The sequence below is a fragment of the Pyramidobacter sp. C12-8 genome (assembly GCF_002007215.1).
GTDB lineage: Bacteria > Synergistota > Synergistia > Synergistales > Dethiosulfovibrionaceae > Pyramidobacter.
This window is the reverse complement of the sequence record NZ_MUHX01000011.1, coordinates 1-82,465: the sequence shown is the minus strand read 5'-3', so window position 1 is coordinate 82,465 and position 82,465 is coordinate 1. Positions and strand designations below refer to the sequence as shown.

At 63.3% G+C, this 82,465-nt stretch carries 65 protein-coding genes, 1 pseudogene and 1 riboswitch; of the genes and pseudogenes, 28 read left to right on the top strand and 38 right to left on the bottom strand.

Annotated elements, in window-relative coordinates:
* The 4 genes and pseudogenes from B0D78_RS06090 to B0D78_RS06075 all read right to left on the bottom strand — a co-directional run.
* Positions 1 to 1,375: pseudogene (locus tag B0D78_RS06090) on the bottom strand (hypothetical protein); the annotation flags it as partial.
* Between the two features lie 628 nt (positions 1,376 to 2,003).
* The gene (locus tag B0D78_RS06085) at positions 2,004 to 3,050 is read right to left on the bottom strand and encodes a Fic family protein (protein WP_078016095.1); all 1,047 of its coding nucleotides are present in this window, start codon (positions 3,048 to 3,050) and stop codon (positions 2,004 to 2,006) included.
* A gap of 174 nt (positions 3,051 to 3,224) precedes the next feature.
* Entirely contained in the window at positions 3,225 to 4,034 is an 810-nt protein-coding gene (locus tag B0D78_RS06080; RefSeq protein WP_078016094.1) for a DUF4428 domain-containing protein, read from the bottom strand.
* A gap of 83 nt (positions 4,035 to 4,117) precedes the next feature.
* Positions 4,118 to 5,527 (bottom strand): hypothetical protein, encoded by a 1,410-nt coding sequence (locus B0D78_RS06075; protein ID WP_168170026.1) that lies wholly within the window; start codon positions 5,525 to 5,527, stop codon positions 4,118 to 4,120.
* Between the two features lie 16 nt (positions 5,528 to 5,543).
* On the opposite strand from B0D78_RS06075, the gene B0D78_RS12805 reads away from it, so the two are divergent.
* On the top strand, positions 5,544 to 5,711 hold the full coding sequence (locus tag B0D78_RS12805) for a hypothetical protein (RefSeq protein ID WP_158606262.1): 168 nt from the start codon (positions 5,544 to 5,546) through the stop codon (positions 5,709 to 5,711).
* 78 nt (positions 5,712 to 5,789) lie between these two features.
* Here B0D78_RS12805 and B0D78_RS06070 read toward each other — a convergent pair whose 3' ends face one another.
* From B0D78_RS06070 to B0D78_RS06045, 6 genes are all read right to left on the bottom strand, one after another.
* Complete coding sequence (locus B0D78_RS06070) at positions 5,790 to 6,590, bottom strand: ABC transporter ATP-binding protein (protein ID WP_078016092.1); 801 nt, start codon at positions 6,588 to 6,590, stop codon at positions 5,790 to 5,792.
* A gap of 12 nt (positions 6,591 to 6,602) precedes the next feature.
* A complete protein-coding gene (locus B0D78_RS06065; RefSeq protein WP_078016091.1) occupies positions 6,603 to 7,358 on the bottom strand; it encodes an ABC transporter ATP-binding protein in 756 nt (251 codons plus the stop codon).
* Complete coding sequence (locus tag B0D78_RS06060) at positions 7,345 to 8,598, bottom strand: ABC transporter permease (protein WP_078016090.1); 1,254 nt, start codon at positions 8,596 to 8,598, stop codon at positions 7,345 to 7,347. The genes B0D78_RS06065 and B0D78_RS06060 overlap by 14 nt, the downstream gene beginning before the upstream one ends.
* Positions 8,595 to 9,572, bottom strand: a complete 978-nt coding sequence (locus B0D78_RS06055) for an ABC transporter permease (RefSeq protein ID WP_078016089.1) — start codon at positions 9,570 to 9,572, stop codon at positions 8,595 to 8,597. Before B0D78_RS06055 ends, B0D78_RS06060 begins: the two co-directional genes overlap by 4 nt.
* Positions 9,569 to 11,239, bottom strand: a complete 1,671-nt coding sequence (locus B0D78_RS06050; protein WP_078016088.1) for an ABC transporter substrate-binding protein — start codon at positions 11,237 to 11,239, stop codon at positions 9,569 to 9,571. The genes B0D78_RS06055 and B0D78_RS06050 overlap by 4 nt, the downstream gene beginning before the upstream one ends.
* Positions 11,240 to 11,386: 147 nt before the next feature.
* Positions 11,387 to 13,525 (bottom strand): CDC48 family AAA ATPase, encoded by a 2,139-nt coding sequence (locus B0D78_RS06045; protein WP_240496126.1) that lies wholly within the window; start codon positions 13,523 to 13,525, stop codon positions 11,387 to 11,389.
* 175 nt (positions 13,526 to 13,700) lie between these two features.
* On the opposite strand from B0D78_RS06045, the gene B0D78_RS06040 reads away from it, so the two are divergent.
* Genes B0D78_RS06040 through B0D78_RS06030 form a run of 3 tightly spaced genes read left to right on the top strand, consistent with a single transcriptional unit; the run spans position 13,701 to position 16,084 of the window.
* Positions 13,701 to 14,747: a 3'-5' exoribonuclease YhaM family protein gene (locus B0D78_RS06040; RefSeq protein WP_078016086.1), complete on the top strand. Its 1,047-nt coding sequence runs from the start codon at positions 13,701 to 13,703 to the stop codon at positions 14,745 to 14,747.
* Positions 14,723 to 15,697: an RluA family pseudouridine synthase gene (locus tag B0D78_RS06035; protein ID WP_240496125.1), complete on the top strand. Its 975-nt coding sequence runs from the start codon at positions 14,723 to 14,725 to the stop codon at positions 15,695 to 15,697. The genes B0D78_RS06040 and B0D78_RS06035 overlap by 25 nt, the downstream gene beginning before the upstream one ends.
* A 15-nt stretch (positions 15,698 to 15,712) precedes the next feature.
* On the top strand, positions 15,713 to 16,084 hold the full coding sequence (locus B0D78_RS06030; protein WP_078016085.1) for a hypothetical protein: 372 nt from the start codon (positions 15,713 to 15,715) through the stop codon (positions 16,082 to 16,084).
* A gap of 195 nt (positions 16,085 to 16,279) precedes the next feature.
* On the opposite strand, the gene B0D78_RS06025 is transcribed toward B0D78_RS06030, so the two are convergent.
* Positions 16,280 to 17,212, bottom strand: a complete 933-nt coding sequence (locus B0D78_RS06025) for a CobW family GTP-binding protein (RefSeq protein WP_168170025.1) — start codon at positions 17,210 to 17,212, stop codon at positions 16,280 to 16,282.
* A gap of 70 nt (positions 17,213 to 17,282) precedes the next feature.
* Positions 17,283 to 18,344: an NAD(P)-dependent alcohol dehydrogenase gene (locus tag B0D78_RS06020; RefSeq protein ID WP_078016083.1), complete on the bottom strand. Its 1,062-nt coding sequence runs from the start codon at positions 18,342 to 18,344 to the stop codon at positions 17,283 to 17,285.
* 436 nt (positions 18,345 to 18,780) lie between these two features.
* On the opposite strand from B0D78_RS06020, the gene B0D78_RS06015 reads away from it, so the two are divergent.
* From B0D78_RS06015 to B0D78_RS05980, 9 genes are all read left to right on the top strand, one after another.
* Complete coding sequence (locus tag B0D78_RS06015) at positions 18,781 to 20,166, top strand: YfcC family protein (RefSeq protein WP_168170024.1); 1,386 nt, start codon at positions 18,781 to 18,783, stop codon at positions 20,164 to 20,166.
* Positions 20,167 to 20,257: 91 nt separating this feature from the next.
* Positions 20,258 to 21,430, top strand: a complete 1,173-nt coding sequence (locus B0D78_RS06010) for a M20 metallopeptidase family protein (RefSeq protein ID WP_078016081.1) — start codon at positions 20,258 to 20,260, stop codon at positions 21,428 to 21,430.
* Between the two features lie 215 nt (positions 21,431 to 21,645).
* Positions 21,646 to 23,277: a phospho-sugar mutase gene (locus tag B0D78_RS06005; protein WP_078016080.1), complete on the top strand. Its 1,632-nt coding sequence runs from the start codon at positions 21,646 to 21,648 to the stop codon at positions 23,275 to 23,277.
* Between the two features lie 20 nt (positions 23,278 to 23,297).
* On the top strand, positions 23,298 to 23,624 hold the full coding sequence (locus B0D78_RS06000; RefSeq protein WP_078016079.1) for a hypothetical protein: 327 nt from the start codon (positions 23,298 to 23,300) through the stop codon (positions 23,622 to 23,624).
* Positions 23,625 to 23,759: 135 nt separating this feature from the next.
* Positions 23,760 to 24,581: a TIGR02757 family protein gene (locus tag B0D78_RS05995; RefSeq protein ID WP_078016078.1), complete on the top strand. Its 822-nt coding sequence runs from the start codon at positions 23,760 to 23,762 to the stop codon at positions 24,579 to 24,581.
* Positions 24,582 to 24,592: 11 nt separating this feature from the next.
* Positions 24,593 to 25,093 carry a TlpA family protein disulfide reductase gene (locus B0D78_RS05990; protein ID WP_205948267.1) on the top strand — a complete coding sequence of 167 codons (501 nt, stop codon included), beginning with the start codon at positions 24,593 to 24,595 and terminating at the stop codon, positions 25,091 to 25,093.
* The gene (locus tag B0D78_RS12800) at positions 25,093 to 25,230 is read left to right on the top strand and encodes a CD1871A family CXXC motif-containing protein (protein ID WP_168170022.1); all 138 of its coding nucleotides are present in this window, start codon (positions 25,093 to 25,095) and stop codon (positions 25,228 to 25,230) included. Before B0D78_RS05990 ends, B0D78_RS12800 begins: the two co-directional genes overlap by 1 nt.
* The gene (locus tag B0D78_RS05985) at positions 25,223 to 26,119 is read left to right on the top strand and encodes a 4Fe-4S binding protein (protein WP_078016076.1); all 897 of its coding nucleotides are present in this window, start codon (positions 25,223 to 25,225) and stop codon (positions 26,117 to 26,119) included. The genes B0D78_RS12800 and B0D78_RS05985 overlap by 8 nt, the downstream gene beginning before the upstream one ends.
* A 185-nt stretch (positions 26,120 to 26,304) precedes the next feature.
* Positions 26,305 to 26,895 (top strand): 3'-5' exonuclease, encoded by a 591-nt coding sequence (locus B0D78_RS05980; RefSeq protein ID WP_078016075.1) that lies wholly within the window; start codon positions 26,305 to 26,307, stop codon positions 26,893 to 26,895.
* 216 nt (positions 26,896 to 27,111) lie between these two features.
* Here B0D78_RS05980 and B0D78_RS05975 read toward each other — a convergent pair whose 3' ends face one another.
* The 7 genes from B0D78_RS05975 to thrC all read right to left on the bottom strand — a co-directional run bounded on the left by B0D78_RS05975 (position 27,112) and on the right by thrC (position 35,813).
* Positions 27,112 to 28,476, bottom strand: a complete 1,365-nt coding sequence (locus tag B0D78_RS05975; RefSeq protein WP_078016074.1) for a uracil-xanthine permease family protein — start codon at positions 28,474 to 28,476, stop codon at positions 27,112 to 27,114.
* A gap of 191 nt (positions 28,477 to 28,667) precedes the next feature.
* Positions 28,668 to 29,105: an Hsp20/alpha crystallin family protein gene (locus tag B0D78_RS05970; protein WP_233543456.1), complete on the bottom strand. Its 438-nt coding sequence runs from the start codon at positions 29,103 to 29,105 to the stop codon at positions 28,668 to 28,670.
* A gap of 373 nt (positions 29,106 to 29,478) precedes the next feature.
* A complete protein-coding gene (gene ftsH / locus B0D78_RS05965; protein ID WP_078016072.1) occupies positions 29,479 to 31,302 on the bottom strand; it encodes an ATP-dependent zinc metalloprotease FtsH in 1,824 nt (607 codons plus the stop codon).
* A 223-nt stretch (positions 31,303 to 31,525) separates the two neighbouring features.
* Positions 31,526 to 31,936 carry a GtrA family protein gene (locus B0D78_RS05960; RefSeq protein ID WP_078016071.1) on the bottom strand — a complete coding sequence of 137 codons (411 nt, stop codon included), beginning with the start codon at positions 31,934 to 31,936 and terminating at the stop codon, positions 31,526 to 31,528.
* Positions 31,929 to 32,921 (bottom strand): glycosyltransferase family 2 protein, encoded by a 993-nt coding sequence (locus B0D78_RS05955; protein ID WP_078016070.1) that lies wholly within the window; start codon positions 32,919 to 32,921, stop codon positions 31,929 to 31,931. The genes B0D78_RS05960 and B0D78_RS05955 overlap by 8 nt, the downstream gene beginning before the upstream one ends.
* A 32-nt stretch (positions 32,922 to 32,953) precedes the next feature.
* A complete protein-coding gene (locus B0D78_RS05950; RefSeq protein WP_078016069.1) occupies positions 32,954 to 34,492 on the bottom strand; it encodes a glucosyltransferase domain-containing protein in 1,539 nt (512 codons plus the stop codon).
* Between the two features lie 139 nt (positions 34,493 to 34,631).
* Positions 34,632 to 35,813: a threonine synthase gene (gene thrC / locus B0D78_RS05945; RefSeq protein ID WP_078016068.1), complete on the bottom strand. Its 1,182-nt coding sequence runs from the start codon at positions 35,811 to 35,813 to the stop codon at positions 34,632 to 34,634.
* Positions 35,814 to 36,037: 224 nt separating this feature from the next.
* Between thrC and B0D78_RS05940 the strand changes: the two genes are divergently transcribed.
* The 3 genes from B0D78_RS05940 (at position 36,038) to B0D78_RS05930 (ending at position 39,437) form a co-directional block, all read left to right on the top strand.
* Positions 36,038 to 37,429 carry a hypothetical protein gene (locus tag B0D78_RS05940; protein ID WP_078016067.1) on the top strand — a complete coding sequence of 464 codons (1,392 nt, stop codon included), beginning with the start codon at positions 36,038 to 36,040 and terminating at the stop codon, positions 37,427 to 37,429.
* A 192-nt stretch (positions 37,430 to 37,621) separates the two neighbouring features.
* Positions 37,622 to 38,683, top strand: a complete 1,062-nt coding sequence (locus B0D78_RS05935; protein WP_078016066.1) for a potassium channel family protein — start codon at positions 37,622 to 37,624, stop codon at positions 38,681 to 38,683.
* A gap of 16 nt (positions 38,684 to 38,699) precedes the next feature.
* Entirely contained in the window at positions 38,700 to 39,437 is a 738-nt protein-coding gene (locus B0D78_RS05930) for a potassium channel family protein (protein WP_078016065.1), read from the top strand.
* Positions 39,438 to 39,719: 282 nt separating this feature from the next.
* On the opposite strand, the gene B0D78_RS05925 is transcribed toward B0D78_RS05930, so the two are convergent.
* The 3 genes from B0D78_RS05925 to B0D78_RS05915 all read right to left on the bottom strand — a co-directional run bounded on the left by B0D78_RS05925 (position 39,720) and on the right by B0D78_RS05915 (position 45,081).
* Positions 39,720 to 40,919: a bifunctional 3,4-dihydroxy-2-butanone-4-phosphate synthase/GTP cyclohydrolase II gene (locus tag B0D78_RS05925; protein ID WP_078016064.1), complete on the bottom strand. Its 1,200-nt coding sequence runs from the start codon at positions 40,917 to 40,919 to the stop codon at positions 39,720 to 39,722.
* Positions 40,920 to 41,026: 107 nt separating this feature from the next.
* A riboswitch (FMN riboswitch) is annotated at positions 41,027 to 41,141 on the bottom strand.
* 50 nt (positions 41,142 to 41,191) lie between these two features.
* The gene (locus tag B0D78_RS05920) at positions 41,192 to 43,876 is read right to left on the bottom strand and encodes an AAA family ATPase (RefSeq protein ID WP_078016063.1); all 2,685 of its coding nucleotides are present in this window, start codon (positions 43,874 to 43,876) and stop codon (positions 41,192 to 41,194) included.
* A complete protein-coding gene (locus B0D78_RS05915; RefSeq protein WP_078016062.1) occupies positions 43,873 to 45,081 on the bottom strand; it encodes an exonuclease SbcCD subunit D C-terminal domain-containing protein in 1,209 nt (402 codons plus the stop codon). Before B0D78_RS05915 ends, B0D78_RS05920 begins: the two co-directional genes overlap by 4 nt.
* Positions 45,082 to 45,196: 115 nt before the next feature.
* Here B0D78_RS05915 and B0D78_RS05910 point away from each other — a divergent pair, with 115 nt between their 5' ends.
* From B0D78_RS05910 to B0D78_RS05895, 4 genes are all read left to right on the top strand, one after another.
* The gene (locus tag B0D78_RS05910; protein WP_078016061.1) at positions 45,197 to 46,039 is read left to right on the top strand and encodes an ADP-ribosylglycohydrolase family protein; all 843 of its coding nucleotides are present in this window, start codon (positions 45,197 to 45,199) and stop codon (positions 46,037 to 46,039) included.
* A gap of 187 nt (positions 46,040 to 46,226) precedes the next feature.
* Positions 46,227 to 48,368: a lysine decarboxylase LdcC gene (ldcC, locus tag B0D78_RS05905; protein WP_078016060.1), complete on the top strand. Its 2,142-nt coding sequence runs from the start codon at positions 46,227 to 46,229 to the stop codon at positions 48,366 to 48,368.
* A gap of 56 nt (positions 48,369 to 48,424) precedes the next feature.
* Positions 48,425 to 48,892 (top strand): hypothetical protein, encoded by a 468-nt coding sequence (locus B0D78_RS05900; RefSeq protein ID WP_143521752.1) that lies wholly within the window; start codon positions 48,425 to 48,427, stop codon positions 48,890 to 48,892.
* A 211-nt stretch (positions 48,893 to 49,103) separates the two neighbouring features.
* Positions 49,104 to 50,081: a hypothetical protein gene (locus B0D78_RS05895; RefSeq protein ID WP_078016057.1), complete on the top strand. Its 978-nt coding sequence runs from the start codon at positions 49,104 to 49,106 to the stop codon at positions 50,079 to 50,081.
* 62 nt (positions 50,082 to 50,143) lie between these two features.
* On the opposite strand, the gene B0D78_RS05890 is transcribed toward B0D78_RS05895, so the two are convergent.
* Positions 50,144 to 51,217 (bottom strand): hypothetical protein, encoded by a 1,074-nt coding sequence (locus B0D78_RS05890; protein ID WP_143521750.1) that lies wholly within the window; start codon positions 51,215 to 51,217, stop codon positions 50,144 to 50,146.
* A 168-nt stretch (positions 51,218 to 51,385) separates the two neighbouring features.
* Positions 51,386 to 53,203 (bottom strand): hypothetical protein, encoded by a 1,818-nt coding sequence (locus tag B0D78_RS05885; protein WP_078016054.1) that lies wholly within the window; start codon positions 53,201 to 53,203, stop codon positions 51,386 to 51,388.
* 263 nt (positions 53,204 to 53,466) lie between these two features.
* Here B0D78_RS05885 and B0D78_RS05880 point away from each other — a divergent pair, with 263 nt between their 5' ends.
* Entirely contained in the window at positions 53,467 to 54,228 is a 762-nt protein-coding gene (locus B0D78_RS05880; RefSeq protein WP_078016053.1) for a hypothetical protein, read from the top strand.
* Positions 54,229 to 54,357: 129 nt separating this feature from the next.
* Here the strand turns inward: B0D78_RS05880 and B0D78_RS05875 are convergent, their stop codons facing one another.
* From B0D78_RS05875 to hisS, 3 genes are all read right to left on the bottom strand, one after another.
* Positions 54,358 to 56,358, bottom strand: coding sequence for a putative dsRNA-binding protein (locus B0D78_RS05875; RefSeq protein WP_078016052.1), 2,001 nt, complete (start codon positions 56,356 to 56,358; stop codon positions 54,358 to 54,360).
* A gap of 144 nt (positions 56,359 to 56,502) precedes the next feature.
* Entirely contained in the window at positions 56,503 to 58,311 is a 1,809-nt protein-coding gene (aspS, locus tag B0D78_RS05865; RefSeq protein WP_078016050.1) for an aspartate--tRNA ligase, read from the bottom strand.
* A 72-nt stretch (positions 58,312 to 58,383) separates the two neighbouring features.
* Positions 58,384 to 59,655, bottom strand: coding sequence for a histidine--tRNA ligase (gene hisS, locus B0D78_RS05860; protein ID WP_078016049.1), 1,272 nt, complete (start codon positions 59,653 to 59,655; stop codon positions 58,384 to 58,386).
* A gap of 536 nt (positions 59,656 to 60,191) precedes the next feature.
* Between hisS and kdsB the strand changes: the two genes are divergently transcribed.
* From kdsB to B0D78_RS05840, 3 genes are all read left to right on the top strand, one after another.
* Positions 60,192 to 60,953: a 3-deoxy-manno-octulosonate cytidylyltransferase gene (gene kdsB, locus B0D78_RS05850; RefSeq protein ID WP_078016047.1), complete on the top strand. Its 762-nt coding sequence runs from the start codon at positions 60,192 to 60,194 to the stop codon at positions 60,951 to 60,953.
* A gap of 28 nt (positions 60,954 to 60,981) precedes the next feature.
* Positions 60,982 to 62,103: an iron-containing alcohol dehydrogenase gene (locus B0D78_RS05845; RefSeq protein ID WP_078016046.1), complete on the top strand. Its 1,122-nt coding sequence runs from the start codon at positions 60,982 to 60,984 to the stop codon at positions 62,101 to 62,103.
* Positions 62,104 to 62,173: 70 nt separating this feature from the next.
* Positions 62,174 to 63,352 carry a DegT/DnrJ/EryC1/StrS family aminotransferase gene (locus B0D78_RS05840; protein WP_078016045.1) on the top strand — a complete coding sequence of 393 codons (1,179 nt, stop codon included), beginning with the start codon at positions 62,174 to 62,176 and terminating at the stop codon, positions 63,350 to 63,352.
* Positions 63,353 to 63,428: 76 nt separating this feature from the next.
* Here B0D78_RS05840 and B0D78_RS05835 read toward each other — a convergent pair whose 3' ends face one another.
* The 3 genes from B0D78_RS05835 to B0D78_RS12560 all read right to left on the bottom strand — a co-directional run bounded on the left by B0D78_RS05835 (position 63,429) and on the right by B0D78_RS12560 (position 65,331).
* Complete coding sequence (locus B0D78_RS05835; protein ID WP_078016044.1) at positions 63,429 to 63,767, bottom strand: cupin domain-containing protein; 339 nt, start codon at positions 63,765 to 63,767, stop codon at positions 63,429 to 63,431.
* Between the two features lie 258 nt (positions 63,768 to 64,025).
* Positions 64,026 to 64,550, bottom strand: coding sequence for a nitroreductase (locus B0D78_RS05830; protein ID WP_078016043.1), 525 nt, complete (start codon positions 64,548 to 64,550; stop codon positions 64,026 to 64,028).
* 136 nt (positions 64,551 to 64,686) lie between these two features.
* Complete coding sequence (locus tag B0D78_RS12560) at positions 64,687 to 65,331, bottom strand: hypothetical protein (protein WP_143521749.1); 645 nt, start codon at positions 65,329 to 65,331, stop codon at positions 64,687 to 64,689.
* Between the two features lie 337 nt (positions 65,332 to 65,668).
* Between B0D78_RS12560 and B0D78_RS05820 the strand changes: the two genes are divergently transcribed.
* Entirely contained in the window at positions 65,669 to 66,373 is a 705-nt protein-coding gene (locus B0D78_RS05820) for a B3/B4 domain-containing protein (protein ID WP_078016042.1), read from the top strand.
* A gap of 426 nt (positions 66,374 to 66,799) precedes the next feature.
* Here B0D78_RS05820 and B0D78_RS05815 read toward each other — a convergent pair whose 3' ends face one another.
* The 3 genes from B0D78_RS05815 to B0D78_RS05805 form a co-directional block, all read right to left on the bottom strand.
* On the bottom strand, positions 66,800 to 67,546 hold the full coding sequence (locus B0D78_RS05815; RefSeq protein ID WP_078016041.1) for a response regulator: 747 nt from the start codon (positions 67,544 to 67,546) through the stop codon (positions 66,800 to 66,802).
* On the bottom strand, positions 67,543 to 69,159 hold the full coding sequence (locus B0D78_RS05810) for an ATP-binding protein (protein WP_078016039.1): 1,617 nt from the start codon (positions 69,157 to 69,159) through the stop codon (positions 67,543 to 67,545). The genes B0D78_RS05815 and B0D78_RS05810 overlap by 4 nt, the downstream gene beginning before the upstream one ends.
* 482 nt (positions 69,160 to 69,641) lie before the next feature.
* Positions 69,642 to 71,216, bottom strand: coding sequence for an AbgT family transporter (locus tag B0D78_RS05805; protein WP_078016038.1), 1,575 nt, complete (start codon positions 71,214 to 71,216; stop codon positions 69,642 to 69,644).
* 217 nt (positions 71,217 to 71,433) lie between these two features.
* On the opposite strand from B0D78_RS05805, the gene B0D78_RS05800 reads away from it, so the two are divergent.
* Positions 71,434 to 72,084: a nuclease-related domain-containing protein gene (locus B0D78_RS05800; RefSeq protein ID WP_078016037.1), complete on the top strand. Its 651-nt coding sequence runs from the start codon at positions 71,434 to 71,436 to the stop codon at positions 72,082 to 72,084.
* Entirely contained in the window at positions 72,081 to 73,187 is a 1,107-nt protein-coding gene (locus tag B0D78_RS05795; RefSeq protein ID WP_078016035.1) for a M20/M25/M40 family metallo-hydrolase, read from the top strand. Before B0D78_RS05800 ends, B0D78_RS05795 begins: the two co-directional genes overlap by 4 nt.
* Before the next feature lie 120 nt (positions 73,188 to 73,307).
* Here B0D78_RS05795 and rfbA read toward each other — a convergent pair whose 3' ends face one another.
* Positions 73,308 to 74,195, bottom strand: coding sequence for a glucose-1-phosphate thymidylyltransferase RfbA (rfbA, locus tag B0D78_RS05790; protein WP_078016034.1), 888 nt, complete (start codon positions 74,193 to 74,195; stop codon positions 73,308 to 73,310).
* 178 nt (positions 74,196 to 74,373) lie between these two features.
* Between rfbA and B0D78_RS05785 the strand changes: the two genes are divergently transcribed.
* Complete coding sequence (locus B0D78_RS05785) at positions 74,374 to 74,997, top strand: flavodoxin family protein (RefSeq protein ID WP_240496124.1); 624 nt, start codon at positions 74,374 to 74,376, stop codon at positions 74,995 to 74,997.
* Between the two features lie 66 nt (positions 74,998 to 75,063).
* On the opposite strand, the gene carB is transcribed toward B0D78_RS05785, so the two are convergent.
* The 4 genes from carB to B0D78_RS05765 are packed head-to-tail and all read right to left on the bottom strand — an operon-like array spanning position 75,064 to position 82,273.
* Positions 75,064 to 79,158, bottom strand: coding sequence for a carbamoyl-phosphate synthase large subunit (gene carB / locus B0D78_RS05780; protein ID WP_078016029.1), 4,095 nt, complete (start codon positions 79,156 to 79,158; stop codon positions 75,064 to 75,066).
* A complete protein-coding gene (locus B0D78_RS05775; protein WP_078016028.1) occupies positions 79,145 to 80,239 on the bottom strand; it encodes a carbamoyl phosphate synthase small subunit in 1,095 nt (364 codons plus the stop codon). The genes carB and B0D78_RS05775 overlap by 14 nt, the downstream gene beginning before the upstream one ends.
* A gap of 58 nt (positions 80,240 to 80,297) precedes the next feature.
* Positions 80,298 to 81,344, bottom strand: a complete 1,047-nt coding sequence (locus B0D78_RS05770; protein ID WP_078016027.1) for a dihydroorotase — start codon at positions 81,342 to 81,344, stop codon at positions 80,298 to 80,300.
* Complete coding sequence (locus B0D78_RS05765; protein ID WP_078016026.1) at positions 81,341 to 82,273, bottom strand: aspartate carbamoyltransferase catalytic subunit; 933 nt, start codon at positions 82,271 to 82,273, stop codon at positions 81,341 to 81,343. Before B0D78_RS05765 ends, B0D78_RS05770 begins: the two co-directional genes overlap by 4 nt.
* Positions 82,274 to 82,465 lie beyond the last annotated feature (192 nt).

The window sequence follows — 82,465 nt, the reverse complement described above, 5'->3', positions numbered from 1 at the left end:
CGATGACGCCGAACAGCTGGCTGCCGTTGACGGCGTCCGTAGAGTTGCCGCTGATGCGTCCGGCCGCCACGTTGGTGATCGTGCGCTCCGTGCCGGCTTTGCCCACGCTGACGGTAGAGGCTGGATCTGTTCCCGCAAAATTCTTCGTCTGCCCGTTAACCATGTAGGAAGCCGTTCCCACGGCTGCCGCTGTTTCCGAGCCGGCACCCAAAGCGACGTCGCCTTCGGAAGCTGCGGCTTTGGCCTCGTTACCGATGGCCACGGCCCCGACCGTTTCGGCCTTGGCTATCGTGCCGAGGGCCGTGCTCTGGTTCCCGGTCGCCTGGGCATAATAGCCTACCGCCGTAGCGCTGGAGCCGGACGCCTGCGTGACATAACCAAGCGCTGTGGAACTGTGTCCTTCGGCCTTGCCCCCCAGTGCGATGGTGGAAGTATTCGTCGCAGACGCTCCGTTGCCAATGCTGACCGCGTTCATACCCGCGGCGTGGGCGCTCGTGCCCAAAGCCATTGCCGAACCGCCGGTGCTACTGGAAGAAGGGGGAACCCCTTCGGCTTCAGCCTTGTAACCTAAGGCTATGTCAAAATTCTTTTTTGCATTGGCAAGATGACCTACGGCCACGCCAGAGGTCCCCATGGCCTTGGCTTCCTTGCCCAGAGCCACGCCGTTGTCGCCTTTGACCAGAGCGCTCCGGCCGATCGCCGTGATGCCTACGAAATGTCCTGCGTTGTCGCCCGGCGTGTTGCCTTGTACATAAGAGCCATCTTCGGGAACGCCTTCGGCCCCATAATTGCCGATAACGACGTTATCCTTGCCTTCGATGTCGCGGCCTGCGTTCTTTCCGATAAAAACGCTTTCTTTGCTCGATTTGAACTTCCCTACGGGAATAACGCCATGCTCTCCTTTGACCTTGCTCGTCGAGCCGGCCATCCAGCCCAACGACGTCGTAAAGTCGTCGGCCACCGCGCCGGAACCGATGGCGATACTGCGGTTGCCGTGCGCGGTGCTCAGCGTGCCGAAAGCGATGGCATTGCTTTTCAGCGCCCGCGCCCGGGAGCCGATGGCGATTGCCGGAACCGCATAATTAGATTGCTGCGGATTGTTGGCTTCCGCCTCGTAGCCTATCGCGATACTTTCCTCTCCCTTTGCTTTGGCCTTATTGCCGACGGCGATCGCCTTCGTATGATTCGCCTCGGCCCCTCTCGCAATCTCCACATAGCTCTCGTCGATCACCGACGCCCGCGACGGTTCAAAGCTCCCGACGGCCAACGCCAGAGCGCATACCAGGACCGCGGCGCGTCTTACGCCGACGATCCCGGGCGCTTCTGCATGGCATTTTCGAGCCTTGTTTTCCACCTCTTCGTAAATCGAACCCATGTACCACATCTCCTCCTTTTTTGTTTTTACTACAAAAAACAAATTCGATTGATAAAACAAACGCATTCAAATTGTATATGGGCAAACAGTGAAGAGCATATCATACCCCCCCCCGTGTAAAGATAACTCATTGTTTGCGTTTGCATTTTCGCCGTTCGTAAATAAAAACCGCGGCGTTCGCAACGATTCGCGGCGTTCCGAACGGTTCGCTCCGGAAAAAAATCCGCAATATCCGCAGGTCGTTTTCAGCGGTCGTCATCAAAAATAGATTTGCGCAAAAAAAGAGGACGTCTCGAAATGAACTGCCCCCCAAAAGTTAGACTTTTGGGGGGCAGTTCAAGATCGATCGAGGCGTCCTCTTTTTTCGTATATTCCGTTTCGAAGTTTCCTTGCGCCTTTACGTCCCGCGGGGGGCCTGCGTTCATTTCGGCGATCGAGCCCTCAGCGCCCGAAGAGCCGGGCGAAGAATCCCTTTTTCTTGACCTTGTCCTGGTCGATGTCGATTGACTTCTAAAGGCCCCCGGCGAGCGCTTCCTTGACGCCGCCGCCCTTGAGCGCCGTCTATCAGGGCGGCACAGGATGCCTGCTTGAGAATCCCGGCCTCCACCTTGAGCTTTTTGTCCGCTTTTTACGCCTTTGCATATCTCGACGCCCTGCCAGCACCAATGCGTTTAATGGCACCGGCTTTTACCATGGCTCCCAACACGGCCTCCACCGTCGTTGGGCTGACGTCCGGGAGGATCTTGCATATCTCGGCTTTGGAGAGCGGCGTCAGGCTGTTCAATACGGTCGATTCAATGCGTGCCTTTTTGGTGATTTTTCTCCCGTGGACTACGGCGAAACGCTTATCCAGCTCTTTATAGCACATATACAAAGTGGACAGGAAGTTCTCGATAAACGGGAAATAGGTGTTTTCATTTGTGCGCCAGCCATCAGAAGATCGCCGCAGCGCCTCATAGTAATACGCCTTGCGATTGTTGATCTGCTCCTCGAAAGAGACATATTTCCCCACGTCATGACCGCTTTTGTACAGCAGCAGGAGCGATAAGAGTCGCGACATTCTTCCGTTGCCGTCTCGGAAGGGATGGATACACAGAAAATCCAGAATCACGCACGGGATCAACAAGAGCTGATTGACGTTGGCGTCGCCGCAGGCGTCCAGATAGGCAAGTTCCAGCTGTTCCATCGCGGCTTCCGTTTCAGCGGCCGGAGTAGGAGAAAACCGTACTTTTCGGTTCCCGAACGCATCGACTTCCATGATTACGTTGTCATCCGTCTTGTAGCGTCCGCCGTATTCATGCCCGGCAGCCGACAAAAGCATTTCATGCAGCCTCAAGATGTCACTCCGGCGGAAGTTGATGTGCTCGCAGCCCAGATGTATTTCATTCAGGGCGTCTCTGTACCCGGCGATCTCCGCTTCGGTGTGATTCAGCGGTGCACTGTTCTGATTCACGATCGCCGCGATACGTTCATCGCTGGTAACAATCCCCTCGATCGCATTGGAACTCTTTACCGATTGTACCTTCGCGATGGCTTCCAATTCCGTGAAAACACGGACGTATTCCTCTTTCCGAACCCCGGCCATCGTTTTCAGGCTCGTAATGCTTGCCGTAAGGTTCACAAACTTTGCGGGCAACAGTCCATTATTAAGGAAAGAATAATCGAATCGTCTCATTGTATCTTCTCCTATCTGCATATCATCTTACCATATTATATGCAGATAAACGAGTTCCCGCAAAAAGAATCTGCATATAATCCTTGGATTATATGCAGATTCTTTTCATCTATGCAAATGCCGTTGCAATGTGCGATCGGGATCCCTGCAGAAAAAACCGTATCAGCCGCGGTCTCACCGCCCGAAGAGCCGGGCGAAGAATCCCTTTTTCCTGACCTTGCCCTGGTCGATGTCGATCGACTTTTGGAGGCCTTCGGCGAGAGCTTCCTTGACGTCGCCGCCCTTGAGCGCCGCTTTCAGCGCTTCGTTGGCGGTCTTGCAGGCGTTCTTCACCTGCAGATCCTCTTTGTCGCGGGCGGTTTGAATGCCGCGCGACACTCGATAGTCGCATTTGCCGCAGATGTTCCTGTAAAACCTCTGCACTTTGTCGGCGTCGGCTTCTTTGGGAATTTTGATGAGGATCTCGGGAACGGCGGCGTCGAAGTAAGGGATACGGAGCTCCCAGCCGTCGTTTTTCTTGTCGGTGGACAGTTTCTCCTTGAGCGTGATCAGAGTGCTGTAGTCGCGCACGGCTTCGCGCGGCGCGGCGCCGACGCTGCGCTCGACGAAGGCCTCGCTGGGGTTCCACTTGCGGATGCTGCTGAAGTAGAACACGGGACGATGCTCGTAGCGTCGGGTCTCCGGCGTGGAAATCGTGAAGATGTCGCCGCCGCCCTTCTGGCTGCGGAAATGGATAACCTTCCCCATGCCGACGTCCAGATATTCGTCGCTCAGCTCCATGCCGTCGAGGAGCTTCTCGTCGCGCTCCGCGCGCGCGAACATCTCGGCGACCTGATCCTTGGTCAGATGGTCGACGCGCGCGAAGGGGTTGCCTTTCTTGCGGCAGTCGTCGCAGACGTAATCCTTGCTGCTCATCTTGCTGCGGCTCATCATGCCGACTTCTTTGCCGCAGAACGCGCAGGGTTCCTTGCTGAACAGGGCCATGATTTTCCCTCCTTTTTCGAAAAACGGCCTGCCGACGCTCCCGACAAGGAGCCGGAGGCCGTTTCTTCAACGATAAACGAGCCCTAGAATCCGTCGACGCGGAACACGACGAGTTCGTAGGTGGACTTGTCGGCGCGCTCGCGGCGGGTCAGCGTCAGCAGGCCGCCGCCGGGCAGCAGGACGCCGTCCTCGTTGGCGGCCACGCCGGTGGTGGGGCTGTCGTAGAGTTTTTTGACGTCGTTAAGACGGCCGATCGGATTGCCTTCCTTGTCCCACAGTATCACAGTGCTCTGCAGCGGCAGGGCGACGAAGCCGTTGGCGGTTTCGCCCGCGAAGAAGACGCCGCCCATGGAGTTTTGGGCCGGCTCCCTGAGGATCTTTTCCAGTTTGCCGCCGTGGTCGTAGACGAAAAGCGCCGTGGTCTTGGAACCGGCTTCGCGGCCGCTGACGTAGATGTGGTTGGCGTCGATGCGCAGATAGGCGTTGACCATAGAGTCGATCTCGGCCAGGGGGAAGTCGACGGTCGCGACGGTCCCGTCCGCGGCGATCTCGTACTTCTTCATCTCCGCGCCCTTGCGGCAGGAGCGCTCGAGTCCCCAGGTCCCCGAGGGGTGCATGACCAGTTCGCGCGGGCCTTTGATTTTCTCGACGGCGCCGTCCTTGATGTGGCAGGCGCCGCGGCCGACCCCGCCCAGCCAGACCGCGCCGTCGTCGGTGACGGTCATGGTCTGGTAGTTAGCTTTGTCGCCAAGCTCGATGTCGGCCTTCTTGACCAGTTTGCCGCCGTCGAGGGCGTACTCGGCGAGTTTGCAGGCGTTGCTGAGGATATACGCCCTGGTCCCGTCGGACCAGATGCGGTTGCCGCCGATCACGGAGCGGATGATGATGGGGTCGATGGGCACGTGCTTGCTGTTCAGCGTCACGGAGCCGACTTCCGCGGAGTGTTCGGCGCTGGCGTAGGGCGTGCCGTTCCAGTACCAGGGGCCGTCCTTTTTGCCGGCGTCGGTCACTTTGAACTGAAGTCCCTTCAGCAGCGTTCTGACGTCTTCCAGCTTTTCCTTGGAATCGGCCGAAATCTGGATGGTTTCGCCGGCGCCCTCGACGCGGGCGAGATAGTTGATCCTGGACGAATCTTCTTTGACGAGGCAGTCCACGCCGCCCAGCGGGACGAGCGTGTAGGAACGCTTTTCCGCGTATTCGTACGGGTCGAAGCCAAACTGCTCGAGATAGCGGCGGAAGTTCGACTGATTTTCGATATTCGCCTTGACGTCCACCAGCGCGTCGCTCCTCTTGGGATCGGCCGCGCTGGGAATGCGAATCCGCAGCGTCGAAGCCTTCTGGCTGTCTTTGAGGTCTTTTTTCTCGTCGAAGGTCCAGCCCGCGTCCGTCTCGTAATCCAGCGTGAAATAGGTCGCCTCGATCTTTTTGACTTCGGCCCGGGCCGCGCCGCCGCACAGACAGGCGGCCAATCCCGCCGCCGTCAGAACGCTCATAACTTTTCGCGCAGAAATGTCCTTCATCGTCATGCTCCTTTCGCAAACGCGCTTCCGCCGCCGCGCGGCGGCAAAAACGTCTTCCTTTTCCGGCCCCCGCCGGATGCCCGCGCACGTTTTTGAAACCGATACCAGCATATCCGACGCGTGGAAAAAAGCATCACCCGTTCGGGTGAAACCGTAAATTCATTATAAAAACGTAACAAAATTATGTCAAGATAACATCATTCCCGCCATCCCGATAGAGACGCTTTCTCTTCAGTCACGCCCCGGGGAGCGGTTTCGCCGGCAGCACGGGGATCGCCGCGATCAGAGCCTTTGTGTAAGGAGCCCGAGGACGGGACAGCACTTCGGCGGCGGGCCCCTCCTCGCAAAGGCGCCCGCGCTGCATGACGAGGATGCGTTCGGCGGCGCGGGCCGCCAGTTTCAGGTCGTGAGTGACGAAGATCAGGCTCATGCCGCGCTCCACGTGTCGGCGCAACACCGCGATGATGTCGCCGCGCGTCGACACGTCCTGCATGGAGGTCGGTTCGTCGCAGAGCAGCAATTCCGGCCCGAGCATCAGCGCCCGGGCCAGTTCGACGCGCTGGCGCTGGCCGCCCGAAAGCCCGACGGCGCGGGAATCGAGGACGCGCTCGCCCGTCAGCCCCAGCTCGGCCAGAATCGCTTTGGCTCTGGCGCGAACGTCTTCTTTCGTACGTCCGCGCCGGGCGATGAGCGCCGGTTCCATCACAGCGCCCAGCGCGGTCAGCGACGGCGGCAGCGCTCCGTACGGATCCTGCGGCACGTAACCGCAGCGCTGGCGTATCTTCGAAAGATCCGCCGCAGCGAGCTCCTGCAGATCGTGCCCGAAAAGCGCCACCGACCCCGCCTCCGGCGGCACGAGGCCGATCAGCGCGCGCAGCAGCGTGGTTTTGCCGCTGCCCGATTCGCCGACGACGGCCAGCGTCCCGCCTTTTTCCACGGCGAAGGAAAGCCCCGCGACCGCCCGATGTTCGCCGCCGTTCTTGGAACGAAAGCTCACGAAAAGATTGTGCACCCGAATCGTCGCTTCCACAGCCATCTCCCCTTCGCCTCAAAGTATCGCGCGCACGAGCCGGCGCGTGTAGGGATGACGGGGCGCCGTCAACAGATCCTCCGGCGCGCCGCGCTCGACCAGCCGGCCGTCTTTCATCACGAAAAGCTGCGAACAGACGGACGCGGCCATGGGCAGGTCGTGGGTCACAAGCAGCACGGTCAGCCGCTTTTCCCGCTGCAGCCGGCGCAGCAATCCGAGAATGCCGGCCTGGGTGATCACGTCAAGCGCCGTGGTCGGTTCGTCGGCCAGCAGCAGCGACGGTTCGCAAGCCAGCGCCAGGGCGATGGCGGCGCGCTGTTTCTGGCCGCCGGACAGTTCGTGAGGATAACGGCGGGCGACGGCGGCGTCCAGTTCGGCTTCCGCCAGCAGCGCGGCGGCGCGCGCCTTGGCCGCCTCGCCGCGCAGGCGCAGATGAACGCGCAGGACTTCCTCGATGTGGGCCTCGATCGTTTTGACGGGCGTAAAGGAATTCTGCGCGCCCTGCGGCACCAGCGCGATCTTTTTCCAGCGCAGGCGGCGCAGCGATTCCTCGTCGAGCGCCAGCAGGTTCCGCCCGGCGAAGAAGACGGAACCGGCCGCGACGCTGCCCGCAGGCAAAAGCCCCAGCGCCGTCATGACGATACTGGTCTTGCCGCTGCCCGACTCTCCGACAAGGCCGACGAAAGCTCCCCGCGGCACGTCGAACGACACCCCCGAAACCGCCTCATGAGACTGACCGTCGTAACGGACGCGGAGCCCTTCAACGGTGAGCATGATCTTCTCCTCCCAGCCGCGGGTCGATGCGCTCTTCAAGGAAACGCCCCATGTCCACGAAGATCAGACACAGCGACACGATGCCGAGGCCGGGCGGCACGATCAGCCACCACGCGCCCTCGGTAAACGCGCCGAAAGAGTGCGCTTCGTGCAGCATTCTCCCCCACGACACCAGGCGCGGGTCCGACAATCCCAAAAAGGCCAGCCCCGCTTCCGCCAGAATCGCGCCCGGCACCCCCAGAGCCAGATTGGCCAGCACGATCGGCGCCGTCTCGGGGAGCAGATGACGCCGGAGGATATAACTTTTTTTCGCACCGAGCGCCTTCAATCCCTCCACCCACGGGCTTTCGCGGACGGTCAGCGTCAGCGCGCGCACCGAACGGGCCGTTCCCATCCACGAGAAGATCGACAGGATCAGCACAAGCTGCCATAATCCTTTGCCCCACAAACCGGCCAGCGTCATCAGAATCGGCAGCGCGGGGATCGCCAGCAGGATGTCCACGACGCGCATGATCAGAGCGTCGATCCAGCCGCCCACGTAACCGGCCGTCAGCCCGAAGCCGAGCCCCAGCAGCGTCGCCGCCAGCGTCGCGCTGACGCCGACGGTCAGCGACGTGCCGATGCCGTTCAGCAGCAGGGCAAGGACGTCGCGCCCGCGTTGGTCGGTGCCCAGCAATCCCTGTTTCTGACCGAACAGGATCAGTTTGAGGCGAAAACTCTCCGCGCCGCCGACCACGAGTTCGTAACGCCCCCGCCGCGGGAAAAGCCGTTCCGTGCCGCGGCCGATCAGCGGCAGGCCAAGGCGCCGCTTGAAGATCATGTCCCGCGCGTCCAGATTGAGCCAATACTTTTCCTGTCCGTCACGGCGCACCAGCTCAAAATCCTTTTCCGGGGCGCGCCACGTCACGGTCACCGTCCGGGCGGGATTCGCCGTGATCTCGCCTTCCAGCGCGAAAACCGCCGCCGGCTGCGTCTTCCAGTCGAAAGCCAGCCCCGACGCGCCGGGGCGCAGGCCGACGTCGTCTTTCGCAAAGCCGTCGGTTGCCAGCGTCGCGCGTCCGCCGGCAGCCGAGATCTCCGCCGTTTTCGACGTCGAAAGATCGCCGCGCCACCAGAGCGGCCGGGCAAACGGCGCCCCCACGACGTCGGCGGGGCTGTCCAGCAGCCGCGGACCGACGATTCCCGCCGCGGCGATGAAGACAAGGGACCAAAAGGAAGCGCGCCCGAAAAAACCGCTCATCGGTTCACCCCCTCGAGGCGCACGCGCGGGTCGACCAGCCCATAGGCGACGTCGGCCAGCAGGTTGCAGACGACCGTGATCAGCGCCAGCAAATAAAAGGAAGCCCCCGCCGCCGGATAATCATGGCCCGAAAGCGCCTCGAGCAAAAACGAACCCACGCCGCGCAGCGAGAAGACCGTCTCGGTGATCACCGCGCCGGAAACGAGCCCCGGCACCGACATCAGCAGGATCGTCACGAGCGGCGGCAGGATCGTGCGGAAGGCATGCCCGTAAATCACGCGGCGTCTCGTCAGGCCGCGGGCGCGGGCCATCAGCACGTAATCTTCGCCAAGCGCGCGGACCATCAGATTGCGCACGTACAGCGCCCAGCCGCCGAAACCCATCAGCGTCAGCGACAGCACCGGCAGCGCCAGATGCCAGGCGCGGTCGGCCAACAGCGTCCAGGCGCCCGAAGGGGCGGGGACCGACAGGCTGCCACGCAGCGGAAAGATCGGGAAGTCGTGCGCCAGCAGCATGAGCAGCACCAGCTGCACAAAAAATCCCGGGAACGACGACATCGCCGCGCCGACGCGCAGGACCGTCCGCTCCAGCCATGAGCCGCGTTTCACCGCCGCTTTCACGCCGAGCCAAATGCCCAGCGCCGCCGAGCAGAGCATGGCCAGCGACATCAAGATCAGCGTGCCGGGCAAGCGCGAAAGCAGTTCGTCCCAGACGGGCTTCCGGCTCAGGAACGACAGGCCGAAACGGAACGTCAGCATCCGCTTCAGATACAGGACGAACTGTTCCGGCAAGGGGCGTTCCAACCCGTAGAGTTCGCGCAGGCGTTCCTTGGCCTGCGGCGAAAAGTTCGGGTCGACGATGGTGCTCACGGCGTCGCCGGGCATCACCCGGAAAAGGACGAAGTTCAGCGCCAGCACAGCCGCCAGCACGGCCAGCGAGGCCAGCACGCGGCGCAGCAGCCAGTTTTTTCTCATCGCCTTTCCTCCTCCGGCAAGCGCAGATAGCAGGGATTCCGTTTCATCATCACGTACTCGCCGGGGCGGTATTCCTCGAGCATGAAGGGGCCGGCGCCGACGAGGCCGCGCGGGCCGAATTTTTCTTCGCGGTCGAGGGGGTCCCAGTTCTGCCAGTCCCTGATGTTTTCCACGATCCGCGCCGGCATCCAGGGCAGACCGGCGACGTTGTCGAGATACCAGTAGCTCACGCCTTTCATGGTCACCGTCAGCTCGCGGGCGTTCGGCGCCTCCGTTTCCGCCACGTCCTTGACGGCGTCGAAGAAGCGGGGAATTTCGTTTTTATGGACGAAATCGATCGTCGCCTTCAAGTCGCCGGCCGTCAGCGGCGTTCCGTCATTCCAGCGCAGATTCTCCTTCAGCCGGAAGCGCAGCACGGTATGAGCGCCGGCGCCTTCGCCCGCCGTCTCGACGCGCCATTCTTCCGCCAGACCGGGCATGTCCTCGAGCGTGAAAGGGTTGACAGCGATCAGGCCCTCGTAGACCATGCCGAGCACCTGCCACGAATAGGCGCTGCTGGCGGTAAATGGATTCAGGCTGCGCGGTTCCTCGGCCAGCGCCATGGTCATGGTGCGCGTCGTCCCGTCGCGCGGTTCGGCCATCATCAGCGTCCACAGGTTGTCGGCGGTGATCCGGTCCGTCGACAGCACGTTGCGCCACTTTTTCGAGACGGCCGCCACGGAGAAGCGGCTGTAAACGGGCACCGACGGCACCAGTTCGCCGAGCAGGCGCTGCGCTTCCGCCGACGCCCGTTCCGCCGATGCCTTGTCGGGCGCGAAGCGCAGTCTCGTCAGCGCCGCGTCGAGCGCCGCGTCGTGAGTGCCGGTCAGATTGTAACCGCCGGCAACGTCCATGGAGCTGTGGTAAAAGCTGTAAAGCGAATCGGGATTGCGCCCCATGGACCAGGCCAGCACCGCCAGCGAATAGTCCTTGCGGTCCAGGCGCGCGACCATGGCGGAAAAGTCCAGCGGCTCCACTTCCACGTCGAAGCCGGCGGCGTTCAGCGAGTCGGCGAGGCGCTCCGCCATTTCCGCCGTGGTCGGCGCCGCGCGGGCCAGCGGCGCCAGCAGCGTGATTTTAGGCAGCGGGCGGCCGTCGGGAGCCGTCAGTTTTCCCGCAAAGTTGAAGCGGTAGCCGCAGGAAAGCAGTTTCTCGCGGGCGGCGGCGCGGTCGAAAATATTGCGCGTGCCGTCCGGGCTCGCCCAGGGCGAAACGGGCGGCAGCCAGCTGTTGATGGGCTCGCAGTAGCCGGAATAGATGCTGCGCACCATGCCGTTGCGGTCGATGGACTGAGCCGCCGCCTGGCGGACGATCCGATCGTTCCAAGGGGCGCGGGTGTTGTTCATGAGCAGGAAGAACGCATGGAAACCTCGCGCCAGCGACATTTCCAGATTCGGGTCGGCGCTCAGGCGATCGATGTCCGCGGGGCGGGCGATGTCGCCGAGGATGTCGAGCTCGCCGTTTTCCGCCGCCAGCACCTGCGCATCGGCGTTGGCGACGATGACCAGGCACAGCCTTTCGATTCGCGGTCCGGTCACTTTTTCCGGATCGAAGACCGGCGCGCCCAATGACGGCCAGGCGCAGCACAGAAGCAGCGCCGTCAGCGCCGCGACTTTTTTCATTCCCATCACCTCGAGGGGGATCCGATGCGACTCGCATCGTCTTTGAAAAAAAGGGCCTGTTTTCGCAAACAGACCCGTTCGATCTTCTTGAAACTCAGCGGCGCTTCGCCGCTCTCTCGGCGAAGGAGCGGAAGCGCCAGCGCGGCCAAAAGCTCACGAACCATCCGCTTTATCGCCGTTTTCCCGCTCCAGCGCCTGACGGCGCAGCTTTTCCGCCCGAAAAGCCGCCTCGAAATGACGCCGCTCCAGGCAGGGCGAAACGTCGGTCCCGTTGCGGATCTGCTCGCGCAGCGCTTCCATGGAGGCGGCGTGGCACAGAGCCGCGATCTCGGCGCCGTTCATGCCTTCGCTCCGTACGGCCAGATCATGGAACGACAGCCCCGCAAGGGGGATCTTGCGCAGATGGATGCGCAGGATCTCCTCGCGCGCCGCTTCGTCGGGCATGGGCAGTTCCAGCGCCAGTTCGAAACGGCCGGCGCTGAACAGGGCCGGATCGATGCGGTCGATGCGGTTCGTCGTCGCTACCACCACCACGCCTCCCATGTCCTCGATGCCGCTCATCTCGGCCAGGAACTGGCTGATCACGCGGTCGGCGGTCTGCGCCTGCGAGCTGCCGTCGTTGCCGCGGCGCGGCGTCAGCGAGTCGATCTCGTCGAAATAGAGGATCGACGGCGCCGCCTGCCGGGCCGTGCGGAACACGTCGCGCAGGGCCCGCTCGCTTTCGCCCACGTAGCGCGACATCAGCGACGGGCCCTTGACGGTGATGAAGTTCACGCCGCTCTCGTGAGCCAGAGCCTTGACCAGCAGCGTCTTGCCCGTGCCGGAAGGGCCGTGGATCATGATGCCCCGCGGCGGCGTCACGCCCCAGCGGCGGAACAGATCGCCCTGTTTGAGCGGCCACTGCACGGCCTCGACGAGTTTTTCCTTCGCGTCTTTCAGACCGCCCACGTCGTCCCAGGTCGTGTTCGGGATCTCCACGAAAACTTCGCGGATGGCCGACGCCTCGATCTCGCGCAGCGCCGTGAGAAAGTCGCCCATGGTGATCTCCATGGAAAGGAAGCTTTCGTCCTTCAGTTTCGCCGCGTCGTCGAGCGACGGCAGCAGGCGGCGCAGCGCCATCATGGCCGATTCCTTGGCGAGGGCCTGCAGGTCGGCGCCGACGAAACCGTGCGTGATGTCGGCCAGACGTTCCAGATCCACGCTTTCCGCCAGAGGCATGCCGCGCGTGTGGATCTTCAGGATCTCCAGGCGGCCGTTGCGGTCGGGGATGGGCACGGCGATCTCGCGGTCGAAACGCCCGGGACGGCGCAGAGCCGGATCGAGCGTGTTGGGGATGTTCGTGGCGGCGATGACCACGACCTGGCCGCGCGACGAAAGCCCGTCCATCAGCGTCAGCAGCTGGGCCACGACGCGCCGCTCCACCTGTTTCTCGCCGCCCATCTCCTCCCGTTTGGGGGCGATGGCGTCCACTTCGTCGATGAAGATGATGGCCGGCGCGTTCTGCTGGGCTTCCTCGAAAACGGCGCGCAGGCGCTCCTCGCTCTCGCCGTAATACTTGCCGATGATCTCCGGGCCGGAGATGCTCGTGAACCAGGCGTCGCTTTCGTTGGCCACGGCGCGGGCGATCACCGTCTTGCCGGTGCCGGGCGGGCCGTAAAGGAGCACGCCCTTCGGCGGCTCCACGCCGAGGCGCACAAAAGCTTCCGGGAACTTCAGCGGCAGTTCGATCATCTCGCGGATACGGCGCAGCTGCGCGTCCAGCCCGCCGATGTCGGCATAGGTGATCTTCTTCGGTTTCAGGGCGCCGATCTGGGCCCGTTCGAGGACGACGTCGGTGGAGGCGGTCACCATCACGGCGCCGCCGGGCATCGTCTCGGCCACGCGCAGACGCAGTTCGTTTCCGTACGGCGACAGGATCCGCACCTCGTCGCCGACGCTCGCCGGCAGGTCGCGCAGGCGCGCGCGGAGATAGCCGCGGTCCAGTTCGTCGGCGGCGGCAACGGTCGTGGGGATCAGCACGACGCGCTCGGCATACCCCAGCTCGCAGCGATAAAGGCGCACCTCGCCCCCTTCGCCGCGGCCGAGATTCTCCATGCCGACGGGATCGAGCCCCACGCAGCCTTCGGCAACGGAAGCGTCGTAGACCACGCGGAACGCCGAGCGGCGTTCGCCTTCGAGCTCCACGAAACCGCCGTCGGTCAGCGCATATCGGCTCATATCGGCCGGAGACACCCGCGCGTGCACGAGCCCCCGGTCCGATTCGTTTCCACTGATGATTTTCAGCAAAGCCACCACCTCCGTGACACAGTGAAAGTTTAACACACTTCGTTTTCTTCGGCAGAATCGTCACGGAAAATTCCCGATCTTTCAGCGCCTTGCCTCTTGACTTTTGGCGGTGATATTATAAGTGGTCTGCGGCAGGATCTTTTTCAGCTGAGCCACTTTCATCACGTAAAGGAGTTTTTTCATGTCCAATAAAACGCTCGCGGAAGTGCGCGCGCTTCCCGTCGATTCCAAGTTCCAGTCCGTCGGCCTGGTCACGGAGCTCAAGGAAAAGCGCGACAAAAACGACAAGCCCTACTGGATCATGTCCGTCATGGACAAGTCGGGCGCGCTCGACGCCAAGATCTGGGGCAACGCCCAGTGGTTCGACCTCAAGGACGGCGTCAAAAAGGAAATCGCCGAACCGGCCGCTTCGCCGCTGGTACGGAACCTCAAAGGCGAAACGGTGGGGCTGATCGGCTCGATCACCGAGTTCAAGGGCAAGCCTCAGTATCAGTTCAATCAGATCTGGCTCGTCGATCAGGAGCGCGAGGAATACCGTCCGGCCGCGTTCATCCGCGCCGCCGGGGTCCCCGTCGACCGGCTGGAGGCCGAGTTCTGGCAGTTCGTCGATAGCTGCGGAGGCGAGGCGGGGGAATTCCTGCGCTTCGTCTTCCAGCCCGACAGCGCTACGTGGCAGGCCTTCAGGACCTTTCCCGCCGCCGTGGCGCACCATCACGCCTACCTGCACGGCCTGCTCGAACACACGCTCGGCGTGGCGCGCTCCGCCCGGGCCATCGCCCAGAGCTATCAGGGCACCGCGTACGAGCCCGACCTCGACGTTGTCGTCGCCGGAGCGCTGCTGCACGATCTCGGCAAGCTCGACACCTACGCGCTCGATCCCGGCCCCGAATCGACGCTGGAAGGCACGGTGCTCGACCACATCGCCACCGGCTACGCGCGCTTCGTCAGGCTGGCGGACGAGTTCAAGCTCACGCCGCTGACGCGCACGCTGCTCGGGCACATCATCCTCAGCCACCACGGCCAGAAGGAGTTCGGCTCGCCGGTGCTGCCCGCCACGCCCGAGGCCATGATCGTGGCGGCGGCGGACAATCTGGACTTTTACCTCAACAGCTGGCACGGTTCCGTCGAACAGCTCGACGGCGGCATGGAAGCGGACCGCGCCATCTCCGACTTCGATTTCTCCACGCAGCGGCGCCTGTGGAAATGGCGCCCCGAGCAGCCCCGCTGACCATGAGCTGGCAATTCCAGATCAGCCGCCACGACGAAGGCCGACGCCTCGACGCCGTGCTGCGCGGCATGTGGCCGGGCGTGCCGCTGGGCGCGATGATGAAATACTTCCGCAAGGGAGCCGTACGCCTCGAAGGCAAACGCTGCCAGCCGAACGACCGCGTCCTCGAGGGACAGCACGTCTGGGTGCCGTGGGAAGAGCCGGGCACCGTGGGCCGCGCCGAGATGCCCGACGGCACGCCGCGCCGGCTGCCGCTCGACGTCGTTTACAGCGACCGCTGCGTGATGGTCGTGAACAAGCCCGCCGGGCTGCTGAGCCAGCCCGACGTCAAGGGCGAGGACAGCGTCGTCACGCGCGCGCTGGGCTACGCCGTCGATCCCGAATTCCCGCCCCAGCTGGTACACCGCCTCGACCGCAACACCAGCGGCGTCATGGCGCTGGCCATGGACGGGCCGACCACGCGCACGCTGATGGAATGCTTCAAGGCCCGCCGCGCCGACAAGCGCTACTGGGCCATCGTCATCGGCGAACTGCCCGAGCGCGGCCGCATCGACGTGCCGCTGCTCAAGGACGCCGACAAGAAGCTGGTGCGCGTCGATCCCAAGGGCGAACGCGCCGTCACCGAATACAAACGCCTGACGAGCAGCGGCGCCTTCAGTCTGGCCGAGGTGCATCTGCTCACGGGGCGCACGCACCAGATCCGCGTGCACATGAACCACGTCGGCCATCCGCTGCTCGGCGACGTGAAATACGGCGACTTCGGCTCCAAAGGGCAGCTGAGATCGCTCGGCGTCAAGCGGCCCATGTTGCACGCCCGCAGCCTGACGCTCGGCGGCCTGCCCGCGTTCCTGTCGCATCTCGAAGGCAAAACGTTCCGCGCCCCGGCTCCCGACGACCTGCGCCGCGTCATGGAAAAGCTCGGCTTCATCGACGCCGGCGCGCGGCCTTGAACCCAGGAGGAAAACATGTCCGAACTGAAACTGACCGTCACCGACCGAGCCATGGAGCGCATGCTCGCCATGGGCAGGGAATTCACGATCGCCGCGATGCAGCTCACCACGCGCAGCGGCCCCGTGCCGGCCGCCGTCTGCCGTTTCGGCGCGCCGGACGCGGAAGCGCGCGCCGGTTACGCGCCCCTGACCCAGGGGGAACTGACCGTGTGGGCGCCGCTCGCGGAGAGCTTCATCAACGACGAAGTGATCGTCGACCTCTGCGGCGTCGCCAACATGGTGCTGCCCGTCGCCCTGACGGCGGTCCTGACGCCCGCCTGCGACGGCGGCTGCGCCCGCTGCGCCGCCGGCTGTGCCTCGCGGCGCGGGGACGACGAAGAATTTTAGGCGTGCCGCCGCTGACCGGGCTTTCCCGAAAACAGAACCCGCCGCCACGACGCAAAGAGCGCACATCGCTGAGACACTATGAAAACATGAGGACGGATGACTGATTTTTATCTCAGTATCCGTCCTCATGTTTTTGCCGCGAAACGGCTCTTCGCTCTTCTTCGCGCCGCGGCGGCGGCTTTTACCTGCCTTTCGTCACGTCTCAACCGCGCCGTCGGTCCCGGCGTTCAGTCGGTCGAAAAGGGCCCGTCTTTTGACGGTGCGGCCGATGAAGACGCACTGCGTTTCCTGCGCATAGCCTTCGGCGCCGGTCACGCCGTAGCGCGAATCGGCGGCGTCGAAACGCAGCCATTCGCCGCCGCACTGCAGGACGCCTTTGGCCCGGCTGATGTCGCCCAGTTCGCCGCGGATCACGTCTTCCAAAAGGACGATCAGTTCCGCCGGATTGCGCAGGCGTGCCTTGGCAAACGTGCACTCGTGGATTTTCGAGGCGCGGCCGGCGCTTTCGGCCGCCGTGTTCCACGTGGAACATTCCGCGGCGCGCTCTTCCTCCAGCAGTCCGTTCCACCACGCGTCATCCTGCTGAGTGTAGTGGCGGCAGACGATCTCGGCCCGCGGGTTGAGCCTGCGGATCTCGGCGGCGATCTTTTCGAGAATGTCGGGCGATTCGTTTTCGCCTTTGGAAAAGACGATCCGCGAAGAATTTTCGATCTGATCGAGATAGATGTCGGGATGCTCGCGCCGATACCGGTAAAAGCTCTGCGGCGTCACGATCGTCACCGGGCGGAGCAGGCTGATCCGCTCGTACTCATATTTTTGGGCCGTCGCCAGGATGCCGCTCAGCTTGCCGATCCCCGTCGGCTCGACGACAAGGTACTCGGGATCCAGCGAGGACGAGATCGTCAGCAGCGACGAAGCGAAGCTGTCCTTCATGGAACAGCAGATGCAGCCTTCGGCAAATTCGAGGATGTCGACGTCGGACGTCTGCGAGATCTCCTGGCTGTCCAGGTTCACCTCGCCGTATTCGTTCTCCATGACGACGACGTTCTTGCCCGTGCGCCGGATCAGCTCCTTGATGAAGGTCGTTTTTCCGGCTCCCAGAAAGCCGGAGATGACCAGTATTTTCACGTTTCCACCTCCGCACGACAAAAAACAGGCCTGAAATTCGAGCTCAGGCCTGTTTTTTTGCGATGTTCCGTCAGCCGGAGATCTTGACGACCGGCTTGATCAGCTCCGCGGGCTTGTCCTTCATGAGCTGCAGCGCTTCGGGCAGATGTTCCCAGCCTTCGAAGACGTGAGTCGACAGCGGCGCGACGTCCAGCTTGCCGGAGGTGATGAGTCGGGCGAGCTTTTCCATGCGCAGACGGCCGCCGGGCATCAGCCCGCCGTTGATCTGCTTGTGGCCCATGCCCACACCCCACTCGGCGCGGGGAATGTTGATGTAGGTGCCGCTGCCCAGGTAGTTGACGTTGCCGATCTTGCCGCCGGGCTTGAGGGATTTGACGGCCGGCTCGAAGGATGCCACGGTGCCGCCGGCGATGACGACGCGGTCGACGCCCTTGCCGCCGGTGAGCTCCAAGACCTGCTCCTCGATCGGGCCTTTCTTGTAGCTGATGAAATCGGTGGCGCCGTACTTCTTGGCGGCTTCGACGCAGACCGGGCGCGTGCCAACGGCGATGATCCGCGAAGCGCCGCGCATGTTGGTGCCGGCCACGGCCATCAGGCCGACCGGGCCGATGCCGATGACCAGGACGACGTCGCCGAACTGCACGTCGGCCAGTTCAACGCCGTGGAACCCGGTCGGGACCATGTCGGAAAGCATGCAGGCGTCGACGGTGTTCATGCCCTCGGGAATCAGGGCCAGGTTGCCGTCGGCGTCGTTGACGTGGAAGTACTCGGCGAAAACGCCGTCCTTGAAGTTGGAGAACTTCCAGCCGGCGAGCATGCCGCCGGAATGCATGGAATAGCCGCCCTGAGCCTCGAGGGAGTTCCAGTCGGGCGTGATCGCGGGCACGAGCACGCGGTCGCCGGGCTTGAAGTCCTTGACCATCGAGCCGACTTCCACGACCTCGGCGCAGCCTTCGTGGCCGAGGATCATGTTGTGCCGTTCGCCGATGGCCCCCTCCCAGACCGTATGGACGTCCGATGTGCAGATCGCCAGCGCAAGCGGTTTGCAGATGGCGTCCATCGGGCCGCAGGCCGGCCGGTCTTTTTCGATCCAACCAACTTCGCCAATTTTGAGCATCGCGTAACCTCTCATAACACACACACCTCTTTTTTCTTTGGAATAGCGAGCTGCCCCTGCAGCACACCGCTTAAAATATATTTTACCATTTTATGGGGGGAATGTTCCATGCTCATATTTGAAGAAGAACGGTCAGATTTACAAGGCATATTCCAGAAAAAAATTCTCAATAATATAGGGACAGATCCAGCGGCCATGACGCGACGGGCTTCGAAAAAAACGAACGGTCGAGGTCTCTTCCGCAGCCCGCATTTTTTTCATAGACTGTCGCTTACTGGACAGCCGCCGGAGATGGCGCGTTCCCGATTTCACCGTCGACGGGAGATGGTCTTCGCCGTTTTTTCAGAAAATTAAACTTATTTATTCTTCTTGTACTTGCCCAACTCAGGCGGTTATGGTAATTTACCGAAACAAACCCTTTGGTCTTATATCATTCTCAGGAGGGATCACAATGGCAGTCCAGAACAAAGCGCTCAAGCTTCCTCACACGTTCGCGCTCATGTTTGTCCTCACGGCCGTGATGGCGGCGCTGACGTGGATCATCCCCGCCGGCGTGTACGACGTCGATCCGCAGACCAAGCGAGTCATCGCCGATTCCTATCATCAGGTGGCGAGCAATCCCCAGGGGCTGTGGGACATCTTCAACGCCGTCACCAAGGGCATGATCCAGTCGGCCGTGATGATGTCGATGGTGTTCTTCATCGGCGGCGCCGTCGAAGTGATCGAACAGACCGGCACGATCCGCGCCGGCATGGGACGCATCGTCGGCATGCTGAAGGGCAAGGAGATCTGGGCCGTGGTCGTCATCATGATCGTCATGTCGATCGGCGGCGCCGTGGGGGTTTTCGCCAATCCCGTCATCGCCCTGATCCCCGTCGGCGTGCTGCTGGCCAAGAGCCTCGGCTACGACGCCGTGGTCGGCTTCGCCATGATGTATCTGGGCTCCTATGCCGGCTTCAACGTGGGCTGGGCCAATATGTTCACGGTCGGCATCGCCAACGAGATCGCCGGCCTGCCCATCACCTCGGGGTTCAACATCCGCGTGGTGCTTCACATCCTCAACATCACGCTGACGATCGCCTTCGTGCTGATCTACATCAGGCGCATCGGGAAGGATCCCACGAAGAGCCTTGTCTACGATCCGAACGCGCCGGCGCAAGCGGAAGACCTCGGCGCTCTCGCGGCGAACGCGAAGATGACCTGGCGGCAGTCGGTCTGCGCGCTGATCGTGGCGCTCAGTTTCGGCTTCATCATCTACGGCTCGCTGAACTGGAAGTGGGGCATCTCCCACTACTCCACCGTTTTCCTGATCATGGGGCTGACCTCCGGCTTCGTCGGCGGGCTGGGTCTGAACCAGACGTTCAAAGCCTTTACCAAGGGCATGTCCGGTCTGACCTACGCGGCCTTCGTGATCGTTTTCGCCCGCGCCATCTCGGTGGTCATGACGGACGGCAAGATCATCCACACCATCGTCTACTACCTGTCCATGCCCATCGGCAAAGTCAGCGCCGTCGTGGGGGCCAACCTGATGTTCCTGGCCAACGTGATCATCAACTTCTTTATCCCTTCCGGCTCCGGCCAGGCGGTCACCGTCATGCCGATCATGGTGCCCGTGGCCGATCTGAGCAACATCAGCCGCCAGGTGGCCGTGCAGGCGTTCCAGTTCGGCGACGGTTTCACGAACTGCTTCATCCCCACCTCGGGCGTGCTCATGGGCGTCCTCGGCCTGGCGGGGATCGCCTACGGCAAATACGTGCGCTGGTTCCTGCCCATGCTGCTTCTCCAGATTCTCATGGGCTGCGCCACGGTCACGCTGATGCAGATCTTCGGCTGGTGAACACAATCAAGCAATGGAAGCGGAAAAACGTCCCGGCAGAGATGTTTTTCCGCTTTTCCATGACATGCTGCACGACAGGGAGGCATAAACAATGGATCTTCTAAAACTGGCTTCGTCGGTCGTCGGCGACGTGACGGCGTGGCGTCACCATCTTCACGCCCATCCGGAGCTGAGCGGTCAGGAAGTGGAAACGTCGGCGTTCGTAGAGAGGACGCTGCGCGAAATGGGCGCGGACGAGGTGCGCCGCGCCGGCAAAACGGGGGTCGTGGCGCTGGTCAGGGGCGCTCGGCCCGGCCCGGTCTTCGCCCTGCGCGCCGACATGGACGCTTTGCCCGTGCCGGAGCTGGCCGACGTGGAATTCAAATCGCGGAACGAAAACGTGATGCACGCCTGCGGCCACGACGTTCACACGGCGGTGCTGCTGGGCGCGGCCAAGGCGCTGTGCGACGTGCGCGGACAGATTCACGGCGCGGTGAAATTTTTCTTCCAGCCCGCCGAAGAGACCGGCCGGGGCGCCAGGGAGATGATCGCCGCGGGGGAGCTGGACGAAAAGGATCCGCCCGCCTGCATCGCGGCGTTGCACGTTTTTCCCGGCATTCCCGCCGGAACGCTGGGCGTGCGCCGCGGCGCGTTCAACGCCTCGTCCGACAGTTTCTCGCTGGACGTCATCGGCCGGCAGGGACACGGCGCCTATCCGGAGCTGTGCATCGACCCGATCGCCGTCGGCGCCCAGGTGATCACGGCCCTGCAGCAGCTGGTCAGCCGCGAGGTGGCGCCGCAGGACTCGGCGGTGGTCACGATCGGCACGATCCACGGCGGCGTCAGGAGCAACATCATCGCCCCCGACGTGAAGATGACGGGCACGATCCGCACGGTCCGCTCCCGGGTGCGGGAACACCTGTTCGAAGCCATCCCGCGCGTCGCCAGATTGACGGCCGAAGCGCTGCGCGCCTGCGCTGGGGTGGAGATCCGCGAAGGCACGCCGGTGCTGGTCAACGACGACGGCATGTTCGACCGGCTCGTCTCCGTGGCCGAGCGCGTCGTCGGCAAAGACCGCATCGTCGCCTTCGAGAACTGCTCCATGGGCGGCGAGGATTTCGCCTTCTTCACCGAACGAGTTCCCGGCGTCATGTTCCGCCTCGGCGTCGGCTTCAAGGACAAGGACAACGCGCCGCTCCATTCCTCCTGCTTCAAAGCAGACGAAAGCGCCTTCGTCTGCGGCGTCGCCGCGCTGACCGGACTGGCTCTGGACGTGTGCCGCTGAATCAGCGTGAATTTCCAGCCCGCGCGAATAAATTCGCGCGGGCTGTTTTGTACCGCATCGTTTCAAATTTGCGGTTTTCCTCATCTTGCAGGGCCGACGTCGTTCAATTAAAATCAAGTGGGAATCACGAATCTCTTTTGGGCGCGGCGAAGGCAGATGTTCCACGTGGAACATCTGCCGCCGCTGCAAAATTTTAAACCGACGGAGGACTGACCATGACTTATCGCGAACGATACGAACAATGGCTTGGCGCTTCATGGCTCGACGAGGCGTCGCGGCGCGAACTGGCGGCGCTGAGCGACGAGAAGGAGATCGAAGACCGTTTCTACCGCGACCTCGAATTCGGCACCGCCGGCATGCGCGGCGTCATGGGCGCGGGCACGAACCGCCTCAACCGCTACACCGTCGGCAAGGCCACGCTGGGGCTGGCGCGCTATCTCAAGGCGGAAATCGCGGACTGGCAGCGCGGCGTCGTCGTCGCCTACGATTCGCGCAATCGCTCGTCCGAATTCGCGCTGGAAACGGCGCGCGTGCTTTCCGCCTGCGGCGTGCCGGTGAAGATTTTCCGGCAGCTCGAACCGGTGCCCGCGCTGTCGTTCGCCGTCAAGCACCACAAGGCCGCGGCCGGCGTGGTCATCACCGCCAGCCACAACCCCAAAGAATACAACGGCTACAAAGTTTACGACGAGCACGGCTGCCAGCTCTGCCCCGCCCCCGCCGCCAAACTGACGAGATACGTGGAGGCCGCCGACCTGGCGCAGATCCCTCCCGGCGACGAAAAGCTGATCGCCTGGATCGGTCAGGAGACCGTCGAGGCCTTTCTCGACGCCGTCCAGTGCCAGTCGGTGCCGCAGCGGGACGCGGGCGCGCTGAAAGTGGTCTACACGCCGCTGCACGGCTCGGGCAACCTGCCGGTGCGCGCCATCCTGAAGCGCTGCGGCTTCGCCGACGTGCAGGTCGTCGCCGAACAGGAGCTGCCCGACGGCGATTTTCCCACCGTCACGGCGCCCAATCCCGAGGAGCGCAGCACGCTTTCGCTGGGCATCGAGCTGGCCCGCCGCGTCGGCGCCGACGTCGTAATCGGCACCGATCCGGACAGCGACCGCATCGGCTGCGCCGTCGCCGCGGGCGGCGAATTCCGGCTGCTTTCGGGCAACCAGATCGGCGCGCTGCTGGCCGACTTCGTGCTCTCGCACCGCGCCCTCACGCCCAAATCGACGATGATCACCACGATCGTCACCGGCGAACTGGGGGCCCGCGTGGCGCAGAGCCGCGGCGTGACCGTGCTGCGCACGCTGACGGGCTTCAAGTACATCGGCGAAAAGATCACCGAGTTCGCGCGCAGCGGCGAGCGCGAGTTCCTGTTCGGCTACGAGGAAAGCTACGGCTACCTGGCCGGCACGCACGCGCAGGACAAGGACGCCGTCGTCGCGGCCATGCTGATCTGCGAAATGGCGGCCGCGGCCAAGTCGCAGGGACGCACGCTGATCGACGAGCTGGACGGGCTGTACGCGCGCTTCGGCTATTACCTCGACGCCCAGGAGTCGCACACGCTCAAGGGGAAGGACGGCGCCGAGCGCATCGCCGCGATGATGGCACGCCTGCGCGGCGGCGCGCGCTTCGAAGGCGTTTCGCAGACGCTTGACTACGCGCAGGGGCTGGACGGCCTGCCGCGCGAAAACGTGATGAAGTTCCTCTGCGCCGACGGCTCGTGGTTCGCCGTGCGCCCTTCCGGCACCGAGCCGAAGATCAAAATCTACTATTCCATCAAAGACGCGGACGAGACGAGCGCGCGCGCCAAGCTCGCCGCCCGCCGCGCCGAAGTCGGCGGCGTCCTCGGACTGTAAGGGAAAGGAAGGATCGGATCATGCGCAAAAAAATCGTGACGTGTCTCCTTCTGCTCGCGCTGGCGGCGTCCGCCGCTCAGGCCCGCAGCTATATCGCCCAGCTCTGCTCCAACTGCGCTTTCGGCGACCGGCGCAGGTACTGCGTCAAATGCGGGGCCTACACGTTCGACAAGGGCGTCCCGGCGCGGCTGTGCGAGAACTGCGGCTTCGGCGACCGCTGGCGGTACTGCGTCAAATGCGGCGCCTACACGTTCGGCCGCGGCGCCCCCGCCGTGCTGTGCGAGAACTGCGGCTTCGGCGACCGCAAGAAGCACTGCCTCAAGTGCGGCCGCTATCTGTTCGACTGACGGCGGATTTTCTTCCGTAACTTTGTCACGGAATGGGAACCGCGTTTCCCATATACTCAGAACAGCGACGACGCCGCACGTTTTTCGGCCGGCGAATTATGATATAATAGCTCGGGAATTCGAGGTGACGACGTCATGACGCCGCGGCAAAAGTCGCTTGGGCTCTATCTTGAGGAATTGTACGAACGCTGCAACCGGCGTGAACTCGTCTCGCCCGACCCGCTGCAGTTCCTCTACCGCTACGAAGCGCCCGAAGACCGCGAGATCGCCGCGCTCGTCGCCTCGTCGCTGGCCTACGGGCGCGTGGCGACGATCCTCAAAAGCGTCGGCGTCGTGCTCGGCGCGATCGGGGCCTCGCCGCGGACGGCCGTGGAACGGTACGGCGAAGAACACTGGCGCGGAGTCTTCGCGGCGTTCCGGCACCGCTTCACCGACGGGGCCGACGTCGCGGCGCTGCTGGGCGGCGTCAGGCGCGTCGTTTCCCGCTGGGGCAGTCTCGGCGGCTGTATGCTCGCGGCCCGGCGGGAATGCGGTTCGCTTGCGGGCGCGCTCGATTTCCTGATCGCGGCGCTGGAAAACGGCCGTCCGAACAGCCTGCTGTGCCGTCCGCAGCGCGGCAGCGCCTGCAAGCGGCATTTTCTGATGCTGCGCTGGCTCGTCCGCCGCGACGAAGTGGACCCCGGCGGCTGGGACGGGCTCGACCCCGCCGAGCTGATCGTGCCGCTTGACACGCACATGTACGCGGTGTGCCGCTCGCTGCGCTTCACGAAGCGCAGGGCGGCCGATCTGAAAACGGCGCAGGAAGTCACGAGGGCTTTCGCGCGTCTGTCGCCGCGCGACCCGGTGCGCTACGATTTTGTCCTGACGAGGTTCGGCATCCGTGCCGACATGGAACAGGAAGCGTTGCTGGCGGAATGCCGGGCGCGCTCTACAACAGGAAGGATTGAAACGGAATGATGAAAAAGTTTTTGCTTGTCGCAACGGTTCTGGCGATGATGGCTTCGTCCGCTTTCGCGGCGAAAAAGATCGGCGCGTTCAAGGCCGAGGATCTGGAAGGCGCGGCGCACGACGAGGCGCTCTTCCGGCAGGCGCCGCTGACGATGTTCAACGTCTGGGGCACGTTCTGTCCGCCCTGCCTGCACGAGATGCCCGATCTCGGCCGGCTGGCGAAGGAAATGGCCCCCGAAGGCGTGCAAATCGTCGGACTGCTCTACGACTGGTTCGATCCGGCCGGCCGCCGCAGCGAGAAACAGATCGCCAAGGCGAAGACGCTGGTGGAGCGCACCGGCGCCGATTACCTCCACCTGCTGCTCGACGACGGTCTGGCGCGGTATCTCGGCGACTTCAGCGCCATCCCGCAGACGTTCTTCGTGAACGGACGCGGCGAGATCGTCGGCGAGGCGACGGGCGCGCGGAGCGCCGCGCAGTGGCGGGAAATCATCCGCGAAATGCTGGCGAAGGCCAAATAATGAAAAGATACGGCGCGGGCTGGACGTGCCTGCTCGCCGGCGTCGCCCTGATCGCCGCCGGGCTGTGGCGCGGCGAGAACTTCGCCGTGTTCCAGAAAGCCGTCAAGATCTGTCTGGAGTGCGTGGGCATTGGCTAGCGGCCGGAAAAAGAGCGGCCGGCTGCGGCAGACCGTACAGCTGTTGTGGACGGCCACGACCAACGGCTATCTGGCCGGCTTTCTGAGAGGCAAGATCTACACGGGACCGCTGAAAAACGTCTGCGTCCCCGGCCTGAACTGCTATTCCTGCCCGGGAGCGCTGGGGGCCTGCCCGGTCGGCTCCTTCCAGGCCATGCTGACGGGATTCGAGCCGCGGCTGCCGCTGTACGTCGCGGGTTTTCTGTTCGCGTTCGGGGCGCTGCTGGGGCGCTTCGTCTGCGGCTGGCTCTGTCCGTTCGGGCTGGTCCAGGACCTGCTGTACAGGATCCCGCTCGGGCGCAAGCGGCTCAACCTGCCCGGCGACCGCACCCTGAGGCGGCTGAAATACGCCGTGCTGGCGCTGTTCGTCGTCATCCTGCCGCTGTTCGCGCGCGACGATCTGACCGGCGTCAGCTCCCCGTGGTTCTGCAAGTACATTTGTCCTTCGGGGACGCTGATGGGCGGCTGGACGCTGCTGAGCCTGAACGAAAGTCTGCGCGGCGCGGCCGGATGGCTGTTCACGTGGAAGAGCGCGCTGCTGACCGCGCTGCTCGTCCTGTCGGTGAAGTCGTTCCGCCCGTTCTGCAAATATCTGTGCCCCCTGGGGGCCTTTTACGGCTTCTTCAACCGCATCGCCCTGCTCCGTTACGGTTTCGACGAAAAAAAATGCGTCGCCTGCGGGCGCTGCGCCGCGTCCTGCCCGATGACGCTGAAGCTGCCGCAGGGCACCAACGGGGACGAATGCATCCGCTGCGGCCGGTGCGTAGACGTCTGCCCTACCGCCGCGCTGACGCCGCCGCTCGAACAAAGCCCGAGAGCGCGGCGCAAACCGTCGCCGGAACGTCCCTGAAAACCGGCGGCACAAATCCTCAAAAAAGCGAAGGCCCCGGAGGAACGGATTTTCCCCCCGGTGGCCTTCGCTTTTTTAAACCGCGCCGCAGCCCCTTGACAGAGCGCGCGCTTTTGCACTAGACTTTTTCACGTCGGACGGCTCTTCTCGGGCCGCCCAAGCAACGAACAGAAAGGAGGCGCGCCATGCCTCTCTCCATCGCCGAAACGGGTTTTACCGCCCTCGACATCGAAACCACCGGGCTGAGCCCCGCCTTGTGCGGCATCGTCGAGATCGCCGCGCTGAAAATCTTTCCCGACGGCTCGCAGCGGCATTTTCAAACGCTGGTCGATCCCGGACGCCCCATCCCGCGCGGCGTCTCCGCCATCCACGGCATCGACGACGCCATGGTCCGCGGCCAGCCCCGCGCGGCCGACGCCGTCGCCGCGCTCGTAAGCTTCGTGGGGCCGTCGCCGCTGGTGCTGCACAACGCGCCGTTCGACATGAGCTTTCTCAACCCCGTCGTGCGGCGGCAGCGGCTCCAATGGGACAGCCCCGCCGTCTTCGACACGCTCAAGTTGAGCCGCCAGGCCTTTCCCGGACTGAACAGCTACAGCCTCGAAAACCTGAGCCGCTTCTTCGACTTCGACGCCGGCGGCCACCACCGCGCGCTGGCCGACTGCCGCTACTGCGTCCAGCTCTTCGCGCGCATCCTGCGCAAGATCCGCGGGCTCGACATGGATTTCGCCGCGTTCGCCCGCGAATACGCCTCGTCCGCGCGATTGCTGGCCAGATAATACTATTTCTTGATAAAAGCACCCACATAGTTTTCTGGGCGCTGCAAGGGAGTTCAATCGCTCAGAACTCCCTCGACTGCTGTACAGCTCGCTTTGTGAATCTCCCTCGCAGCGCCTCTGCGTTCGGCATTTTAATTGAGAAATAGTATAAAACGACAAAAACACATGGGGAGAACGCCCGTGAACCGCGGCGTTCTCCCCATGTGTTTTCGGAATTCAGTCCCTGAAGCCACGCTCCTCGCGCGTGCCGGGGATCAGATTGTCCAGCAGACAGGCCGAAACGCCCGCCACCGCCATCGACGTCTTGCCGATCGCCCAGAGGATCTGGCCGGGAATGCCCCAGCCGAAGAACAGCTCCTTCTGCGCCTCCACCCAGCCCGGCAGCCCCAGCGCCATCAGGAAGGAAAAGCCGACGATCATCACGTTGCGCTGCTTCTGCATGTCGGCGCGGGTCAGCGCCTGGATGCCCAGCGCGCCGATGGTGCCGAACAGCGCGATGTAGCAGCCGCCGATGATCGGCGCAGGCAGCGTGGCCACGAGCGCGCCGAACTTGCCGACCATGCTCATGCCGATCAGCAGGATCGCGCCGACGCGCACCACCCAACGCGAAGCCACGCCCGTCAGGCCGATCAGGCCGATGTTCTCGGTGTAGCTCGTGCAGGCCACCGCGCCCGTCAGGCCGCCGAAGATGCAGCCCAGCCCCTCGGCGCGGATGCCCCGGCTGATCTGCTGCTCCGTCGGGTCGGGCAGTCCCGCCGCGTTGCAGACGTTGAAATAGTCGCCGATGCTCTCGAGGATGACGGAGAAGAAGCCCGCCAAGATCGCGCCGAACGCCACCAGGCTGAACTTCGGCATGCCCCAGGGCATGAAACCCGTGAACTGAAACCATTTGGCCGCGTTCACGTTGTCGAGACTGATATAGACGGGATGCCCCGGGTGGAACACGCCGGCGCGGCTCAGCGCGAAGCACGCTCCCCAGACGATGACCACGCTCAGAAGGACCGAGAAGATGTTGACGTAACGCCCCTTGACTTTCAGCCCGAACAGGAAAATCAGCGCCACGACCGTCAGCGAAGCCGGCCAGTACCCGGCGGCGTTGCCGCTGATCGCCGTGCCCGCCAGCGAGAAGCCGATCGCCATGATCGTCGTCCCTACCGTGATCGGGCCGACGAAGCGGCGGATCCTGCCGATCAGACCGAACTGCCCCAGCAGCACCAGGCACACGCCGCCGGAAATCAGCGCTCCGCCGATGTACTGCAAGATCACGCTCGTGCCCTGCGCCGAATAGATGCCGACGATCGTCATGATCGGCGGGATAAAGCTGAAGCTCGAGCCCTGCACGATCGGCAGCCCGGAGCCGAACGGGCTGGTCTGGATCAGCGTGCACACCCCCATGGCAAAATATACGCAGGAAATGAAAAACCCGATCTGCGCCGGCGTCATCCCCATCGCCGGACCGAAGATCAGCGGCACCAGCGTCGTCGCGCCGAACAACGTGAGCACGTGCTGCGCGCCCGCCAGCAGCAAAATCGGCAGAGACGGAACGTCGTCCACTCCATATACCAGTTCTTTCCGAGCCATCACACAAACACCTCCGGGTGAATTTTGTTCCTGCCGGAATTATAGCACAGAAAATGTAAAACCGGTTGCACGACATGCATAAACAATCCACCGATGAGACGCCCGCCGAAAAAGCCGCTTCGAGAGCGCCCCTTTCCAAAAAACACGGCAGGCCGCCGGGAGTGAATCCCGGCGGCCTGCCTGCAGACAACCTATTCGATTTCGATCAGTTTGCTCTGTTCGAGTTCCTTTTCGCTCTTCTTCGGGAAGGTCAGGCGCAGGATGCCGTCTTCCAGCTTGGCGCTGATGTCTTCCTTCTTGATGCTGTCACCCACGTAGAAGCTGCGCGAGCAGCTGCCCTCGTAGCGTTCCTGACGGATGAAGGCGCCCTTGGCGTCCTTCTCTTCCTTGGAGTGCTGCCTGACGGCGCTGATCGTCAGATAGCCGTTCTGCAGCTGGACGTTGACGTTTTCCTTTTTGAAGCCAGGCAGGTCGACGTCAACTTCATAATTGTTCTCCGTCTCGCGCACGTCGGTCTTCATCATGTTCCGCTCCCGGCGTCCGTACAGCGGGCTGCGGCGGAAGAAACCGTCGCTGAACACGTTTTCCAGTTCGTCAAACAGATTGTCGTTCCAAATGCTCGGTACCATCATCTTTATTTCCTCCTTGAGATCGGGCGGCCCCTGCGGGGTCCGCCTTCTATATTAACGATGCGGGAACGTCCGGAGGTCTTTCGCTTCATCGTTCCTCCTTCGTTCTGAGTGTATTATAGCACTCTTGTTAGCACTGTCAAGTGTCGAGTGCTAATTCATTTTAGATTGATATGGATGATTGATACGACTCCTTTTGATAGACTTAAGACAGGTCATGAAAGGTCAAAGTCAGCCTTGATTCAAAAAAATTTGCCGGTTTTTTGCCGGACGGAATACGCCGCTCGAAAAATTTTTCCCGCGCGATGCGCGCAAAAAAATTCCCGGAAGGCTGACAGCCTTCCGGGAATTTTTTTGCGCACGTTTTCTTCAGTTAGGACTGCGCGGGCGCGGCGTGAAGGATCTCCATGAACTCTTCGCCGGTGATGGTCTCGCGCTCGTAAAGCGCCTTGGCCAGATCGTCGAGCGTGCGGCGGTTGTCCGCCAGGATCGCGCGAGCTTTTTCGTGCTGCTCCCTGACGAGCGCCACGACCTTCCTGTCGATCAGCGACTGCGTCTCCGGCGCGCAGGCCAGCGAGGCGTCGCCGCCCAGATACTGGTTGGTCACCGTTTCCAGCGCCACCATGCCGAAATCGTCGCTCATGCCGTAGCGCGTGATCATGGCGCGGGCCAGCCTGGTGGCCTGCTCGATGTCGTTTGACGCGCCCGTGGTCACGGAGCCGAAGACGACTTCTTCGGCGGCGCGGCCGCCGGTGAGCGTGGCGATCTTGTTTTCCAGCTCTTCCTTGCTCATCAGGTAATGGTTGCCTTCCTCCACCTGCATGGTGTAGCCGAGGGCCCCCGACGTGCGCGGGATGATCGTGATCTTCTGCACGGGCGCGGAGTGGCTCTGCATGGCGGCGACCAGGGCGTGGCCGATCTCGTGGTAGGCGACGATCATCTTTTCCTTGTCGGTGAGGATGGCGTTCTTTTTCTGATAGCCGGCGATCACCACTTCGATGCTCTCTTCGAGGTCCGCCTGCGTGGCCTGTCCGCGATTGTCGCGCACGGCGCGCAGCGCCGCCTCGTTGACGATGTTGGCCAGCTCGGCGCCGGAAGCGCCGGAGGCCATGCGCGCCACCTTGTTGAAATCGACGCCCGGGTCGAGCTTGATCTTTTTGGCGTGCACCTTGAGGATGTCCTCGCGCCCCTTCAGGTCGGGGAGCTCCACGGGCACGCGGCGGTCGAAGCGGCCGGGGCGCGTCAGCGCCGGGTCGAGCGATTCGGGGCGGTTCGTGGCGGCGAGGATGATCACGCCGGTGTTGTCCTCGAAGCCGTCCATCTCCGTGAGCAGCTGGTTGAGCGTCTGCTCGCGCTCGTCGTTGCCCATCACGTTGCCGCTGCGCTTCGTGCCGATGGCGTCGATCTCGTCGATGAAGACGATACAGGGCGCTTTTTCCTTGGCCTGCTTGAACAGGTCGCGCACCTTCGAGGCCCCCATGCCCACGAACATCTCCACGAATTCGGAGCCGGACATCGAGAAGAACGGCACGTTCGATTCGCCGGCCACGGCCTTGGCCAGCATGGTCTTGCCGGTGCCGGGCGGCCCGACGAGCAGGATGCCCTTGGGCATCTTCGCGCCGATGTCGCGGTAGCGCCCGGGATTGTGCAGGTACTCGACGATCTCCGCCAGGTTTTCCTTGGCCTCGTCCTCGCCGGCCACGTCGGCGAACTTGATGCCCTCGGTGGACTTCACGTAGACGCGGGCCTTGCTCTTGCCCATGCCGAACATCATCGAGTCGCCGCCCATGCGGTTCATGAGCTTCTTCTGCATGTACTGGCCCAGCCCCCAGAAGAGCAGCAGCGGCACCACCCACGACAGCAGCATGCTGACGATCGGCGACGCCTGTTCGACGATCTCGCTCGAGAACTTCGCCCCCGACTGATAGAGGCGTTCCGTGCGCCCGGGATCGTCCATCAGCCCCGTGCGGTAGACTTTTTTGCCCTCGGCGTCGGTGAAGAGGATCTGGTTCTCCTCGATGTTGACCCGGCCGATCTTTTTCTCTTCGGTCATTTTGATGAACGCGCCGTAGTCCACCTCGTCGATCTGCGCGCGCATCAGCCACGGCTTGGCCAGCAGGTTGAACAGCATCAGCACGAGCATGGCGATCGCGTAATAATAGAGCAGCGGCTTTCTGGGATTTTTGATTTCGTCCACAGCGTTTCCCCCTTTATGTGAGAATGTCGATTGTCTTTCATTATACTCGCAAAAACGACCGCGTCAGTGACGAAATCACCGATCTTTATCAGCTGCCGCCCTCCGCAAAAGCGAGCTGCGCAGACCGAACGGCGGCCGAGATCGTCCTGAGCGGCTGGACTCCCTCGCAGCGCCCAGCAAGCTCTGTTCATGCTTTTTGTCAAGAAACAGTATCGGCTTCCCGTCACGCCCGCTCGCGGAAAATCCAGCGCTTGCTGAAAACGTAGTTGAGCGCCGTGACGAACACGTTGTCGCCGATTTTCACCCACATGTCCGGCCAGCCCAGCTTCTCGGCGAACAGCCACATCATGCCCACGTCGAGCAGGCCGGAAAACAGGCGCGCCGCCACGAAGGCCGACAGCTCGCGCCCCAGCGCCGCCAGGCCGCGCGTGCGGCTGCGAAAAACCCAGAGCTTGTTGGTCACGAACGCGAACAGCACCGCCAGCCCCCAGGCCCAGGCCGTCGCCGCCGTCACGCCCATTCCCAGCCAGCGCGTCAGCGCGTAGTAGCTGACGTAGTTGACTATCGTCGTCAGCACGCCGAAGAACAGGTAGCCGGCGACTTCCCGGAATCGTTCCCGTTCCGTCTCAGTCATGCCGCGCCTCCCTGCGTTCCGGGGACGTTTCGTCAGTCACGTTGCTTTCGGCCACGACGTAGAGCGGGCGCCCTTTGGTCTCCATGAAGACGCGGCCGAGATACTCGCCGATGACGCCCAGTCCCAGCAGCTGCACGCCGCCGAAAAAGAGGATGCCGCAGAACAGCGAGGGGTAGCCGGGCACGGGATTGCCCCACACCGCCGTGCGGATCAGGAACCAGCAGAACGAAAGCAGCGCCACGGCGGCGCTGAGCGCGCCGAGGATCGTGGCCAGACGCAGCGGCGCCGTCGTGAACGAGGTGATGCCGTCCAGGGCCAGGTTGAGCAGGCGGAAGAAACCGAACTTGCTCGCGCCGTGCAGGCGCGGTTCCTGGTCGACGGGCACGGCTTTCTTTTTGAAGCCGATCCAGCTGTACAGGCTTTTCATGTTGCGCTGATGTTCGGGCATTCGCCGCAGCACCGCCAGCGCCCGGGCGCTGAGCAGGCGGAAATCGCCGGCGTCCATCTGGATGGGGATGCGCGTCGAGCGCGCCAGCACGTGATAGTACAGTTTCGCCGTCAGCTTTTTGAAGGCCGACTCGCCGCCGCGCGTGCGGCGCTGGGCGTACACGTCGTCGTAGCCTTCGAACCAGCCCTCGATCAGCTTCGGGATCAGCTCCGGCGGATGCTGCAGGTCGGCGTCCATGAAGATGACGCCGTCGCCGCGCGCATGATCGATGGCTGCCGACAGGGCGATCTCCTTGCCGAAGTTGCGCGAAAAGCTCAGGTAACGCACGCGGGCGTCCTGCGCCGCCAGGGCGCGCACGACGTCCAGCGAGGCGTCGGTGCTGCCGTCGTCCACGAAAAGCAGCTCGAAGTCGCAGTTTTCCACGTCGCCGACGACGCGGCAGAGGCGCCCGTACAACGCCCGCAGGTTCTCCTGCTCGTTGTAAAACGGCACCGCCACGGAAAACAGCGGCCGTTTTCCCCGTCTCTTCTCGGTCATGCCTATCGCTCCTTTCGCACCGGCCGCCGCCGTTAAAATTTGACGACGACAGCCTCGTCCACGACCCTGATCGAGCCTTCGAGAGGATAGCGCGGCATGGCCATCACTTCGGGCAGCTTTTCGAAGGATTCCACGTTCTCGATGACGATCGGCGAATAATCGCACCACATGCGCATGAAGTTTTTCCACGCGTAGTTGTTGATCAGCGGCGACTTCTCGTTGAACAGGTAGGGAATCAGACGGATGCGTTCGAATTCCGGGATCACGGGCGCGTTGAAATCCTGTTTGGCGTCTTCGTTCAGAAAAGCCACGGGCAGGTAGGGCGAATAGCCGGGCACGCTCTCGATGCGCGCCGCCAGCCGCGTGAAGTAGCTGATCGCCTGATTCTGCAAAAAGTTGGCCTTGAAATAACAGATGTTGGAGAAATGGCAGTACAGCACCGTCACGCAGAACATCAGCAACATGCCGCCGCGGTAGATCCAGCGCGGATAATGGAGGCGGTCCAGCGCAGCGTTCTCCAGCAGGCAGATGAAGCCCACGAAGACGAAGACTTTGGAGTAGACCATGAGCGAGTGGATCATCTTCACGTCCACCATGACGTGGATGAAATTGACCGCCAGCGGCAGCAGCGCCAGCGTCAGCAGGAATTCGAGGCCGCGGCGCGGTTTGCGCCGGAACAGCTGAGCGGCCCGGTCCAGCCCGAGCAGAACGCCGAACCACAGCACGGCCTGATAGAGCCAGCGCAGCGACGCCGTGGGATACATGTCGCGCATCTTCATCGGCGGCGGCAGGAAGAACTCGCGGTAAGCCCGCGCCGCGCGGTCGAGATATTCGCTCCAGCCGCCGAAGCCGAACGTGTTGATGCTCTCGTAATCGGAAAGCTGCGCGCCCGCGGCCTTCAGGCTGAACCAGTTCACCGCCAGGTACAGCGCCATGAACAGCGCGCAGGCCAGCACCAGAGAAAGCCCCTTGTAAAAGAAATCGAAGCGCCGCGCCGAGGCGTCGTCATGCAGACTCATCATCATGTGCAGCAGCATCACGCTGAGCACGATGGGGATGCAGGACTGATACACGCCCACCGCGCAGGCCGCCAGCACGCAGCCCGCCGGCAGCCGGTACCAGTGCCGCCGGTCGCCGTCGCAGATCAGCCAGGCGCCGGCCACAGCCAGGTCGAGACCGATCATGTAATAGGGCACCGTGTACATGTACCCCATCATCGCCGTCACGACCGGAAAGGCCACCATCACGCCCGCCAGCAGCACGCAGCTGTAAACGCGCCGCAGCCGGAAGATTCTCGCCGTCATGCAGGCCGCCAGCCCGACCAGAATCAGCGTCAGCAGGCCGTTGAAAAGCGGCAGGCTGTAGAGGCTGCCGCCGAAAACGAACTCGGTGACGCGCTTCAGCACCTCGAGCATCCACCGTCCCGACGTCACCGTGGCGCCGAGGCCGAAGCCCAGCTTGGCGTCGTCGTGGAACGAAAATTTATTGAGCAGCATCATGCCGTGCGCGAAAAGCCCCCAGAGCAGCGTGCTGAGGAGGATCAGACGGCAGGGATTCTTCGACTGTTCCATGGCAAAAGTCCTCGCTTTTCTTGAAATACCCTTCTCGAACGGGTCGGGATATTATACTCCCCGGCGAGCCGGGAGACAAAGCGCCGCTTCCCATGCCCTTCCTTTCGGTTCGGCCGGAGGCGGCGCTTTGGCCGCGCGACTATCGCAGATACTCCGGCAGCGCCGCAAGGTCGCAGTCGCGCCATTCGAGGCGGTGCGCCGCAAAAGCCGCCGTATACTTCAGCCCGCTGCCCGTCATCACCAGCACGGCGCTCTCGCCCTCCGCCACGATGCCGGCCGCGCGGGCCCGGCGCAGGACCGCCAGCGGCACGCAGGACGCCGGCTGGCCAAACAGGCCGCAACGGGCCAGGTCGGCCTGGGCGCGGACGATCTCGCCTTCGTCCGCCGTCATCGCCGCGCCGCCGAGACGGCGCAGCTCCGCCAGCACGCGGTTGCCGCTGGGCGGAAACGGATTGTCGATGGCGTGGGCGATCGTCTCGTTGTCGGGGAATCGGCTGATCCGCGCCGCGCCGGCGGCGAAGGCCGCGGCGACGGGCGCGACGCGGGCCGTCTGCGCGCAGATGAACCGCGGCAGGCGGTCGGTCAGCCCCGCGCGCCGCAGATCCTCGAAGCCGTTGATAATGCCGCGCAGGTTTCCGCCCGCGCTCACCGGCACGATCACCCAGTCGGGGACGCGGAAGCCGCGCTCTTCGGCGATCTCGTAGGCGATCGTGCGCGATCCGGCGACGCGAAACGGCACGTCGGAGTTCATGAAGTAGATGCCGCGCTCGGCGCCGAGGCGCAGGCTTTCGCGGTACAGCGCGTCGTACGGGCCGGCGACGCGCAGCAGACGCGGGCCGTAGATGGCGATCGGCGCCAGCTTCTCGTCGGCGACGTTGCCTTTGACGATAATGAAGGCCTCCATGCCCGCCGCCGCGGCGTACGCCGCCACCGAGGCCGCCATGTTGCCCGAAGAGACCGTGCCGACTTTCGCATAGCTGAGCGCCCGCGCGTGGGCGACACAGGCCGCCGTGCCGCGGTCCTTGAACGACCAGGTGGGGTTGGCGCTCTCGTTTTTGACCGCCAGCTCGGCCAGGCCGAGCTCCTGGGCCAGCGCCTCGAGCTTTACGAGCGGCGTGCCGCCCTCGCCCAGCGAGCGCCACTCGTCCGCCGCAAACGGATAGAACGCCGCGTAGCGACGCGATTGACATCTTTCGTTCGTGTCGATGCCGGCCCCGTCCCACGCCAGATCGAGCGGTTCGCCGCAGGCGCAGCGAAATGGCGCCCGCTCCGCGCCGTACTCGGCGCCGCAGGTTTTGCACCGCAGAAGAGCTTTTTTCATGAAAAACACCCCGTTCCGACAGAAAGATAAAATCATCTTACCACAAAGATCCTGCAAAAAAATATGATTTCATGAGCTTTGCCAGTTGATTTTTCTCCGTTTTCAAGTTTAAATATATGGTTGAGGCAGTTGTGCGTACATACAGCGCCAAAACCACCGCATGAAGACAGACAGTCCGGCTCGCGCCGGCCGTTTTCCAGCGAAAAAGCAGGAGGTACATGCAGATGTCAGCCGACCGTGAGGATCTCAAAAAAGAAAAACCGCAGCCCCATGGGCTGAGGAAACTCGCGCCCAACGATTTCGACGAGGAAATGAACGCCATCAAAAACGGCCTTCACCACGTCGCCGAGAAGTTCCACAAGAACGCTCCCGTCGCCGAGGGGCGCCCCGTTCCCGTAGACCAGCTGGGCAAACGTTCGGCCGCGCAGACGTTCGCCGCGATCGGGCACCTGATCAAAAGCGCCTTGCCCGACGCAGCCGAGCGCAGCGCCCGGGCCCACGCCGGCAAAAAAGAGAAGCTCGTCGTCGACTTCGAAGAGGAAGAGACGCCGTGCGAAGAAACGAGCCGCGATGAACAGAGCGTCGCTCCGCAAAAGCTCCCCGCGGCGGCGAACAAGACGAAAGAAATCCTGAAGAGCGGCGCGCTGCGCCTTGCCAGCGAGAAGAACCGCGAGATGGGACGCATCGCCGCCGGAGCGGCCGCCGAAGGGTTCGGCACGGCGTTCTACGGCGTCGCCGAGGGGGCGCGTGCCCTTCGCCGTGCCGTCGAAAACAGGTTTCCCAAGGCGAACAGAATCTTCCACGCCGTCGGCATCGCCCTCGGCACGTCGCTCAGCGCCGCCGGCAAAGTCGCCCGGGCGGCCGGCAAAGGGCTCGTCTCGGTCGGTCGCGGCGCCGGAGAGAAGCTGAAAGACCTCAAAGACTCGGGAGCCTTCGAGAACGCGAAAGACAAACTCGGCCAGAGCGCGTCCAGCGCCATGCAGGAACTTTCGCGGAAGGGCAAAAACGCCGGCGAGCGCCTCGGCAAAGCCGCCTCGGGCGCCGCGACGGGATTGAAGGAAGCCGCCCGGAACGCCGGCGAGCGTCTGGGGGCCCTCAAGGAAAAGGCCGACGCCAAACGCGAAGAGCGCCGCGCCGCCCGCGAAGCCGAGGGGACGCTCAGCGCCGGAGAGAAACTGAAAGCCCTCTCCGAAAAAGCGGCCAGCCGATTCAAAAGCATGCGCGGCGAGCTTTCCGAGAAGGCCAGGAAAATCGCCGCAAACGCCAAGAGCACGCTGCACCGCGACCACGCCGAACGCCCCGGCCGCGACGAAGGGAACGCCGGCGAGGAAAAACAGCCCGGCAAGAGCGCGCCGCTGGGCGAAAAACTTCGCGGCTGGAAGGACAAAGTGACGCTCGGCGCCAAGGATTTGGCCGCGAAGGCAAAAAGCCGCTTCGACGCTCTGCGCGTTCCCGAAGAGGAAACGCCCGAGGATCCGCCCGCGCCGCAAATTCCCGCCGTTCCCCCGCAGCCTCGGCAGCCCGTCTCCCCGGCGGACGACGTCAACGACTATACCGCCGAAGAGACCATCGCTCCCGACATGTTCCGCCAGAAGGACGACGAGAAACAAAACTGAGAACCGCCGCTCGCAGGCCCCGCCGTCGGGGCCTGTTTTTTATGCCGCGGCGCGCGGAACCGTTTCTCCGCGCGCCGCGGGCAGAAAAGCCCGCAAGCATTTTTCCCGTTTCTTTGTTATACTTATTTTTGGTCCCCCGAGCGCGTTCCGAAGGGGGGACGTCAGATTGCATACTCCTGCGGAGGTGACATCGTGGCTTCGAATTATTCCCAAAAGGTCAAAGGGCTGAAGCGCGGCGCCAACATGGCCGGCAAGCTGCACAAGTATTTTTTCTGGATCCTGCTCGGATTCCTGACGCTGGTTTCCGGCTCGGCCTATCTGTACTGGAAGCTGGAACGCGGCGGCGAGGGCAGCGTCTTCGAAGCCCTGTGGACGATCCTGTTCACGCTGATCGGCCAGGGCGAGTTCGCCAACAACCCTCACACGATGGTCGGGCGCGTGATCGTCTTCGCGCTCTCCATCGTCGGCATTTCCGTGCTCGGCGTCGTGCTGTCGGAAGTGCTCACGCGCGTGATGAAGTACAATCTCAAGAACATGCTCGGACTGAACGCGTGCAGATACGAGGGGCACACGATCTTCTGCGGCTGGAACGGCCGCGCCGAGCTCGTGCTGAAGGAACTTGCCGCCTCGGGACGGCAGGTCGCCGTGCTGACTCGCGCCAAGCCGGCGGAACTGTCGCATTACGACGTATTTTTCGTCGCCGGCGAACCGACCAACGAGGCGCGCCTGATCCAGGCCGGCATCGAAAAAGCCGAGTCGGCGATCGTCTTCGCCGAACCGCAGCCCCGACTGACGAACGACGACCTCGACGCGCACACCGTGCTCACCGCCCTCGCGGTCGAGTCGCTGCGCCCCGAGATCTACACGGTCGTCGAGCTGCTCGATCCCGCCAACGAGCGCCACGCCCGCCGCGCCCACGTGGACGACATCGTCTACTGCGAAAGCACGCTGGCCGACATCGTCGCCGCCTGCGCCTCACAGCAGGGCATCAGCTCGTTCATCGGCGACATCCTCACTTATTCCGACAGCGGCTCGGCCCTTCGCGCTGCCGACATCGAACCGCAGTGGGAGAATCGGACCACCGGCGAGCTGTTCGCGGCCATGCAGGCCGACGGCGAACTGCCGCTGGGCGTCATGACGCCCGACGCCTCTTCCGGAGCGGAACGCTGGCGCCACGAGATCAACCCGCCGGCGTCCAGGCCCGTCAGGCTGCCCATGCGCGTCGTGTTCATCTCGAAAAACAGCGGGAAGTAAAGGGAGGCCTTCACCCATGACCGAAATCTTCGTCAACATCCCCCAAGGACACACGCTCATCTGCGGCTGGAACTCCCACGCGCTCAAGGTGCTCAGGGAACTCGAAGCCTCCGGGCAACCCGTTGTCGTCGTCGCCCGCAGGCGTCCCGAAGAGCTGAAAAACAGCGCCGTGCCGGTCGTCGAAGGCGACATCTCCGACGACGAAACGCTCAAGAGGGCCGGCGTCGAGACCGCCACGGCCGCCATCATCCTCGCCGAGAACGTCGGCTCTCTGCCGGCCGACACCGTCGACGCCCGCTCGATCCTCACGGCGCTGGCCGTCGAATCGCTGCATCCGGAGATCTACTCCGTGCTGGAAATCATCAATCCCGAAAACGAACGCCATGCCCACAACGCCAACGTGGACAACGTGGTCTACTGCAATCGTCTGATCGCCAATTACATCGCGCTCTGCGCTTCGCAGCGGGGCATCTCCGACTTCGCCAACGACCTCTTCAGCCATTCCGACGACCGTTCCAGCCTGAACACGATGGATCTCGATCCCAAATGGCAGGGCAGGAGCATCGGCGAAATCTTCGCGGCCGTCCGCGCGCAGGGCGACCTGCCGCTCGGCGTCATGCGCCGCGACGACAACGATTCGCGCCAAGTCTGGCGTCACGAGATCAACCCCGCCGCGGGGACGAAAGCGGAGCTGCCGATGAAAGTCATTTACATCAGCTGCGAGAAACCGGGACAAAACAACGGAGAGCGCTGAAGCGCTCCCCGAAGGCGCACAACGAAAAATGCGTGATGATCGGGCCCGATCATCACGCATTTTTCGTTGTGCGCCCGCGGAGCTCCGCGCCGCTTGCAGCCATTCGCCATTTTCCGCGCAGAGACGGCGAGCCATACTATTTCTTAATTAAAAAGCCGAACGTAAGAGCGCTGCAGGGGAGATTCACAAAGCGAGCCGCGCGGCAGTCGAGGCAGTTCTGAGCGACTGAACTCCCCCGCAGCCCCCGAAAACTATGCTAATACTTTCTATCAAGAATTAGTATTAATAGGTGACGAGATGGCCCATCTTGTGCTCTTTCGTCTGAAGGTAGAACAGGTCGTTGGCGGTGGCGGGCATCTGGATGGGGACGCGCGCGGCGATCTCCAGGCCGAAATCCGCCAGCCCTTCGATCTTCTTCGGATTGTTGGTGAGCAGGCGCAGCGTGCGCACGCCGAGGTCGCGCAGGATCTGCGCGCCGATGTAGTACTCGCGCTGGTCTTCTTCGAAGCCGAGAGCCAGGTTGGCTTCGACGGTGTCCAGGCCGCGGTCCTGCAGCGCGTAGGCGCGCAGCTTGTTGAGCAGGCCGATGCCGCGTCCTTCCTGGCGCAGGTAAAGCATGACGCCGCGCCCTTCCGCGGCGATCTGCGTCATGGCGGCGGCGAACTGCTGGCCGCAGTCGCAGCGCAGCGAGCCGAACGTGTCGCCGGTCAGGCATTCGGAGTGGACGCGGCAGAGCACGTCGCGCCCGTCGCCCACGTCGCCCATGACGAGCGCGACGTGATGCTCGCCGTTGAGGCGGTTGCGATAGCCGTAGGCCGTGAAGAAGCCGTACTTGGTGGGCATCTTCGTCGTCGCCACGCGCTCGACGAACGTTTCATGACGCTTGCGGTATTCCTGGATGGCGCGGATGGTGATGAATTTCAGGCCCCACTCTTTCGCCTTCTCCGCCAGCTCGGGAGCGCGCATCATCCCGCCGTCGTCGCGCATCACTTCGCAGCAGAGGCCGCACTCTTTCAGCCCGGCGAGGCGCAGCAGGTCCACCGTGGCTTCGGTGTGTCCGTTGCGTTCGAGCACGCCGTTCGGCCGGGCCAGCAGCGGGAACATGTGGCCGGGGCGGCGGAAGTCTTCCGGCTTGGCGTCGTCGCCCACGCAGGCGCGGGCAGTGACGCCGCGTTCGACGGCGGAGATGCCCGTGGCGGTGGAAATATGGTCGATGGAGACGGTAAAGGCCGTGTAGTGGTTGTCGGTGTTGCTCTCGACCATCTGCGGCAGGCCGAGGCGTTTCACGTAGGCCGCGCTCATGGGCATGCAGATCAGGCCGCGCGCGAAGCGGGCCATGAAGTTGACGTTTTCGGTGCCGGCGAACTGGGCGGCGCAGATCATGTCGCCTTCGTTCTCGCGATTCTCGTCGTCGGCGACGAGGACGATCTTGCCGGCGCGCAGTTCGGCGGCGGCTTCTTCAACGGTGTTGTACTGGATCACGTCGGATTCCTCCCTCTGGAAATCATCAGGGCCGTCGTTTGGCTACGAAAAAAAAGGCTCTGAAACGCGCGGGGCATTTCAGAGCCGGGATCCCGGGACAACGGCGGAACTCGCTTCTTCCATCCAGACTGTACTGTCGGCTTCGGAATCTCACCGAATCATGCCTTGCGGCTCGCGGGCTTTACCGCCGGTAGGGACTTTCACCCTGCCCTGAAGTTCGATTGTGATGGTGCGAAAAGAATCATACTCCTCCGGCCGCCGCCGGTCAAGAGTCAGCCCAGCCGCGAGCAGCCGGGACCGCTCAGCAGGCTGTGGCCGCCGGGGCCGGGCGTGAGCGTGAGATGCGCGTCGATGCGTTCGCGCAGCGTCTTCACGTGGGAGATGACGCCGACGAGCTTGCCCCTCTCGCGCAGGCGGTTCAGGCAGTCGAGCACGGTCTCCAGCGTTTCTTCGTCGAGCGTGCCGAAGCCCTCGTCGAGGAACAGCGAGTCCACTTTCACTTCCCTCATGCCGTGCGACAGGGCCAGAGCCAGCGCCAGGCTGACGATGAAGCTCTCGCCGCCGGAGAGGTTGCGCGAGGTGCGCACTTCGCCGCCCTGCCAGAGGTCGACGACGTCGAGGCGCAGGGCGTCGTCGGCCGCCACCTTGAGGCGGTAACGCTCGGAAAGCTGTTCGAGCTGCAGGTTGGCGGCCCGCACGAGGCGGCGGAAGGTGAGGCCCTGCACGTAGCGGCTGAACTGGTCGCCGGAGGCGGAGCCGATCCGGTCGTTGAGGTCGCTCCAGAGTTCGTAGACTTTCCGCCGGCGCGCTTCGGCTTCCCGCAGCTCGCCCAGACGGCGGCGACATTCGTCGTCGTGGCGCAGCATCTGCTCGTCGGCGCCGCGGTTCTTGAGCAGCTCGGTCAGCTCGTTTCCGCACGCCTCGAGCGCGGCCGTAAGGTCGGCGGCGGCGAGCTCGGGCACGGGACCGAGCGCGCGCTCTTCCTCGTCGAGCAGCAGCGCCTGCGAGCGCAGCGCTTCTTCGCGCCGCTGCAATTCTTCGAGACGAGCGCGCAGAGCCGCGACAACTTCTTCGGAAAGCGCGGCGGCCCGCCACGCGGATTCTTCCGCAAAGCCGAGGCGCTTCAATCTCTCGGCAAACTGCGCCTGAGCTGCGGCGAGCTCGCCGCTCAGCGCCGCCAGATCTTCGCGCACGCCTGCCAGTTCGGTCTCGGTACGGGCGGCGTCGAGGGCGCTCTGATGGCGGAGCGCGTCCGCCTCGGCCAACGAGCTCTCGGCGGCGGCAAGTTTTTCTTTCAGCTTCGCGGCTTCCGCCTCGGGACGGCGTTCGCCGAACAGCTCGCGCCGCGCCCGCTGGCGCGCTTCCAGATTTTCCTGTCCGCGGGCCAGCGTTTCGCGCGCGTCCAGGAGCGAACGCTGCGCCGTCTGCCCCATCGTGGAAAGACGCTTGTGCTCCATCTGCCGGGCGGCGATCTTTTCCTGCATGGAGGCGAGCTTGCGTTCCAGATCGGTCACTTTCCGCGCCGCTTTTTCGGCGTTCTGATGAAGCTTCAACTCTTCTTCCTGAAGCACGCTGCGCTGATAGGGCGCGGGATGATGGACGGCGCCGCAAAGCGGACAGGGCTTGCCCTCTTCGAGGCGGGAACTGAGCATGCTGAGGTCGGCGCGGTACATGGCCGCCATCGCCTGTTCCTTTTCTTCGCGCGCCCCGGCGAGGCTTTTGTTCATCGCCTCGGCTTCGAACTTGAACTGATTCAGCTCGGCCAGCACGGCGATGTCCTGCGCGTCGCCGGCGGCGAAGGAACTTTCCAGCTCGGCGATGCGGGTCTCCTGTTCGTGGCAGCGCAGGGCGTGACTTTCGATCTCGCGGTCGAGGTCGTGGACTTTGGTCCACAGTTCGGCCTGCTCGCCGTGTTCTTTCTTCAAAAGCGCCAGATCCTCCGCGGCGCTGACGCGCCGGCGTTCCGCGTCTTCGCGCCGCTGCGCGCCGGCGGCGGCGTCTTTTTCGAGGCGTTCCAGATCGCCCGCGGCGGCGTCGAGGCGCGAGCGGCCGCGCGTCAAAGCGGCATAAAGGTCGCCTGCCTGCGCGGCTCGCTCGGCCCGCGCCAGATCTTCGGCCTGCGGCGCAAAAGCCGTCTGCTCCCCGTTCAGTTCGCAACGCGCCTGTTCGTATTCCGCCCGGCGCGCCAAGAGGGCGTCGCGGCGGTCATACCAGTCCAGCGCCTGCCGAAGCGTTTTTTCCCGCGCGCGCAGTTCCTTCTCGCGCGTCTCGCTGACGGCGGCGCGCCGCTGCGCCGCGGCGCGGACTTCCTCGGCCAGCGGGGCGTGTTCGGCCTGCGAGGAACGGATCTGCTCCAGCTCGAATCTCTCGCGCTTGGTTCGGTCGTAGACTTCGCGCGAGATCCGCCGGTAGATTTCCGCGCCCGTCAGCTCTTCGAGCAGTTTGGCGCGGTCGGCGCCGTCGGCCTGCAGGAAGGCCGCGAAGCCGCCCTGCGGCAGCATGACGGTGCGCGTGAAGCGCTCGAAATCGAGACGGCAGACTTCCTCCACCTTTTTGGCCATGGAGCTGACGCTGTCGGCCAGCACTTCTTCGCCGCCGCCGAGCCGCGAGAAACGGCACTTCGGCGCCTGCCACTCCCGGGCCGCGCCCTTGCGGGAGGATTTTTTCTGCGACCAGAAGGCGCTGTAGCGCTCGCCGCCGATCTCGAAGACCGCTTCGGCGAAACACTCGCGCTCGCCGCGGGTCATGATCTCGTTGCCGGAGGTGTTGACGCGCTCCAGGCGCGGCGTGCGGCCGTAAAGCGCCAGGCACACGGCGTCGAGCAGCGTGCTCTTGCCCGCGCCGGTGGGGCCGGTGATGGCGAACAGGCCGCCGCGGAATTCCGGCGACTCGAAATCGACGTTCCACTCTCCGGCGAGAGAGTTGAGGTTCTTGAAATGAAGGCGGCATAGTCTCATCGCGCCGCCTCCGTCCGCACGGCTTCGAGCGCCTCGAGATACGCGCCCGTCAGCGCCTCCGCTTCCGCGCCCTCAATCTGGTGCTCGTTCAGATAGAGCCTGAAGACTTCGCGCGGCGACCAGTCCTCGTTCAGGTCGCCCGCGCCGGAAAAAGCGTCCGCCGGCCCCGCGCCCGCCACTTTGACGCGCAGGATCTTCACCGCGCCGCCGCTCAGCTCGCGGATACGGTCGTTCAGTCCCTGAGCGCCCTCGTCGGCGCAGTCCGCTTCGACCCAGACGGAGCGGCCGGACCGTTCGAGTTCGCTCAAAGCGGCGGCGATCTCGTCGAAGGAGCCTTTCAGGCGGCGGATCTCCTGCCACACGGGCACGTCGATCGCGCGCACCGAAACGGCGCGCCCGTCGAAATCGACGACGCAGACCTGCTTTTTCTGCCCCGCCTCGCCGAAGCCCATGCACAGCGGCGCGCCGCAATAACGGCGGCTCTCGAGCCCGCCGCAGATCTGCGGCGCGTGCAGGTGCCCCAGCGCCAGATAATCGACGTTTTCGGGAAAGGCCGACAGCGGCACCGCGCCCAGCGAACCGACCGCCAGGTCGCGCACGCCGTCGTCGGCGCGCACGGTTCCGCCGGCGGCAAAGCAGTGCCCCAGGGCGACGACGGGGATATCGCGCCCCGCGCGCCGCGTTTCGGCCAGCGCGCACACGGCGGCGTAATGCTTCGCGAAGCCGTCCAGTTCGGCGCGCGCGATCGCGTCGGCGTCTTCGCCGACAAGCGCGCCGCAGAGGTCGCGCGAGCGCAGAAACGGCACGGCGCAGCACAGCGCGCCCGTTTTCCCTTGCGCGTCCGGCAGCTCGAAAAGCTCCGCGCCGGGCTCCGCCGCCGGCGCGCCCACGACGTGGACGTCGAGACGGTCCAGCAGCTCCCGGGGCGAGTCGAGCAGCGCCGCCGAATCGTGATTGCCGGCCACGATCACCGCGCTGCGGCAGGGCGTGCGCGACAGTCCCGTGAGAAAACGGTAATAAAGGCTCTGCGCCCACAAGGGCGGCGTGTAGGAATCAAAAACGTCCCCCGCCACGACGAGCGCGTCGACACGTTCGCAAATCAGCGTATCCGTCAGCCAGTCGAGAAACTGGCGGAATTCGTCGGCCCGCTCCTGGCCGCAGAGCTTGCGTCCCAGATGCCAGTCCGACGTGTGAAGGATTCTCATCGATCAGCCTCCTCATGGAGCGCCGTCTTTCGCGAAACGGCGATCCTGCGGTACAATAATCATAACACAGCGGAGGACGCAGAGGTTTCACTCTCAAAACAGGAGGAATGAAAAAATGCTCGGCGCGATTCTCGGCGATTTCTGCGGCGCTCAGTACGAGAGCCGTTGTTCCCGTTACGACGGTTCGCGGCCGCTGCTCAACGGCGGCTGCCGTTTCACCGACGACTCGATCCTCACTTTCGCCACTGCGGAAACGCTGCTCGGCGGCGACCGCAGCGCGGAACGCTTCGCCCGCGGCTACATGGAATGGGGCCGCGCTTATCCGAACCGCGGCTATGGACGCGGCTTCCGCCTCTGGCTCGAAAACGGCGAGCTGGCCCGAAACGACAGCTTCGGCAACGGCTCGGCCATGCGCGTTTCCCCCGTCGGCTGGGCGGCGCGCACGCGCGACGAGGCCCTTGAACTGGCGCGCGCCAGCGCCCTTTACACGCACGGGCATCCCGAAGGCGTCAAGGGCGCGCAGATCATCGCCGCCGCCGTTTTCACGCTGCGTCAGGGAGCGTCCAACGACGAGCTGAAAAATTATCTCGAGGCGACGTTCGGCTGCGACCTGAGCACGCCAGTAGCGCAGATCATGGCGCAGGGCTATGCGTTCAGCGCCGCCTGCCAGGGCAGCGTGCCCCAGGCCGTGCGCTGCTTCCTCGAAAGCTCGTCCTACGAGGACGCCGTCGCCAAAGCGCTGCTTCTCAACGGCGACACCGACACGCAGGCCGACATGGCCGGCGCGCTGGCGCAGGTCCGCTTCGGCGTGCCGGAGGCGATGCGCGCGGTGGCGCTGGCGGCCATGGACGAAAAGATGAAAGCCGTGCTGCTGGCTTTCGAAGGACGCTTCATGGGCGGCGCGCCGTTGCAACAAATTGGGGCAAAAGGCTTTTTTCGTCCGCCCCTGGAGAGATGAGACAAATAAACCTATTGCTGAATTTTCGCCCCTTCTTCCAGAGAAAGCGGAAGAGGGGCGATTCTTCGCGCCGCATGAAATTTTCGCGCCGCCGGATTTTTCCGATTTCCGCCCTTGCGCTTTGAGGCGAAAGCGCTTATAAAGTACCACGTAACGATCACCGATCTTCCCAGAAAGGGGGGGCGAGATGAACGTCCTCTTGCTGCTCGACCGCGCTTCGGATTCGATTTTCGACAGCCCCGAAACCGCCGAGCTTTTCGAAGAACTGGAAAATAAAGGCTACCGCCTGCAGCGTCCGGAATTGGAGGGAAGCCTTGTCGACATGCTGGAGCAGCGCCCCGAAGCCGCCGGCGCGATCATCGACTGGGACACGATGGGCGGCGAACTGTACGCTTCTATGGGGGAACTGAACGAGCGCCTGCCCTTTTTCGCTCTGACCAGCCCGGGGGCCGCCAAGGAACTGCAGCCGCCGGACAAGGACAAACTGACGCTGGCCTTCGTGCCGCTGCCCTGCCGCAACGCCGAGAGAACCGCGGCGAAAATCGACCGCGCCGTGCGCCGCTATTTCGAGCTGCTGCTGCCGCCGTTCACGCGCGCGCTGTTCAAGTTCGCCGACGCGAAGAAGAACACCTTCTGTACCACGGGGCACCTGCTCGGCTCGGCGTTCCGCCATCACGCCATGGGCTGGGCTTACTACAAATTCTACGGAGCCAACGCCTTCCGCGCCGACACGTCGGTGTCGGTGCCCGACATGGGCTCGCTGCTGGAACACACCGGCGTGCACAAAGACGCCGAAGAGCTGATCGCCCGCGCCTTCAACGCCGACCGCAGCTACATCGTCACCAACGGTACGTCCACGGCCAACAAGATCGTCGGCATGTACTGCGTGTCGCAGGGCGACACGGTGCTGATCGACCGCAACTGCCACAAGTCGATGACGCACCTGCTGATGATGTGCGACGTGGTGCCCATTTATTTGCTGCCGACGCGTAACGCCTACGGCATGATCGGCGGCATCCCCGCCGACGAGTTCACGTCCGAGGCCATCCATTACAAACTTTCCCAGCGCGACGACGCCACCTGGCCCACCTACGCGGTCATCAGCGACAGCACTTACGACGGGCTGCTCTACGACTGCAGCTGGATCAAGGCCAACCTGCCGGTGAAAAAAATTCATTTCGACAGCGCCTGGTCGCCCTACGCGCCGTTCAACCAAATCTACGAGAACAAGTTCGGCATGTGCGGCGAAGCGACGGCCGGCAAGACCATTTTTGAAACGCAGTCGGCGCACAAGATGCTGGCCTCCTTCGCGCAGGCGAGTTACGTCCACGTCAAGGGCGAGTACGACGCATCCGTGCTCGACGAGGTTTACATGATGCACACCACCACCTCGGCCAACTATCCCATCGTCGCCAGCGCCGAGACGGGCGCGGCGATGATGACGGGCAACCAGGGACGGCGGCTGCTGCAGAACTCCATCGACCGCGCCATGACTTTCCGCCGCGAGCTGGCGCGCCTGCACGACGAATGCAGCACGTGGTTCTTCAAGTGCTGGCAGCCCGACGACATTTCCGAGACCAAATGCTGGCCCATCTCCCGCGGCGAACGCTGGCACGGTTTCCTCGGCGCCGACGAGGACTTCAACTACCTCGACCCGATCCGCGTCTCCGTGCTCACGCCCGGCATGGATCCCACGGGACAGCTCATGGAAGAGGGCATCCCCGCCGCTGTGGTGTCGCGCTACCTCAACAATCACGGCGTCGTCACCGAGAAGACGGGGCCGTACCACATGCTGTTCCTGTTCGCGCTCGGCGTCGACGAGCTGCGCACCAAGGCGCTGCTGCGAGCGCTTCAGGATTTCAAGCGCGACTACGACAACGACGTTCCCATCCGCGAGGCCATGCCCGACCTGTTCAAGCTCGATCCCGTGTTTTACATGAACATGTCGCTGCAGCAGCTCACGCGCGGCCTGCACCGCGTGATGCGCAAACGCGACCTGCCCAAGCTGATGTACCACGCCTACGACGATCTGCCGGAGATGGAATACACGCCGTACCAGGCCTTTCAGAAAAACCTGCGCGGCGAAACGCACGAGGTGCCGCTGGCGGAACTGCTCGGCCAAGTCAGCGCCGACATGATCCTGCCCTACCCGCCCGGCGTGCCGCTGGTCATGCCCGGCGAGAAAGTCACCGAGAAGAGCGCCGCCGTGCTGGATTACCTGAACATGCTCTGCGAGACGGGCGAACTGTTCCCCGGCTTCGACACCGAGATTCACGGCGCTTACCGCCGCAAGGACGGCTATTACGTCAAGGTGCTCGACGAAGAATGAGCGCGCGGCGCACCGCAGGCGCAAAGACAAAATTGATGTGCCCGGGAGGGGTTTTCATGAAAAAACTGATGGCGCTGTTCATCGTCATGCTGTGCGCCCGTTCGGCCTTCGCTACGGAGATCCGCACCAAAGCGCTGACCGTCGTCTTTCCCGAAACATGGGACGCCGCAGTCCGCGCCGACGACAGCGTAACGCTGACCGCCGCCAACAAAAAGACCGTGATCACGCTGACGGCTCAGGCAGTGGCCAGCGCTCGGGAAAAGGCCGACCTCGATCCGCAGACGGTCGCCGGATACCTTGCCGAGCAGCTTCGCGAAGGCGGCGCCCAAACCAGCGCCGTCTCCGCCGCGGCGGACGGTTCCTGCTCGTTCACCGTCGCGGGGAAAGACTCGCGCAGTCAAACCGAGACGAAAAGCCGTTTCCGCTTCGCGATCGAAAACGGCGCGTGGTTCGTCACGCAGATCGTCAAGGACGGCGACACGCCCGAAACGGAACGTATCCTCAGCTCGATTCGTTATCATTGACGGCCGCCGCTGCATGTTCCGCGCGGCACGCTTTCGCTTCATACAGAAAGAGCGCCCGCGAACCTGTTCGCGGGCGCTCTTCCTTTGTGCCGCAGAGCTTGCGCCGGGATCCTCCGTTCCTCGGGGAAAAATCGCAATTTCCGAAAGCTCAGTGTAAAATGGAACAAACTGCCGCGGCGGCAAGCCGACTTTTTGTCTTCCGAGGTGCGCTGTGCTGAATTTCCTTTCCTCACTGATCTCTTTCGTCGTCGCCCATTCGCTGCTTCTGAGCGCGTTGGGCTTTATTCTGCTGCGCCAGCGCCTGTCGCATCGGCTCAGCGTCTTTCTGGTGGAGAAATATTTTCCCGCCGCGCCCGCCGCGCCGCTGCCCGTCCGCCGCTACGACGGCTGGTTCGACCGGATCACGCACGCGATCCCCGATTACATCGACGACACGGTGATGCGGCGGGCGCGGGAGCAGCGCGTGGCCGAGCAGGTGCGGCGGCGCTTTCTCGAACTGGTGATCGTCAGCCTCTTCAAGTCCTTCACGACGCTCGTCGTCTTCCTGACGGGCTACGCGCTGGCGCGTCTGCACGTGATCAGCGTCGCCTCGCTGGGATTCGTGGTGCGCGCCCTCTCGCTCGGCATCGCCATGCAGAATCTTTACTACTACTTCACCCGCTGGGACTTTCCGCTCAAAAAGGTCAGGGAGATCTACGGCGAATTCGGCTTCAACCTGGTGCGTTTCATCGAGGTGCAGATCTTCGCGCGCGTCTACCGGGAAGCCTGCGCCCGGATCGACCGGAGCGTGCAGGGGCTCGGCCGGTGGCAGCGCTGGGCTTACCGCTTCATGGGCAGCGGCACGGAATGTTACGCGCGGGCCATCTCGCAGCAGGCGCTGGACGAGAACCGCCGCTTCATCCGCTTGATCGCCGTGCTGGCGCCGCTGTCGCTGTGCTGTTATTACGCCGTGATGCGCCTGTTCCTCGCGCCGCTGGTGGCGCGCCTGACGGGCGAGCGGTTTTTCCGCTTCGTTTACGTCGCCCCGGCCGCGGGGCTGCTGCAGTTCTGCGCGGATCATCCGCTGCTCGCCGTTTCGGCCCTGCTGGCCGGCTGGGGGCTGTTCCACGAGCGGAGCCGCCTCGCGCGCCTTTGCGCGCCGCTGTGGCGCCGGCTCGCGGCCAAGCTCAAGCCGTTTCTGCCCGATTAAAAAAGGAGTTCACCGAAAAATTTTCGTGAACTCCTTTTTGTTTTACGTTTTTTCCGCAACGTTCAGCGGAAGTCGCCCAGATGCGTCTTCCTGCCCGGTTCCCTGGTGAAGGGCGCGTAAATGCGCAGATGCGTGATATGGTCGAAGGCGTGGTCGTCCTTGCCGGCTGCGGCGTTAAAACGCCGCCATTCGCCGCCGTCGACGCGGCACATCACCAGCGAGCGGCGGCCGTACGTGGACCAGAAATCCCACAGTTTCTCCAGCGCCTGCGCTCCCGGCGTGAAAACGCCCTTGAAAAGCGGCGCGCGCGCCGTCATCTTTTCGCCGTCGAGAGAACGGACGATCATCCACTGCGTCTTTTCCCACGCCGATTTCATCTCCGGCGAGAACGAATGCTCCCAGGGAATGATCTGGAAGCCGCCGATGTCGCCGACGTCGCTCGTGCTCACGCAGATCACGCCGCAGTGGTTGGCGCGCAGGGCGCTGCGGCGCTGGAACTTGCTGCCGCCGAAGCGTCCCACGCCGCGGAAGGGGCGCTCCACGGAGGCGATCGCCTTGCCGCCGCCGCGCCAGTACGCCCGCACCTCGCCGCCGGCGCGGTTTTCGAAGTCGAACATGTAGGGTCCGTCGAGGTCTTCCGTCACCGACACCACCAGCGTCTCGCCGGGTTCGGGCAGCTGAGCCGCCGTCAGCTCGCGCAGCGTGCCGTCGGCGCGGCGCACGCGCGCCCGGTCGCCCACCACCGGCGCCCAGCCGCCGAACAGCCCCGCACCGGCCGGACAGTCGATCACGAACGCCGCCGACGCGCCCGCCGCGGGAGCGATCGTCTCCGCCGGCACAAGGCTGACGATGCGCCCCTTTTCGTTCTCCACGGAAACCGTCAGGTGGATCGCGTTCACCGCCGTGGCCGCCACGGTGCCGGGTTCGGCCCAGGCGCTGGCCGTGTAGCCGGGATATCGCGTGGCCGTGGGCACGCGCAGCACTTTGCCGAGATCTTTCGTCTGTCCGTTGGGGCGGACGGCACGCGCCATGCCGCCCGCCGCCGCGGGGATCTCGAGCCGGAAGATCTCCTCCGGCCGCGCCCAGGCCGGGACGCAGAGCCAGATCAGCCACATCGCCGTTATCAGTTTCTTCACTTCTATCGACCGCCTTCACTCTGTTTCTGTTTGCCGCTTCATATTGTAGCACCGCCGCCCGCCGATGGGAAAGCGCCCCCGCTCCCCGCCGGGGGTCCCAAAAGAAAGAAGCCGCCTCAAAATCTCGATCGAGGCGGCTTCTTCGCCGTTGTTCTCCGCTTTGAAGTTTTATCTGCCCAGATCCAGCATCACGGCGTTTTTGCCGAAGACCCAGCCGGCGCCGAAGGAGCCTTTCACCTGATACCAGCCGCCCTGCGAGCCGACGACTTCAGCCGTTTCGTTGCTGAGGCGGCCGATGACTTTGGACCCTTTGTCGGCGTTCGGCACGTCGCGCACGTTGTTGCTGCCGCGCAGGTAGACGAACTTCCGTCTCGACTCGGCTTGCGCCGCGGCCAGCTCCGTCTTGGCCCGCTCAAGCCGGGCGTTCAGCGCCGCGATCCGTTCGTCGCGCGCGGCGCTTTGAGCGGTCAGTTTCCTGATCTCTTCGTCCTTGGCGGCACTGACCGCCGTCAGCTCGCCGATCTTCTGCTCGCGCTCGGCCACGAGCCCCATCTGCTCCCGCACCTTGCCGTCCGTTTCGGCGATCCTCGCGTCCTTCGCTTTCACCTCTTCGGCGATCTGCTGATAGGCGGGATCGTTGGCACGGGCGTCGCGGAACCTCTCCGCCATCACGCCCTTGTCGTAATACCACACGGCGGCGCCGCCGGCTCCGGCCGCCGCCATCATGGCGATCACGGCGACGGAGAGCGGCAGTTTCTTCACGGGCGTTTCCTCACCGGCCCTCACCAGCGCGCTGCTCAGCAGCGCGGAGAGCGCGTACAGCAGCAGCGCGATCCATGAGAACGCGTAATACTCAGGCCAGATCAGTTCGCCCCCCAGCGAGACGAACATCGCCGCCAGCAGCAGCCAGGTGGAAAAGCGCAGGCCGCAGAGCGCCAGCAGGCCGCCCGCAAGGCCAAGCGCCGCCGTCACCGCGGCGCACAGCGTCTTCTCGTCCAGATCGCCCAGCGCGGCCAGGCAGAAACCGCCGCCGAACTTTTCGCCAAGAACGCGGCACGCCCCGCTCTGATAAAGCGAAATAGCCGCAGCCGCCAGCGCGAAAATAAAGGCGAAAACATAGGCCGACGTGTAACGGCGTCCCGCCCGGGCCGCGTCCACCGCCGCACCGGGCCAGGAAACCGCGCCGGCGACAAGGCAGAGGACAAAAGCCCCCCAGGACGCGGGGAACCAGACGTCCCAGTGAAGCTGGGCCACCGCGCAGACCACGGCCGCAACGGTCAAAAACAGCGTAGCGCCGGCACGCTTCGCCAGCGCCAGCAGGCCGCCCAACAAGGCCAGAGCCGCCGCGGCAAGCGCGCTTAACAATTTGGCGTCGAGCGAGGGAAGATTCTTATACCATTCGAGATCGACGAAGTGCGCCTGCACGACCGGCCACATGCCGCTCTGCCAGAGCGTATAACCTGCCGCCGCCAACGCCAGCAGGAACCCCCAGAGGCGCGAACAGCCCGCCTTCGGGGCCGGCATTCCATCCTCCGCCGCGGCGAGCTCATCTTTCACTTCGCGGTCAAACGCCGTCGCCGGAGCGGGATCGGCCATTTCCGGCTCCTTGCCGACATATTCCTCGTCTCCGTATTCGTCCTCCGCGCCGCGGACCTTCATGCCCATCAGTGCGGCCGCCGCGAACAGCACCGCCGAAGCGCGAACGTAGGGATAGACGATTTTCAGCCTGAACTCGCAGTACAAAGAGATCCCCGCCGCCGCGAACAGCAGCAGCGCCGCAAGCTTTTTCCTGAACAGGACCAGCAACGCCCCCAGCACCGCCAGAGCGGAAGAAGCGACGACGCACATCGACTTGGGATCGAGCGAAGCGAAGTCCTTCAGCCAGCCAAGCTCAAAACCGCTTTCCATGATCATGGCGAGACAGCCGCTGTAACACAGGGACAGCGCCGCTCCGGCGGCCGCCAGCAAAAAAGCGAACACGTGCATGATGAAATTCCTCCTCTGTTCGGACCGCAACACTCAGCCCGCAATCACACGATCGTTCGAAAATTATAGCCGATCTTCGTTCATAATACCATAAAAACGGCGGCGCCTTCGCAGCGCCGCGCGAAAAACGAGCTTGCCCATCCGCCCGCGGCCGGCGCCGCTTCACCCCTTTGGGCGATGACCGGCCGGTATGTTTCTGCTACACTACAATCGTTTTTTCGAAACGCCGGCCCCATCACAACATCGACGAAGGAGGAAGCTTCATGAAGAAAATCATCGGCGCCGTTTTGGTCCTGCTGGGAATCGGAACGGGCGCTCTCGTCTGGAAGATGCATAACGACATGCCGAAAGCGCAGGAACAGCTGGCCGCCGCCGCGTTCCTCGGCGAGCCGGCCGTCCTGCCGGAAAACGAAGGCCGCCTGGTCGTGTGCGGCGGCGTTCTGGAGATGACCGCGCCGGCGGTGGACGAAGAGCTGAACGTCACGCTGCGCTCGCCCAAGACCGAGCGCCTGACCGAACGTTACGAAAGAGTCGGTACGGACGGCAAAAACAAATACGAGTGCAAGAAAATCTATTCCGGAGCGCTGGGCAGCCGCACGCTCGTCGGCGAAGCCAAGCTCGGCGCCTTCGTCCTGGCGCCGGAACTGCTCAGGACCCTGCCGACGCCGGCGTTCTGCCGGGAGTTCGACGGCGGGGAACTCGCGCGCGCCGGACTGGTAACGTACGGCAAGCTCCTCGGCAACGAGCGCTATCTGTCGCACACCAAGGGCAACGTGCGCGGCGCGCTGCGCTTCTCCTACCGCATCTCCGACCTCGGCGGTCGCCAGGTCACGGTGAAAGCCGTTCAGAAGGACGGCGCGCTCCATCCCGCGCCCGATCAGGCGCCGTGCGTTCTGGAAGGCATCCTCAGCCGTGAGGAAGTGCTGAAAGACAGCGAAGAATCCGGCGTCATGGGGCTTGCGACCGGCGCAGTCATCGCCGCGCTGCTCCTCGCCGCGGGCGTCGCCACGTTCCGCCGCGGCTGAGCCGCTCCGCCGCATCCCGTGAAACAAAAGAAAGGCCGGCCCGCGATGAAGTGAAATTTCATCGCGGGCCGGCCTTTCTTTGGACGGAGACTGCCTCGGGGCCGCCACGAACGCTCCAAGCGGCGTCGGTCACGATTGCGTGTACAGGTCGCCCATGCGGCGCAGCCAGCTGCCGAAGCGCTGTTTGAGCGTGACTTTCGGCTGGGGCGCTTCGGGCAAAGGCAGAGGGGCGACCGGCGCGCGGCGGCGCGGCTTGCGGCGCTCGTGCGGGGCGCTCGGCGCGGTACGGGCGGCGGGGGCTTCTTTTTTGAGCGGCGGCACGAGCGCGCTTTCGCGCGCGGCGCGGTCAAGCAGCAGCAACGCCAGCGCCTGCTCGGCGATTTTCTTGCCGGGAGCGGTCATGCAGGCGGCCAGATCGCCCTTGACGAACAGGCCGGTGCGGTACAGGCGCAGGTCTTCGCTGCCGCCGGCGCGCAGCGACAGGATCTCGGCGGGGCCGCGGCGCGAGCTTTTCAGACGCTCTTCCAGCAGCAGGTCGGGACGGACGTTCTGCGGCGACATGCCGGCAGGCGCGCTCAGCTTCAGCTCGCGCAGCACGTCCTTCCAGCGCCGGGTCTGCGTGACGGCCCTGAACAGGGCCAGCAGGCGGGCCTGATTTTCGCCGAGGCCGGGCACTTCGGTGCAGAACCGGTCGCCGAAAAAGACGCGGGCGCGGCGCATTTCGTCCTGCCCGGCAACGGAGGCGATCTCGACGCGCAGATCTTTCTCGCCGCCGCGCTCGCAGACGGCGCGAAAGGCGCTCTCCAGACGGGCCTGCAGCTGAGGCAGGTCGGCGTTCAGCCGCCCGCTTTCCCCGAGGGCGTCGGCGGCGAGCAGCTGCAGCATTTTCCAGGCGGCGGCCTGGCCGGCGGCGCGCTTGCTCTGGCCGCTGCCGCTGACGATCGGTTCGCCGCTCAGCTGCAGTTCCACGAAGAACAGCGGGCTTTTGCCGCCCGGCGAGGGCAGATCGACGTAATGGGGCTGGCCGATGCCGAGGCGCTCGCAGCAGGTCTGCAGACGGCCTTTCAGCTCGGGGCTGTTTTTCAGGCCGGCAAGCTCCAGGTCCCTGAAAGCGTCGGCGCCGCGCTTCGTCTGCCGGACGGCGGCTTTGCCCACCTCGCGGACCAGGGCTTTCAGCGCGTCCTTCTTCGACGGGCCGCCGGCTTCGGCGACGCGGATGCCGTTTCGAAACGCCGCGGCGGTGAACACCGGCTTGTGCTCGGGACCGTCTTTGGCGACGATGCGGTATTCCACGCCGTCGCGGACGAGGACGGGCTTTTCCGCGGCGGCGTTTTCGGCCTCGCTCGCGCCGGCCGCACTGCGGCCGCGGGGTGGCTGCCCATGGCGGGGCAGGACGCGGCGGTAGCGGGCGCGCAGCACGACGGCGCGCTTTTTCTGTTCCTCGGCGGAAGCGTGACTGAGGCGGCACATGGCGTCGCGCGCGGCGTTGCGCTCCGCCTCGGTGCGGTCGGCGCCGAGGCCCGTGCCCGAGGGCTCTTTGTCGAGGGAGACGGTGCTCTCGAAGATGATCTTGCCGTTGGCGCGGCGGCGCATCGTGCTGTAGCGCGGCGCGCCGAGCTTTTCGTACGAGCAGTCGCGCTCGAGGTGGCGGCGCGAATCGAAGCCCGCGCCCTGGTCGGGGTAGTCGGCAAAGCTCTGCAGCAGCGCGCGCACGGCGTCCAGCCCGCCGTCGAGAAAAAAGGCGCCGGCCACGGCTTCGACCGAGTCTTCCACCATGGCGTCGGAAACTTCCACGCCCTCGCACACGCGCAGCATCCGGTCGAAGCCGGCTTCGTAGCCCCAGGCGCTGAGATTGCGGCCGCAGACCAATTTGGAGCGCTCGATGGTCATAAAGCCTTCGTCGGCCTCGGGATATTCCTGGTAGAGTGCCTCGCCGACCAGCAGCCCCAAGGCGGCGTCGCCAAGGAATTCGAGGCGTTCGTTGTTCATGCTCGGGCTCTGGCCGCCGGCGCCGGAGCGCTGCGTGAAGGCCAGGCGCAGCAGCTCGGGATCGCGGAACTGATAGCCGGTGCGCTTCTGCAGGCTGTCGGCGCGCTGCCAGAATTCCTTGGGCATGTTTTTTTCGTTCATCCATTCACCTCCTTTCGACGATCTTTACGCGCCGGATCCGCCGACGCTTCGCAACAAGACGATTCTAACACACCGCGCGCCGCCGCACAAAAAACGCCGCGTCCTTTTCACGGGGGACGCGGCGTTTCACGTTTTTCGCGAAAATCACTTTTTCGCTGCGGCGGCGAACGCGCGCACGGAGATGCCCAGCTCGTCGAGCTGAAGCGATTCGACCGGCGAAGGCGCGCCGGCCATCAGGTCCTGGGCCTTGGCCGTCTTGGGGAAGGCCATCACCTCGCGAATGCCCTTGCAGCCGCACAGCAGCATGCAGAGGCGGTCGAAACCGATGGCCAGCCCGCCGTGGGGCGGCGTGCCGTACTTGAGCGCGTCGAGGAAGAAGCCGAAACGGCTTCGCGCCTCCTCGGGCGTGAAGGCCAGACACTTGAAGACCTTTTCCTGCACTTCTTCGTCGTGGATGCGGATCGAGCCGCCGCCCACCTCGATGCCGTTGAGCACGAGATCGTAGGTGCGCGAGCCGCAGCGCGCGGGATCGCTTTCGAGATAGGGCAGGTCCTCGGGGTTGGGCTGGGTGAACGGGTGATGCGTGGCCACCCAGCGGTTTTCATCGGGGCTCCACTCCAGCAGCGGGAAGTTGGTGACCCAGAGGAACTCCCAGCCCTCTCGCACCAGGCCGTGCGCCCTGGCGACGTCGAGGCGAAGCTGCCCCAGCACCGTGGCGACCAGCATGGCGTCGACGTTGGCGATCAGGAAAATCGCGTCGCCGTCCTGCGCCTGCGCCAGTTCGAGGAACTGCGCCTTGTGTTCGTCGTCGAGGTATTTGGCCAGCGGCCCCTTGAGCGTTCCTTCCTTGATCTGGAAAAACGCCACGTCGGGCGCGCCCAGCTTATTGCCGGCGGCAGCGACGTCCTCGCACTGCTTGCGCGACCATGCGGCGCCGCCGGGCACGGAGATCGTGCGGATCACGCCGCCGTTGGCGATCAGATTCTGGAAGGGAGCGAAGCTCGTGCTTTCGAAAGCGGCGGTGACGTCGTGAATTTCGAAGGGGATGCGCAGGTCGGGCTTGTCGCTGCCGAAGCGGCGCATCGCCTCGCCGTAGCCGAGGCGGCGGAAGGGCGCCGCGATTTCGACGCCGAGGATCTTCTTCCACAGGCCGACGACGTAGCCCTCGAGCAGATCGTACACGTCTTCTTCGGTGACGAAGCTCATCTCCAGATCGACCTGTGTGAACTCGGGCTGGCGGTCGGCGCGCAGGTCCTCGTCGCGGAAGCATTTGGCGATCTGATAGTAACGGTCCATGCCGGAGATCATCAGGATCTGCTTGAACAGCTGCGGCGACTGGGGCAGCGCGTAGAACGAGCCGGGCGCGACGCGGCTGGGCACGAGGTAGTCGCGCGCGCCTTCGGGCGTAGACTTCATCAGGATCGGCGTTTCCACCTCGGTGAAATCGCGGCCGTTCAGATAGGCGCGCGTGTACTGAGCCACCTCGTGGCGCGTGCGCAGGTTGTCCTGCATGCGCTCGCGGCGCAGGTCGAGATAACGGTAGGTGAGACGCAGGTTTTCGTCGACGTTTTCCGTCTCGTCGCCGATCTCGAAAGGGATCGGCGCGGCCGCCGACAGCAGCAGGAAGTCGCTCGCCACCATCTCCCAGCGTCCGGTCGTCATGTGGGGATTGATCATGCCGTCGGGGCGCACGCGCATTCTGCCTTTCACGGCGATCACGTATTCGCTGCGCAGATCGCCGGCGTCGGCGTGCATCTGCACGTCCACCTCCGGCGTGAAGACCACCTGCACGCTGCCCGACTTGTCCCACAGCTCGATGAAAATCACGCCGCCATGGTCGCGGCGGTTGCGGACCCAGCCGTTGAGCACGATCTCCTTGCCGACCAGCTCTTCGCCGACCAGCCCGCATTTGACGGTTCGCTTCCAGCTTGAATCGAAAATTCCCTTGCGCATTTTTCTCCAAACTCCCTTGTCTGTTCAAAAAAGTCCAACGAAGCGCCGCGTTGGAACGGCGCTTCGCGTTTTTTACCGTGTGCCGGCCAGAGACGCCACGCGGGCGGGCACGTCGGCGAGAGGCACTTCTTCCTGCGCCGCCGCGCTCAAGTCGCGCACCGCGGCCACGCCGCTCGCGATCTCGTCGCCGCCGAGGATGCAGGCAGCTTTGGCGCCGCTGGCGACCGCCGTTTTCATCTGCCCCTTCATGCCGCGGCCGGCGTAGTCCATGTCGGCCCTCAGCCCGGCGCGGCGCAGCGCGTAGAGCAGCTCCACGGCGTTCAGCCGCGCCGAATCGTCGGGGCAGACCACGTAGGCGTCGAGCGCCGGCTGCGCGCCGAACGAGCAGCCTTGCTCGCCCATGACGAGGATGACGCGGTCGAGTCCGGCCGCGAAGCCCACGCCCGGCACGTGCGGCCCGCCGATCGCCTCCGCCAGGTTGTCGTAGCGCCCGCCGCCGCACACGGCGCTCTGCGCGCCGAGGTCGCCGGACTTGACCTCGAAAGCGGTCTTGGTGTAATAGTCGAGGCCGCGCACCAGCGTTTTGTCGAGCGTGTATTTGACGCCCAGCCGGGTCAGCGCCGCGGTGACGGTCTTGAAGTGTTCGGCGCATTCGTCGCAGAGACTGTCGAAAATGTCGGGCGCGCCGGCGACGATCTCGCGGTCTTCTTTGCAGTCGAGCACGCGCAGCGGGTTGCGCTGCAGACGGCTTTTGCAGGTGTCGCAGAGTTCGTCGCACCGCCCCTGCAGATAGCCGATCAGCTTCTCGCGGTAGACGGGACGGCACTTGGGGCAGCCCACGGAATTGATCACCACCTCGAGGTTCCGCATCCCCAGAGTGCGGAACAGCTCGATGGCAGTCATGATCACCTCCGCGTCGACGAGCGGGCTCTCGGAGCCGATCTCCTCGTAGTCGAGCTGCCAGAACTGGCGGTAGCGCCCCTTCTGAGGGCGCTCGTAACGGAACATCGGCCCCGCGCCCCACAGCTTGGCGGGGTTGCCGCCGGGCACGCCGAGCGAGTGCTCCACGTAGCTGCGCATCATGCCGGCCGTCATCTCCGGACGCAGCGTGATGCTGCGGTCGCCCTTGTCGGTGAAGGTGTACATTTCCTTCTCCACGATGTCGGTCGTGTCGCCCACGCCGCGACTGAAAAGCTCGGTATGCTCGAAGATCGGAAGCCGGACCTCGCTGTAATTGAACCTGCCCGCCGTTTCCGCGGCGCGGCCGAGCACATAGGCCCATTTCCAAGACTCGTCGGGAAGAATGTCGCGGACTCCGCGCGGTCCCTTGATAGATTCAGACATCGATCCGTACCTCCTGCGTGTCGAAAAATTTTAACGATACGGCTTTCGCGAACCGCCGCATGAGAAAGCACTGCTTCTATAAAGCAAATATTATACCGCAGATCGCGGATCTGGGAAGAGGCTCTTTTTACGGAAACCCGCCCGGCGGCAAAATGACATACGAAAAATGATATCCGTCATGAAAAGGCTCTGCAACGTTTTTCACAGGGAACGTTCCACGGGGAACGTTCGCGAACAAGCTTTCGGCGTCAAGAGCAACTTTCAACACCGGAGGTCAAACGATTTTCCGCGCCAATACTGGTTCTTTATTGGAAGATCGAACTCAAAGGCGCTGCGGAGGAACTTCACAAAGCGAACCGCGCAGCCCGCTTTGCGGCTCTCCCGCGCAGAATTTGGAGAGCTTTCGTTGTCCAGTCAAGCGAAAAAGATCAAGAAGACTGCGGAATTTTATAACACGATATTTTAATTACATGCCACTTTTTACGTTTTGTCGGTGATACTTTTTTGTAAGCGAAAATCAAAGGGGGATTTTTTCCATGGTTCTTCGAACTCTTGCCGTCATCCCCGCACGCTACGGGAGCACGCGCCTGCCCGGCAAACCGCTGCTTCCCGTCGCCGGAGTCCCGCTGATATTAAGGGTGCTTCGCGGCGTGCGCGGCTGTCCTCTGATCGACCGCGTTATCGTGGCGACCGACGACGAACGCATCGCCCTCGCAGTAGCAGAGGACGGCGGCGAAGCCATGATGACTCCGAGCGATCTTCCCAGCGGCGGCGACCGCGTAGCCTACGTGTCGGAGCGTATCCCTTCGCAGTACGTGATCAACGTGCAGGGCGACGATCCGCTTGTGGACGCGTCGATGATCGAGCCGCTTGTCGGCGCTCTCGAAGAGGACGACGTTCAGCTGGCGCTGCTGGTCAAGCGCATCGAACGCCGCGAAGAAGTCGTCAATCCCAACGTCGTCAAGGCGGTCTTCGACCAACGCGGCAGAGCGCTTTACTTCAGCCGCTCGCCGATCCCGTATCCTCGCAAAGACGCAGAGGGCGTCTGGTACAAGCATATCGGCCCTTACGGCTGGAAGCGTTCTTTTTTGCTCGACTTCGCCTGCGGGCAGCAGACGCCGCTGGAACGAGCCGAAAGTTTGGAAATGCTGCGCGTTCTGGAACGAGGCTTCAAGATCCGTTGTCTGCCGATCGAACGCGACACGATTGAGATCGACGTTCCCGACGACTTGAAACGCATCGAGGAATATCTGGCGCTTCACGGTGAAAAAGCGGCCTTGCGCCCGCGACGATTTTAGCGGCCATATCGCATCAGGAAGGGACAAAATGATAAAAGCGCCTGAAAGTCTTCGCGATTTTCCCCGGCTTGAGCGCTGGTGGCGGGTCGACGTCCCCACCGAGGTCATCCTCTCCGACGAAGGTCTCGCGCGTCTTTTCGAGCTGCTTCGAGAACGGCGCAAAAAGGCTTTTTTCGTCGTCGATGAAGCTCTCGAGGTCCAGCCAGCCTTCGCCATGATTTTTGAACAGGATAGAAAATTCGTCTTCAACGCCTCTTATTCGGAAGTTCGCACCGGCGACGTCGACGCGCTCGTCGACATCCTGCGCGCCGATCGCGGCGGCTGCGACGTGATCGTCGGCGTCGGCGGCGGTTCCACGATGGATCTGGCGAAAGCGGCGGGAATCTGCGTCGCCAATCCTCTTCGCGCCCAGGATTATCAGGGCTACGGCCTGAAAATGGAACGCGGCGTCGACGTGTGGGCCGTTCCCGCGCTGAACGGGACGGGGGCCGAGATCACGCCCATCGCCGTGATGCGCGGGCCGGAGAAAAAGCTCGGCATCAACAACGCGCTCGTGGAAGCGAGACTCGCGATCATCGATCCGGGGCTTTCGGCCGGCGCTCCGTCGTTCAACCGTTTTTACACCATGATGGACTGTTACTTCCATCATTACGAGATTTCCAAGAGCAAGACCAGCCAGCCGCAGGCGATCCTCGACGCTCTCGACGGGCTTCACCTCTCCCGCGAGGTCCTCGGCTGCGATCTTGCCGAATATGACCCGGCGAGAGCGGTCAAATCCGCCATGGCTTCCGTACTGGGAGGTACGAGCAGCGTCGGCGGGCGGGTGGGCGTTCCTCACGCTCTTTCCTACGGATTGAGCAACTCGGCTCCGTTCCTGCCCCACAGCGTGGCGGTCACCCTGTCCATGCTGGCGTTGGAAGATCTTTACCCCGACGGCTACGACGACACGCTGGATTTTTTCGCGGCCAATCATCGTTCGCTGCCCAAGGCCAGGGATTACGGTCTCGGCGAAGCGGACGTTCCCCAAATGACGAAGACCGCGTTGGGGATGGAAAAGCTGTGGCAGAGCTGCTTTGGACTCGAGTGCTGGAAGAAAAAGGCCACGCCGGAATACGTCGAGTCGATCTACCGCAGGATCATCGCCGGCTGAACGGGGTCGGCGGACAAAAGGACTCCCCGCGTCTTTTCATATCGTTTTCATTTTCGAAGGAGGAAACCGCATGCCCGGTACGGAAATTTTCGATCAGATGGAAGCGGATGCCGTCGTCGACGTGATCCGCCGTAAAATGCTCCACCGTTATTCTTCCCATGCCGCCCGCGGCGGCGTTTACCGCGTCAGCGAATTCGAAACGGCGCTGGCCAAACGACTGGGCGCCAAACATGCGCAGGCGGTCAGCAACGGGACCTCGGCGCTTTTCGTCGGGCTCAAAGCCATGGGCATAAGGCCCGGCGACGAGGTCATCACGTCGGCTTTCACTTTTATCGCCACCGTGGAAGCCATCGTCGCCTGCGGAGCCGTCCCCGTGCTGGCCGATATCGACGAGACGCTGGGCATGGCCCCGGCATCGGTGGAAAGTAAGATTTCGCCCCGTACCAGGGCGATCATGCCGGTGCACATGTTTGGCGCCGCTGCCGACATGGATCCGATCCTGGCGCTTGGAAAGAAATACGGCGTTCCCGTCGTCGAAGACAGCTGCGAAGTGACCGGCGGCACCTATCACGGCAAAGCGCTGGGGACCTTCGGCCTGTGGGGAACCTACAGCTTCGACCCCAACAAGTACGTCACCGTCGGCGAAGGCGGCGCGCTCGTCACGGACGACGACGATCTCTATAAGGCTGCGGAATATTACCACGATCACGGTCACGTGCACCGTCTCGATATCGAGCGCGGAGCCGAGGACAAATGCGGACTCGGGCTCAATTTCCGCATGAGCGAGATTGAAGGCGCGCTGGGGCTTGTGGCGCTGAAAAAGATGGACTTCGCTCTCAACCTGCTGCGAGAGACCAAGCGCAAAGTGCTGGAAGGAGTAAAGGACACGGGACTGAAGCGCCGCGTCGTCCCCAACCCCGAAGGCGATATCGCCACGCACATCGTTTTCCTGCTTCCCAGCGCCGAAGCCGCGCGCAAATTCCAAGCCGTGACCGGAGATCAGGGCATGCCGGCCGCCCTGATCGGCGACAACTCATGGCATTACGCCAAGCATTGGAAAGCCCTGAATGATTTAAGCGGAAGCACTATCGGCGGTAACGTCGCTCCATCTTATGCCCCCGAATCCATGGGACAGACTGAATCGGTGCTTGCCCGAGCCGTATTCTACTGTCCCAATCTGCTGACCGACGACGGCACGGTCGAGAAGATGGTCGCCGCTTTGCGAGCCGGAGCTGAAGCCGTGCTGTAAACGGCGCTGCGTCCGCATAAAAAAGCGCCGGAACTTGTCCACCTTTCGAGAGGGGAAAAGTTCCGGCGCTTTTTCGCTACGCGCTTTCAAAATGGACTGCGATCCACACGCAGGGCGGTTCGGCGCTGGTATAGACGACGCGGTGGCGGACATGGGCGGGGATCAGCAGCCAGTCGCCGGACGAGAGCGCGCTTTCGCCGCCGTCCGCCCAGAGCAGGCGCGCCTTTCCCTGCAGCAGCGCCACCCATTCGTCGCCGTCCTGATCGTACCACTGCCCCGCGGGCGTGATCTGCCCCATGGAAACGATGCGCTCGACGCGGCAGCCCTGGCCGGCCGCCAGTTCGTCGAGGAGTTCGTTGCCGCCCGGCGCGCAGCGCCGCGAAAGCGCGAAAAGACGCCCGCGTTTTATCTCCATCGTAGTCCTCCCCTGCCCCCCCGCCGCTCCCGTCCGCGTCCGTCAGGCGGACACCTCGGCCGCGCGCCTCGCTCGCGCGGGGATCGGCGCGCCGCAGATGGCGCCGATCCCCGGTCCTCCGGACTTACGGGGCATGCCTTCACCGGCGATAAAGTTTAAAATCCATCCCATTATATCATCGCGGCGTTCCCAATGCCTCAACGCAAAAAAGCGCTCTCCCCGCCCTCGGGAAAAGCGCTTTTTTTCTCGGAGATCCCTTTATTTCACGTAACGGACGTAGCCCGCTTTGCGCGATGCCGCCGCTTTGGGCTCTTCGGCGGGATAGCCGAGCACACAGTTGCCGATGCCCTCATAGCGGCCCTCGAGGCCAAGTTTTTTCAGGAGTTCCCTGAACTCGTCGCGTTCGAAAGTCTCTTTGGCGCGATGGATCCAGCAGCTGCCCAATCCGAGCGCATGGGCGGCAAGCAGCATATTGCCGATCACCAGCGAGCCGTCATAGACATAGGTGGGGACGGACGTGTCGGCCAACACGATCAACACGACCGGCGCACCGTAAAACATGTCGGCGCCCGGGTTGCCGCGGATCTCGGCGTTCACCCGCGACAGTTTATCGCGCAGTTCCCTGTTGGTGACGGCAACGATGACGGGCGACTGCTTGCCCATGCCCGAAGCGGCATAAGTCCCCGCCTCGATAACCTGATCGATCAGTTCCTGCGGCACGAGATCGGGCTTATACTTCTTACAGCTGCGGCGTTCCAGGATCGCTTTCATGACTTCGTTCATGATGACTCCTCCTTTCGTTTCCATAGCGATTTTATTATAACGCACAACGGCGTTTTATGCGTCGTCATCCCCCCAAAAATAACAATGCCGCCGAAGCGAAACAACGGCGGCACAAGTTCTTCGAACTGACAGCGGCTCAGATGTGATACGGCGGCGGAGGCGGCCGGTGTCCGGGACGCGGAGGAGGGGGAGGTCGGTGTCCGGGACGCCGCGGGGGGGGAGGAGGAGGTGGTGGTGGCGGCGGCGGTGAACCGTAACCGGGGCGCCGGCCATGATGCGGCGGTGGAGGCGGCGGTGGAGGCGGCGGCGCGACGCGGGGACCGCGCCAACCGATCGTAAAGCGCCACCCGCGATAAGTCTTTGCCAGCACGATAGTGACGTCGCGTCCATACCAGCTCGCTTTCTGGTACCCGTTGTTCGTCGTCCCGTACTGAGGGCGTCCGTAACGGCGAACGGCGTAGTGAAGAACATCCGCATAGGAAGAGCTGCGGTCGTCGACCTGCCCCTCCACTCCCCAAAAGCGGCCGTCGTCGCGGAAAGCGTAATAGAGCGTATTCAGCGGATAACCCAGCCATTCGCTGCCGCCGAAAATCCTCTCGTAATAATACTTCCCGCCCGAAGGCGCCTGGGGCGCCTCGCGGAACTGATCGCTCATGCCTTCCCAACGCGAACCCCAGGCAATGCCGTTGAATCCCGCCGGCTCGTTGGGAAAGGCCCAGGCCGCTGCGCTGAACATCAGCACCGCCGCGGCTGCGGCTGCGCATTTGCCATAAAACTTCATTTCTTCTGCCTCCTTTTATTCTCAAGATTTCCGGAGCACGGCCCTGCCGGGATGCCCGCAATGCTTCCAATCTCACGATCACGCCGTTTATTTATGTTTTTCAGTCTAGCAGAAAAACTTTAAGAAAACAACTGTCAAAAACAACAGCCCGACACCTGAAGAATTCCGTACTCCGTTCCGCCCAAACCGAGTCCGCCGCTCCTCTTTTGATGAACGGCGAAAACAAATTCATGTGCGGAAGGCGTTTCCGCAGCCGGTCTCACGAGGCGGAAACTTGAGTTCCTCCGGCAAAGTCCGTATAATCGGCTGAAAAGCGACACGAAGGAGGAAGGCTCACATGAAATTCATCGTCGCGCCCCAATTTTTCGAGAAACTTCCCGACGTCTGCTTTGGCGTCGTGATCGCCAGAAACATCGACAACGCGGCGGTTTACCCGCAGATCGACGCGATGCTCGCGGAGGCGGCCGCGGCGGCCGCGGCTCGCTATGAAGGGCGAAAAATCAAGGACGAACCGGCCATTCTGCCTTATCGGCAGGCCTTTCGGGCGCTGGAGCTCAATCCCAACAAATTCATGAGTTCTATCGAGGCCATGTTCACCCGCGTCGGCAAGGGCAAAGGACTGCCGCACATCAATCCCGTCGTCGACCTCGGCAACGCGCTCTCGCTCAAATACGCGCTGCCCATGGGAGCTCACGATATCGGCCGGATGGACGGCGACATCGAAGTGCGCTTCACGCGCGAGGGCGACAGCTTCGTCCCCTTCGGCGAAGCCGAGGCCGAACCGGTGCCCGCCGGTGAACCTGTCTACGCGGTCGGCCGGAAGATTCGCACGCGCCGCTGGATCTGGCGGCAAAGCGAGCTGGGCAAGATCGGTCCGCAGTCCCAGGACATTTTCTTTCCCATCGACGGCTTCGCCTCCGCGAACAAAGAGGCGATCTTCGCCGCCCGCCGCGAACTGACCGATTGCTGCGCTCACATCTTCGGCTGCCGCGACGTGAAGAGCGATTTTCTCGACGCTTCCCACCGCGAGACGGAGCTGTAGCCGCTCCCGCTGTCTGCCCAATCCCGCCGGCGGGTGCCGTCTTCATCCTTGCATCGTTGCCGAAACCGCTGCTGAAGTTTCGGCGTTTCAGCGCGGCGATCCCGTACGCAGGCGCCGCACATACATGGGCCCCGGCAGCGCGAACGTGCGCTGCCGGGGCCTAACTGTGCGGTCATTTTCGTCTGTTCGTGCGCCAGCCGGCGACGGTGAGCACAAAAATGACGGCCTCTTTTCAGCCGTCTTCAAATGCAGTCTTTTCCAACACAACAGAGACTCTCGCGAGGTTCTTTCAACAACGTTCCCCGCGGAGTCTGCCACGTCTCTTCTTTAAAAACAAACCGAACCCACACAAAATCCCCTTCTGCGGCCCTGCATGGCAAAAGCCGCAGAAGGTCCCATCACGTAGGAGGAAAAAACGGAAAAACGCTATTTCTTCTCTTCTTCGTTCGAACTGCTTTCTTCCGTCGTCTCGTCCTTCTTTTCGACGCTGTCGGGACGGATGAAGTACTTGATGCAGGGGCGTCCGCCCGTCTCGTAATCGACGGAGCTGTCGATCTCGCCGATTTCGGCGAGGTAGTTCAGATAGCGGCGCACCGTCACCTTCGACAGGCCGACCACGCCGGCCAGGGTGTCGCAGGTGCAGGTCTCGCCCTTCATCTTGTCGAGATGCGAACGGATCATGTCCAGCGTGCGCTGCTGAAGCCCTTTCTTCAGATCGCGCGCGGGGGCCTGGGGCTGGGGAGCGCCCACGCTGACAAGCGCGTCGATGGCGTCCTGGTTCAGCGTCGAAGCGTCTTTCAGCACGTGCGCCTTCTTGCGGTACTTTTCGATGGCTTCCATGAAGCGCTCGTACTCGAAGGGCTTGACAAGATAGTCCACGATGCCGAGACGCAGGGCTTCCTCGACGTTTTTCACGTCGTTGGCCGCCGTGACCATGATCACGTCGGACTGGATGTCGGCCTTGCGGATCTCGCGAAGCAGCTCCAGACCGTTCATCACCGGCATGTACACGTCGAGGATGATCAAATCGGGTTCTTCATCCTCGATATACGCCAGCGCATCCTTGCCGTTATCAAAGACCGCAGCCACCTGAATGTCGTTGGCTGTGTCAAGATAGCGCCGGTTGATCTGCGCAACCATCGGGTCGTCTTCAACAATAATCGTCTTAATCACAGTTTTCCCTCCCTGGTGAAACACACCGTGATGGATGTGCCCACTCCTTTTTCTGAATCGATCTGCATTTCTCCGCCGCTCGACTCGAGCACGGAACGAATCAGCCTCATTCCCGTACCGCGATGCCGACCTTTGGAACTATAACCGCCTTGCCTTACGTGTTCGATCTCTTCCGGCGTCATGCCCTCTCCCGTGTCGTCAACCGTGACCATCAGGCTCCGCTCGTCCTCGTGAACCAACAGAGACACCTCACGATCGCCTTCGCCCTTGGCCTTGGCGTTCACCGCTTCGATAGCGTTCTCGACAAGGTTGCCGACCAGCGTCACAAAGGCGTTGCCAGCCAGAAACCGGCTGACTGCCGGGACCGAGCTGGAACCAACCAGATTGAACTCTATATCCAGCTCCCGGCAGTGAGACATTTTGCCAAGGAGCAGAGCCCCCAAGTTCTTGTTTTGGATCTTCTGCAGGACCGCCGCGATCACATCCGACTGTTCCCGGGCGATCCCGGTGATGTAACGCTCGGCTTCCTCCGGCTCGCCGATGCGCAGCAGGCCGAGGATCACCTGCATCTTGTTCATGAACTCATGGCTGTTGCTGCGCAGCGCGTCGATCATGTGGTTGACGCCGGTCAGCTCTTCCGCCATACGGGTCAGTTCGGTGCGGTTGCGCAGGATGGCCACCGCCCCGAGAAGCGTTCCGTTCTCCCTGATCGGGATGCGGTTACAGAGAATGTTGACGTCGCCCAGGATGATGCCGTTGTTGTACAGCGGCTCCCCCGACGCCAGCGTTTCGCCGATGCGGATCTGCGGGTAAATGTCGTCGAGGAGGCGGACGCGCAGGTCTCCCGGGGCAATGTGGAGCATCGTCCCCGCCGCCTTGTTGACCAGCGTAATATAGCCGGCCGCATTGACGGCCACGATCCCCTCCTCCAGCGAATTCAGAACTTCGTCGCGCTCGAGGAAGAACTTCGACAGCTGTTCCGGTTCGTACCCCAGCAGCGATTTTTTGATGCCGCGGGCCGTCAGCCATGCCGCCAGCAGGCCGATCGCCAAGATCGACAGCAGCGCGCCGAAGTGCGCTTCGTAAATTTCCCAGCGCTGCGAGGCGATGTTGGTCATCAGCGAAGCGACCACGATGAAACCGATCTCTTTCTGCGTCTCCGCGTCGAGGACCGGCACGAAATAGCGTTTTTGGTCGCCCAGCGAACCGACGGCTCGGGAAAAGTAACGTTCTCCCCTCAGCACCCGTTCCTCGTCGCCGCCGACGAAATTCTCGCCGATCCGGGAACGGTTCACGTGGTACAGACGCCGCAAACGCATGTCCGCCAGCGTGATCACGTCGACGTCGCGCAGCCCCTTGATAAGATTGTCCAGATAAAGGATCAATTCCTCGCTGCTCTGGTCTTCCTTGAAAGCCTGAATGACCAGCGGATTGGCGGCGACCATTTCGCCCAGGTCGTGCAGCGTCGTCTCGATCCGGTGGCTTTGAAGCTTCAGATTGAGGCGCAGGACCATCACGATCGTAAAGCCGATCGTCAAAAACACAAGAATAACGCTGCCCAGCATGAGCTTCTGCGACAAAAGCATGACGCGGGCATTCTTGCCTGTTTTCATGTTCGTCTCCCAACTCTTCGTAAGAAGTGCGCCGACGGCCCGCCGGAAGCGCCTGTTCACATGAAAGTTATTTTATCATACTTTGGCACTTTTTGGAGATTTTAGTTCCATCCCAAAAGAACAATAACTATCAATCATGACGATAACGTTCCATATCCGCAGAAAATCGCGCAACACCCGACGGCGGAGCAAAAAATTCACCCTCCGGCGTCCTTTTGTCCCGGAGTTCTCATTTACTTAGTATGTATAATATCATACCCTCCTGAGGAAACGCAATAACTAAAATGATAAAACCTGAATAATGCGCATTTTCAATCAAAGAAACTTCACTGGCAACGCGGTGATTCGAAGCGCCTCCAAAGATTCGCCTCGTAACGCCGCAAGTTCGTGAGGGCCGCAAAAAACGCGGCGCCGCCGAAAAAGGCAGCGCCGCGTTTCCAGGCCGGAATCATGAATCGTCGTCGATGGGACGACGGGAATCTCTACATCGGCGGCAGGACGCCGGCGGGCAGCGTGGCGTAGACGCCGGGGCCGATCGGCAGCCCGAAGTAATCCCAAACGATGAAGAAGACGATCCAGGCGATCTGCATGAAGAACGCGATCGGCACGAGATTGGCCACGAGCGTGCCGATCTTGATGTCCTTCATGTATTTGGCCTGCGCGACGCTCAGGACCATCCAAATATAGGGACTCATGGGCGTGAAGCAGTTGGTGGGAGAGTCGCCGAGCCGGTACAGCAGCTGGGTAAAGCCGGGGTGATAGCCGAGCAGCATGAACATGGGCACGAAAATGGGAGCGAAGATGGCCCACTTGGCCGAGCCGGAGGCGACGAAAAGGTTGACGACCATCGCCAGCAAAATGAAGGCGACGCACATGGACGTCCCCGTGAAGCCGATGCCCTTGAGGAAATCGGCGCCGCCGATGGCGAGCATGGTGCCCAGCTTGGTCCAGTTGAACAGCATGTTGAACTGTCCGGCGAAGAAACAGAACACGACGTAGCCGCCCATGGCCGCGGCCTGCTTGACCATGCCTTTGTTGAGGTCGCCGCTGTTCTTGATCGTGCCGGCGGAATAACCGTACACGATGCCCGGCAGCGCGAAGAAGAAGAACAGAAGCGGGATCATGCCCTTGAGCAGCGGCGATCCCACGAAGATGCGCGAGCCGTCGGCGGCGATCTTCGCCAGCGGGCCGAAGAAGAAGCCGGCGACCAGCAGCGCAACGTAAGCCAGCGCCACCCATCCGGCGCGGCGCAGTCCCTTTTTCTGGCTGTCGCTCAGCTCTTCGATCTTGGCGTCGTCGGCGCCGCCCTCGTACTTGCCGAAACGGGGCTCGACGAGCCAGGTGCAGACGCCGCCGATCACGAGGGTGCACAGAAACGTGGAGGCGATCATGAAGAACCAGTTGCAGGTCACGTCGACCGTGAACGTGCTGTCGGGGATGAAGCCCTTGATGGCTTGGTTGGTCAGCCCCTGAAGCAGAGAGTCGGTGCCGGCGATCATCAGATTGGCGGTGAAACCGGCCTGAGCGCCGGCGTAGCCGTTGATCATGCCGACGACGGGATGCTTGCCCACGCCCATGTAGACGATGGCGGCCATCGGCGGGATCACGACCATGGCGGTGTCGGAAGCGATGTTGCCGACGGTGCCGAGGAACGCGATCACGAAGGGCACCAGCGCGGGAGGAACGTTTCTCATGCACTTGCTGAGCATGGCCAGAAGCAGCCCGGATTCTTCGCACATGCCGATGGCGAGCGTCATCGTGATGACGAGCCCCAGCGGCGCGAAACCGGTGAAGTTCTTGATCATGTTGTCGAGGAGCCACTGAAGTCCAGTGGCGGAGAACAGGTTCTGGGATTTCACGACCGCCTTGGCGGGATCGGAAATAGCCGGATTGATCATCGAGAAATCCGTCACGGTGAAAATGGCACCGATCACGGCGACGATCAGGAAGAGCCAACAGAACAGGATGGCGGGCGGCGGCAGTTTGTTGCACACGCGCTCGATGCCGTCCAAAAAGCGGTCTACCCATGATTTCTTCGCTGCTGCAGTGTCAGTCATGTTTCTGACCCCCTCAAAAAGATAAAGTGATTTGAGATAACGCCGCGCAAGCCTCTTTCGAGCGTCCTGCGCCGGTAAACCCGATCTTGGGTTCACTTTCGGAAATTATATCATACGTGGATACAAAACTACAATAAGACTTTTTGCATACTTTATCAAGCCGGATGTGTTAGAATAAGACGTTTCCAAAATCCTACCGACAGGAGAGAGACGCCTCATGGAATTCAAATTTTTCGGCATGAATCTGGAGCTCTGGAAGCTGCGCTCCGTTTCGGATTATGCGCGGTTTTTCTTTTTCATGGCGGCCGGCGTTCTCGTTTTCGTCCTTCTGGCGAAACGCATCGGCAAACGCCGCAACGACGCCGCCGCGACGGAGCGCGTCGTCCGGAAACTGCGGCGGCTCTGCAAAAAGGAAGGAACCGTTTGTAGCGCGTCCCCGCCCGCCGTGCCGCCGGGAACGGCCGACGCCCTGCTGGTTTCGCAGCGCGGGATCTTTGCGCTGCGCTGCATCGGCTGGGGGATCCGTGTTTTCGGCAGCATCGAAAGTCCGCAGTGGCGCGTCGAGGACAACAACGAGAAACGCGCCATCCCCAATCCGCTCGCGCAAGCGGGCGCGGCCGCCGCGGCGCTGAACGTCCGCCTGGCGGAAAAAGGGCTCGCCGCCGCGGTGCAGCCGCTGGCCGTCTTCGCCGATCCCTTCGACTCCCCCCGTCTCAGCCTCGAAGGCGGCGCCTGCGCCGTCGCTTACGGAGACCTGAAAAAGTGGTATCATTCTCAGCCGGAGCACCCCGCCATGGAGCGTTCCGTTCGGGACGAAATCATCCGGGCGCTTGCGCTTACGGAATGGAAAAAGGAGAGAAAATCATGATCGACAGCGAACGACTGGTAAAGAACTTCTGCGCCTACGCGCGGATCGACAGCGAGAGCTTCGACGAGGGGCTCATGGAGAAACGCCTCGTCAAAGACCTCGAGGAGCTCGGCTGCGAGGTCCGCACCGACGGCGCCGGGGCCAAAACAGGCTCCACCGGCAACAACATTTACGCCTTTTACAAGGGCACGCTGCCCGGCGAGCCGCTGATCTACTCGTGCCACATGGACACCGTCGCGCCCGGAAAAGGCGTCGCGCCCGTCGTCAAAGACGGCGTCATTTCCAGCGGCGGCGACACGATCCTCGCCGCTGACGACAAGTCGGGCGTCGCCGGCATCGTCGAGGCGCTGACCGTCGTCCGTGAAAAAGGACTGCCCTGCCACGACTTCGAGATCATCGTCACCATCGGCGAAGAACAGGGCCTGCTGGGCGCCAAGCATTTCGATTTCAGCCGCGTCAAGGGCAGGGAAGCCGTGGTCCTCGACGGCGCCGGCGACGTCGGCACGATCGTCCCCAACGCGCCCGGCCAGATCAAGATGCACGCCGTCGTCACGGGGCGCAGCGCCCACGCGGGCCTGGCGCCGGAAAAAGGCGTCAGCGCCATCCAGGCGGCCGCCCGCGGCGTCGCCGCCATGAACCTGCTGCGCATCGACGAGGAGACGACCTGCAACATCGGCACGTTCAAGTCCGAAGGCGCGACCAACATCGTCCCCGCCAAAGCGGAGATCGTCGCCGAAATCCGCAGCCGCAATCTCGACAAGCTCAACGCCCAGGCCGCGCACATGCGCGGCTGCCTGCAGAAAGCCTGCGACGATCTGGGCGCCACGCTCGACTGCGAGCTGAAGACGACCTACGTCAGCTTCGCCTGCCCCGACGATCATCCGCTGATGAAGCGCCTGCGCGCCGCCTGCGAAGCGATCGGCTGCCCCGTCCGCCGCGTCGACGGAGGCGGCGGCAGCGACGCCAACGTGATGGCGCTTTCCGGCATCACGCCCGTCGTGCTCGGCACCGGCATGAAGGACGTGCACACCGTCAACGAAACGATCACCGTCAAAAACCTCGAAGACACGGCCAGGCTCGTCCTGCGTCTGATGACCGACTGATACCGATTCCCGAGAGAAAGCACAAACATAGTTTTCCGGGCGCTGCGACGCATAGACAAAGGCGGGGAGGAATGTTCCACGTGGAACATTCCTCCCCGCCTTTGCTTTCGCCAGCGGAAATCACTTCTTGAACTGATGGTAAAGCTTTGCCAAATAGCGGCCGTAATTGTTGTTCTTGTCCGCCTCGCCGTACTCGCGCAATTTTTCGAGGGCGAGGAATCCGGCGCTGTAAGCCGCCTCCTCGGGACAGCAGATCATGTGCCCCTGCTCGCGCTCGACGCGCGCCACGTAATTGGACGCCTCCAGCAGACTGTCGTACGTGCCGGAGTCGAGCCACGCGAATCCCTGCGGGAACACCTGCAGGTCGAGCTTGCCCTGCTCCATGTAAACGCGATTCACGTCGGTGATCGACACCTCCCTGTCAGCCGGGATCTGCCGGCGCAGCTCATGGGCGTACTGCATGACCTTGCCGTCGAAGAAGTACAGGCCGACGACGGCGCAGTTCGATTTGGGATGCGCAGGCTTTTCCTCGAGCGTCAGGACCTTGCCCTCTTCGTTGAAAGAAGCGACGCCGAAACGTTCCGGATCGGGGACGACGGCGCCGAAAACGGTGGCGCCCTCCGTCTGCGCGGACGCCTTGCTGAGCATGGCGGGGAACCCGGAACCGTAGAAGATGTTGTCGCCGAGGATCAGCACGCAGGGATCGCCGGCGATGAAATCCTCCGTCTGGACAAACGCGTCGACCAGACCGTTGGGCACGTATTGGACCGTGTAATGCATGTGGATGCCGAAGCGGGAGCCGTCGCCGAGCAGCCGCTCGAAACTGCTCTTGTCAACTTCGGAAGTGACCAGCATGATATCGCGCACGCCGGCCTTGATCAGCACCCAGATCGCGTAGTAGATCATCGGTTTGTCATAGACGGGGATAAGCTGTTTATTCACGGCTAAAGTCATGGGATGGAGCCTGGTGCCGAGTCCAGCCGCGAGAATTACTCCTTTTCTGGCCATGAACGGGCCTCCTTCGTAGTGATGTTCTCCTACATTATATCTAATTTTCTTAAAATATCCAGTACACGACTTTGCTTATTTTCCCCTTCCGCCGGCGCGGCCGCGGGAAAACGGCGAAAGGCGCCGCGGAACGTGGTACAATTCCCGGTGAAAAATCTATTCCATGGGGGGATTTCACATGAAAAAAGCGCTTTTGATCAACGGCAGCCCGCATCGGGACGGCTGCACTTTCACCGCCCTGGGCGAACTGCAAAAGGCGTTGAGCGGCGCGGGCGTCGCCAGCGACCTGCTCTGGCTGGGGACGAAACCCATGCAGGACTGCACCTCCTGCGGTCACTGCGAAACGACAGGACGCTGCGTTTTCGTCGATCAAGTCAACGAAGTGCTGGACCAGCTCGACGATTACGGCGCCATCGTGGCCGGTTCGCCGGTCTACTATTCCGGGGCGACGGGACGCATGTGTTCGTTTCTCGACCGTCTTTTCTACGCCGGCGGCGACCGCATGGCCGGCAAGCTGGGGGCGGCCGTGGTGTCCTGCCGGCGTGGCGGATCCACGGCTTCGTTCGAACGGCTCAATCAGTACTTTTTGATCAGCAACATGTTCGTTGTCGGCTCGCAGTACTGGAACCAAGTGCACGGCTTCACGCCCGACGACGTGCGCCAGGATGCCGAAGGACTTCAGACCATGCGCACGCTGGGGGTCAACATGGCCTGGATGCTCCGTTCCATCGAGGCCGGACAGAAAGCCGGCATTCCCGCGCCGACCTACGAGGAACACGTCTGGACGCACTTCATCGGTTAAATTTCACCGCGCATACAACATAGGGGTTTCGGCTTGACGCCGAAACCCCTATGTTGTATGCGCGGCCTATATCTTGATGACTCCCTCAAAGCCGCAGTCCACGCCGCCGATCAGGAATACCCCTTCGGGCGCGAGACGGACGACCAGCAGCCCCCCCGCCGTTCTCACGGAGATCTCGCCTTCGTCTACCAGCCCCAGTCTGGCCGCGACGACCGCCGCGGCGCAGGCCGAGGTGCCGCAGCCCGCGGTTTCGCCGATGCGGCGCTCCCATGTGCGCACCCGCAGCGTGTGGCGGTCGGCAACGCTGACGCAGCTGACGTTGGTCCCTTCCGGAAATATCCCCGCGCGCTCCATCAACGGGCCCTCCACGCTCAGTTCCGCGCCGTCGCAGTCGTCGGTCAGGATCACGCACTGCGGGTCGCCCAGCGACAGGCAGGTAATCTGATCGTCGAACCCGCCGCAGGAATAGTACTGGCTCACCACGGGGCGGCCATCGGCGTTGAGCGTAACGGGCACGCGCGCGGGGTCAAAATCGGGTCGGCCGATCAGCGCCTCGACGCTGTAGATCTCGCCGTCGCGGTCGTAAAGGCGAAGCGCCTTGACGCCGTCGTCGGTTTCAATCGACAGATCTTTTTTCTTCACGTCCAGTTTCTCGTAAAGATATTTGCCCACGCCGCGCAGCGCGTTGCCGCCGATGCGGGCGCGCGTGCCGTCGGCATCGTAAAGGATCATGCGCGCGTCCGCTTTTCCCCGAGCCGGGGCGACGATCACGAGACCATCGCCGCCGACGCTGCGCCGCCGCCCGCACAGGGCCACGCTGAGGCTGGCCGGCTCGGCGATGCTCTGGCGGATCGCATCGACATAAATGTATTCGTTGCCGCCGCAACGCATCTTGACAAAATGGACAGGACGCTTGCGTTCCGGCAAATGGGCCATGTCGACGAGCTCCACGTTGTCCTCGTCATAACCGCTGACCATGCAGTCTACGAGAGCGCGGGCCGTGTCGAGGCTGGTCATGCAGGCGGCGCGGCGCTCAATCGCCTTGCTGCGCAGCACCTGAGCGTCGGCGCGCTCGCTGCTGTCGGGCGAGCTGGTCGAGAGCACGTACTGCACCCGTCCCTGATCGAGCAGATAAGGAATATCGCGATTGCCTTGACTGATCTTGCCCACCGAGGCGCTGCGAATGCCGCGGCTTCTCAGGTATTCGGCGGTGCCGCCGGTGGTGTAAAGGCGGCACCCCAGCGAAGCGAGTCGGCGGGCCAGCTCCACGATCTCGGGCTTGTCGCGGTCCTGCACGCTGATCAGCACGCCGCCCGGTTCGTGATGGCGCACGGCGTAACCGGCCGCGATCAGTCCTTTGTACAGGGCCTCCTCGAGATTTTTGCCCACGCCGAGCACTTCGCCGGTGGACTTCATCTCCGGCCCCAGCTGCACGTCGGCGCCGCTCAGCTTTTCGAAGGAGAACACGGGCACTTTGACGGCGCAGTAAGGGCTGGGACGATACAGGCCCGTGCCGCAGGGCAGATCGCGCAGCTTCGGCGCGTCGGGCGTCAGCGTGGCGAGCATGACCTGCGTGGCGATATCCACCAGCGGCAGCCCGGTGACTTTGCTGATATAAGGAATCGTACGGCTGGCGCGGGGGTTGCTCTCGATCACGTAGACCTGGTTGTTGTAGATCACGTACTGTATGTTGACCAGTCCCTTCACGCCCAACTCGAGGGCGATGCGGGCCGTGCTTTCCACCAGTTTCTCGGTGACGGGACCGGAAAGGTTCCAGGCCGGATAGGCGGCGATGCTGTCGCCGGAATGAACTCCGGCGCGCTCGATGTGTTCCATGATGCCGGGAATCAGCACGTCGGTTCCGTCACAAACGGCGTCGACTTCCACCTCGGTGCCTTCGAGATATTTGTCGATCAGCACGGGGCCGTCGGTCCCGATGGCGAGAAGGCGCCGCATGTAATTGCTGACGCTCTCGTCGTCGTAAGCGATGATCATGTTCTGGCCGCCCAGCACGTAGGACGGGCGCACGAGCACGGGGTAGCCGACGTCGCGGGCGGCGGCAAGCGCCTGCGCCAGCGTTTCCACGCCATGTCCCCTGGGGCGGGCGATGCCGCAGCGGTTCAGAATCGCGTCGAAGCGCTCGCGATCCTCGGCGGCGTCGATGGCGTCGGAGCTGGTGCCGAGGATTGCGATACCGTTTTCGCTGAGGCATTTCGTCAGCTTGATGGCGGTCTGCCCGCCAAAGGCCACGACCACGCCGAGAGGCCGTTCCAACCGGATGACGTCCATCACGTCCTCCGGCGTGAGCGGTTCGAAGTAAAGACGGTCGGCCGTGTCGAAATCGGTGCTGACCGTCTCGGGATTGTTGTTGATCATCACGACCGTGTATCCCAGGCGCTTCAGCGCCCACACGCAGTGCACGGCGGCGTAGTCGAACTCGATGCCCTGGCCGATGCGGATCGGCCCGCTGCCGAGGACGACGATAGTCCCTTTGGAGGCGGCGAGGCCGTCATGATGGGCGATGAATCCGGCCGCTTCGTCTTCGCTGCCCGAAACCGGGGCGGCGGCGTAGAAGTAAGGCGTTTCGGCGGCAAATTCGGCGGCGCAGGTATCGACCATGCGGTAGACCGGCGCCCGATGTTTTTCCACTTTCGCGCCTGAAAGCTTCTCAATCGTGCGGTCAAGGAAGCCTGTCGCCTTGGCACGGGCGTACAGTTCGTCGGGCAACGCGCCGCCGCACTTCCGCAAAGCGCTCTCGACGGCAAGGATTTTTTTCAGTTTCCACAGGAACCAACGGTCGATCTTCGTCACGTCGTGGACATGATCGACCGAAACGCCGCGGCCCAACGCCTCGTATACGACGGACAGCCGCTGGTCGGTAGGTTCCCGCAGGCAGGCCTCGATCTGATCGTCGCCGAGCTCCTTCAAGGCAGCGAGACGCGGCGAATCCATGCCGATCTCGGCGCCGCGCAGCGATTTGAGCAGCGCCTCCTCAAAGGTCGGCGCAATCGCCATCACCTCGCCGGTGGCTTTCATCTGCGGTCCCAGCGTGCGCGCGGCGCTGCTGAACTTGTCGAAGGGCCAGCGCGGCATCTTCACTACCACATAGTCCAGCGCCGGCTCGAAGAAAGCCGACGTCTTGCCGGTGACGGCGTTGGAAATCTCGTCAAGGCGCAGGCCCATGGCGATCTGCGCCGAAACCTTGGCGATCGGGTAACCGGTCGCCTTGGAGGCCAGCGCCGAAGAGCGCGACACGCGCGGGTTGACTTCGATCACGGCATATTCAAAGCTGTCGGGATTGAGCGCGAACTGCACGTTGCATCCGCCCTGCACTTCGAGCTCGCGCACGATGCGAAGCGCCGCGCTGCGCAGCAGCTGGTACTCCTTATCGGCCAGCGTCAGCGCCGGTGCCACGACGATGGAATCGCCGGTATGCACGCCTACGGGATCGAGGTTCTCCATGGAGCAGACGGCGATACAGTTATCGTCGCCGTCGCGCATCATCTCGAACTCGATCTCTTTCCAACCGGCGACGCTGCGCTCCACGAGGATCTGTCCAACGGGCGAGACTTCCAGGCCGCGGCGTGCGAGCTGCTCCATCTCCGCGGCGCTGTGGGCGATGCCTCCGCCGGTGCCGCCCAGCGTGAAGGAGGGACGGATGATGACGGGATAACCGATTTTGGCGCCGAAGTTCATGGCTTCGTCCACGCGGGTCGCGATTGCCGAGGGGATGACGGGCTCGCCGATTTTCTCCAGCATGTCCTTGAAAAGCTGGCGGTCCTCGGCGCGTTCGATTGTGTCCAGCGACGCGCCCAGCAGTCTGACGCCCCTCGACTCAAGCCAGCCGTCCCGGGCCAGCTGCATGGACAGCGTCAGCCCGTTCTGGCCGCCGATGGTAGAAAGCAGGCCGTCGGGGCGTTCCTTCTCGATCAGGCGCTTCAGGATCTCTACCGTCAGCGGTTCGATGTAGACTTTGTCGGCGATGTCGCTGTCGGTCATGATCGTGGCGGGATTGGAGTTGACCAGGATCACTTCGATGCCGAGCGCGCGCAGGGCTCGGCAGGCTTGGGTGCCGGCATAGTCGAATTCGGCGGCCTGGCCGATCACGATCGGGCCGGAACCGATGATCATCACCCGTTTCAGTTTTTTATCGAGCGGCATGGCGGACGGCCTCCTCGCAATTCTTCAAAAAACGGTCAAACAGGAACGCCATGTCCTGCGGACCGGCGCAGGCTTCGGGATGGAACTGCACGGAAAAGGCGTTGACGCCGCCGTAGTCGATGCCCTCGCAGGTGCCGTCGTTCACATTGACGTAGCTCAGACGGTTCCCCGCCGGAACGCTGTCGCTCTCCACCGCGTAACCGTGGTTCTGACTGGTGATCAGCAGGCGCCCCGTCGCCGTTTCGCGCACGGGCTGGTTTTCGCCGCGGTGACCGTACTTCAGCTTTGCCGTGCGCGCCCCGCGGGCCAGAGCCAGAAGCTGATGACCAAGGCAGATGCCGAACATGGGCAGCCCCGTCTCGGCCACGGCGTTGACGTTCTCGATGATGCCGCGGTAGGAAGCGGGATCGCCGGGACCGTTGGACAACAGCACGCCGTCGGGATGCAGGGCAAGAATCTTCATCGCCGCCGTGTCCGCCGGCACCACGGTGACGCGGCAGCCGCGCTCCGTCAGCGCGCGGGCAATGCTGCCTTTGCAGCCGAAGTCCCAGAGCACGATGTGGCGCGTGCCGTCGGGGTTGAGGATAAAGGGCTTGCCGCAGGTCACCGCAAAGACGTCACCCGACAGCCGCCGTTTCGCCAAGTCCGCCGCGAAAGCCGGCAGGTCCTCGGGCAGACGTGAGCAGACGGCGGCGTTCATCGCGCCGTGCTCGCGGATGATCCGCGTCAGTGTGCGCGTATCGACACCGGCAAGTCCGGCTACGCCGCTTTCCTGCAGATAATCGTCGAGCGTGCCGCCGCTGCGGAAGTTCGAAGGAGCGTCGCACAGTTCGCGCACGACATACGCGCTCAGTCGCGGGCGCGGGCTTTCGAAATCCTCGCGGATGACGCCGTAGTTACCGATCAGCGGAAAAGTTTGCACGACGATCTCCCCGTGATAGCTGGGGTCGGTGAGCGTTTCCAGATAGCCGGTCATGCCCGTGGCGAAAACGATCTCCGCCGTCACGTCGCCGGCAGCGCCGAAGCGTTCTCCGGCAAAAACGCGCCCGTTTTGCAGCACCAGATAGGCTTTTTCTCTCACAGGCCTCTTCCTCTTTTCTCCGTCCGCGCCGCCGCGCGGCACCGTTTTTCGTCCACGGTCATTCGTCTTCGTAAAACGCCCGCCAGCCCGAGGCGGCGCGAACCAGCAGCGTGCGCCCGGCGGCGCAGCGCCCGAGGACTTTCGCCGGCCCCTCGCCGAGGGCCGCCAGCAGCGCCTCGACGCCGCAGGGACGTCCCTGCGCTTCCCAGCCGTCCAGCAGTTCCGGCAGAACTCCGCCGAGCTTTTCGCCGCCGAAGGGGATCTCTTCGAAGGGCAGGCTCAGCCGATCGGCGCTGCGCGCGCAGTGATTGCTCACGACCGCCGTGACCAGGCCTTCGTCGAGCCCCCGCCACAGGGCGGCGCGGTCGTCGGCGCCGCGCAGCACGGGCCAGACTTTGAGCGCGCCGTCGAGGGATGCCGCGTCGTACTCGTCTTCGGTATGGATCAGGTTCATGAAGGGCACGTCGCAGGTCACGTCCTGCCCTCCGTTCCGCGCCGCGCGGATCGCTTCCAGCGAAGCGCAGCAGCTGACGCCACGCACGTGCAAGGGCACGCCCCATTCGCCCGCCAGCGTCAGGACCGCCGCCACGGCGGCCGCCTCGGCCACGGCGGGGACGCCTTTCATGCCCAGCCGGTCGGCCGCGTCGCCGTCGTTGATCTGGCCCGAAGCGCACAGTTCGCTCAGGCACGGCCTCACGGCGAGGCGGCAGCCCAGCCCGGAAGCGTAGCAGAACAGCGCGCGGAGCCGCCGCCAGTCTTCGAAGCCTTCGGGCACGCAGAACAATTTTTCGCCGTCCCGCGCCATCAGACCGATCTCGGCCATCGTGCCGTCGGCACGCAGCGCCGCGGGCAGCGGCCACAGTCCCGCGCCGTCTTCCGCCGCCAGCAGGCGGGCGGCCTTCAGCGCGCGCGGGCCGTCGCTTCCGGCTTCGGCCGTCAGAGCCGTCAGCCCCCAGCCGCCGCGGCGGGCTTCCGCGGCCAGCGCCGCGCCTCTTTTGGCGCCGGCGCGGCAGAACAGGTCGATCGCGGCGGGAATGCGCCACGCTTCCATAACTTTTTCGGAAAGTTCCAGCGTCCGCGGGTCCACTGCTTCTTGAAAACTCATCGCGCGCCACCTCCCAGGCAGATGTCGAGCAGAGCCATGCGCACCAGCACGCCGCAGAGCACCTGCTCGCGGATCAGGCTCGACGGGCCGTCGGCCACCGACGAAGCGACTTCGACGCCGCGGTTGATCGGCGCCGGATGCATCACCACCGCGCCGGGACGGGCGCAGGCCAGCAGTTCTTCCGTGGCTCCGTACAGCGCGTGATATTCTTTCGCCGAAGGGAACAGTCCCGCTTCCTGACGCTCCAGCTGCACGCGCAGCAGGCCGAGGATGTCCGCCTGCGCGGCCGCGGCGCGCGGATCGGACTCGTACTCCGCGCCCAGCGCTTCGGGCCGCGTCGGCATCAGCGTGCGCGGCCCGCTGAGGATCACGCGCGCCCCCATGCCGCGAAAAGCCTTGACGTCGCTGCGCGCCACGCGGCTGTAACGGACGTCGCCGATGATCGCCAGCGTTTTTCCCTTCAGGCTGCCGAGACGCTCCACGGCCGCCGTGACGTCGAGCAGGCCCTGCGTCGGGTGGCTGCGCGCGCCGTCGCCGGCGTTGAACACCGGGACGTGCGGCACGAGCTTCTGGATGTAATGGGGCATCCCCGTCGCGGAATGGCGCACCACCAGCGCGTTGACGCCCATCTCGCACAGCGTCCAGACCGTGTCGCGCAGGCTCTCGCCCTTGGACATGCTCGATCCGGAAGCGCTCCAGTCGATGACCTCGGCGCCGGTCATCCGTTCGGCGACGTCGAACGAGTTGCGGGTGCGCGTGGAATTCTCGAAGAAAAGGTTCGCCACGGTGAAACCCCGCAGCGAATCGAGCGGCCGCTTCGGCGCGCTCGTCAGGCGCGGCTTCAGCGCCAGCGCGCGCTTCACGAAATCCTCGAAATCCTGCGGCGTCCAGTCGTCCAGATCGAGCAGGTTCTTGCGGTTCCAGGACATAAAACTCCTCCTTCCGGCACTGCGTTTCTTCCTTCCAACCCTGCGGCGCGGTTTTACCGAAACGGATTATACTCCGCGAAACGATTTCATGCAACCGATTGCATCAATGAAAATCACGTTCTTTTTTCCGACGCTCACAGGGCAATCGCTTACGAAAACCCACTCGAGAAAATTGCCATTAAGCTCACGAGA

Coding starts and splice junctions, on each gene's coding strand:
- B0D78_RS06035 (WP_240496125.1), top strand. CDS start 14,723: ATGGCGCCCCGAGCAGCCCCGCTGACCATGAGCTGGCAATTCCAGATC.
- B0D78_RS05795 (WP_078016035.1), top strand. CDS start 72,081: ATGATCGACAGCGAACGACTGGTAAAGAACTTCTGCGCCTACGCGCGG.
- B0D78_RS12560 (WP_143521749.1), bottom strand. CDS start 65,331: ATGAAGTTTTATGGCAAATGCGCAGCCGCAGCCGCGGCGGTGCTGATG.
- B0D78_RS05955 (WP_078016070.1), bottom strand. CDS start 32,921: ATGACCGAGAAGAGACGGGGAAAACGGCCGCTGTTTTCCGTGGCGGTG.
- B0D78_RS06070 (WP_078016092.1), bottom strand. CDS start 6,590: ATGGCTGTGGAAGCGACGATTCGGGTGCACAATCTTTTCGTGAGCTTT.
- ldcC (WP_078016060.1), top strand. CDS start 46,227: ATGAACGTCCTCTTGCTGCTCGACCGCGCTTCGGATTCGATTTTCGAC.
- B0D78_RS05930 (WP_078016065.1), top strand. CDS start 38,700: ATGACCGAAATCTTCGTCAACATCCCCCAAGGACACACGCTCATCTGC.
- B0D78_RS05800 (WP_078016037.1), top strand. CDS start 71,434: ATGGAATTCAAATTTTTCGGCATGAATCTGGAGCTCTGGAAGCTGCGC.
- thrC (WP_078016068.1), bottom strand. CDS start 35,813: ATGAAAAAAGCTCTTCTGCGGTGCAAAACCTGCGGCGCCGAGTACGGC.
- B0D78_RS05765 (WP_078016026.1), bottom strand. CDS start 82,273: ATGTCCTGGAACCGCAAGAACCTGCTCGATCTGGACGACTGGACGCCG.
- carB (WP_078016029.1), bottom strand. CDS start 79,158: ATGCCGCTCGATAAAAAACTGAAACGGGTGATGATCATCGGTTCCGGC.
- B0D78_RS05885 (WP_078016054.1), bottom strand. CDS start 53,203: ATGCACGTGTTCGCTTTTTTGCTGGCGGCCGCCGGAGCGGCGCTGTCC.
- B0D78_RS05915 (WP_078016062.1), bottom strand. CDS start 45,081: ATGAGAATCCTTCACACGTCGGACTGGCATCTGGGACGCAAGCTCTGC.
- B0D78_RS06040 (WP_078016086.1), top strand. CDS start 13,701: ATGTCCAATAAAACGCTCGCGGAAGTGCGCGCGCTTCCCGTCGATTCC.
- B0D78_RS05805 (WP_078016038.1), bottom strand. CDS start 71,216: ATGACTGACACTGCAGCAGCGAAGAAATCATGGGTAGACCGCTTTTTG.
- B0D78_RS05950 (WP_078016069.1), bottom strand. CDS start 34,492: ATGGAACAGTCGAAGAATCCCTGCCGTCTGATCCTCCTCAGCACGCTG.
- B0D78_RS05835 (WP_078016044.1), bottom strand. CDS start 63,767: ATGGAGATAAAACGCGGGCGTCTTTTCGCGCTTTCGCGGCGCTGCGCG.
- B0D78_RS05970 (WP_233543456.1), bottom strand. CDS start 29,105: ATGGTACCGAGCATTTGGAACGACAATCTGTTTGACGAACTGGAAAAC.
- B0D78_RS05840 (WP_078016045.1), top strand. CDS start 62,174: ATGCCCGGTACGGAAATTTTCGATCAGATGGAAGCGGATGCCGTCGTC.
- B0D78_RS06055 (WP_078016089.1), bottom strand. CDS start 9,572: ATGAGAAAAAACTGGCTGCTGCGCCGCGTGCTGGCCTCGCTGGCCGTG.
- B0D78_RS05820 (WP_078016042.1), top strand. CDS start 65,669: ATGAAATTCATCGTCGCGCCCCAATTTTTCGAGAAACTTCCCGACGTC.
- B0D78_RS06050 (WP_078016088.1), bottom strand. CDS start 11,239: ATGGGAATGAAAAAAGTCGCGGCGCTGACGGCGCTGCTTCTGTGCTGC.
- B0D78_RS06085 (WP_078016095.1), bottom strand. CDS start 3,050: ATGAGACGATTCGATTATTCTTTCCTTAATAATGGACTGTTGCCCGCA.
- B0D78_RS05880 (WP_078016053.1), top strand. CDS start 53,467: ATGAAGAAAATCATCGGCGCCGTTTTGGTCCTGCTGGGAATCGGAACG.
- B0D78_RS12805 (WP_158606262.1), top strand. CDS start 5,544: ATGTCCTTCATCGTCATGCTCCTTTCGCAAACGCGCTTCCGCCGCCGC.
- B0D78_RS05830 (WP_078016043.1), bottom strand. CDS start 64,550: ATGAACGAAGTCATGAAAGCGATCCTGGAACGCCGCAGCTGTAAGAAG.
- B0D78_RS05910 (WP_078016061.1), top strand. CDS start 45,197: ATGCTCGGCGCGATTCTCGGCGATTTCTGCGGCGCTCAGTACGAGAGC.
- kdsB (WP_078016047.1), top strand. CDS start 60,192: ATGGTTCTTCGAACTCTTGCCGTCATCCCCGCACGCTACGGGAGCACG.
- B0D78_RS05975 (WP_078016074.1), bottom strand. CDS start 28,476: ATGGCTCGGAAAGAACTGGTATATGGAGTGGACGACGTTCCGTCTCTG.
- B0D78_RS06065 (WP_078016091.1), bottom strand. CDS start 7,358: ATGCTCACCGTTGAAGGGCTCCGCGTCCGTTACGACGGTCAGTCTCAT.
- B0D78_RS05920 (WP_078016063.1), bottom strand. CDS start 43,876: ATGAGACTATGCCGCCTTCATTTCAAGAACCTCAACTCTCTCGCCGGA.
- B0D78_RS06080 (WP_078016094.1), bottom strand. CDS start 4,034: ATGGCCCTGTTCAGCAAGGAACCCTGCGCGTTCTGCGGCAAAGAAGTC.
- B0D78_RS05845 (WP_078016046.1), top strand. CDS start 60,982: ATGATAAAAGCGCCTGAAAGTCTTCGCGATTTTCCCCGGCTTGAGCGC.
- aspS (WP_078016050.1), bottom strand. CDS start 58,311: ATGCGCAAGGGAATTTTCGATTCAAGCTGGAAGCGAACCGTCAAATGC.
- B0D78_RS05900 (WP_143521752.1), top strand. CDS start 48,425: ATGAAAAAACTGATGGCGCTGTTCATCGTCATGCTGTGCGCCCGTTCG.
- B0D78_RS06060 (WP_078016090.1), bottom strand. CDS start 8,598: ATGAGCGGTTTTTTCGGGCGCGCTTCCTTTTGGTCCCTTGTCTTCATC.
- B0D78_RS12800 (WP_168170022.1), top strand. CDS start 25,093: ATGAAAAGATACGGCGCGGGCTGGACGTGCCTGCTCGCCGGCGTCGCC.
- B0D78_RS06005 (WP_078016080.1), top strand. CDS start 21,646: ATGACTTATCGCGAACGATACGAACAATGGCTTGGCGCTTCATGGCTC.
- B0D78_RS05980 (WP_078016075.1), top strand. CDS start 26,305: ATGCCTCTCTCCATCGCCGAAACGGGTTTTACCGCCCTCGACATCGAA.
- B0D78_RS05960 (WP_078016071.1), bottom strand. CDS start 31,936: ATGACTGAGACGGAACGGGAACGATTCCGGGAAGTCGCCGGCTACCTG.
- B0D78_RS06075 (WP_168170026.1), bottom strand. CDS start 5,527: ATGAGCGTTCTGACGGCGGCGGGATTGGCCGCCTGTCTGTGCGGCGGC.
- B0D78_RS05810 (WP_078016039.1), bottom strand. CDS start 69,159: ATGAAAACAGGCAAGAATGCCCGCGTCATGCTTTTGTCGCAGAAGCTC.
- B0D78_RS05995 (WP_078016078.1), top strand. CDS start 23,760: ATGACGCCGCGGCAAAAGTCGCTTGGGCTCTATCTTGAGGAATTGTAC.
- B0D78_RS06030 (WP_078016085.1), top strand. CDS start 15,713: ATGTCCGAACTGAAACTGACCGTCACCGACCGAGCCATGGAGCGCATG.
- B0D78_RS05770 (WP_078016027.1), bottom strand. CDS start 81,344: ATGAGTTTTCAAGAAGCAGTGGACCCGCGGACGCTGGAACTTTCCGAA.
- B0D78_RS05785 (WP_240496124.1), top strand. CDS start 74,374: ATGAAAAAAGCGCTTTTGATCAACGGCAGCCCGCATCGGGACGGCTGC.
- B0D78_RS06020 (WP_078016083.1), bottom strand. CDS start 18,344: ATGAGAGGTTACGCGATGCTCAAAATTGGCGAAGTTGGTTGGATCGAA.
- B0D78_RS05875 (WP_078016052.1), bottom strand. CDS start 56,358: ATGAACGAAAAAAACATGCCCAAGGAATTCTGGCAGCGCGCCGACAGC.
- B0D78_RS05940 (WP_078016067.1), top strand. CDS start 36,038: ATGTCAGCCGACCGTGAGGATCTCAAAAAAGAAAAACCGCAGCCCCAT.
- rfbA (WP_078016034.1), bottom strand. CDS start 74,195: ATGGCCAGAAAAGGAGTAATTCTCGCGGCTGGACTCGGCACCAGGCTC.
- B0D78_RS06015 (WP_168170024.1), top strand. CDS start 18,781: ATGGCAGTCCAGAACAAAGCGCTCAAGCTTCCTCACACGTTCGCGCTC.
- hisS (WP_078016049.1), bottom strand. CDS start 59,655: ATGTCTGAATCTATCAAGGGACCGCGCGGAGTCCGCGACATTCTTCCC.
- B0D78_RS06010 (WP_078016081.1), top strand. CDS start 20,258: ATGGATCTTCTAAAACTGGCTTCGTCGGTCGTCGGCGACGTGACGGCG.
- B0D78_RS06000 (WP_078016079.1), top strand. CDS start 23,298: ATGCGCAAAAAAATCGTGACGTGTCTCCTTCTGCTCGCGCTGGCGGCG.